Raw genomic sequence first — 113,304 nt, forward strand, 5'->3', positions numbered from 1 at the left:
CGACGACCATCGGCCCGAAGCTCTCCATCGCGATCGTGCCGAGCACGATCTCCGACACGAAGAACGCGCCGGCGATCGGCGCGTTGTACGCGGACGTGATGCCGGCCGCGGCGCCGCAGGCGACCAGCAGGCGCAGGCGCGGCGGGTCGAAGTGCACGAAGCGGCCGACGAGCGACGCGGCGAGCGCCGCGAGCTGCACCATCGGGCCTTCGCGGCCGATCGAGCCGCCGCTGCCGATCGTCAGCAGTGACGACACGCTGCGCCACAGGCTCTGCCGCACGGGCACGATGCCGTTGCCGAGCGCGACGGATTCCATGTAGTCGGTCTTGCCGGACGGCTTGTCGCCGCGCGTCGCGAGCAGCAGCACGCAGCCGGCGAGGAAGCCGCCCGCGGCCGGCATCCAGAACCGCACGTACCACGGCAGGCTCTTCGCCATCTGGACGAAGCTGCCGCTGCGCCCGGAGATCAGGTGCTGCATCAGGTCGATGCCTTCGCGGAACGCCATGGTGGCAAAGGCGCCGCCGACGCCGACGATCGCCGACCAGATCAGCATCGTATGGGCGTCCGACAGGCGGAACAGCGTTTGGGCGCGAGTGCGCAGCTTCAGCAGGAACGAGAGCACGGCTGAAAGAGGGCGATGGAAAACGACGCGAAGCATAGCACTGCGCCGCGCCGGCGGGACCCTCCCGTCGGGCGCGGCGCGCGAAGTGTCACGGACGGGCGGCTCAGCCAAGCCAGTACTGCACGGCCCAGGTGATCCCGTAGCCGCCGGCGATCAGCCACACGTACAGGATCAGGCCGGTCATCAGCGCGCGGGGGCCGGCCGCGCGGATCTGCGCCACGCGTGTTTCGATGCCGAGCGCGGTCATCGCCATCGTCAGCGCGAAGGTGTCGAGCACGTTCAGCGTGTGCGTGACGTCGGCGGGCAGCACATTCAGCGAATTGACGATCACGAAGCCCAGGAAGCCGAGCGCGAACCAGGGCACGGCCACCTTGCGCTTGCCTTGCGCGCCGCCGGCCGCGGCGTGAACCGAGCGCGCCGAGCGGGCGAGCCACCAGCCGAGCGCCAGCAGCACCGGGACCAGCAGCATCACGCGCGTCATCTTGACGATCGTCGCGATGTGCGCGACCTGCGGGCTGATGTCGCTGGCCGCGCCGACCACCTGCGCGACCTCGTGGATCGTGCCGCCGAAGAACAGGCCGAGGCCGGCCGGATCGAGGTTCAGCAGCCCGGCGTGATACGCGATCGGATACAGGAACATCGACAGCGTGCCGAACAGCACGACGCTGCCCACGGCCATCGCGCTCTGGTGCGGTTTCGACTGCAGCGTCGACTCGAACGCGAGCACGGCGGCCGCGCCGCAGATCGCGCTGCCGGCGGCGGTCAGCAGCGCCGCGTCGCGGTCGAGCTTCATCAGCTTCATGCCGGCCCACGTGCCGATCACGAGCGTGCTGACGACGACCAGCACCGACACCGTCAGGCCCGGCAGCCCGACCTGCGCGATTTCCTGCAGGCTCACGCGCAACCCGAAGAACGCGACCGCGATGCGCAGCAGCTTGCGCGCGGAGAAGTTGACGCCGGCCGCCCAGCTCGCCGGCATGCCGTCGCGCAGCGCGTTGCCGTACAGCGCACCGGCGACGATGCCGACGATCAGCGGCGACAGGCCGAGCCCCGCGATCGCGGGGAGCTGGGACAGGCTCGTGACGGCGGCCGCGAACAGCGCGACGAACAGGACGCCGTTCAACTGGCCGCGCATCGACGGCGCGGTGTGGCTGAGATGGGGAGTCGGGGCAGTGGACATGAAAGCACCGTGATGGAGCGTGTTGCGATGCTGTAATCCTAATTTCGTTATATCGATATGAAAAATTGTGATTTGTGACGTAAACTATCCGGAAAGCTGATAATTCACCCCCATGACCCCGGATCAACTGATAACGTTCGCCGCCGTTGCCGAACACCTGAACATCAGCCGCGCCGCCGTGGCGCTGCATCTGTCACAGCCGGCCGTGTCGGGCCAGTTGCGGCTGCTGCAGGACGAATTCGGCGAGCCGCTGTACCAGCGCGACGGCCGCGGCATCCGCCTGACGCCGGTTGGCGAGCAGCTCGCGCAGTACGCGAAGGCGCAGCGCGATACGTTCGCGCAGGCGCGCGCGTTTCGCGACGCGGTGCGCGGCCTCGAGGCCGGCACGTTGCGCATCGGCGCGAGCACGACGCCCGCGAGCTACCTGCTGCCGTACCTGATCGCGGCGTTCCAGCCGAGCGCGCCGCGCGTGACGATCCAGACGATGAGCGGCAACACGGCCGACGTGGTCGCCGCGCTGGCGTCGCTCGATATCGCGATGATCGAAGGCCCGCCCGGCGAGGCGCTGCCGCCCGGTACCGCGGTGCATGCGTGGCACGAGGACGAGATCGTCGCGATCGTGCCGGCCGGCCATCCGCTGGCCGCGCCCGAACATGCGTCGGGCGTCACGCTGGGTGCACTGACCGCGCACCCACTCGTGTTGCGCGAGGAGGGCTCCGCCGTGCGGCAGCTCGTCGAGCGCGCGTTCGCGCAGGAGACGGCGCCGATGCGCGTCGCGTTCGAGATCGCGGGCGTCGAGGCGGTGAAGGAGGCCGTGCGCGCGGGGATGGGGGTGGGATTCGTGTCCGCGATGTCGTTGCGTCACGACGACGCGGCGCTCGTGATGCGCTCGCTCGCGCCGGCGCCGCTCACGCGCCATTTCTCGATCCTCGTGCCGCATGGCGGTGCGCCGTCGCGGGTCGCCGCGCAATTCCTCGAAATGAGCCTCGCGAAGAACGTCGGGTAAGCGACCGAAGCCGCCGGCCCGGGAACGCGACATGCGTGCCGGCGGGCGCGCATTCGTGCGACGCACGGCCCTAGGGATTTCCTCTATGGCGTGCGCCTGACGTGAAGCGCACCATCCGTCTCAAGCAAATGGAACCGGTTCCATGCCGGTAAAAAAAGGGCAAAATGGCAGACATCGTGATCGTGGCGAGCGCATTCGGGATGGACCGCGTGCGTGAGGAGGGCCACAGCGCATTCGTCGCGACCGCGGCGGCGTCCGGTGCGACCGGTTTCGAAGTGCGGCGCGAACTGTTCGCGTCGGACGACGACGCGGCGCCCGGTGCGCTGGCCGCGCTCGGCGCGCAACTGGCCGGCCACGGGATGTGGCCGGTCTATTCGACGCCCGCCACGCTGTACACGGAAACGGGTGCGCTCAATGCCGATGCATTGCGCGACGCGCTCGCGGAAGCCGACGCGCTCGGCGCGCGCTTCGTGAAATTCCAACTCGGCGGCTTCGCCGGCGACGCGCACGCGGCCGACATCGTCGCGCTGTCGCGCGGCTCGCGGGCCCGCGTGGTGGTCGAGAACGGCCAGCTTCCGGTCGGCGGCGCGCTCGCGCAGTTCCGCGGGCTGTTCGATGCGCTGGCCGAGGCGGGCATGCCCGATGCGCTCGGGATGACGTTCGACATCGGCAACTGGCAGTGGCCGGGCGAAGCGCCGCTCGATTGCGCGCAGTTGCTCGCGCCGCATGTGGAATACATTCATTGCAAGGCCGTCGTTGGCGAGGGCGCGCGCCGTTTCGCCGCTGCGCCGGCGCCGAACGATCCGCTCGTGACCGGCGTGCTTGCGGTGTTGCCGCAGCATGTGCCGCGCGGCATCGAGTTTCCGTTCGACGCGGCCGACCTCGCGGGCGATGCCTGCCGGCGCGTCGCGTGGCTCGCAACCGCGTGACGGCGGAAGGATCCTGGGGAGTTCATTCATGAAAGCAGCACTCGATGTCGTGACCTACGGCGAAGCGATGGCGATGTTCGTCGCGACCGAGCCCGGCCATCTCACGCATGCGACGCAATTCGCGAAGCGGATCGCGGGCGCCGACCTGAACGTCGCGATCGGCCTGTCGCGGCTCGGCTTCCGGGTCGGCTGGATGAGCCGCGTCGGCCGCGATTCGTTCGGCGGCTACGTGCTCGACACGCTGGCGCGCGAAGGCATCGACGCGTCGTGCGTGACCGTCGATCCGCGTTACCCGACCGGCTTCCAGCTGAAGTCGCGCAACGACGACGGCAGCGACCCGAGCGTCGAATATTTCCGCAAGGGCTCGGCGGCGAGCTACTTGTCGTGCGACGACTACGTGGCCGACTACGTGCTCGGCGCACGCCACCTGCACTTGACGGGTGTCGCGCCGGCGATCTCCGCGACGTCGTGCGAACTCGCGTTCCGGCTCGCGCGCGAGATGCGCGCGGCCGGCAAGACGATCTCGTTCGACCCGAACCTGCGCCCGACGCTGTGGCCGTCCGCCGACGTGATGGCGAAGACGCTGAACGCGCTCGCGACGCTCGCCGACTGGGTGCTGCCGGGCCTGGCAGAAGGGCGGCAGCTCACCGGGCACGACACGCCGGCCGATATCGCGGGCTTCTATCTCGCGCAGGGCGCGCGTGGCGTCGTGATCAAGCTCGGCGCGGAAGGCGCGTACTTCCGGACGGCCGACGGCCGCGAGGGCAAGGTCGCGGGTGAGCGCGTGGAAAAGGTCGTCGACACGGTCGGCGCCGGCGACGGCTTCGCGGTCGGCGTGGTCAGCGCGCTGCTGGAAGGCCGGAGCGTCGAGCAGGCCGTCGCGCGGGGCAACCGGATCGGCGCGCTCGCAATCCAGGTGATCGGCGATTCGGAAGGCTTGCCGACGCGCGCCGCACTCGATCGACTCGAAAATGTCAGCAATCGCGCCGATCGCTTAGAGGAAACCGTCACCGCGCAATGAGAGGCCGGACACGGCACAATCCGCGGATTCGTTTCGTGCGTGATGCACGGTTTTGCATGGGACGGGAGTTGGCGCGATAGTGCGGATTCTCGTCGACCACGGCATGGGACGGGAGTAAGCGCTGAAGCGCCAACTCTCGCCAACAGCGGCATGGGACGGGAGTAAGCGCTAAAGCGCCAACTCCCATCGACCGCCGCAGGGCAAGAGTAGGCGCTGAAGCGCCAACTCTTGCCAACTGCGGCATGGGACGTGAGTAAGCGCTAAAGCGCTAACTCACGTCGACAACGGAGACACTTTCATGGCAGCCAATCTCGCAGCACGACGCTGGTGGACGATCATGCCGATCGTCTTCATCACGTATAGCCTCGCCTACCTTGACCGCGCGAACTACGGGTTCGCGGCGGCGGCGGGCATCAACCAGGACCTCGGGATCAGCAAGGGCCTGTCGTCGCTGATCGGCGCGCTGTTCTTCCTCGGCTATTTCTTCTTCCAGATCCCCGGTGCGATCTACGCGGAGCGCCGCAGCGTGAAGAAGCTCGTGTTCGTCAGCCTCGTGCTGTGGGGCGGCTGCGCGGCGCTCACGGGCGTGGTCAGCAACATCCCGTCGCTGATGGCGATCCGCTTCGTGCTCGGCATCGTCGAGGCGGCCGTGATGCCGGCGATGCTGATCTACATCAGCAACTGGTTCACGAAGAACGAACGCTCCCGCGCGAACACGTTCCTGATCCTCGGCAACCCGGTCACCGTGCTGTGGATGTCGATCGTGTCGGGCTATCTCGTGCACGAATTCGGTTGGCGCCACATGTTCATCGCCGAAGGCGTGCCGGCCATCATCTGGGCCGTGTGCTGGTGGTTCCTCGTGCAGGACAAGCCGGCCGATTCGCCGTGGCTCACCGCGCAGGAAAAGCGCGACCTCGACGCCGCGCTGGTGGCCGAGCAGGCAGCGATCAAGCCCGTGCGCAACTATGGCGAGGCGTTCCGCTCGCCGGCCGTGATCAAGCTGTGCGCGCAGTATTTCTGCTGGAGCATCGGCGTGTACGGCTTCGTGCTGTGGCTGCCGTCGATCGTCAAGAACGGCTCCGACCTGGGGATGGTCGCGACCGGCTGGCTGTCCGCACTGCCGTATCTCGCGGCGACGATCGCGATGCTCGCCGCATCGTGGGCATCCGACAAGGTCGGCTCGCGGCGCGGCTTCGTGTGGCCGTTCCTGCTGGTCGGCGCGGCCGCGTTCGCCGCATCGTATGCGCTCGGCTCGTCGCATTTCTGGATCTCGTATGCGTTGCTGGTCGTGGCAGGCGCCGCGATGTACGCGCCGTACGGCCCGTTCTTTGCGATCGTGCCGGAGCTGCTGCCGAGGAACGTCGCCGGCGGCGCGATGGCGCTGATCAACAGCATGGGCGCGCTCGGCTCGTTCGTCGGCTCGTACTTCGTCGGCTACCTGAACGGCGCGACCGGGTCGCCCGTCGCGTCGTACGCCTTCATGAGCGTGGCGCTCGTCGCTGCGGTGATCCTCACGCTGTCCGTCAAACCCCAGGCGCGCGATGCGCATTCGCTCGCAGCGCCCTTGCAAGGAAAATGAAACCGATGAAGCCTCGTATCGTCGCGTACAAGCCGCTGCCCGATGACGTTCTCGCGTACCTGCGCGAGCATGCGGACGTCGTGCAGGCCGACGGCGCCGAAACGCTCGCCGATGCGCTCGGCGACGCGGACGGCGCGATAGGCGCGAGCCTGAAGGTCACGCCGCAGATGCTCGACCTCGCCCCGCGGCTGAAGGCGTGGTCGACGATCTCGGTCGGCTACGACAACTTCGACGTCGCGGATCTCACGCGGCGCGGCATCGTGCTTGCGCATACGCCCGACGTGCTGACCGAGTCGACCGCCGATACGGTGTTTTCGCTGATCCTCGCGTCCGCGCGACGCGTGGTCGAGTTGGCCGAGTGGGTGAAGGCCGGCCACTGGCATCGCAGCATCGGCCCCGACCTGTACGGCACCGACGTGCAGGGCAAGACGCTCGGTATCGTGGGGCTCGGGCGGATCGGCGGCGCGGTCGCGCGCCGCGCGGCGCTCGGCTTCCGGATGCAGGTGCTGTACGCGAACCGGTCCGCGCATGCGGAAGCCGAGACGCAGTACGGCGCACGGCGCGTGACGCTCGACGAGCTGCTCGCGCAAGCGGATTTCGTGTGCGTGCAGGTGCCGCTGTCGCCGGAAACGCGCCACCTGATCGGCGCGCCCGAATTCGCGAAGATGAAGCGCGGCGTGATCCTGATCAACGCGTCGCGCGGGCCCGTGGTCGACGAAGCCGCGCTGGTCGACGCGCTGCGCGCGGGCACGATCCGCGGCGCGGGGCTCGACGTGTTCGAGAAGGAGCCGCTGCCGGCGGATTCGCCGCTGCTGCAGATGAAGAATGTCGTCGCGCTGCCGCATATCGGCTCGGCGACGCACGAGACGCGCCACGCGATGGCGCGCTGCGCTGCGGAAAACCTGGTCGGCGCGCTGGCCGGCACGCTGCGCACGAATCTCGTCAATCCGGACGCGCTCGCGCGGGCCTGAGCCGCGGCGGGTAACGGGTCGGCAATCGGGTCGGCAATCGGCCGGCGGGGTTAGAGGCGAGGGTCTTGGTGCCGGAGGGCTGGCTGCGTTATGATCGCCCGCTTGTCGCATCGACGGCACGGCACCGCTGCCGGCGGCGTCCGGCGACGGGCATTCGCGCCAGGTCCGGTGCGGCCGACTGCTGTTGCACGTGACCGGAACGGGCGCCGACGCGCCGGTGCCGATCGACCGCGAAGCATGGGATCAGCGCAGGCGCTGAAGCGCGAACGTTGTTCGACCGCGAAGCATGGGACCAGCGCAGGCGCTGAAGCGCGAACGCTGTTCGACCGCGAAGCATGGGACCCGCGTAAGCGCTGAAGCGCTAACGCTGGTCGACCGCGAAGCATGGGATCAGCGTAAGCGCTAAAGCGCTAACGCTGATCGACAGGAGAGTCCGCCGGGTGGCTTACTTTTCCAACAACAAAGGTCCGTCTGCTCACAAAGCGGCGCGGATCGTACGCCGCGAGGCACGACAGTGACCGATTCGCAACCTACCCCGACGCGTCCGGCGACGATCAGCGATGTCGCGCGCGAGGCCGGCACGGGCAAGACCAGCGTGTCGCGCTACCTGAACGGCGAGACGCACGTGCTGTCCGCCGATCTGCGCCAGCGGATCGAGGTGGCCATCGCGCGGCTCAATTACCGGCCGAACCAGATGGCGCGCGGGCTCAAGCGCGGCCGCAACCGGCTGCTCGGCATGCTCGCGGCCGACCTGACCAATCCATACACCATCGAAGTGCTGCAAGGCGTCGAGGCCGCGTGCCATGCGCTTGGCTACATGCCGCTCATCTGTCACGCGGCGAACGAGGTCGAGATGGAGCGCCGCTTCCTGCAGCTGCTCACGACCTACCGTGTCGAAGGCCTGATCGTCAACGCGCTTGGCGCAGACGAAGACGTGCTGCGCCCGCTGCGCGGCGCCGGCATCCCGGCCGTGCTCGTCGACCGGACCGTCGAGGGCTTCGAGGCTGACCTGATCGGCCTCGACAACGCCGACGCGATCGAGACGGCGCTCGCGCACCTGGTCGAACACGGCTTCGACGCGATCCATTTCGTCGTGCAACCGTTCGAGCGCGTCAGCTCGCGGCGCGTGCGCGAGGCTGCATTCCGCGCGGCGCTGGACGCGCGCGGGCTGCCGGTGCCGCCGACGGTCGTGCTCGACCTGAACGAGCCCGACGCGGCCGCGGCGGCGCTCGCCGACGTCGATGCCCGTATCGACGACGCGGCGCGGCGCGGCGTGCGCGCGGCGCTGTTTGCCGCGAACGCGCCGGTCGCGCTCGCGATCGCGCGCCACCTGCGCGCGCGTTTCGGCGCGGCATGGCAGCAGAAGGCGGCGCTGCTGTCGATCGACGATCCGGAATGGGCCGAGCTGATCGGCATCACGACGATCCGTCAGCCGACCTACGAAATCGGCTACAAGGCCGTCGAATTCGTGCACGAACGGATCGACGGTGTGGCGGGCGACGTGCGCGTCGCGATGCTGCCGGGCGAGCTGATTGCGCGCGCGTCGACTGCAAGCTGAGTATCATGCGGGGCACGCAGCGCGTCAGGTGCGCTGCCCCGAACAAGGAAATACATGACTGTCGCTCCCGTCACGCTGGCGGTGCTGATTGCCGCCACGCTGATCATCGCGCTGCTGCCGCTCGTCCTCTATCGCATCCTGCGCAAGCCGCTTGCGCTCAACCGCCGCGACACGATCGTCGGCGTCGCCGTCTTCACGCTGTTCGCGATGATCGTCGAACGCGCGTTCCACGGGCTCGTGCTGAGCCGGACGCCGCCGGATGGCTGGCTGACGCAGCCGCTCGCGTTCGTCGCGTACAGCGCGCTCGCGACCGCCGTGTTCGAGGAAGTCGGCCGCTATCTCGGGATGCGTTTCCTGAATCGCCGCTACGGCGCGTCGACCGGCGACGGCCGCGGAATCGGCTACGGGATTGGCCACGGCGGCGCCGAAGCGTGGTTCGTCGGCGTGCTCGTGTGGGGCCAGTGGTCGTATCTCGCGTGGCTCGCGAGCCGCGGCCAGCTCGAGACGCAGCTCTCCGACCTGCCGGGCGATACCGTCGTGCGGCTGCACGTGATGCTCGCGACGCTGTCGGCGCAGTCGATCCTGCTGCTGCTGCTCGAACGTTGCTCGGCGTTCGTGCTGCAGCTTGCGCTGTCGGTGCTGGTCTGGCGCGGCGTGCGCGCCGGCCGCGCGGGCGTGTTGCCGCTCGCGATCGTGCTGCATGCGCTCGCGGCGGCACCGGCGCTGCTGTATCAGGTGCGCGTGCTGCCGCCCGCCTGGGTCGAGGCCGGGTATTTCGTGCTGGCCGCGATCCTGGTCGTCGTGCTGGTGAAGGCGTGCCGGCCGTCGCGTACGGCTGCCTGACGGGAGAGACGGGATGGACGACTATCTGATCGAATGCCAGAGCGCGGAATTCGACGCGCTCGCGCGCGTGATCTGCGATCTCTTTCCGGAGCAGACGCGCTTCGCCGAAAGCAGCGACGCGCGCGGACGGTTCCTGTCCGTGCACTGGCTCGCGATGCGTTTCGGCGCGACGCCGAAGCGGATGACGCTCGATATCCGCATCGTGCCGGCCGCGCTCGCGCGCTACCTGGCGCTCAAGCCGATGCAGCGTGCGCGCAGCCAGGCGGTACTGCATGCGTATACGGAAGCGATGCTCGGGTCGCTCGAGGAGCGGCATGCGGCAGGCGAAGCCGTCGAGCGCGACGCGGAACTCGAACTCGACGAAGACTTTGCGTGAACGTTCGCGCCGGCGCGCTGCCGGTGCGCCGCATTACGCGTCGCGGTAGACCTGCGCGAAGCGCTGCGCCTGCACGACGCCGTAGTCGCCGGGCGCGTACTGCATCACCCAGTCGCCGGCAACGCCGCGCAGCGTGTCGCCGTTTTCCGAGCGGGCGATCGTAAACGGTTCGTCCATCCGGCGGGCGAGCACGACGGCAGGCCGGTTCCGGTAGGCGCCCGGTGTGCCGTGCGCGAGTGCCGGATCGGCGGGCAGGTATTTGGCGTCGAAGCGTGCGCGCGACACGACCCAGCGGTCGCCGGTCGAGCCGGTGATCAGCGCGTCGCCCGCGGCATAGCGGTTCGGGCCTTCGAGGCTCATCAGTTCGCCGTCGGCATCCGCGAAGGAAACGGCGACGGTTTCGTCCTTGACGACGCGACGAGCCTGCGGATCGGTGCGCAGATCGATGTGCTTGAGTTCGAGCATGGCGGGGGAAGTGCGGGAAAAGCCGGAGCTTATCCCGAATTCGGCGCGCCGTGTGACGCGCCGATCGCCTGGAGCGGGCGCGGCGCCGTTCGGCCCGGACGGGCAGCGCGGCGCCGGCGGGGAGAGGGTCAGGGCTGCGCCGGTGCGCTTGCGGCCGGCGCGGCTGCCGCCTTGCCTTCCTTGCCCTTCGTCTTGCCCTTGCCGCGATGCTCGCCGTCGTGGTGCAGCCAGCTGCGGAACGTCGTGTCGGCCAGCGCCTTCTGCTCGGCAGGGAATTTCTCGTAGAGCGGCGCGAATGCGTCGGCGAGCTTCTTCGCACCGTCGGCGTTCGCCTGCGACAGTTCCGCATACTGCTTGATGTCGTCGAGCGCGGAGACGTCGTGCTTGGCCATCCGTTCGCTATAGAGGCGGCCCATCGTGTCGCCGTTGTCGCGCATCGTATCGGCGAACGTCTTCCATTGCGGTTCCTGCGCCGACGTGATCTTCAACTGGTCGTGCAGGTACTTGATGCGCTGCTCGACGCGCGCTTCGTGGCGTGCCGCACGCTGCTCGGCGGTCGGTGCCGACGCCGCGGCCGCGGCCGGCGTGGCCTGAGCGGGCGCTTGCGGCTGCGCCGGGGTTTGCGCGAACGCGCTGGCTGCAACGACGAGCGTAGCGAGGGTGAGCGAGATTTTCTTCATGGTTGGCTCTCCGGGGTGGTGTCTTGCGAGCGGGCACGGCGGCAACTGCCGCAAGCGCGCATCTCGCGTCGCCCACTATTAGTAGCATGTTGCGTGCGGCGCGGCAGAGAATGCGACACTTGCTTACATCCGATACGAATCGAAATTGAAAGGTTGATATCGGATTCGGGCGATGCCGTTTGGGCGTGCCGGCGTTCGGCGCTATCATCGCGTCAACTTCCACTTAGCCGGCGCGTCGCGCGCCGGTCCGGCCTCATGCGTCCACCCCGTCTCGACCAACTCGACGATCTCGACCGGCAGCTCGTTGCGCTGCTGCAAGCCGATGCGCGCGCCAGCGTCGCGGATCTCGCGCGCCAGCTCGACGTCGCGCGCACGACGGTCGTCGCACGCATCGCACGGCTCGAACGCACCAACGTGATCGCCGGCTACAGCGTCCGGCTCGGGCAGGACGTGCTCGACGCGAGCATCTACGCGTATGTCGGCATCATCCTCACGCCGAAGTTCGGCAAGGACGTATTGCGCAAGCTCGACCGGATGCCCGAAGTGCAGCTGCTGTGCGCGGTGAGCGGCGAGTACGATTACGTCGCGTGGCTGCGCGCCGATTCGCCCGAACGGCTCAACGACCTGCTCGACCAGATCGGCACGCTCGAAGGCGTCGAGCGCACGACGACGTCGATCATTCTTTCGCGCAAGATCGATCGCGGGACGATCGGCGGCTGACGCTCAGGTGCGGTGTACGTCGCGCGGCGCGTCTTGCGCTGGCGCATCGGCCCGGTTGTCGGGCTGCATCGTGCCGGGCGGCCGCGCGAGCGGAATCCGCACCGATACGCGCAACCCGCGCGAGGCCCGTTCGTCCGCATACGCGAGCGTGATGCCGGCACCCATCCGGTCCGCGAGGATCTTCACGATCGACAGGCCGAGCCCCGAGCCGATCTGCGCGTTGCCGGGCACCCGGTAGAACGGATCGAACACACGCTCGAGTTCATGCGGCGCGATGCCCGGCCCGGTGTCGGCGATCGTCACGCACGCGTGCGTGTCCGTGCGTTGCGCCGACAGATCCACGCGTCCGCCGGGCGGCGTGTAGCGGATCGCGTTGTCGACGAGATTCATGACCAGCGACGCGAGTTCGAGCTCGTCGACGGGCACGCGGGTGTCCGGGCCGTCTTCGACGCCGATGTCGATCGCTTTCGCCTCGGCGAGCGGCATCAGGTCTTCCAGTACGCGGCGATAGATCGCATGCACCGACACGGCGCCGGGCGGTGCGGCCGGTGCGCTTTGCGCACGCGCGAGCGCGAGGAGCTGCCCGATCAGGTGGCGGCTGCGGTCGAGCCCGCCGCGCAGCGCGGCGAGCCGCGCGCGCGCATCGTCGGGCAGGTCGGTGTCGGCGAGGCGCTCGGCCTGCAGCGACATCGCGGTGAGCGGCGAGCGCAGCTCGTGCGCGGCATCGGCGACGAAGCGGCGCTGCGCGTCGACCGATTGCGCGACGCGCGCGAGCATCCGGTTGATCGCGACGACGAACGGCCGCACCTCGACCGGCACGCGATCGGCCGCCACGGGGCGCAGGTCGTGCTCGTCGCGCGCGTCGATGCCGGCGGACAGCGCGGCCACCGGGCGGAACAGCTTGCGCACGAGATCGGCGACGAGCAGCAGCAGGATCGGCACGAGGATCAAGAGCGGCAGCGCGGTGCGCCACGCGCTTTCGCGCGCCACGTCGTCGCGCATGCCGGCTTCCTGCGCGACCGCGATGCGCTCGCCGTTCGCGAATGTATGGACCATCACGCGATATACGTTGCCGCCGACATCGACGGTATGCAGCCCGTCGGCGAGCGTCGGCGGCAGCGCAAGCCGCGGCGCGCCGTCGGCGGCCGGCTGCGGAGCGCCGCCGAGCGGCTGCACGATCACGCGCGACAGTTCGTCGCTTTCGCGTGCGGGCCCGGCGCCGGCGGCACGGGGCGAAGGCGCACGCTCGCGGTCGAGCAGCGTCGCGACCTCGCGCAGCACGTCGTCCTGCAATTCGTGCGCTTCGTCGAATGCCGATGAAAACGAGAACGCGGCCGCGGCCGTCGCGACGACCAGGATCGCGGCCGACAGCGCGACCGACAGGCGGAACCCGATCGACTCGCTCAGGCGTTTCTTGAAACCATCCATCCCGCCCCCCTGACGTTCTTGATCACGGTGCTGCCGAGCTTGCGGCGCAGCGAATGGATCAGGAACTCGACCGCGTTGCTTTCGACTTCCTCTCCCCAGCCGTACAGGCGATCCTCGAGCTCGCGACGCGACAGGATTGCGCCGGGGCGTACCAGCAGCGCGCGCAGCAGCGAGAACTCGCGATTCGACAGCGGCACCGGCGCGTGCCCGTCGACGGTGGCTTCGCGCGTCGCCGGGTCGAGCGACACGACCCCGTTGCTCAGCAGCGGCGCGGCCGAACCGGCCCGGCGCCGGATCGCGACGCGAATCCGCGCGAGCAGCTCGGCCATCTCGAACGGCTTCACGATGTAGTCGTCGGCGCCGCCGTCGAGGCCGCGCAGGCGATCGTCGAGGCCGTCGCGCGCGGTGACGATCAGCAGCGGCGCGCTGGCGTCCTTCGCGCGTATGCCGGCCAGCACGTCGAACCCGTCGCGGCCGGGCAGGCCGAGGTCGAGCAGGACCAGGTCGTAGGGCTGCGCGGCGAACGCGGTCAACGCGTGCACGCCGTCGGTGACCCAGTCGGTGGCGTACGAAGCGTCCTTCAGCGCGGCATGGACTGCCTCGCCGATCATCGGGTCGTCTTCGACGAGCAGTATTCGCATGCGTGTTCTCCGTGCCGCTCAAACGCCGCCAGCGTATGCGATTCCCGGGCGCGCGTCACGTGCCGCGCGCCCGCTGCGACGCCTATTTGCCGCTGAACCGGTCGAAGGCCGCGAGCAGGTTCTTCATCGCGGCGGCCGAATCGGCCTGGGTCGGATGGTCGGCGCGCAGCGCGCCGAGCGCACGGTCGATCTCTTGGTCGACCATGTGCCAGTCGGCGGCCGCGCGGGGCTTGAGGCCGGCCTCGGCCGAGTCCCACGCGATCTCGAGATCCTTGATGCGCGTTTTCGCGCCGGCCAGGTCGCCCTTGCCGACGAGCGTGTTGACGTCGGCGGCGATCGTACGGAACTGCGACAGGTCGCCGAGCTTCGATGCGCGGGCAGCCGAGGGCGATGCTGCAGCCGACGCGGGTACCGATGTCGATGCGTTCGCATCCTGCTGCTTCGAGCAGCCGGCGGCGGCGCTCAACAGGGCAATCGCGGCCGCGGCAACGGCGAGACGGGAAACGGAATACGGGATGCGCATGGGGTGTCCTCGATTCGATGAACGGAAAGAACGGAAGGGAAAGGGCGTCATTCGGCGGCGCCGGCACGCGAGCGCGGGCCGCTGCCGAACTGCGCGACGGCGACGAGCAGCACGATCACGGTCAGGAACAGCAGGCTCGTCCAGGCGGCGCCGAAGCCGAGCCCGCCGTATGCACGGTCCTGCGTGAGCAGGTCGCCGAGCGATGCGCCGAACGGGCGCGTCAGGATGTACGCGATCCAGAACGCCAGCACCGCATTGACGCCGAGCCGCCACATCGCGAACACGGCCGCGATCAATGCGCCGAAGGAAAGCGCGCCGAGCGTGAAGCCGAGCCCGAGCGCTTCGGTCGCGAGATCGCCCGCGGCGGTGCCGAGCGCGAACGTGCAGAGGATCGCGGCCCAGTAGAACAGCTCGCGCCGCGGCGTGACGATCGTGTCGATCGACAGCGTGCCTTCGACGCGATGCCACACGAAGAAGATCGCGGCGAGCGCGACGGCGAACGCGGCGGTACTCGCATACAGGCTGACGTTCAGGCCGTCGGTGAGCAGATCGGTGATCTGCGTGCCGACGATGCTGACCAGCACCACCGTGAGCCAGTAGATCCACGGCACGTATCGGCGCGTGCGCAACTGCAGCCACAGCGCGATCGCGAGCAGCGAGGCCATCCCGATGCGCGTGACGGTCTGGCCGAGGCCCGCGTTGACCGCGAGAAAGTCCGCGCCGGTTTCGCCGACCGTGGTCGACATGATCTTGACGATCCAGAACGACAGTGCGACGTCGGGCACCTTGTTCAGCCAGTGCGACGCGCGATTGACGGGCAGGGATTGCATGCGATGCCTCCTTGGAAATGGGGTGGTCGGCATGCAGTCTGAAACGGGAGACTTAGGCCAGCCATAGCGAGGCGGGCAGCAGGGAAAAAGCGTCGTTTCGACATTTCGACGAAATGCCTAGTCATAACGTCGAAATTCTAGGTCGTTTCGCATCATTCTTCGTCTTGGAACTGATTTTGCGCGTCCCTAAACTGTGTTCATGGCTCGACGCCGTACACAACACCAACCCATCTTCAGGAGATAAGCGCATGAAAATCGCCATCGTCGGCGCAGGTCTGATCGGCCACACCATTGCCCATATGCTGCGTGAAACGGGCGACTACGAAGTCGTGGCGTTCGACCGCGATGCGGACGCGCTCGCGAAGCTGTCGCGCGAAGGCATTGCGACGCAGCGGGTGGATTCGGCCGACGCGAACGCGATTCGCGAAGCGGTGAAGGGCTTCGATGCGCTCGTCAACGCGCTGCCTTACTACCTCGCGGTCAACGTCGCCGCCGCCGCGAAGGCTGCCGGCGTCCATTACTTCGACCTGACCGAAGACGTGCGCGCAACCCACGCGATCCGCGAACTGGCCGACGGCTCCGACCGTGCGTTCATGCCGCAGTGCGGCCTCGCGCCGGGCTTCATCGGCATCGCCGCGCACGAGCTGGTGAACGGCTTCAGCGAAGTGCGCGACGTGAAGATGCGCGTCGGCGCGCTGCCGGAGTATCCGACCAACGCGCTGAAGTACAACCTGACGTGGAGCGTCGACGGCCTGATCAACGAATACTGCCAGCCGTGCGAGGCGATCCGCGACGGCCGCAAGCAGTGGGTGCAGCCGCTCGAAGGCCTCGAGCACTTCTCGCTCGACGGTACCGAATACGAAGCGTTCAACACGTCGGGCGGCCTCGGCACGCTGTGCGAGACGCTGTCGGGCAAGGTCGAGACGCTCGACTACAAGTCGGTGCGCTACCCGGGCCACCGCGAGCTCGTCCAGTTCCTGCTCGAGGACCTGCGCCTGTCGACCGACCGCGACACGCTGAAGTCGATCATGCGCCGCGCGGTGCCGTCGACGAAGCAGGACGTCGTGCTCGTGTTCGTCACGGTGACGGGCGTGAAGGACGGCCAGCTCGTGCAGGACGTGTTCACGCGCAAGATCTTCGCGAAGGACGTGTGCGGGATGCACATGAGCGCGATCCAGATCACGACGGCCGGCGCGATGTGCGCGGTGCTGGATCTGTTCCGCGAGAAGAAGCTGCCGCAGAGCGGTTTCATCCCGCAGGAAAAGGTGTCGCTGAAGGCGTTCCTGTCGAACCGCTTCGGCAAGCTGTACGAAGGCGGCACGATGGAGCGTGTGCACGCGGTCGCCTGACCACCCGCCAGCCTTTGGCACGAGGGCCGTACGACGCCGGGAGCGCAGCAGCGCTTCCGGCGTTGTTTTTTTGCGGGGAGAGAAGGGGGGCGGTCAGGCCGGCAGCGGCGGGACGATCGTTGCCGGTGGTGGAGGCGGCGCGATGCGGTAGAGCAGGGCGTCGACGTCCGCGTCGGATGGCGCGGTGTTGTCGAACATCACGATGTCGTCGCATTCGTGGCCGGTCGGCACGAAGCGGCGCTGCCGGTATTCGTCCCAGTGCGCGAGCTTGTACGCATCGTTCGGGTTGCCGCGTGCGACGATCCGCTCGTGCGCGACGTCTTCCGACGTGTGGACCCAGACGACCGTCAGCGTGACGTCGGGCGAGATGCCGAGCCATGCGCGGTCGAGGATGCGCCGGTCGCGCACTTCGCGCGACAGCGGGCCGACGACGATCGTGCCGATGCCGAGCGCGAGATTTTCACGGGCCGTGTCGAGCAGGCCTTGGTATTCGGGATCGCGCAGGTGCTTCAGGTAGAGTGGGCTGTCGCGGTCGTTGGGATCCTCGGTGAGCGCGCCCATCGCGGCCGAGCTGTAGCGGCCGTACAGCGTGTCCTTGTCGAGCAGGCAGAACGCCTCGCCGGTCGCGCGCATCAGCGGCCCGATGAGCCGCTTCGCGAGCGTGGTCTTGCCGGTGCCGGCGTGACCGCAGAAGAACACCAGGTGCGTCACGAATACTGGCTCCCCGACCCCTGGCTCGACGTGTCGTTACGCTTGTCGCCGCGCGAGAACACTTCCGCTTCCAGCCACATCACGTTGATGATGCCGAAGCCGAGCGCCACGCCGATGCCGAGTATCCACGAGAAATACCACATAGATCTGTCTCCTTGACGGTGGGGCCGCACGGCCATTGCGCTTCGCGCAACGCGGGTCACGCGGGCCTGTCGAAGCGCCCCGGTGCGCGTGCTGCGGCGTACGCAGCACGATCATGACCAATATCGCCGTGCCGCGCAAGCCGGGCCGCCCGCGCGACAAACCGGTAAACTGATGCGCAAACCGCAACATCACGGACACTATGCTGATCAATTGTGCTGCATACCAGGACGGCCGCAAGCTGGCCGACATCGATATCGATGCCATCAGCGACTACGTGTCGAAGCCCGAATGCTTCGTGTGGGTCGCGCTGAAGGATCCGACGCCCGAGGAAATCGACCTGATGGGCGAGGAGTTCGCGCTGCACGAGCTGGCGCTCGAGGACGCCCGCAAGGGACATCAGCGGCCGAAGATCGAGGAGTATGGCGATTCGCTGTTCGCAGTGCTGCATATGGTCGAGCTCGACGAAGACGGCGAACTCAAGGTGGGCGAACTGAACGTGTTCGTTGGCCCGAACTACGTGCTGTCGATCCGCAACCATACCGAGCAGGACTTCCGCGACGTGCGCAAGCGCTGCGAGCGCGAGCCGCATCTGCTGCAGGAAGGCTCGGCGTTCGTGTTCTATGCGCTGATGGACCAGGTCGTCGACCGCTATTTCCCGATCCTCGAAACGCTCGGCGCCGAGCTCGAGGAACTCGAGGACCGCATCTTCACGAAGGCCACGCCTGCGTCGTCGCGCGCGATCATCGAGGATCTCTATTCGCTGAAGCGCCGGCTCGTGATGCTGCACCAGCACACGGCGCCGCTGGTCGAACCGCTCGCGAAGCTCACCGGCGGGCGCATCCCGCAGGTCTGCAGCGGGATGGAGCATTACTTTCGCGATGTGTACGACCATCTGCAGCGGATCGTGAAGACGATCGAAGGGCGGCGCGAGATGGTCGTGACGGCGATCCAGGTCAACCTCGGGATGATCTCGCTCGCGGAGAACGAGGTGACCAAACGGCTCGGCTCGTTCGCCGCGCTGTTCGCGATTCCGACGATGATCGCCGGCATCTACGGGATGAACTTCGCGAACATGCCCGAACTGCACCTGAAATACGGTTTCTACGGCTGCATCGCGGTGATGCTCGCGGCCGACCTCGGGCTGTGGTTGCGCTTCAAGCGGGCAGGGTGGCTGTAGTCCTTCCTCGCGCCTAGCGCGGCGCGTGCGTGCCGATCACGACGCGCCACGGACGCACGCGCCACGATTTCACGAGGCCGTTCTGCACGTACGGATCGGCACGCGCGAACGACTCGGCCGCTTCCGGCGAATCGCCTTCGAACACGAGCACGGCCTGGTCGGCCGGGTCCGCCAGCGCGCCGGCGAGCAGGAGTTCGCCGCGCTCGGTCGCGGCCTGCGCGAGTGCGAGGTGCTGGGCGCGGAACGGTTCGCGCCGCGACAGGTAATCGTCGACGAGGTCGTAAATCAGCTGGTAATGCATGCGTTGCTCCGGGAAGAGTCGGCGGCAGCGGCCGGTGCGTCGGGTCGGCCGTCGGTCAGTCTGCTGCGGCCAGTATAGGACAGCCGGGCGGTCGCGGCGCGAGCGGAAGCGTATCCCCGTTCTCTTGAATGCAACTAACGGTCAGATTTCCGTGCGCCCTGAAATTCCGGCCGCGAACGCGCCTTTGACGCACAGGCCTTTGCGGCTTATAGAACGAGGCGGCGGCACATCGGCCGGGCATCCCGCGCCGCACCCGGCGGCGAGTCACGGTCAAGCCGCGGCGTCTCCCGCATGAACCGGCCGCAGCCGGGGGGCATGCGCCGGCGCCGGATCGGGGCGGCCCGCGTCTACGCCTTGTATCCGATCGTGCGCAGCAGGTCCTTGCGCCAGCGCTCGTCGTCGTCGTTTTCGATGCCGAGCGGCGGAAAGCCGTCGACGACGCCGACGATGCCGCGTCCTTGTGCGGTTTCCGCGACGATCACGTCGGTCGGGTTCGCGGTCGCGCAGTAGATCCGGCAGACCTCCGGCACGGCCTTGATCGCATTGAGCACGTTGACCGGATAGAAACCGTCGCCGAGGAATACGATGAACGCGTGACCGGCGCCGATCGCGCGGGCGTTGCGGCACGCGAGTTCGACGAGCTCCGCATCGGTGCCGGAACGGCGCACAAGCCGCTTGCCCGATGCCTCGCAGAACGCGAGCCCGAAACGGATGCCGGGCACGGTGCCGACCAGCGCCTCGTGAATGTCCTCGACGGACTTGATGAAATGCGACTGGCCGAGGATGAAATTCACGGCCTCGGGCTTGTCGACGGCGACGGTTTGCAATTGCAGCATGGCGGACCTCGTCTGGCGATGCGGCGCGCGCGCCGCAATGGGCTCTCCAAGCTTAGTACGCGGCGACCGGCGCCGAAAGCGGCGGGCGCGTCCTATCCTTCGTTGTGTATGGCGCGCGAGCGCGAATGCCGAGGAGGGGAACATGGACGTGCGACAAGGCTTCGTCGACTGCGTGGGGCGCACACCGCTGATCCGGCTGGCGAAGCTCAGCGCGGAAACGGGCTGCGAGATCCTGGGCAAGGCTGAATTCATGAATCCGGGCGGATCGGTGAAGGATCGCGCGGCGCTCTACATCATCCGCGACGCCGAGCAGCGCGGCGCGCTGAAACCGGGCGGCACCGTCGTCGAGGGCACGGCGGGCAACACGGGAATCGGTCTTGCGCATATCTGCGCGGCGCGCGGTTATCGCTGCGTGATCGTGATTCCCGACACGCAATCGCCAGACAAGATGGCAATCCTGCGCACGCTCGGCGCCGATGTACGACCTGTGCCGGCGGCGCCGTACCGCGACCCGAACAACTATCAGAAGATTGCCGGGCGGCTTGCCGACGAACTCGACAACGCGGTGTGGGCCAACCAGTTCGACAACGTCGTCAACCGGCAGGCGCACTACGAGACGACCGGGCCGGAAATCTGGCACGACACGGCGGGCACGGTCGATGCGTTCGTCTGCGCGACCGGCACGGGCGGCACGCTGGCGGGGGTGAGTCGCTACCTGAAGGAGCAGAATCCGGAGGTCCGGATCGTGCTGGCCGATCCCCACGGCAGCGGGCTCTACGGTTACGTGAAAACGGGCGACCTCAGCGCCGAAGGCAACTCGATCACCGAAGGCATCGGCTCGACGCGCGTCACCGCGAATCTCGCCGGCGCGCCGATCGACGACGCCGTGCGGATCGATGATCCGCTGTGCGTGAAGATGGTCTACCGGCTGCTGCGCGAGGAAGGGCTGTACGTGGGCGGATCGAGCGGCATCAACGTCGCGGCGGCGGTCTGGCTTGCCCGCCAGATGGGCTCGGGGCACACGATCGTGACCTTGCTGTGCGATCGCGGCGACATCTATCGAGCGCGGCTGTTCAACCGCGAATGGCTGCGCGAAAAGGGGTTGGATCCTGAATGAGGAAGGGGCGATGCGGCGATTTCCATCAGCCCGAATGCGAACTATGCTGAACTAATCCGGAGCGAACTCCGTTCGCCCGATTCGCCCAGACGAGGTGAGCCATGCCTGTATCAGCCACCCTGCAGGATTGCCTGCGCCAGAAGTCATCGCGGTACGAAGTCGTGTACCACCCCTATAGCCATACGAGCATGGAGACGGCCGCCGCCGCGCATATTCCCGGCGACCGCCTTGCAAAAACCGTGCTGCTCGAGGACGACGAGGGCTACGTCGCCGCTGTATTGCCGACGACGCACGCCGTGCGCCTGTCGGATCTCTGGGTGAAGACGGGGCGCCATCTCGTGCTCGCCCGGGAGATCGAACTGCGCGAACTCTTCAAGGATTGCGACATGGGCGCGTTGCCGCCGGTCTGCATGGCGTACGGGATGAAGACGTTCCTCGAGGAACGCCTTGCGCAGCAGCCGGAAGTCTATTTCGAGGCCGGCGACCACGAAGCGCTGATCCACATGATGCAGGATGAATTCCTGGCGCTGATGGAGACGGCCGAGCGCGCGCATTTCTCGCACAAGATGCAGGGGATGCAGTCCTGAATGCTCGGCGCATGCTCGCGTGTCGACGCGTGAGCGGCATGGTCGTGCGCGTGGGTAGGTGGGTATTGTGTGCGGTGGTTGATTCGATGTGCGAAATTATTGTGCAAGGAATGTTGGTCGGTGATTTGGATCGGAATCCAGATTAAAATTTTTGGATATCAGTCATGCGTCGGGCGCGTGCGGAAGCGGTGTCGGCCGACTCGAGGCAGGTGACCGAGGGCATTGGACGATCGATGCCGGCGGTGGCATGGCGAAGGGATACATCCTGCCAGTTGCTTCCGGGGCGGATCAGTGTGGTGTGTCAAGGGAGATAAGCAGACGTATATGTTTGATATTGCTCAATATCCGGTTTGGCATATATCAATACAAATAAATTACAACTCAATAACAAAAGTTTGACTTGTCCTTGCGGGAATGTTTTCTCGAAGAAGCCCTCCAAACTTTGTATTCAGGCATCAAATAAAGTTTGACGTCAAAATTTTTTCCTTGCTATCTTCTACACCCAAGTGAACAGCGCCTTTGACACCACCGTGTAACGAACGGTGAATCGTCATCCGAAACACGAGGTGGCGCCAGCTCAACTGACAATTTCCATAGCCTGCGGGCACGTGGTTTTCCGGTGTGACACCGGGCCGCGCCGGCCGGAACGATTCCTTGAAAACGAATGAATTGAAATTCGAATTCATTCTTTCAATTCGGATTGCAAGTCGAATTTGAAATGAAATTTTCGGGTTGATGCGGCGGAGATTCCGATCTGGTTCCGCCGCAATCCTCGCTATTTCACGATATTAACTCGGGTTGTCCATATATTGAGGGGGTTCATCAGCTACCTTCATTCGGCGGAACTGCGTACGCGTCATGTTGACGATCCGAGGCATTTCAGCCGGCGCCGCAAGCTGGACTTCGCCACACTGATCAGCTGGTCTATCGGCTGCAACCGGGCCTGCGTTCAGACTGAGCTCGACCGCTTCTTCGTGGTGGTGCATAACCAGGCCGAACTGGTGCAAGGCGCATATCGCTGATAATGTCATCCGCTTCATGCCCGAGCGTAGTCGACCTCGACCGCTGCAACCCAAACCACACAAGGCATTCGCCTCCAAATCCGTCATGTAGCTCTCCTTAAGTTGCGAGGATTGCCGCCCACTGATCATCCGTTTTTTAGCTTCATACGCCACGGCACATGAAAACTTGTTTGCTTATATCAAACAAATTTTGACGGAGCGATTCTGTCTTGCTATGTTTCCGCCACCCGATAACAAGAAACGAGCCGCGGCAACAACGCGGACGATAAGGCATTTCCCGAGGAGCCGGTGAGGCAGTCGCCGAAGATGTCGACTGTCCTGGCTCGCACCTCGAGGTTGTCCCAGTCGGGCCAGCACAGCAAAAGTTCTAGAGCAATCAAGAAATAAACATTTAGGTATCCGAAAAATGCGTCTTGTGATTACGCAGGATATCGCTCGCGGAAAAAACATTATTCTGCTGGGCGACCGCGTTTTTGGCGATCGAAATGAATTGGAAAGTAATTTGTTTACTGTTCTGTAAGAAATAACGATTGCGATTTTAAGAAAGCTCAAGTGCCTATGTATTGCTGAATCATTTATGTGCATTTACGCGTTTTAGTGCATTGCACAGATTCGGGGCAACTTTTGCAAAAAGTGGTGCGTCGTCGCTGTAACTCAAGCGGAGAAGTTCACAAGACTTTTCTTTGCACAACAGGGTGTGGTCTTACTGACGAGTGAGAAGGGGAAAATGAAACAAAGGGCATTGGCGTTGGCCATCAAAAGAATCCTTTGGGCTGAACTCGCGTTGTCGGCGGCTATCGCCGCTCCCGCGTTCGCGCAAAGCCAGCCGGCCACGACCGGTGGCACCGCTGCAACGACGACATCGGAAGCCGCACCGGCCGCGACGGACGCGGGCAACGTGACCAGAATGGAACGCGTGGAAGTCACCGGGTCGCTGATCCGCACGTCGGACAAGGTCGGCAACACGGAAGTGCAGACCATCACGCCGAAGGAGATCGAGCAGAGCGGCTACACGACGGTGGCGGACTTTCTGCGCGGCACGTCCGCGAACTCCGGCAGCAGCTGGGGACAAACGACGATGAACAGCTCCGCGCAGGGCGGCGGCGGCATCGCGTTGCGCGGGCTCAGCGAGAAATACACGCTGGTGCTGGTGGACGGTCAGCGGGTGGCGAACTACGGCAAGGCGGTGAACTTCACCGACACGTTCTTCGACGTCAACTCGATTCCGCTCAACATGGTCGACCACATCGACATCGTGAAGACCGGCGCGGTTTCGGTGTACGGCTCCGATGCGATCGCAGGTGTGGTCAACATCATCACGAAGAAGAACTTTCAGGGCTTGCAGATCGACGGCCAGCTCGGCAAGGCGCAGCATCCCGGCGACGCGCAAGGGAGTTTCAGCGTGCTCGGCGGCATCGGCGATCTGAACTCGGACCGTTTCAACGTGACAGCCGCGGCCAGCTACTACCGCGACAGCGGCTCGTCGCTCGCCGATCGCTCGCTTACCGCCAATCAGGACTTCAGCCAGTTCCCCGGCGGCCTCGCCGGCCCGCTCGGTCCGAACCAGCAGTCGTACTGGACGGCGCCCGACGGCACCAGGGTCGCGCTCAGCCCGTGCCCGCCCGGCAGCGTGTCGGCGAACGGCGGCTCGACGTGTAAATCGAATCCTGCCAGCACCACCTCGCTGGTTCCGGGCATCACGCGCTTGAACGCGAAAGTGCGCGGCACCTTCAAGATCAACGACGACGTGCAGGCCTACGCCGACTTGTGGGTGAGCCGCAACGAAACGGTGCAGAACGAAGGTCCGGCCGCGCTCTCCAGCACGACCAACGCGTTCAATCCAGCGACCGGTTCGGCGTTGCCGCTCTCGCGCACCGTCTCGGCGGGCAACCCGTACAACCCCTTCGGCGTCGCGACGCCGATCAGCTACACGTTCCCGAATACGGTTTCGGCCGATACGGTATCGACTTTCTGGCGTGCCTCGACCGGCGTGAAGGGCTCGTTCACCACGAAGAAGTTCGGCGACTGGGACTGGTCCGCGGATTACGGCCACTCGCAAAGCACGGTCGACACCACCTACCAGAACATGCTGAACGTGGCGGGCGTGGAGAGCATCCTGCAGAACGGCAGCTTCAATTTCTCGAATCCGTCGGCCACGCCGAATGGCTTGAACGGCGTGTTCCAGAACGACTACGAGCAGGCGATCTCCAAGCTCGACAGCGTGACCGCCAAGACCTCGACCGGCAACCTGTTCAATCTGCCGGGCGGCCCGGTCGGCGTCGGCTTCGGCACGGAGTTCCGTCACGAGAGTTCGCTGATCAACTCGCGCACCTATACCTCGCAGGGCATCACCGCGCCGGCCAACATTCAGACGGTCAACGGTTCGCGCAACGTGGCCGCCGTTTACTACCAGGTCGACATTCCGATCATCCGCAACCTGACGTTCACGCAAGCGGGCCGTTACGACCACTACAGCGATTTTGGCGGTGCGTTCTCGCCGAGCTTCGCGCTGCGTTTCCAGCCGGTGCAGGCGCTCACGACCTACGCGTCGTACAGTCGCGGCTTCCGTGCGCCGACGCTGGTTGAAAACTCGCAGGCGGTGTATCTCGGCCACCAGAACCTGGTCGATCCCAACGATCCGAGTGGCGTGCCGACCAAGCACTTCACGACCGAGCAGACCAACGGCAATCCGAATCTGCAGCCTGAGCACACCAAGAACTACAACATCGGCTTCCAGCTCTCACCGGACTCGTCCACGGATATCGGCGCGGCGTTCTACAAGATTCACATCGACGGCGTGATCGGCGTCAACGATCCGAACGCGGTGATGGATGCGAACAACCCGGCCACGGTAATCCGCAATCCCGACGGCACGGTGGCCTACATCAAGCAACAGTTCGTCAACCTCGGCTCGCTCGACACCGACGGCTTCGACATGAATTTCCGCAAGTCGGTCGGCACGAAGTACGGCACCTTCACCCTGGCGGGCGACTGGGCGTACGTGTGGCACTTCAAGCTGAACAGCCCGGGCGCGCCGACCCAGGACTTCGCCGGCAACAACCTCGCGCTGCTGCAACCGTTCGGCGCCAGCAATCCGCGCTGGAAGGGCAATACGAGCTTGAGCTGGGACTACCGTAAGTTCACCACCACGCTGACCTGGCAATACACCGGCCCGTACACCAATGCGGTGGCGGCCGAGTTCGGCGACGGCGGCACGTTGTCGGTCGCCTCGTATAGCCAGTTCAACCTGATGGCGACGTATCGCGGCTTCAAGCATTGGACGATCTACGGCGGCATCAACAACATTTTCGACCGCAAGCCGCCGTTCGACGTGGAGTGGCAGGCCACCCCGGATATCACCGGTTACGACCAGTCGCTTTACACCAACATCGGCCGCTTCTTCCAGGTCGGCGCGACGTACCGCTTCTGATGCACCAGCAGTCCGTTTAGTCAGTCGGCCGCTCCGGCTCCGTCATCGAGACCGGAGCGGCTTGCCTTTGTTAGACACGTAATAAGGAGTTCCCCGTGATCAATACCCTTATCAACTATTCCGTTCAATCGATGGGCCTGATTCCCTTGCTGGCCTTCATCTTCCTGCTGGGCATCTCGATTATCGTCGAGCGCTTCATATTCTTCTCGCGAGCGGTCAAGGCGGGCAAGACGCTCGAACATGATCTGAAGATGGTCGAGCCGGCCAATCTGGGCGACGCGCAGAAGGTCGCCGAACACTATAAGCAAACCGTGCAGGGCGAACTCGTCAAGAGCGCGCTGAAGGTGCAGGGCAAGCCGGAAGCGGTGGTGGAGCGCGAACTGGAGGAAACCATCATGTTCCAGATGCCGCGCCTCGACCGCAATCTGTGGATTCTCGATACGGCGGTGACGCTCGGCCCGCTGCTCGGCCTGCTCGGCACGATCATCGGCATGGTCGAGTCGTTCAACGTGCTCGGCGCGAGCGGCACCTCGAACCCGAACGGCGTGACGGGCGGCATCGGCCACGCGCTGACGGCTACCGCGTGCGGGCTGACCATTGCGATCATCTGCGTGATCTTCCTGAACTACTTCAACAAGCGCATCCGCATGACGGTCAATCAGTTCGACCTGATCAAGTCGCTGCTCGTGTCGCGCTTCGCCGCCTGAAGAACCGTCAAGGAGAAGGATCATGCGTAACCATCGCAGCCATTACCTGGGCGCGGAAGAGAAGGCGCGCATCGAGATCATTCCGATGATCGACATCATGATGTTCCTGCTGGTGTTCTTCATGCTCGCCACGCTGAAGATGATTCAGGGCGCGGGCATCAAGCTCGATCTGCCGCAATCGAGCACGGCGGAGCAGTTGCAGCAGACGGTGAAGGTGTCGATCGGCGTCACCAAAAGCGACGAGATTTATCTGGATGCGAAGCCCGTCACGCCGAACGAGTTGACCGCGCATCTGGAAGGGCTCGTCCACGATTCGAAGAAGGTCGACGTGGCGATCGCCGGCGACGAAGGCACGAGCTACAAGAACATCGTCAAGGTCATGGACCTGGTGCGCGCGGCGGGCATCAGCTCGGTAGCACTGGCGACCAATCCGACGACATGAACTCTCCGGTACTCGACATGAAAGACCCGCGAAGTCGCCTGAACGGCGCACTCTGGGCAGAGTCCACGCCGGCGCATCATGGCCGCATGTCCATGAAGACGGCCGTGGGAGTGGCGCTCGTGGTCGAGCTGCTGATCGTCGCCGGACTTTCGCAGGTGAGCTTCAAGCAGGAGCCGCCGCCCGCGCGCAAGGTGATGCAAGTGGAGATGGCCCCGCCGCCACCGCCGCCGCCGCCGGAAGTGAAGAAGATCGAGCCGCCGCCCGCGCCCACGCCGGTCAAGCCCGTGCCCAAGCAGGTGCAGCCGAAGCCGCTGCCGACGCCCAAGCCGCCGCCGGCGATGCCGTCGCCCACGCCGAAGCCCGCCAACATCGCACCGGCTGCCAATCCGAACGCGAATGCGCCCGCCCTCGCGACGGCGAACGCCACGCCCGGACCGGCCACGGCTCCGGCCGCGCCGCCCGTGCCCGCGGCGCCGCCAGCGCTGCATGGCGTGGTCGACGGCCGCGGCCATTGTCAGGCCGTGCAGCCGCAGATTCCGCGCCGCGCGTTGCAGGAGGGCATCTCGGCGACCGTGATCGCGCATCTGTCGATCAGCCCGGACGGCAGCGTGAACGACGTGAAGATCGTGCGCGTCACGCCACCCACCTCGGTGTTCAACGAGGCGGTCATCAGCGCGGCGAAGTCGTATCGATGCGAGAAGAACGCGGAGGCTTACGTCGGTGAAGTGGCGTTCTCGTTCAAGACCGCCGCGAGCGACGACGACCAGTAAGCACGGCGCGCGGGCGGCAACGCGCGTCTGTGAAGGGAGCGCGAGCGACGGCCGCAAGCCGTCCTTGCGCCGGTTCGGTGTAGTGCACGACGTACCAAGCCGGCCTGTGAGCCGGCGCCTATCCACACGCAATCACACGCATCCACACGCATTCCGAAGATGAGACTTGTGAAGTTTCGCTGGCCGCGCGTCGTGCCCCCGCTAACGCGCGTGCCCCCACTAACGCGCGTGCCACTGCCGAGCCTGAGCGCGGCATGGATGATGGCGCTAGCCGCGACTCTGGCTTTGAGCGCGGCGCCCGCGCAGGCGAGGCCGTCGATTGCTCAATACGACGAGCCCAAATACCCGGCCGATTTCGCGCACTTCGACTACGCCGATCCCGGCGCGCCCGCCGACGGCGCGCTCAGCTTCCAGAACTACGACGAGCTGCAAACCTACGATTCGCTGAATCCATTCCTCGTGCGCGGCGCGCCGGCTCCCGATATCCGGCACTTGATGTTCGACACGCTGATGCAGCGCAGTTGGGACGAACTGGCCTCCGAGTACCCGCTGATCGCGGATGACGTGGAAGTTGCCGCCGACCTGGGTTCGGCGACCTTCCACATCAACCCGGCCGCGCGCTTTTCGAACGGCGACCCGATCACCGCGGCGGATATCAAATACTCGTTCGATACGTTGACGAGTCCGCAGGCTTCGCCGATGTTCAACGCGGAGTTCGCGGCGATCAAACGCGCGGTCGTGGTGGACAACGCAACCGTCCGCTTCGACTTCAAGCATGCGGAACGCTCGGCGCCGCTGATTGCCGGCGACTTGCCGATCTTCTCGCGCAAGTGGGGTATGCGCGCCGACGGCACGCGCCCGCCGTTCGATCAGATCGCCTCGGAGGCGCCGATCGCGAGCGGCCCGTATCTGGTCGAGTCGCGCAAGAACGACAAGCAGATTACCTTCCGCCGCAATCCGAACTATTGGGCCGCGAATCTGCCGTCGCGGCGCGGCATGTACCGTTTCGCGAGTATCACGTTCAAGCTGTACCGCGATCACTACACGCAACTCGAAGCCTTCAAGGCCGGCGACGCCGACGTGGTCGTCGAATACAGCGCGACGCAGTGGGCCCGCAAGTACGTCGGCAAGAACTTCACGAACGGCATGCTGAAAAAGGGCGAATTCGCTGACGGCCCCGCGCAGATGCAGGGCATGCTGATCAATCAGCGCAAGCCGATGTTCCGGGACGTGCGCGTGCGCCACGCGCTGAGCATGGCCTTCGATTACGACTGGATGAACCGCATGATGTTTCACGGGCAATACCGGCGCACGCATAGCTATTTCGATGCGAGCCCGTTCGGCGCGACCGGCCTGCCCGGATACAAGGAACTCGCGCTGCTCGAACCGTATCGCGACAGCGTGCCGCCCGAGGTATTCGGGCCGATGACGAAGCAGCCCGACACCATCGCGCCGAATTCATTGCGCGGCAATCTGCGCGTCGCGCGCGATCTGCTTGCGCAAGCCGGCTGGCACTACCGCGACGGCGCGCTGCGCGACGCGAAGGGCACGCCGATGACCATCGAGATCATGGACGATCAGCCCGGTATGGATCGCCTGATCCTGCCGTACATGCAGGCGCTCGGCGTGCTCGGCATAGAGGCGCACATGCGCGAGATCGACAGCGCGTTGTACCAGAAGCGCCTCGACAACTTCGAATTCGACATGACGACCTTCATCTATCCGCCGGTGACGATTCCCGGCGCGGAGCTGCAACGCCGTTTCGGCAGCGCGGCGGCTTCGCAGATCGGTTCGGAAAACTATTCGGGCATCCGCTCGAAGGCGGTCGACGCGCTGATTCGCGCCGCGCTTGCCGCCACCACGATCGAAGACCTGCAAGCGGCGACTCGCGCGCTCGATCGCGTGCTCATCAACTCGTATTACCTCGTGCCCGAGTACTACGCGCCGGGCGCACGCATCGGCTACAAGGCCAGGATGGGATTTCCAAAGATCGTGCCGGCGACCTACCAGTACGAGGATTGGGTCATCAGCTACTGGTACGCGAAGCCGCAAGCGGCGCAGACCCCAGCGGCCAAGGCGCATTGAGCGACAGAGGAACAGCATGCTTGCCTACATTCTCAGACGATTGCTGTTGATGGTGCCCACGCTGCTCGGCGTGGTCACGCTGACCTTCGTCGTCACGCAGTTCGTGCCGGGTGGGCCGGTCGAGCAGGTGGTGACGCAACTCCGCCACGGCACTGGCCGTGGCGGAGAGGCCGGGGCGGGCGGCGGCGGTTATCACGGCAGCCAGGGCGTCGATCCGCAGCAACTCGAGCAGATCAAGAAACAGTTCGGTTTCGACAAGCCGCCGCTCGAACGCTATCTGCTGATGCTCAGGCACTACGCGACGTTCGACCTCGGCCAGTCCTACTACCAGCACGACAGCGTGTGGCAGGTGATTCGCTCGAAGCTGCCGGTCTCGGTCACGCTCGGCCTGTGGACCGTGTTGCTCACGTATCTGATCTCGGTGCCGTTGGGGATCGCCAAAGCGGTGCGCAACGGCTCGCGCTTCGATACCGTGACGAGTGTGCTGGTGCTGGCCGGTTACGCGATTCCGGGCTTCGTGCTGGGCGTCTTGCTGCTGATGCTGTTCGGCGGCGGCACGTTCTGGCAGGTGTTTCCGATGCGCGGCCTCACGTCGGATAACTTCGGCGAGTTGAGCGCATTGGGCAAGGCGCTGGATTATCTGTGGCACATCGTGATGCCGGTCACGGCCTCGGTGGTCGGCAACTTCGCGATCGTCACGATTCTGACCAAGAACACTTTTCTGGAAGAAATCGGCCGGCAGTATGTGCTGACCGCGCGCGCGAAGGGCGCGCCGCAGCGCGACGTGCTGTGGAAACACGTGCTGCGCAACGCCGCGATTCCGTTGCTGACCGGCTTGCCGGCGGCCTTCGTCGGCGCGTTCCTGAACGGCAATCTGCTGATCGAAACACTGTTCTCGCTCGACGGCATGGGACAACTCTCCTACGACTCGGTGATTCGCCGCGATTACCCCGTGGTGCTCGGTTCGCTGTTTCTGTTCACGCTGATCGCCCTCATCACCAAACTCATTGCTGACGTCTGCTATGTCCTCGTCGACCCCCGCATCCAATTCAACCGCCTGGACCGCTGACGCGTCCGGCGCGGCGCACGCGGCATCGCCGTCTCCGTGGCGGCGCACGTGGCTGCGCTTCAGGCGGCAGCGTCTGGGCTACTGGAGCCTCGTGATCTTCGTGTCGCTGTTCGTGCTCAGCCTGCTTGGCGAGGTGCTGTCCAACGATCGCCCGCTCGTCGTGCGCTACGACGGCCACTACTATTTTCCGATCGTGAAGGACTATTCGGAGACCCTGTTCGGCGGCGATTTTCCGGCGCGCGCGAATTACCTCGATCCGTATATCCGTTCGCGGCTCGAATCGAACGGCAACTTCGCGATCTATCCGCCGAATCATTTTCACTACGACACCATCGACTACTTCGCCGCGCATCCGTATCCGGCGCCGCCCACGTCGAGCAACTGGCTCGGCACCGATCAGTACGGCCGCGATGTGCTCGCCCGTTTGCTGTATGGCTTCCGCTTGTCGGTACTGATGGCGCTGGCGTTGACCGTGTCCGGCGTGGTGATCGGCGTGACGGCGGGCGCCGTGCAGGGCTTTTACGGCGGACGCACCGATCTGATCGGCCAGCGTCTGATCGAAATCTGGAGTTCGATGCCCGACCTGTACCTGCTGATCATTTTCGGGTCGATCTTCGAGCCGACCTTATGGCTGCTGTTCATCCTGCTTTCGTTGTTCGGCTGGCTCGTGCTGTCGGACTACGTGCGCGCCGAATTCCTGCGCAACCGCTCGCTCGATTACGTGAAAGCGGCGCGCACGATGGGTCTCGGCAACTGGCAGATCATGTGGCGTCATGTGTTGCCGAACAGTCTCACGCCGGTGATTACGTTTCTGCCGTTTCGCATGAGCGCGGCGATTCTCTCGCTGACGAGCCTCGACTTTCTCGGCCTGGGCGTGCCGCCGCCGACGCCGAGCCTCGGCGAGTTGCTGCAGGAAGGCAAGAACAATCTGGACGCGTGGTGGATTTCGATGTCCGCGTTCGCCGCGCTGGTGATCACGTTGCTGCTGCTGACCTTCATGGGCGACGCGTTGCGCAATGCGCTCGACACGCGCTCGCGCGGTTCGGCGTTCGGCGGAGGTCCGCGATGAGCGATGCAGTGCCGAGCCGCCCCTTGCTGGAAATCGACCGTTTCTCCGTGCGTTTCGGCGACACGATCGCGGTGCATGAATTGAGCCTCTCGATCGCGCGCGGCGAGCGCGTGGCCCTGGTCGGCGAGTCGGGTTCGGGCAAGAGCGTGACCGCGTTATCCATCTTGCGTCTCGTGGAGCAAGCCGAATTGAGCGGCCGCATATTGCTCGACGGCGACGACCTGCTGCAAAAAACCGAGCAGCAGATGCGCGGCATTCGCGGCGCCGATGTGGCGATGGTGTTTCAGGAGCCGATGACGGCGCTCAATCCGCTCTTCACGATCGGCAAGCAGATCGCCGAGAGTCTGCGCCTGCACGAAGGCTTGCGGCCGAACGAGGCGCGCGAACGCGGGATCGAGTTGCTCAGGCGCACCGGCATTCCCGAGCCGGAACGACGCATCGACAGTTTTCCGCATCAACTGTCGGGCGGCCAGCGGCAGCGCGCGATGATCGCGATGGCGCTCGCGTGCCGTCCGCGTTTGCTGCTCGCCGACGAGCCGACCACCGCGCTCGACGTCACCGTGCGCCAGCAAATCGTCGATCTGTTGCTCGCGTTGCAGGAACAGGAAGCCGCCGACCGCGGCATGGCCGTACTGCTGATCACGCATGATCTGAACCTGGTGAAGCGCTTCGCGCAGCGCGTGGCCGTGATGGAAAAGGGCGTGCTGGTGGAGACCAACACGACCGGCGCGTTGTTCGCCGCGCCGCAGCATGCGTATACGCGCCGGCTGCTCGACAGCGCGCCGCAACGGGCCGTCGAGCCGGTCGCCGCCGGCGCGCAGACGATCCTCGATGTGCAGGATCTCGCGGTCGATTACCGCATTGCGGGGAAGGGCTGGCGCGCGGCGCTCGGCAAGACGACGTTCCGGGCTGTACACGGCGTGAAGCTGAACCTGAAGCGCGGCGAAACACTCGGGATCGTCGGCGAGTCGGGCTCGGGGAAATCGACGCTGGCGGCGACCGTGCTCGGCCTGCAGCGGCCGGCGGCCGGCTCGATCGAGATCGACGGCATGCCGCTCGACGCGCTGCGGACGACGGGCGGCCGGCGCGCGCTGTACGGCAGGATGCAGGTCGTGTTCCAGGACCCGTTCGGCTCGCTGTCGCCGCGGATGACGGTCGAGCAGATCGTCGGCGAGGGACTCGCGGTGCACCAGCCGCAGATGGCCGGAGACGCGCGGCGTGCGCGGATCGCCGCGTTGCTTCAGGAGGTCGGCCTGCCGGCCGAGTCGATGCTGCGTTATCCGCATGAATTCTCCGGCGGCCAGCGGCAGCGGATCGCGATCGCGCGCGCGCTGGCGGTGGAGCCGGAACTGCTGGTGCTGGACGAACCGACGAGCGCGCTCGACGTGTCGATCCAGAAGCAGGTGCTGAATCTGCTGACGAATCTGCAAAAGAAGTACAAACTCAGCTACCTGTTCATCACGCACGATCTGGCGGTGATGCGCGCGATGGCCCACCGGGTCGTCGTGATGAAAGCGGGGCGCGTGGTCGAGGAGGGCGATACGCTCGACGTACTGCATGCGCCGTCCCATCCTTATACACGCGCGCTGCTTGCATCGTCGATGCCGGCTCCGGTGCGCGGCTCGCAAGAGAGAACCGATGATTGACGTGAATCGGGCGCAGCGCGCCCAGGCCGCCCGCGCGCCGTGCGGCGGTGCCGATGCCCTCGTGCGGTCCCGCGCCGGAACGCTGGCGGTTCGCTGACGCATGTCGATGCCGTCATTCTTCATCGATCGTCCCGTCTTTGCGTGGATCGTCGCGCTCGCGATCGTCGTCGCGGGCGTGCTCGCGATTCCGCAGCTTCCGATCGCACAATATCCGCGCCTTGCGCCGCCGCGGGTCGTGATCACGGCCGCGTATCCGGGCGCGTCGACCGAGACGGTCGACGGCGACGTCGGCAGCATCATCGAGGAAAGTCTCGACGGCGCCGACGGGCTCCTGTACTACGAGACGAGCAGCGACGGTCACGGCAACCTCGAGATCGACGTGACGTTTTCGCCCGGCACCGATCCGGACATCGCGCTCGTCGACGTGAACAACCGGCTGAAGCAGGTCGAGTCGCGGTTGCCGCAGCAGGTCGTCCAGCAGGGGATCGGCGTGTTCAAGGCCGCGAACACGTTCCTGATGCTCGTCACGCTGACGTCGACCGACGGCACGCGCGATTCCGCGCAGCTCGGCGATTACCTGAACCGCTACGTGCTGCGCGAGCTGAAGCGTGCGCCGGGCGTCGGCGCGGCCGAGCTGTGGGACGCCGACCAGGCGCTGCGGGTCTGGCTCGATCCGCACAAGCTGCGCGAATACGGTGTCGGCGCCGACGACGTGATCGCGGCGATCGGTACGCAGAACGCGACGGTGACGGCCGGTGCGATCGGCGACGCGCCGTTCCCGGGCGGCCAGCAGCTCACCGCGTCGATCGTCGTCAAGGGACAGCTCGCGTCGCCGGACGAGTTCGGCCGGATCGTGCTGAAGTCGAAGACGGACGGTTCGGCGGTGCGCGTCGCCGACGTCGCGCGTGTCGAAATCGGTCGCGACGACTACTCGTTCTATTCGCGGCTGAACGGCCGGCCGGCGGCGACCGTCGGCATCCAGCTCGGCCCGCGCGGCAACGCGCTCGAAACGTCGAACGCGATTCGTGCGCGGCTCGCCGAACTGTCGAGGGTGTTGCCGCCGGGCGTGGCGATCGAGATTCCGTTCGATGGTGCGCATTTCGTGAAGATCGCGATCCGGGAGGTCGTGCTGACGCTCGTCGAGGCGGTCGTGCTGGTGTTCTGCGTGATGTGGCTGTTCCTGCGCGACCTGCGTTACACGCTGGTGCCGACCGTCGTGATTCCCGTCACGCTGATGGGCGCGTTCGTCGCGATGTGGGCGTTCGGACTGTCGATCAACGTGTTCACGATGTTCGGTCTCGTGCTGGCGATCGGCATCCTCGTCGACGACGCGATCGTCGTCGTCGAGAGCGTGCACCGGGTGATGGAGGAGGGCGTGTCGCCGCGAGACGCCACGCGCCAGGCAATGAAGCGGATCGGCGGGGCGATCGTCGGCGTGACCGCGGTGCTGACCGCCGTATTCGTGCCGATGGCGTTCTTTCCGGGCACCGTAGGCGGCATCTACCGGCAGTTCGCGGTGGCGATGATCGCGTCGATGCTGGTGTCGTCGTTCATGGCGCTGTCGCTCACGCCCGCGCTGTGCGCGAACCTGCTGAAGCCGGTCGCGCGACACGACGGCGGAACCGGCCGCGCGCGACGACGCGGCATCGGCGCGCGTCTGGCCGACCGGTTCGGCGCGGCCTTCGCACGCGTCGAAACCGGTTATCGCCGCATCGCCGTGTTCGCCGTGCGCCGCACCGGCCTGGTCGTGGCGGTCTATGCGGCGCTCGTGATCGCATGCGGGCTGCTGTACTGGATGATGCCGGGCGGCTTCCTGCCGACCGAGGACCAGGGGCAACTGCAGGTGATGATCCAGTTGCCGGCGGGCGCCACGCAGGCGCGCACGCTCGCGGTCGCCGAGCGTGTCGAGGCGATCCTGCACGCGGAGCCGGCGATCGCGAACGTGACGAGCGTGATCGGCTGGAGTTTCGCGGGCAGCGGGCAGAACGTCGGGATGGCGTTCGTGGAGCTGAAGGACTGGGCGCAGCGCGACGTCGACGCGATGGCGTTGCGCGACCGGCTCAACGGGCGTTTCGGCACGATCCTCGACGGCGATGTCGAGGCGTCGCTGCCGCCGTCGGTGCGCGGCATCGGGCATTCCGACGGATTCACGTTCCGGCTCGAGGATCGGGGCGGCGTCGGGCTCGACGCGTTGAAGGCGGCTCGCGAGCAGCTATCCGAACGCGCGAAGGCGGATTCGTTGCTCGCCGCCGTGCATTTCGAAGACCTGCCGGACGCGCCGCGTATCGAACTCGATGTCGATCGCGCGAAGGCGTATGCGCTCGGCGTACCGTTCGAACGGATCGCGGGGTTGCTGGGCGGCACGTTCGGCTCGAACTACATCAACGATTTTCCGGCGTCGGGCCGGATGCGGAGGGTGATCATCGAGGCCGACCCGGCCGCACGCGCGACCGATGCGCAACTGATGGCGCTGACGGTGCCGAACCGCACCGGCGACATGGTTCCGCTGTCGGCCATCGCAGCGCCGCACTGGACGATCGGCCCGGTGATGTTGAATCGTTACAACGGCTATCCGTCGCTCGACATCAGCGGCCGGGCGGCGCCCGGCACGAGTTCGGGCGCGGCGATGGCGGAGATGGAGCGGCTTGCCGGTGCGCTGCCGGCCGGGATCGGCTTCGACTGGGTCGACGCGGCGCGCGAGGAGCAGGTTGCCGCGCGGCAAACGCCGTTGCTCGTCGGGCTGTCCGTGCTCGCGGTTTTCATGGCGCTTGCCGCCCTGTACGAAAGCTGGTCGATTCCGCTGTCCGTGCTGACGATCGTGCCGCTCGGCATGATCGGCGCGATCGCGGCGGCGCTCGCGCGCGGCATGCCGAACGACGTGTACTTCAAGGTCGGGATGATCACGGTGGTCGGGCTGGCAGCGAAGAACGCGATCCTGATCGTGCAGTACGCGCGCGATCTGGCCGGGCGCGGCGCGCCACTGCGGCAGGCGGTGATCGACGCGGCCGCCGCGCGGTTCCGGCCGATCGTGATGACGTCGATGGCATTCCTGCTCGGGGTCGTGCCGCTCGTGCTGGCGACGGGCGCGGGTGCGGAAAGCCGGCGTTCGATCGGCACGGGCGCGTTCGGAGGCGTGCTCGCGGCGACGATGTTCGGGCTCGTGTTCGCGCCGGTGGCGTTTCGGGTGGTGGTGTCCGTCGGCCGGCGCGGCCGGCACGCCGCGGTGACGAGGCGCGAGACGCGGCGGGCGGGAACGGTTGGGGATCTGGAGACTGATTGACGGTCGCGACGGGTTGTTGGCGGCGGGATCAGGGGTTTGGGGACGTGATTATTATATTTGACATAATCATAATTATCGATAATTTTAACGGGGTCGATGTTATAATTGAAGTGACTCTACACCGGCCGTGCTTGTCGGTTGCCGGCTCCGCCGAGATAATTTCCTTTCGGGCGCGACAGCCGATGCCCGCCAACGAAACACATGACCAAAGATCTGCGCAAGCCCGCGTGGGCTGAAGATTATCGTCACTGGTTCACCGAGCTCAAGCAGCGCGTCGAGCGCGCGCGGCAGCGCGCCGTGGCCAGCGCGAATCGCGAACTGGTCTCACTGTACTGGCAGATCGGTCGCGACATTCTCGACCGGCAGCAAAAACAAGGCTGGGGTGCCGGCGTCGTCGACCAGCTCGCGCGTGATCTCAAGGCCGCGTTTCCTGACATGCGTGGGTTTTCGCCGCGCAACCTCAAGTACATGCGCGCCCTCGCCCAAGCTTTTCCGCAGCCGGAATTTGTGCAACAGCCCGTTGCACAATTACCGTGGTCGCACGTTGTGACACTGCTCGACAAGCTTGACGACGCCCCGCAGCGGCTTTGGTATGCGGAAAAGTCGCTCGAGCACGGTTGGTCGCGCAGTGTGCTGACCATGCAGATCGAGACGGCCGCCCATGCGCGCGCCGGCAACGCCGTGACAAATTTCGCCGACCGGCTGCCGCCTCCACAGTCGGATCTCGCCCACGACGCACTCAAGGACCCCTATATCTTCGACTTCCTCGGCCTGACCGAGAATGCCCAGGAGCGCGACATCGAACGTGCGCTCACGCAGCACATCACACGTTTCCTTCTCGAACTAGGTGCCGGGTTCGCATTCGTCGGGCGTCAGTACCGGCTGGAGGTAGGTGGCGACGAGTTTTTCATCGATCTGCTCTTCTACCATCTCAAGCTTCGCTGTTACGTCGTTGTCGAACTGAAAACGACGCCGTTCAGACCCGAATACGCGGGGCAACTGAACTTCTACCTTTCCGCGCTCGATGCGCAGGTCAAGGCGCCGGAGGATCAACCAACTATCGGTCTGCTGCTGTGCAAGGAGAAAAATCGGCTTGTCGCGGAGTATGCGCTGCGCGGCGCGGCCAAACCGATGGGAGTGGCCGAGTACCAGCTTATGCGCGAGGTACCACCGTCGCTGGAGACAGGTCTCCCGACTATCGATCAGATCGAGGCCGAACTGCGTCCCGATCTTCCGGATCGCGCGGAATGATTCGTTGGCCGGCGGCCTGCCTGCCGGTCGAGTTGAACTAGGCATTGGCTTCGACAAAAAGGCAGATACCAATGAATTATTCCTACCACGCCAAGGTTTTTTGTTATCTCGAGATAGGCAACATTAAACTGCACACCAACATGCCGCTCCCCGTCCGGCTTGCTCGAGTGGCCACTCAAGTCGCGACGATCAACAGGTCGCTGCGCCTCCAGCGAGCTTCGCGGACGGCATCGTCGATCGCATTTGAGAGATCACGTAGTGCCTCATCGGCTACCGTAGAAATCTTGAGTCCAGCTGCGAACGCTAGTAGCAAGTCGAAATCCGCTCTGGCCACGAGAGTCGCGCGTTCAGGCGCGTTGGCGTCACCGGCCAACGCCGATATCGGTGATGCGGCTAGCACGCCATACACATCTCCGACCTTGCTCGAATTGATCGAGATGACGGCGACTTGCACGGCTCCAGCGGCATTGGCTGCTGCGTGGGCGTCAACGCGCAATGGCGTCGCGAGCGAATTGGGTCCAACCGACAGAAATTCTATGATCACGCCCATCCCGCCCCCGCCATCCACCGGTGATCAAGAAAATGAGTATCGAGCAGCCGTGCTCGAACTGCTCGGGCGACGCGAGCGTTCGCGATCGCGGCCAGTGCGGCGCCGGGCAGATCAATCAGATCGTTTGCTGTGATGGCGGTCGAGCCGCCCTGCTGCATACGTACCAATTCCGGTTCAACAAGTGCGCATCGGGCGGCATCCATCTTCTCCAGACAGGCGGGCAGGCGTTCGACGTCAGCAGTGTTGACTCGCAATACCGTCACGGCGAATGTTGCCAGCACGCGGGTGTCCCGACGTGGATATTGGCGATCGAGGCAGGCATGCAGCAGGCGAGTCGCCTCGCGAGTGGCGAGCGAGTTGTCGAGATTGCTGGTGGCTGCGAGGATACGCGCCAAAATGCCTGACGTGTCGTCGTCAGCGATAGTGCCGCCATGGGTGAGAATCGCCGCGACAAGCATGCGACGTGTCGGCGCGGGACCATGGATCAGCGACAGGCATAGATCGGCCAGCAGATTGCCAGGCGGCGGATCGAAGCGACGTACGATCCAGCCGACAAGCCGCTGGTGCGCCGTGACGGCGTTGCGGAATGCCACCGCGTCACGCAAGTAGTAGGCGCCTGCGAGATAACACTCCAGTCCACCATACAGTTCCATGATCGGACCCAGGTCATCGAGCGACAATGCCGTCGCACGTGCTTCGTCGACACGATCGATGAGATCGGCGTACATCGCCATGTCCTCGCTGCTCACCCGGCGGGCCAATGCATCGAGCGGTGGATCGAGAATCACTGGCACTCGAGATAATCCCTCTGGATGATGGGGATGGCGGTCGTCGCAAGATCACCTCGAGCCGCGACGAACGTGAGCCGATTGTCGACCGCCGCGCTTTCGATCATGTCACCGGCCTGCTTTCGGGCCAACTGATAAGCCTTCGTGCCGGTTTCCCGTCGCATGTAGGCCGCTCTCGTTCTCGCATACAACAGCGATCGCTGCGATACCGGGGGTTTGACCTTCAACGCATTGAGGAGGGACGCAGGGCCTTTGACCGTACCATAGGTGCTGTTGCCCCCTTTCGCCTCGCCGGCCATGACGAGTGGCCCCTTACCGCCTGGAATGTCGACGCTTATCACGATGTTGACATTGTAGGACGCTCCGGTTTCGAGATAGTCGAGTTTCGTGTTGATCGGAGGATTCATATAGTGTGCGGCCCAGTTGGCGTGCATTGTGTTCGCGTTGCCAGCGGCGCCGGCCGAAAGATCGGCACCGAGCAGCGCAGACGCCTCGTAAAGCCATGCGACCAACCCGATCTCCTCCTTGAAGCCGCGCAGCTGGGTAGCTGTCGTGGCTGCATTGGCGCCATTGAAGGCAGCCGTTGCGCGTGCGACGAAGCCGGTATTGGCAAACGGCGTCGTGATGCGGAACGCATCAGCGCAGATGGTCATGGCCCGAGAATGATGTTGATGCGTCAGGTGACCGTGTGAACGAGCGGCGAACAACGCATCGCGTACCTCGACCGCAACCGAAATAATCGCTGCGTGCGTACCCTGCTTCGTCTGGTCACTGGCGAACGACTCGAGCGCCGTGATCAGTTGCGCTGCGTAGCGATTGTTGGCGCTCGGCGTGCTCGAATTCAGGCGTGCTATTAGCCGCCGAATCGTCGCTAACTGCGAGCCACCGCCACCGCTCGTACGCGGATATGAGGCAAGACCGCCGCTCAATCACCCGGCTCCACGTCTGTCTTGCGTCCGGGCGCGTGACGCGATTCGTTCGCCGCCGGCGTGATGAGAGCGCCTGGTCGCGTTATCGCAGGTGGGCGCATCGCGCTTTCGAGTTCTGCCAGTGTGTTCCAGATTCTCGGCTCGATTTCGCGCATGGCTTTTCGCGACATGAAGCAGGCACCTAGCCATGCAAGTACGTCGGACGGTCGAGCCTGACCGTGCTCGATCTCGTCCAGACGATCCGCGAGCATCGCTGTGAATCCCGGATCCGACAGTTCGTCGGCCGACAACTCCTCGCGCCTCTCCTCCAGCGTCAGTGCTGCCTGCACGCCACTTACGGTCAGGCAGACCGAGCCGCCAGCCACCGGCATCTTGATCAGTTGTCTTTCCGCAAGGCTCTGCAGTGAGCGCGCGAGCGTTGAGGGGCGGCCGATCCCGGCAAATTCGAGATCGAGTAGCAAGCGATCGACCGGCATGTTCCACAATGTTGCAGCTTCCAGTGACCACTGCGGCACGATAGTGTCGAACGCATTGGCTTGCCAAGCATCTAGCAACGCATCGACGGAGTTAATTTGGGCGTCCTCGCCCAGCAGTAGCTCGGCGACGTACGGTACGACCTCGCGATCCTGCACCGTGCCCGACGCCGAGTTACACGACGTTGCCTGGATCCGTAGACGCACTTTCGCAGCACGAGCGGATTCGAACGGCAGGTCGAGCGAGGCATGTCGAACCAGATATGGTCCCTGCTCTGCAGCGATAAAGTGTTCCCAGACGAGCGTATAGACATCGCGATAATCTGGATGTGCGAATACGCCAGCAAGCGTCTCTGGCGATGCGCTGCGATCGAGAGGGGTGACGGGAGGATGACCTTCGCGGGAGCCCGGATCGATCGGCTCGAGCGGATCGAAGGCTCGTCCCGTGACCCCGTTGTTCGACCAGGTGCCGTCGTAAAGCGCCTGCAGCGCGTCCATCGTCCGCCACGGTAACAAACCGAAGCGACGCCACGCTTGCGCCATCAGCAAGATGGTGCCGGCCGCTGGCAGGTCAGCTGTTTCGTGTGTTACCACGGGCGGTTCGTCGGGCATCAGACGCAGTGTCTGCAGCGTGCGAAGCACTTTGGGGGCGTCGGCAGCGGGCGTCGTCGCCCGGTTCTGCTGCACCTGTACGACTTCACCTCGCAGCGTGATGCCGTCCACCTCGAGGCGAGCGACGATTCTCTGCGAGTCGGCCATTGAGCGTGTTTGGCGTGCCGTATCCAGTAGCATGCGTAGCACCGCGCCCTGCACACGGCCGATCATGATGCTGCGTGCTGCGGGCATGTGCTCCAGATCCACAGCGCCCAGCGGGGCGAGCTCCTCACACACCGCCAAGCATGCGTCGTCAGCCACCGGCTGTTGCATCACGGCGTGGAACCGTGCGGTGATGAGGTTGTCGGCGATCTCGCGGACGATTTCGGCCATCACCTTGTTTTCGTCGAGCGCGCCGGGCGAGGCCAGCGCCGCCTCGACGGCTGGGTGCGTGATCGCACCCAGCCGCGCGCGCACGACCCGCTTGCTCGCGAGCGGCTCGCGCAACAGCCGCAGGATCTGCCATCCGATGTATTCGCCCATCCGGTCGTCGTCGGTCGCTATTACGATATCGTCGACCGATTCGACGAGGGGCGTTGCGTTAGCGACGAACGCCGCGGCATGGTCCTGGGGTACGGGGCGCGGCACGAAGCCGGCATTGATGTCGACGCCACCTTCGAGCGGCAGCGTGGTCAGGGCGCCTGCCGTCGCTATCACCCCCGAAGCCTTGCCGAGTAGCTCGCCAAGGCTTGTCTGTTTGTTCGGCGCTTCAATCAACACGGCACGCTGCGGGTAGAGCGGCCGCGCGGTGGTGCGATGGCGCAGATGCACGCCAAGTTGCTCTACGGGCGACATCGAGACGAGCGCTTCGCGATCGGCGATCTCGTTGCGTGGCACAAATCGGTCTACGTTGCCAGAGAACAGGCGGGTAGGATGCGCGAACACGATGAATGAGCGTTTCGCGCGCGAGACGGCGACATTCAACAGACTGGCATCAGCGTCAATGAAGCTGCCGCCGCCCTGCTCCGGCCCCTCCACGAGACTGAAACAGACGATTGGCCGCTCGGCCCCCTGCAGCTTATGGACGGTGCCCACCACCACTTTGGCCACGTCGTCCGGCGCGGGCCATGTTCCAGCGCGCGACTCGCGGGCGTCGTCGAACGCTTGCTGGATTCTCTCCTTCAACAGGTCGGCCTGGGGACGATATGGCGTGATCAGCGCGACGATCTCCCGCAACGGCTTGCCCGCCGTGGCGGCGTTGGCTTGCCATGCTGGCCAACGCTCGACGACCCAGGCAACGATCTCTTCAACCTCGCGAGGATTGCGCCACGAGCCGCCTGCCGGCAACGGCTCGGCATTCACCGATACCCAGGCAATCGTAGGCTCCGGCCCCTTGTCGTCTTCCTCGGTTGTGATCTTGAGCCGATTTCCGTAAGCAAGCGTGTTGCAGTAACGGATGATGTCGGGCTTGCAGCGATAGTGGTATTTCAGCGTGACGCCGAGGTCGTCCGCTTCGCGCCAGCGTGACAGCAGTCGCGCGATGTCGAGCATGCTGCCCGATGCCACCGAACGGTGCGACCGAACGATATCATCGAGATACGGCAGCGTGTCGGTTTGAGCCGCAATGCCGAATTCTGTCAGCGGTGTGTTATTCCAGATTGGCGCCAGCTGTTTCCGATCGCCGACAACGGCGGCGCGGCGCGCAAGCGCGAAGATCGCAGCGGTGAGTTCCGGTGGCGCTTGCCCGGCCTCATCGACGACCAGCAAATCGACCTTCCCGAGCACATGTGTGACCGGGCTTGCCGGGTTGACGAGTGTCGGCTCGATGGCAAACAAGCGCGGTGCGCTGTGCAGCGTAGAGACAATGCAGGGCGTCAGCATGCAGAGGCGCCGCAGCGCATCCTCGACGTTCGCCGGGTGGCGCGTCACGAGCCGTTCGCGTTGCGCGAGCAAGAAGCGCCCTTCCCAGTAGCGCGCCGCCCAATGGAAGGCATCGGCGCGCCACAACAGATCGGCGATGTCTTCGGCTGCCCAGGCGTCGTGCTCCCGATTGAGTCTATCGATACGATCCTGCAGGACTTCGATCCGCTTCTCTGTCCACTGATCGCGTGCAGCTTCGAACGCCCTCTCGACACGGTGATGCCAAGGACCACCTTCGCGCCACTCCCGCTCGAAGCTGGCTTGGGCATCCATCACGAGATCGAGTCGGTGCCAGACATGCTCAATCGCAGCTTCAAGCGTCGTCAGCTCGGGATCGTTCAGAGCATGCCGCGCATGGATGAGATAGGCTTCTTCATATTCGATTGCACGAAGCGGATCGAGTACATCCTGCCGGTTCCAGTAGCGGTAAAGAAAGCCACCTTTGGTCTCCTGGAGGCAGACGAATCGCTCCGCTTCCGCGCGCGTGGAAGCGTCGGTGAGGCGTGAGCTGGCCGGCAGGTAAGCGCCGTAGCTGCTTGCATCTGCAATCCAACGCTGGGCGTGGGTGAGCGTCGCGTCCGGATGTGGTGCGTTGCCGAACGCCTCAATCACGTTGGTGACGGACTGGTTGGTCGCGCCGCAAGCAAGCGTGATAGGACACGGCGCCTGCTGCAGTGCCGCGTTGATCCACTGGCTAGCGACGACGGCACGCAGCATCGACGTCTTACCGCTTCCCGGCGGTCCGTTGACCGCCTGTAGTTCGCCCTCCTTGAGCGACAGGATCGCACCGACTGCCGTGCGCTGTGTGGCATCGAGAGGGAATAACCCGCGTCGCGCAACGCCGCCGTCATATTCATCGATGTGGCCCGTCATGGCCTGATTGATCGAAGGTGGAGCTTGTTCGATCCACGCCGCGTTTTCGCCGCCGCCCAGTCGCTCGAATAGCGGCAGCCGTCCATTCTCGCGTTGTAGCTCGGTGAGCGCAGCCGCGTACGTGGCATTCAGCTGACCGCGTCCGCTGCCCTCGGCGGGTAACGTTACGGCGTAAAGTTGCCAAGAGCGGCGTTGGCCAGAACCGCGGCGGGTGCTCGTCTTCCGATCTCTGGGTAATCTCGCGATCAGTTCCGTCAGCAACGCAACGTCATCGTCGACTCCAAGCAAGCCGCGCAACACGGCCATCGAGGTACGCCACCAGGTGTCCCACCCCGGTGCCACGGTTGGATCGGTCACCATGGCGCTGAGCTGTTGCGTCATCGCCGCATTCGCCTCGTCTCGATGCGCGATCCGGAAACCGTAAGACTCGACGTCGGGATCGAGATACTTACCGTTGAAGATCGGCGGTGCGTCGGTACGAGGAGCCAGCAGATTGTCCTCGGTAAGGATGGCCGGCACTGCCAACAACATGTGCATCCGGTTCTTCAACTGTGGCACGTGGTTCGCGTCGGCCTCCCAAAGCGCCAGGACCACCTGTACATTGTTGCCGGTCGATGTTTGCCCCTCTGCGTCGGGGCTGGCGCCGTGCCGATGCGCATCTGCAGCGAGCAACGTGAGCTCCGGCAGCTTCCCACTCTTGCGAAGCCGATCGCGCAAGTCGTCGAACGACACGTAATCGAGTGCCGAACACCAGTATTGCGCAAGCGCCTCGACGGGGATTTCTGGCACCCGGATGGTTACAGCGGTCCGACGGTAGATACGATGCGGTCCAGAGACGGGTTCCGGTGCTATCGGGATGGCAGGCGGAGCGGCTGTGGAAGCGCGCGGGACACTTGATTGAGCGTCGATTGCACCGTGCGTGGGAGATAGTGTGACGTCACCGCTAACGGCCTTCGCAAGCGAGACTAGGAATTTACTGAGCCAGGGCCGAATCATCGTCGAGTGTGTTGGAAAGGTGGGGCATGGCACGATGCAGGTGCGACGCGCTCCAGTACTGGCCTCTCGATACGAGACGCACAATGATCGGGACGCCAGGGGCAAGCCCTGCGCTCCTCGATACCGATTCGGCAACGAAAGCGCGGCTCGTGCCGCGGCCAAGTCGTTCGTCGCTGAACTGGAGGGTGACCATCATGAATGGCTCGGTATGCTTGGCGGCGTCGGCCGTATCCGACGAGAGGGTGAGCGACGTCATCGGCTCAGACTGCGGATCGCCCCCCGGTCCCGAAGCCTGAAAGGCGGGCCCGGCTTGCTGACGCGGCACGTGAACTTTGATCGAATCAACAGTCGCGGCAACCCAGTCGATCACCTCACCGTCGGCGGTCGGTACGCGGAACATGCCGGGCGCCAGCAATCGCAGGAAATTCCATCGAGTCTCCTCGCCTGCCGACTCGATCCACATAAGCACGCGATCTATCGACAGTGCCTCGGCATCCTCACGTGGGCCACGCAATATTGCCGACCACGAATCGATTAACGCACGACTTTGCTCGTCGGTGTCGGATTCCGGCAACGAGGCGCGATGTACCGCCTGGATGCCAAGCGCGCGCAACGCGCTCGATTTCACCCAAATCCTCGCTGAAACCGGTGCTCCCTCTTCGTGCGTGGCGAACGGAACGGCTTTTGCGCCCGATGCGGACCACGTATTCAGTGCGAATGCCACGACAGGCTGCTGCGCTGCGCCGGCATGGCGTCCACCGGGAAATGCCTGACCGGCGTGCGGCGCATGCAATACCGTGGCTTCGAAACGCGAGCCGTTTCGTTGCGCATCGACGAGCACCTCGGTGCCTGTACGAATGAACGCAATGCTGGCACTTTCTACGATCGATTGCGGTAGCACCAGAGCCGCGCCATCTAAGTCGAGATCAGGGTCCAGCGGTGTCAGCAAATATTCACGCACGCCTTTCGTGGGCCCCACCAGCACGCTTGCTCTCACCGACTGCAGCGTGGATGGCAGATGGTCCATTAGCACCGACACGACGCTCCATCGATTGTTTACGATGGCGATTTCACAATGAAAGCGTTTGCCCGCCACCGGCTGGATCCCGAGCCTCTTGACGCTGAAGGTCGCCTCCGTGGCGGGCGCCTGAGTGACGATGACTGCGTTCGCCCAAGTGCCATAACGGCCCTCTTTCCACTCATGGACGACCGCTTCGACCTGGATCGATCCGATTGGCTGATTGTTCATCGAGGGAATCGAACTCGACCCAATTGGGCACTCCCCTCATGCCTGTCCCTGCCAACTCGCGTCATCGTGAGTACGGTTCGAACTGTTGGTTGGTCGAATTGCACTCCCATTCGCGGGTTCAGCGCAGAAGCACGCCGTGCGGTGAAAAGACAAGCAGACGCTCCGATCTTGTACATGTATCTGGTCCTGAATCTGTCAGTCTGCCTCTGGGTTGCACGTATCGACCGCCCAGGTGATCGACAGTCGAAATTATCAAATTCCAACTGGGTAATCAGTTGCCAAAATCTAAACGGTTTTCCGAGATCACAGCTAGCATCCCGGAGTTAGCAGCTTGTGCTGCCGGGGGCGAAAGCGCGCCCAGAGCACCTTCCGTCCTATACGGAACTTTACATTACGCCTCCCAAGCGGAGACTGACTCGCTTTGCATCAGTCATCGCGTAAACTCGGCGGCAGAAGTTCATCTACTACGTCGGAATGTCCAGGACGAATTGGTTGCCCAGGCTCGGTCGACAGTGCGCCGAGCCGGGGGGCAGTTATTTCAGGTTTCTAAGCTTCTTGATCGCATCTGTCAGCAGCGAAGGTACAGAAAGGCCATGATGATCTACAAGCTTCTGAATTTGAACTACCGAAAGATCCCTGAAGTGAATCGCCTCGAAAGTCTTAAATAATTCGTTCAACTGTTTCGTTAATCGTTTGATTTCAACCTTCCGCATTGCCTCGACTTCGTGTGTGAACGAAGCTGTTCTGGCCGCAACGTTGCTCGGATGAATGATGATACGTTTGACCTCCATTCCCCTATAGTGTTTTTTTGAACCTCGCACTTAAACGGTTCATCTGCTCAGCTTCTCGCTTGTTGATCTCGGCAGGATCAATTTCGACTTCGTTCTTGCACTCCCACAAGATGTACTGGGTATCCTTTTCCTCGCTTAGGTTCCTACGCCACAATGCTTGCGGAGCAGCATGGCTTCCGATTCATGGACCTCGACTGGCATGATCACGGCACCAGCATATTGGAGATACCTCGCGCGATGCCGGCCGTTTGTAAAGCCGGCTACGGGCACCTTCTCGATTTCAGGCTTCAATATCCCCCAGAGCCTGCGACGCTTGACGGCCCGGAGCGAAAATCCAACGACCGGCATATCACACGCGCCTCCCTCAGGGTTCAGAAAATCGCGAATGCCTTCGAGCTTCCCCTGCTTCCACTCGATTGGACATGGAATTACGAGCTTGTCGCGTTCAAAGCAAGTCATGAACCGATCGACGTCGACCGTAACGACAGTGTAGCCATCTACGTGGTCATGGCTACGCTTGAAATCGACATGAGCATAAGGTGTATGGTCGAGGCCAAGTCGCACCTGCCAGATCTTTCCTGTCATTTGAGTATCTATCTCGTGTGATGCTTTCCTGTTTATCGGCCTGTACCGACTTTTCTTGAGCAACGGCTTCTCGGCGACCTTCGAGGCCGTTGCGTCGAAAGTAGCTATGTACTCGCACTCGAATGCATGGCCAAAACGCCCAATTGGGTACTTGGCGGACTCAGTCACACGCATACCGCATGTGATGCCGAGCCACAGGATTAGTGTCGCGTGTTGGAACGCGACTGCTCGATTCTGTGACACGCAGGACATGGCGAAATCGCGTCGGGGTGAGGATTTTGCGTGCTGGGCTTCATGCTTCCAGATCTCATAACGCGCTCGATAATCGAGTCTGTTCCGAGAGGGGGAGCGATTGATGCTCCTTTCCAGTGTAAGCCGTGGAGAGGCTCCCCTCATCGGGAAAGCCGGCGCCCCTTGCCACCGCAAAATGTGACCCCGCGGCATTTTCATTGCCACGCCGGCTGTTCTCAGTTTCGACCGGCGCAAGCCTTGCCCAATGCAATGGCGGTGGAACGTACAGACGACGTGCGTGGGATGTAGACCGAAGCCACTAACGTTCTCAGCTACCACGCCGCACATGCCAACTTATCGGCCTGGAAATACTCACCGTCCGGATGGCAGGACGGGCTGATCACGCTGGCGGACTATCGCCGCACCGGCCTACGCCGAATTCGGACACGCTTGTTGTGCAAGCCGATCACCCTGCTCGGGCGGCGGTTTCTAGTCAGGCGAACATTCTGAACAGTGAGTTTTGCATGGAAATAAATCTATTGTGATAAGAAAAGTTATCTTTCTAGAACGCCACAGTAGCCACGACTTCGCAGCGTCCAGTCCGTCATAGGTCCGCGGGCCACGCACGCAGTCTTCCGGAAGGTTCGCCCGGCGTCATGAGCGACCTCCTCGGCGTCCGCCATCACGCGCGATCCACCCTCATCGAGTCAGGTTCGTCCGGATGACCGATGCGATATCGCGGCTCACCGACGCCAGCGCGCGGTCGTGCGCCGTGACGAGCGCGTCGTAGCCCTGCCCCTGCACTAGCTCATGCACGACGGAGCGCCCCCTCACCACGTCCGGCTTCCCCGGCGGCCGAATCGTCCACTGCGCGTCGATCGTGACCGAATCACCCGGCATCGAATCGAAGCGCATCACGTCCACACGCACGCGCCACGCCGGTGCAGTACCCGCTCCGGAATCGAACACGTTCACCTGTGCCGAACCCAGCAGCGTGCCGAGATCGGCCGCGATTACACGTGCGATATCCGTCTTCAGCGGCTCGGCCCAGCGCGCGAATTCGTCGATTTCCACGCGGCTGCCGGCCGCGCGCGTGACGATCTGCGGACGGTCGATCAGATCCGGAACCGTGACCGGGCCGATCACGACACGGACCGGCGTGGTGTTGTCGGTGCTCGCGAGCGTCGCATCCGGGGCCAGCGTGTAGAAGCTGGCCTTCGGCGAACTGCCGCAGCCGCCCAGCGATCCGGCGGCCACGATGGCGACGACGATTACGTCAATGCGTCTCACTGCGTGCCCTCCGTCTTGCCGCGCACCAGCGCTTCCGGATGCCGCTCCAGGTAATCGGCGAGCGTCCGGAACGCGGCGGCCGTGCGCGCGATCTCGCGCATCGCGTCGCCCGTGTTTTGCTGCAGTTCCGTGCCCGGCTGCAGCGCACTGTTCGCGGAATCGAGTGCGGAATGGGCCGACGCCAGCGTATCGCGCGCCTGCGGCACCACGTCGGAATCGAGCTGCTTGAGCAGCAGGTTGGCGCTGGCGAGCGTCTGCTGCGCGTTCTTGCCGATCGCGTCGAGCGGAACGCCGTTGAGCTTCGCCATGACGCGCGTCACCGAATCCTGCAACGATTGCAACGTCCCGGGAATCGCCGGTATCTCGGGCGGATTGGCCGCCCAGTTGATGGTCGCCTTCTGCGCATCGGGAAAGAAATCGAGCGCGACATAGAGTTGTCCGGACAGCAGGTTGCCGGTCCTCAGTTGCGCGCGCAATCCGTGCTCCACGAGCGTGTTCGCCAGTTGTTCGGGGTGCTGGGACAGTCGCCCGCCCTTCGCGCCCGTTCGGTATCGCGACGTGAAGCGCTCCGGATACAGGTTGATTTCGACGGGAATGCTGAACTTGCGGGTTTCGCGATCGAAGCGCGTATAGATGCCGGTCACTTCGCCGACCGTCACGCCGCGGAAATCGACCGGGGCGCCGACCGCCAGCCCGCGCACCGAATCGGTAAAGTTCACCAGGAACTTCTCGACGATGGTGTCGTGGCGCTTCATCGCCTCCGCGCGATCGTGGTACAGCGTGAACGTCATGTCGATCGGCGCCGCTGCCTGTTCGAGCGGCTCGCCGGGCGTCTCGAACGCGATGCCGCCGATCATGATCGACACCAGCGACTGCGTCTCGACGCGCACGCCCGTGGCATCCAGCGCGACATCGATGCCGCTCGCATGCCAGAACCGCGAATCCGTATTCACGAACCGGTCGTAGGGCGTGTTGACGAACGCATGCACCGTCACGCCCTTGCCGTCCGAATCGAGCGTGTAGGAAATGATCTGCCCGACCTGGAGCCGCCGGAAAAAGACCGGCGTGCCGACGTCGATCGATCCCATGTCCGCGCCTTTCAGCACGAACGTCCGGCCCGGCTCGTCGCTCGTGAATACCGGCGGCGTCTCGAGGCCGGTGAAGTCGCGGCGCGCCGGCTTCGCGTCGCCGACGTCCGTGCCGATGAACGAGCCTGACAACAACGTGTTGAGGCCCGACACCGTCCCGCCGGAAATGCGCGGGCGCACGACCCAGAAACGGGTGTTGTCGACCAGCAGCGACGTGGCGTCCTTGGTGATGTCCGCGGTCGCCAGCACGCGCTTGTGATCGGCGGACAGCACCACCGACTTGACCACGCCGATATCGACGTTCTTGAACTTGATCTTCGTCTTGCCGGCTTCGAGCCCTTCGCCGGTCTTGAAGCTGATCGTGATCGTCGGACCCTGCTCGATCACCGCCTTCACGGCCAGCCACCCGCCGATCAGCACGGCGACGATCGGCACGAGCCACACGACCTGCAAGCGCCAGCGCGAACGCGCGGTGACAACGGCGTCCGGAACGTCGGGGACGTCAGGCTTCTGTTCGGGGCCGGCCATGATCGTGCTCCGCTGTGTCCCAGATCAGGCGTGGGTCGAACGTCATCGCCGCGAACATCGTCAGGACGACCACCGCGCCGAAGGCAATCGCCGCCGGGCCGGCCTTGATCGTCGCGAGCGCCTGGAACTGCACCAGCGCGACGAGCATCGTGATTACGTAGATGTCGAGCATCGACCAGCGCCCGACGAATTCGACCATGCGATAGATGCGCGTACGCTGCTCCGGCAGCCATCGCGAACGCCGCTGCGCCGTGAACGCGAGGTACGCGAGCGCCAGGATCTTGAGCATCGGCACCGCGACGCTCGCGACGAACACCACGACCGCGAGCGGCCACGATCCGGAGATCCAAAGATAGACGACACCGCTCATGATCGTGTCCGTCTGCGCGCCGAACAGCGAACTCGTGTACATCACCGGCAGCACGTTCGCGGGCAGGTACAGCACGATCGCGGCAATCAGCAGCGCCCAGGTGCGCGAAACGCTCGCGGGCTTGCGTACATGCAGCGCGGCGCCGCAACGCGGACACGCGAGATCGTGTGCATGGCCCGGCACCTTTGCGAGCAGTCCGCAATCGTGGCAAAGCACGAGGCCGCATTCGGCCGCGGTGACGATGCCGGACGGGTAACGCATGTGCGTCTCGCCCTCGCCCTCGCCCTCGCCCTCGCCCTCGCCCGCGCCCTCGCCTTCACGTTCGCCCATGCCCTCACCCGCCACGCCGCGCATCGCGCCGATGCGTGACCACAGTTCGCGCGCGTCGAATGCCGCGCGGGCGGCCGCGAGCACCAGCATCAGCGCGCCGAACGAATACAGCGCGACACCGATCACGATGCTCGCGATATGCGCGAGCTTGACCAGCGCCACCAGCAGGCCGAGGATCAGCACTTCCGTCATCCCCCACGGCTCGGCGAGATGGCATAGGCGAAACACGAGCGCCGCGCGCGCGGGCACGCGCTTCGCCCGCAGCGGCAACAGCAGCCACAGCATGCCCGCGATCTGCACGAGCGGCATCAGGATCGTCGTCGCGAACACGAGCCCGGCAAGCGGCCACATGCCGTCCTCGTACAGCACGCGCACGGCGCCTGCCAGCGTCGTCTCGACGAGCGTCCCGCTGACCGACAGGCCAACGATCGGATAGAGGTTGGAAATCACGAACAGCACGATCGATGCAACCGTGAACGCGAGCGCGCGTTCGAGGCTGTCGGTGCGGTTGCGGTAAAGCTGCCCGTGGCAGCGACGGCAGCGCAGCGTGCCGCCGGGCGGCACCGGCACGTCGCGCTGGAGCAGGTCGCATTCGTGGCAGGCGACGAGACGGACGCGGCTCATTGCGGCACCCCAGCGCCTGGCGCGGCGGCGACAGGCCCGCCGGCGGCGGGCTGCGGCACGGTCATTCGTTCGGCCGTGACGACCCAGCCCCCGCCCATCGCCATGTAGAGGTTGACGAGCGACGTGAGCGTCGCGCCGCGCGTCTGCGTGTAGGACAGCTCCGCATTGAACAGCGTGCGCTCCGCGTCGAGCACTTCGATATAGCTCGTATAGCCCTCCTCGTAACGCATCCGCGCGAGGTGCTCGTATGTGCGCAGTGCTTCGATCTGCCGGCCCTGCGTGTCCAGCTGCTCGCGCGATTTCTGCAGCGTGATGAGCGCGTCCTCGACCTGCTGGAACGCGACCTCGATCGCCTTCCGGTAGCTGTAGAGCGCTTGCTGCTGCCGCGCATTCGCTTGGCGCACCTGTCCCGCGATGTTGCCGCCAGTGAAGATCGGCACCGTCACCGAGCCGGCGAACGACCATACGCGCGCGGGCCCGGTGAAGAGATTCGAGAACCGCGAGCTGACCGAGCCGAACAGCCCGGTGAGCGAAATCGACGGGAAGTACAGCGCGCGCGCCGCGCCGATCAGCGCGTTCTGCGCGACCAGGTTCTGCTCGGCCTGAAGCAGGTCCGGCCGGCGTTCGAGCAGGTCCGACGGCAGGCCCGCGGGCACCGCCGGCGTCGCAAGCTCGGCCAGCTCGCGGCCGCGCACGATCGCGCCGGGATTGCGCCCGAGCAGCACGGACAGCGCGTCCTCCTGCTGCGCGATCTGCGATTCGAGCTGCGGGATGGACGCCTGTGTCGCCTCATACTCGGACTGGCTCTGCGCCAGCTCCATCTGCGACACCTCGCCGCCCTTGAAGCGAGCGGTGAACACGCGGACGGATTCGGCACGGCTCGCGGTCGTGGCTTTCGCGATCTCGAGCTGGTGATCGAGGCTGCGCAGCGTGATGTAGGACGATGCGACCGACGCCACCAGCGTGAGGATCGTCGCGCGGCGCGCGTCCTCGCTCGCGCGCAGGTTCGCGCGCGCGGCCTCGGTCTCACGCCGGACCTTGCCGAACAGGTCGATGTCCCACGACGCGGACAGGCTCGCCTGGAACTGGTTGGAGACCGGCGAAACGGTCGACGGCAGCGGGACCGGACCGCTTTGCGACGAACGCTGGCGCGTCGCGTCGAAGCCCGCGCTGACCTGCGGGAACAATGCCGAGCGGGTCGACTCGAACTGGCCGAGGAACTCGTCGACGCGCGCGGCCGCGACCTTGACGTCGAGGTTTTCCGCGAGCGCGGCCGCGATCAGCGCGTTCAGCGCCGGATCCTGGAACTGCTCCCACCACGCGGCATTGGCGACGTCCGCCGGCTCGGCGGGCTGGAAGCGGAACGTCGCCGGCACCTCCACTTTCGGCCGCACGTAGTCCGGGCCGAGCAGGCAGCCACTCAACCCCGCCAGCAGGATCGGCGCACCGAGGCGCCACAGTGCAGCGCGGCGCATGTCAGTCGTCCTTGCGCCGCGCCGACGGCGCGGCGTGCGGCGAACCCGGCCCCGACTCGGACGGAGGCGGCGCGGCGTGGTCGCGCGAACGCGACGACATCGCTTCGAGCAGGTAGTAGAACATCGGGATGAAGAACACGGCGATGGCCGTCGCCCCGAGCATCCCGCCGATGACGCCCGTGCCGATCGAGTGGCGGCTGTTCGCCGACGCGCCCAGTGCGATCGCGAGCGGTACGACGCCGAGGATGAACGCCAGCGAGGTCATGATGATTGGCCGCAGGCGTTCCTCCGACGCCACGAGCGCCGCGTCGAAGGGCGACGCGCCCGCTTCCCGGTTGATCACGGCGAACTCGAAGATCAGGATTGCGTTCTTGGCGGCCAGCGCCACCAGCATCGTCAGCCCGATCTGGAAGTAGACGTCGTTGTTGAGCCCACGCAGCATGATGGCGATCAGCGCGCCGAAAATCGCGAACGGCACGGCCATCAGCACGCCGAACGGCAGCGTCCACTTCTCGTATTGCGCCGCCAGGATCAGGAACACCATGATCAAGCCGAACACGAACACGAGCCCGGACGTGCCGCCCGACTTGCGCGCCTCGTACGCTTCGCCGCTCCACGCGACGTCGTAGCCGGGCGGCATCTGCGCGGCAATCTCGTCCAGCGTGGCGATCACCTGGCCCGAGCTGTAGCCGGGCGCCGCGTTGGCGGTGATCTTGACCGCGGGGAAATTGTTGAAGCGCGTAATCAGGTCGGGACCGGTGACGTACTTGTAGGTCACCACGGACTTGAGCGGCACCATCTTGCCATTGGTGCTGCGCACGAAAATCTGGTCGAGGTCCTGCGGCTTGAGCCGGTATGACGGTTCGGCCTGCAGGATGACCTGCCAGAGCCGGCTCGCGCGGTTGAACTGCGACACATAGAGCGAGCCGAACATCGTCTGCATTGAACTGTATACGTCCTGGACCGGCACGCCGAGCGTCTCGGACTTGTCGCGATCCACGTCCACCAGCAACTGCTGCGACGATGCATTGAAGGTCGACGTCACGCCGGCCAGCTCGGGCCGCGCCTTCGCCTTGCGCACGAAATCGTCCACGACGCCGGCAAGCTGCGCGATCGACGCATCGCCCTTGCTCTGCACCCATACCTCGGTGCCGCCCGTCGTGCCCAGCCCCGGAATGGACGGCGGATTCACCGGAATGATGATTCCCTCCCGGACCCGCGACAGCGTCTCGTATGCGTCGATCAGCACCGCACGCGCATTCTGTGTCTTGATGTTCGCGAACTTGTAGCGCTCGTCGAACCCCTTCAGGCCGACGAAGAAGGTGCCGGCGTTGTTCTTGTTCTGGCTGTCGAGCAGGCTGAAGCCGTCCACCGTCGTGATGCTGCTCACCGCGGGCTGCTTCATGAAGTAGTCCGCGACGCGTGCCGACACGTCGCCCGTGCGATCGAGGCTCGCCGCATCCGGCATGATGACCGCGCCGAGCAGGTAGCCCTGGTCCTCCGGCGGCAGGAACGCGCCCGGGACCGTCCTGAACATCACCACCGTCAGCGCGATCATGCCGCCGAACAGGATGAGCGCAATCACGAAACGCTTGAGGATGAACCTGACCGCGCGCGTATAACCGGCCGTCATCCTCGTGAACACGCGCTCGAACCACCGGAAGAACCCCTTCTTCTCATGGTGCCCGCTTTTGAGCAACAGCGCGGCGAGCGCCGGCGACAGCGTCAGCGCGACGATGCCCGAGATCACGACCGATATCGCGATCGTGATCGCGAACTGCTTGTAAAGCTGCCCTGTGATGCCGCCGAGAAACGCCACCGGCACGAACACCGCACACAGCACCAGCACGATCGCCACCACCGGCCCGGCCACCTCGTCCATTGCGCGCTTCGCGGCCGCCTTCGGGGCGAGCTTGTGCACCGTCATGTTGCGCTCGACGTTCTCGATCACCACGATCGCGTCGTCAACCACGATGCCGATCGCGAGCACCATGCCGAACAGCGTCAGCATGTTGATCGAGAAGCCGAGCACGGCCATGCCCATCGCCGTGCCGAGGATCGACACCGGCACGGCCAGCACCGGGATGATGGTCGCGCGCAGGCTTTGCAGGAACACGAACACGACGATCACCACCAGCACCAGCGCTTCGAAGAAAGTGTGCACGACGTCGGTAATCGACGCGCGCGTGAACTCCGTCGTGTCCATCGCGATCCGGTAGTCGAGCCCTTCCGGGAACGACTTCTTCATCTCCGCGAGCGCCGCGCGCACATCGCGCGACACGTTGAGCGCATTCGCACCCGGCTGCTGGTACACCGCGATGATCGTGGCCGGCTTGCCCTGGAAGCGGCTGCGGATCGAATAATCCTTCTGTCCGAGCTCGGCGCGCCCGACGTCCTTCAGGCGGACGATCGCCGCGCCCTGGCTCGCGGCGCGGATGATGATGTTGTCGAAGTCGGCAGGCTCCGCCAGGCGCCCCGGCGTCGTCACCGCGAACGATTGCTCGACCGGGTTGCCCGTCGGCGCCTGGCCGAGTCGCCCGACCGCGAACTGCTGGTTCTGGTTGGCCACCGCCCGCTGGATGTCCGAGGCCGTGATGCCCAGTTGCGCCATGCGGTCCGGCTTCAGCCAGATCCGCATCGCGTAGTCCGGCGTGCCGAAGATCGACGACTGGTTGGCGCCGCCAATGCGCTTGATCGCATCGAGCACGTAGATGTTCGCGTAGTTCGCGATGTAGGTCGCGTCATACCGCTGCTCCGGCGAGTAGATCGCGATCACCATCATGAACGCGGACGATTTCTTCTGGATCTGCACGCCCTGCGACTGGACCGACTGCGGCAGTTGCGGCAGCGCCAGGTTCACGCGGTTCTGCACGTCGACCTGCGCGAGTTCCGGGTTGGTGCCGATCTCGAAGTACGCATTGATCGTCAGCGCGCCCGTCGACGAGCTCGACGAGTTCATGTAGATCATGTTGTCCGCGCCGTTGACCTGCTGCTCGATCGGCGCGGCCACGTTGTTGGCCACGACGTCGGCGCTGGCGCCCGGGTACGACGCGGCGATCGTGATTTGCGGCGGCGTGACGTCAGGGTACTGCGCAACCGGCAGTGCGAGCATCGTCAGCGCGCCGCCGAGCGTGATGACGATCGAGATGACGGACGCGAAGATCGGCCGGTCGATGCAGTAGTGGGAGATGCTCATGTGGCCGTCCCGTCATTGCGTCGCCGCGCTGCCCGACCCGTTCGAGGATGACGACTGCGCCGCCGGCGCCGACACGATCTTCAGCAGCGTGTCGGGCGCGACGCGTATCGCGCCGTCCACGACGACACGCTCGCCCGCCTTGAGCCCGTCGGTGATGAACCAGTCGTCGCCATGCCACTCGCCGACTTCGACGACGCGCTGGTGCGCCTTCGATTCGTTATCGACGACCCACACGAAATGGCTCCTCGCGCCCTGCAGCACCGCGCGTTGCGGCACGAGCACCGCCGCGGGACGCGTCGCGCCCGACACGCGCGCGCGCACGAACTGCCCGGGCCGCAGCGTACCCTTCGGGTTGTCGAACACCGCGCGCACGAGGAACGTGCCGGTTTCGGTGCTGAATGCCGGGTTCGCGAAGTTGATCCGCCCGCGCTCCGGGAACTCGGAGCCGTCCGCGAGCACGAGCGTCACCACGAACTCGTCATTCGGCGGAAAGCGCAGCTTCCCGCGCGTGATCTCGTCCCGGTACTTCAGCAACTCGTTTTCCGAAATGCTGAAATTCACCCACATCGGATCGAGCTGATACACATAGGTCAGCAGCCCGGTGGCCGCGGCCGTCACGTAGCTGCCGTCTTGCTGCCGGGCGAAGCTCGACAGCCCGGTGATCGGCGACTTGATCGTCGTGTAGCCAAGATTGAGCTGCGCGGTCTGCACCTGCCCCTGCACGGCGATCACCGCGGCTTCCGCCTGCTGCATGTTGCCGACCGCGTCGTCGAGATCCTTCTTGCTCAATGCGTTCTGCGCGGCGAGCGGCCTGACCCTGGCGAGGTTTTCCTTCGCGACGTTGAGCCTCGCCTGCTGCTGCGCCAACTGGCCTTTCGCCGTCTGGAGCGCGGCCTCGAACGGTTTGTGGTCCATCTGGAACAGCGTTTCGCCGGCCTTCACCATCTGGCCTTCCACATAGGTGCGCTTGTCGAGAAAGCCGTCCACGCGCGCGCGGATCTCGACTTCGTGCGAGCTCTGCGTCTGCGCGGTGAATGCGAAATCGACCGGCGTGTCGCGCTGCGCGACCGTGACGATCGTCACCTGGGGCGCGCCGGGCGCCGGGATGCCAGCCTGCTTCTTGCATCCCGCGCAGAACGCGAGCGCCACGACCAGCGGCAGTGAACAGAGGATGGATACGGGCTTCATGGGTTGATCGCCGATCGCTACTTCGCCATGCAGTTGCCGAATACCACCACGGCATCGTCGCGATTGACGAGCGTCGCGGTCATCGTCCCGTCGCGCGTATCGAGCACGAGCGTCCACGCGTAGCCGAGTTCGGTGCCTTGCATGGCAATCTGGGTTGGATTCTTCTCCATGAACTGAATCGGCGAGCTTCGGGCGGGCCCGGCAATCGTCTTCTTCGCGAAGTCGATCGACACGAATCTCGGCGCGCCGAGCTCTGCTGGCAACGCACGCGCACACAGGAGGCCCGGGTCGCATGCGTGCGCGTCGATCGTCGCGCACAGCAACGGCCTGCTTCCATCGAAATCGCCTGCCGAGGCGCCCGCGCAAACCAGCAAGGAGAGCGCCGCCAGCGCTGCAAACCGAAGCTTCTTCATGGCTGCCTCATCCACTCGGCTCCGATGCTATTGGCTCGTGTAACCGCGCCCGTTCATGCAGGCGGTCACCGCTCGGGTAAACGTCGACAGCTGGGTCGCTGTGCTGCCCTGCGTGGCCTGCTGCTGATAGGCCGCCGCCTCTTCCCGGCGATGCCGGCGCATCATGCCGCCCGCCGTGCCGGTGATCGCGCCGATCGCCGCGCCCTTGCCCGCGTCGCCGGCGATCGCGCCGATCGCGGCACCCGCCGCGGCGCCGCCCGCGGCGCCTCGGAGCGTGCCGCCCTGCGGCGGCGGAGCGGGCGCGTACGCGCTGCGCTGCGCGAGCGCCACCGGGTCGACGCCCGTGGTCTGCTTCGCCCACACCTGGCATTCCGCCGTGTCGGTCTGCTGCGTCTGAGCGCTCTGGCCCTTGGCGGGGTAGTAGATCGGCTGCTGCTGCGCGGATACCGCACTGATGATCGTCAGTGCGACGACGCCGGCCACGACGCGCGTGAACCGCCAGGTGCGCACGACGCTCGCATGCGCACCCTGCCGCGTCCCTTTCGCTCGCTGTCGTGCGGATGCCATGTCCGGCCTCGCTTCCGTCCGATCATTCCGTCGACCTGCCAGTCGTCGCGTGCGCGTGGATCGCGGCATCACGACAAATGACATGCCGTTATCGCCGATTGAGGCGGGTAATCTTCGATCCCCTGAGGCCGATCCCGGCCATCAGCCCTTTCTGATCGAAGATGAACGCATAAATGTCGGATTGAAGCGTCGCCGTCGTCAGGTTCTTCGCGGCGCCCGCGTCCCCGATCACCACCGTCGGCGCCATGCCGACCTCGAAGCCGGAACTCGTCTTCAGGTTGTCGAGCGCCTTGTCCGACATGAACATCATCACGTAGCCATAGGTCTGCACCCCGGCCTGGAGACCGTAGGTTACCGAGGTGGTTGCGTAGTAGCCCGTAACCTTGCCGTTCTCGATCAACTCGCCGGTGCCGTGTGACGCGCCGGCAATGAATCCGGCTCGTACCACACTCGGAAACACCAGGATGCCCTTGGCCTTTTGCGCGACGTCCTTGGCCTGCTGCGTACCGGCATAGAGATTCGCCAGCGCGGCCTGCACGTCCTGGTCGAGCACGGCATCCTCCGACGACGAACCGGATGACGATTGCCCGGTCGAGCAGGCGGCCATCACGGCGAACAGGGAAACCATCGCCAGCTTGCGAACACAATCGAACATGATGCGTACTCCCGTTGATATCCGACCCTCGATCGAGCGCGTGCGACGCGTTCGCCGACCATGCGCGCGTTGTCGCAATTCAGTGTGGTTGCCGTGCCGGTTGAAGACAATCGGACTTTGGTCCGATATCACATCGCCGCACCGAAAAGCACTCAAGGCGGCGAAGGGATGCCCAGCGCCGCCTGCACGGTTCTGATCAGCAGCGCGTCGTTGAATGGCTTGCGCAGATAGGCGGCCGCGCCGGACGCGAGCCCCTGTTCGCGCACGGCGACGTCGTCGTAGGCCGTGATCAGGATGACGGGCATGCCGCTCCCGGCGAGGCGCCGCTGCACCTCGAGGCCGTTGAGGCCGGGCATCTGGATGTCGAGAATCACGCAGGACGGTCGGTATGCCGGCATGGCCGCCAGCGCGTCGAGAAAATCGTCGCCGCTCAAGAACGTGTCCGAGCCGATACCGACGGAGCGCAACAGGCGCTTGATCGCCCGGCCAACCGATTCATCGTCGTCGACCACCGCAACGAATGGCTTGACGTTACCCATTGTGATCTTTCCGGATTCGGCAATTGACCGCGTCACTGCGATCCCGCAGATTGAGGCTATCAGCCGCGGGGCGAAACCGGTATAGGACTTTGGTCCACCGTTGCGATGGGCGTGTGCCGCACCTGTGCTCAGCGAAGTGCGCGGGCGTTCCGTGTCGCGCCGACACCGGCCTTGTCGGCGAGTCGCACCAGGTCCGCCAGCGACGCCGCCTCCATTTTTTCCATCACGCGTGCGCGGTGGATCTTGATCGTCTTCTCGGCGATGCCGAGATCGTCCGCGACCTGCTTGTTCAGGCGTCCGCTCACCACGAGCGCCATCACTTCCCGCTCGCGCGGCGTCAGGCGGTCCACGCGGGCCTGGATGGTCTCGAGTTCCCGGCGGTGCGCACCCATCTGCGTCGACCGTTCGAGCGCGCGCGCGATCGCGTCGAGGAGCACCGTGTCGCCGACCGGCTTCGGCAGGAAGTCGGTCGCGCCGGCTCTCATCGCGTCCACCGTCTTGCCGATGTCGCCGTGCCCCGTGACGAAGACGATCGGCAGCACCGCGTTCAGTACACGCTGCAGTTCGAGCCCGCTCACGTCGGGCAGTTCGAGGTCCAGCAGCAAGCACGCGGGGCAACCTGTCAGGTCGGCGCCGGTCAGGAACGCGCGCGCCGACTGGAACGACTCGGCACGATAACCGGCCGAACGCGCGAGCCGCGTCAGCGCGCGACACACCGATGGGTCGTCATCCACGACAAACACGATTCCGGCGGTGTCGTTCATGGTTCGCGACCCGCGCGGTCCGCGGCCGCGGCGTCCTCCGACGGCAATGCAACGTAGAACGATGCACCGCGTTCCGCATGGTTTTCCGCCCAGAGACGGCCGCCGTGCGCGCTGACGATCGTGCGGCTGATCGACAGGCCAAGCCCCAGTCCTTGCGGCTTCGACGTATAGAACGGCTTGAAGATCCGGTCGATCTGATCGACCGTCAGCCCGTGTCCCCGATCCCGTACGCCAATGCGCACCGTTGCGTCCGGCTCGGCCCACACGCGCACCGCGACGATCCGATCCGATGCGAACCCGTCGTGCACCGCATCGAACGCATTGAGCAGGAGATTGAGCACGACCTGTTGCAACTGCACCTTGTCGCCGCGCACGGCCGGCAGGTCGTCGTCGACTTCGAACGTCGTCCGCACGCCGCGCAGCATCGCATCGCTGTGCACGAGCAGCATGACGTCGCGGACGACGCCGCCGAGGTCGAGCGGCTGAAGGTCCACGTCGCCCTTGCGGACGAGCGCGCGCATCTTGCGGATGATTTCGCCTGCGCGACAGTTGTCCGCCACGATGTCTTTCAGCGTCTCGCGAATCTCGGACAGGTTGATCGGGTCCGCGTCCATGAAACGCTGCGCGGCCTGGGCATTGCTCAGGATCGCGGTGAGCGGCTGATTCAGTTCGTGCGCGAGCGATCCCGCCAGTTCGCCCAATGCCGAGATGCGGGTGAGATGCGCGAGCTCGCGCCGGTTGCGGTTCAGTTCGACCCGCTCGCTGCAATCGACGATCACCGCGAGCCGCGTCGGCATGCCATCGACGCGGCTCATGCTCGTCGTGACCTCGGCCGGGAATTCGCCGCCGTCGCGGCGCTTCGCGACGACCGTCTGCGTCATTTGACCGGCTGACGCCAGCGCATGCGGCATGACGGGCTCCCGTGCGTCGGGTGCCGTGTCCGCAAGCGATCCGGGAAACAGGTCGCGCTCCGATCTGCCGATCAGCTCGTCGGCGCGGTAGCCGAACATCGCCCTCGCCTGCGCATTCGCGAAACCGATCCCTGCCCGCACGTCGAAGCCGACAATGGCCACCGGCACGAGTTCGAGCGCATCGCGCACGGAAGCCGCCGTCTCCCGGCTGCCGCCCCCCGGCCTGAAGCGTTTGCCGAGCCACGGAATGTAGCCCGCCGCGCGGGTCGCGCGAAGCAGCGTTGGCGCGATGTGCCGACCGGACACCGACAGGATCCTGTCGCTGCGCCGTTTCCGGTGCGGCGCGGCGCAAGGCAGCGTGACGATCGCGCCGCATGCATCGGGTACCGGCGACGTCGGGACCGCCGGATCGGTTGCCGCGTCGCGCGATGAGGAACCTGGGCGGTGCCAGTTAAGTAACCGCCACACTAATGACGGCAGCCGATCCGCCAGAACGAGCCCGGTACGCAGCGTGGACAAAGCCATAGCCATGTTTCTCCGTGGCGACGCACGGGCAATCCGGCACCTGTCGAGCGTTCCTCGGTGCGCAACGGCGATGGCTGCGCGCGTGATCGATGCGACGAACCGGCAGCCTTAATGGCCTCAGCATGCCGGAATCCGGATCGACGTATTGATGATTTGGTCTCGCGCGACAGACCGCCTGGACATCGGCGTCAGGGGCCGCTATTCACGGCGCACCCGGAATCAATTCTAGGTATACGCGTGCATTGCATGCCAGTCCAACCAGAATAATTTGACGTTGACACGCGCACGATGCGCGGATTTTGTCTATGTAATCACTTCGACAGGATTCCTGCTAACGCATCAGTCGCGACACCGCCATCACATAAAGCGCCGACGCGGCCAGTTGACAAAGCGTGACAGGCAGCCCGAAGCGCAGGAACCGCGCGAACGTCACCGGCGTGCCGTTGCGCGCGCACACGCCAGCCGCGACGATGTTTGCGGACGCACCGATCAGCGTGGCGTTGCCGCCGAGCGTCGCGCCGAACATCATCGCGATGAACACCGGAATCGTCGCGGACGGCCATTGCGTGAAGTGCGCGGACAGCGCAGTCTCGGGCACGACCTCGGCCGCCACCAGATAGCCCTTGATCATCACGACGGACGCGGCGGCCACCGGCACGTTGGCGAGCAGGCTCGACAGGAAGCCGACCCCCGCGATCACCGTCAGCGCGACGAGCATCAACTGCGTGCCGAACAGGTCATGCAGCCGCAACGCCATCATCTGAAGCATGCCCGTCTTGACCGTCGCCTGAACGAGACAGAAGATGCTCGCCAGAAAGACGAGCGTCTTCCAGTCGACATCGCGCAACACGTTGTCGGTCGGCTCGATATGGGCCGCGAACCCGACGAGCAGCGCCAGCGCGCTGGCGATCAGCGCGGCGGCCGGCGGAACGATTGGCGCGGGCAAATGCTCGCCGAAGATGAACAGCATCACCATCGCGGCCAGCACGGCGAGCGTGATGCCCGCATAGATCGGCCGCGCAACGCGCGTCACCGTCTCGCGCGGCGGCAACGCGCGCCGCAGGTTCCATACGCGCGGCATCAGGCGGGGCAGCAGCGGCACGATGATCGCAAGCGCCATCATGCCACCGAGGCTCACGTGACGCAGATACGACGCGAACGTCATGCCGATCGAGCTGCCGACGAGGTAGGTCGCCGGATCGCCGACGAGCGTCAGCAGGCCGGCGGAATTGCTGACGATCGCAGTCAGGATCATCGGCTCGGCGATGTCCACGTCGAGCGCCTTCGCGACGCGAATGATGACAGGCGCGAGCAGTACGACCGTGGTCGCATTCGGCAGGACGGCGCACAAGGGCGCGACGATCGCGATCAGGAGCAGCAGGAAGCGCCGGCCGCTCCCGCCCGTCGCGTGCAGGTAGTAGTCGCCGAGCAGATCGAACACGCCCGTCGTGCCGAGGATGCGAGCGACGACCATGCCGCCGAACAACAGGCTCAGCGGCCCGTTCGAACTGCCGAACGCGGCGGCGATGTCCTGCGCGGTCAGGATGCCGAGCGCGACGAGCAGGCACGTGCCGACCAGCGCGGCGACCGCCATGTCGATCAGATTGAACGCGATGGCGAGAATGACCGCCGCGAAGACGGCCAGCGCGATGACGATCTGTACTTCGCTCATGCGTTGCCCCCTTCGCCTATCGCACCGGTGGCGCGACCATCAGGCCGCCAACGGACTCGAGCGCATTGAGCCCGCGCTCGAGTCCGAGCGGGCTGTGCTGCCCGAGATTGCGGTCGAACATTTCGCCGTAGTTGCCGGCGGCCTGCACGGCGCGCAGCATCCACCCGGATGTGACGCCGAGGTTGCGGTTGACCGCGTCGTCGGCGAGCAGCGCGGCCTGCACGGCGGCTTCGTGCGAACGCTGCGCCACGTTTGCCCGCGTGACGCCGAGCTGTTCGGCGCGCACCAGTGCGATCAGCACCCAGCGCACGAGCACGAACCACTTCGGGTCGTCGTCGCGTACGACGGGCCCGAGCGGCTCCTGCGAAATGCGTTCCGGCATGATCAGCCAGGATGACGCACCGCCGGGCGCGGTCAGGCGCGCGGCGCCGAGCTGCGACGCATCGCTCGTCCATGCGCGGCATCGTCCGGAGAACAAGGCAGTGCTCGCTTCGCCTGTCGATGCGACGACGACTGGCCGCAGGTTCAGGCCATGCGCCGCCGAATAAGCGGTCAGATGATCCCGGCTCGTCGTATCCTGCTTCACGCACACGAGCGCATCCTTGAGGTCGCCGGCTGTCCGCAGTCCGCCCTGCGTCCTGACCATGAACGCCTGACCGTCGTAGAAGAGCACACCGGCGAATTGCACACCGAGCGCGCCCTCGCGCAGCAGCGTCCAGGTCGTGTTGCGGGCAAGCAGGTCGATCGCGCCTTCGCGCAGTGCCGGGAAGCGCTCCGACGCGCGCAGCGGCACGAAGTCGACCTTGTTCGGGCTTCCGAGTGCCGCGGCCGCGACCGCACGGCAGAAATCGACGTCGATCCCGGTCCACGTGCCGGCCGCATCGCGCGCGGAAAACCCCCCGATGCCTTCGCTGACGCCACAGCGCAGCACGCCGCGCGCGCTTGCCTGCGCAAGCGTGGCACCATCCGCCGCACGCGCGCCGGGGAGCGCGACGATCAGCAGCGCGCAGGTCGCGACGATCCGTCCGAGCAATCGATCCACGCGCGTCATGTTTCTGCCCTTCTTCAAGTCGGCTGTCGGGCAACCGGGCCGTGCCCCTGTCAAAGCATCAACAGCGCCGCCGACGCCACGCATGTCGGGGCGATAGCGGCCAGAAGCAGCGCCCCCATGCTGACCGATTCGTCCGCAAAGCCGGCGCGGACGATGGCAATCCCTGCCGGGTTCGGCGCATTCGCGATGACGGTCAGACCGCCGCCGGCTACCGCGCCCGCGACGAGCAAGTATTTCGCCTGATCGGACATGCCCGTGATCAGCGATCCAAGGTACGTGATGGCTGCGTTGTCCATCACCGCCGTCAGGCCCAGCGCACCGACATACAGGACGTGGGCGTTCATCGATTCGACGATCGGTTGTAGCCACCACTGCTGCAGGCCACCCAGCACGACAAGGCCGCCCAGGAAGAACGCGACCAGCAGGCTCTCGCGCAACATCAAAGGCGACTGATACCGCTCGTAGGCCAGCGTGAAACCCAGAAAGAAGAGAAGCAGCCCCGCGAACAGCACCGGATGATGCGCGCAAAGCACGACCGCCGCCAGGAAACCGAAATGTATCAGCGTGACGCCCCAGGGTAGCGGCGCGGTATCGCGAACGTCGACATCACCGTCCGCGGCACTGGCCACCGGCAGCACGTGGCGCATCGCGACAAGCAGGCCCGTCGCGTTCACCAGCACGGCGATGGCCGCCTTCCAGCCGAACTGCATGGCCATGAAGGTGCTGTCCCAACTCCACGCCGAGGCGACCATCAGCACCGGCGGCGCCGCATAGGCGGTCAGTGTGCCGCCCACCGACACGTTGACGAGCAGCACGCCCAGCGCCAGATACTTCCAGCGCTCGCCGATCCGCGTGCAAAACAGGCGCGGCTTCAGAATCAGCGCCGCGAGCGTCATGGCAGCCGGTTCCGTGACAAGCGAGCCCAGCAGCGGAATCAGCGTCAGCGACAGCCAGATGACGGCGAGATCGGCCTCGACCGGCAGCACGCGCGCGATCCGCTGCACGAGCGACGTCATCACCTCGAGAATCGGCCGGCTCGCCGCGATCACCATGATGGCGAACACGAACATCGGCTCGGTGTACTCGCGCGATTCGGCATAGGTCACCGCGTGTTTCCATCCGGCCAGCATGCCGATCGCGAGCACCAGCACCATCGCCCAGAAGCCGAACACGACTTCCACTTCGCCGAGCAGATGGAACAAGCCTCCATGGTGCTCATGCCGGTGCGCGAGCCGCTCGAAGCGTTTCGCAAGGAACGTATGCAACAGCGCGCAAGCGAAGATGAACGCACCGGCAATCTCGATCGAATGTGGCATGGTCGCCCTCCCCGGGCGCTGCTAGCCGTAGAGCGGAAGCAGCAGGAACAGCTTGATGACGATTGCATTGGCGATGTCGATAAAGAACGCGCCAACCATCGGGACGACCAGAAAGGCCAGATGCGACGGCCCGAAGCGCGCGGTGATTGCCTGCATGTTGGCGATCGCCGTGGGCGTCGCGCCCAGTCCGAATCCGCAATGCCCGGCCGCCAGGACAGCCGCGTCGTAGTTGCGCCCCATCACGCGAAATGTGACGAAGATCGCGTACGCGGCAATGGCGAGCGCCTGTGCCGCCAGAATGACCACAACCGGCAGCGCGAGCGCGGCCATTTCCCACAAGCGCAGGCTCATCAGCGCCATCGCCAGGAATAGCGCGAGACTGACATTGCCGACCAGTTCGGCAGCACGCGCGAAGACCTGATACCAGCCGAAAAAAGACAGCAGGTTGCGCAGGACGACGCCGACAAACAGCACACACACGAACGCGGGCAATTCGAGTGCCGTTCCGTTGAGCCACGCACCGAGCGCCGAGCCCGCGGTGATGCAGATCGCCACGAGCGCAAGCGTCTCGATGAAGGTGTCGGGGGTGATCAGCCGCACCGCCTTGGGTTGCTCGAAGCCGATGGCATCCTCGGCAGCGGGCGCGGCGGCATGGCCGGCAAGCTTGTGACGGCTGATCAGCAGCCGGGCAACGGGCCCGCCGACCAGACCGCCGAGGACCAGGCCGAATGTCGCACACGCGATCGCGATTTCCGTGGCCGACTCGAGTCCATGACGCTCCGCGAACACGCGGCTCCACGCCGCGCCGGTCCCATGACCGCCTGACAGCGTGATCGAGCCACCCAGCAGGCCGATCAGTGGATCGAGGCCGAGCGTCTTCGCCAATGCGATGCCCAGCGCATCCTGCATGACCAGTTGCCCGACAACGACTGCCAGAAAGATGGCCAGCGAGCGTCCGCCGGCCTTCAGACTGGCAAGGTCGGCGCCGAGGCCGATCGTCGCGAAGAACGCGAGCATCAACGGGGTCTGTTGAACGGTATCGAAACGGATTTCGACATCTGCCGCGATTCGCAGCACGAAAACCAGCAGCGCGACGATCAGGCCGCCGACAACCGGCTCCGGGATGGTGTAGGCCTGAAGCACCGGCGCGCGGAGGATGATCCGGCGGCCGGCAAGCAGGACAAGGGACGCGGCGACCAGGGTTTCCAGCGAGTTCAGGTTGACCATGTTCTTGCCCCGGGATGACGTCGGCCGGCGGTCCGGCGCGATGGCGCATGGGCCCGGCACCCGGCCCGCCACGCGCGGCCGACCGGGGATCGACGGTTGGATTCCCTCGCGAATATAGTATCGAATCGCCGATCGCCAAATGACAATAGGCCCTTGGTCCCATGCCCGGCGGTCGTTCCGGCGACACGCATCCGACAGGACTTTTACCTCGGAAGAATGCGGCGGCTTGCGGTCGTCCGATCGCGGCGTAGAATCGGGATGCATCGCGCCGTGCTGCCCGAACGTTGCTCATGCCCGCGCTTGCGGTGGCCGCGTCGAGCCGCGGCCGAACCGGACGCCGCGTCGGCGAATGGCTCCCTCCCCGGCCGGTCTTCCGAAAGGACCGTCACGATCATGCAGAACGCACCGATGCATGTGCTGTTGCCCGACGCGCTGGTCGTGCTCGCCATCGTGATCGCCTCCCGGGTCGGGGACTTCAGTTCCGAAGCAACGAACCGGCGCCTGACTTACCTCATCGCGCTCCTGTCATCGACCGCGTCGGGCGTGTGGTTCGCGGTGCAGGCGCTCGACCCGCAGCAGTACTACTTCTTCTCGCGGATGATCGTCGTCGATCCGTTCGCCAGTGTGATGAAGGCAGTCGTATCGCTCGGTTTCGCCGTCACGCTCGTCTATTCGCGCCGATACCTCGAAGAGCACGACCTGTTTCGCGATCACGTGTTCCTGCTCGCCATGTTCTCGCTGCTCGGCCAGTTGATCATGATCTCGGGCAACCACTTCCTGATGCTGTACCTCGGTCTCGAACTGATGTCGTTGCCGCTGTACGCGATGGTCGCGTTGCGCCAGGACGTCGCGAAATCGAGCGAAGCAGCGATGAAGTACTACGTGCTGGGTGCGCTGGCGACGGGTTTCTTGCTGTACGGCATCTCGATGCTCTACGGCGCGACCGGTTCGCTCGAACTGAACGACGTGCTGAAGATAGCGGCGTCAGGCCACGTCAACCGCGCGGTGCTGCTGCTCGGTGTCGTATTCATCGTCGCGGGCGTGGCATTCAAGATGGGCGCGGCGCCATTCCACATGTGGGTGCCGGACGTCTACCACGGTGCACCGACCGCGATGACGCTGTTCGTCGGTGGCGGTCCGAAGGTTGCCGCGTTCGCGTGGGGCCTGCGCTTCCTGGTGATGGGCCTGCTGCCGCTCGCGACCCACTGGCAGGCGATGCTGGTGATCCTCGCAGTGCTGTCGCTGATCGTCGGCAACATCACGGGTATCGTCCAGCGCAACATCAAGCGGATGCTCGCGTACTCGGCGATCTCGAACATGGGCTTCGTGCTGCTCGGCCTGCTGGCGGGCGTCGTCAACGGGGATCCAGCCGGCGCGGCGAACGCTTACAGTTCGGCGATGTTCTATACGATCGTTTACTTGATCACGACGCTAGGTTCGTTCGGTGTGGTGATGCTGCTGGCACGCCGCGACTTCGAAGCGGAAATGATTGATGACTTCAAGGGCCTCAACAAGCGCAGCCCGGTGTTCGCGTTCGTGATGATGGTGACGATGTTCTCGTTCGCGGGCATCCCGCCGACCGTCGGCTTCTACGCGAAGCTCGCAGTGCTCGAGGCGACGGTCAACGCGGGCCTCACGTGGCTCGCCGTGCTGGCCGTGATCACGTCGTTGTTCGGCGCGTTCTTCTATGTGCGTATCGTCAAGCTGATCTACTTCGACGTGCCGCCGGACATGGCGCCGATCCCGGACGGTGCGCTCAACCGCACGGTGCTTGCGCTGAACGGCGTGGCGGTGCTGGTGCTCGGCATTATTCCGGGGCCGCTGATGGGGGGCTGCCTGAAAGCGATCTCGCACACGCTGACGCTCTGATTCGATCATGAACAGGATTTGACTGACATGACTATCACCATCCGAAAACGCCACCGCTCACGGCCGCACCAGATCGCCTCGCTTGCCCCGCGTCTCGACCGGCCAGTCTGACAGGAGACAGCCGCCCCTCCCCGCATTTGTTCCCGCGACGCAAGACTGTTGCTCCACGGTGGGTGTTCGAAATCGTGATCGGCGCGCCTACAGTTTGCCCATCGGATTCATCGATCCGGTCGGCGCTGAAGCCGAACACCATTCACCTATCGAGGCACATCATGAGCGCATCCAAAGTCATCATCGTCACCGGCGCATCGCAAGGCATCGGCGCGGAAGCGGTCAACGCATTCCGGGCCCGCGGCCATCGCGTCGTCGCGACTTCCCGTTCGATCGGACCGTCGAACGACCCCGATCTCGTCACCGTCGCGGGCGACATTGGCGATCCGGCCGTCGCGCGACGCGTGATCGATGCCGCGATCGAACGCTTCGGCCGCGTCGACACGCTCGTCAACAACGCAGGCGTGTTCATCGCGAAGCCGTTCACGCAGTACACCGCGGACGACTATGCGCAGATCACGAGCGTCAACCTGAACGGGTTCTTCCACATCACGCAGCGCGCGGTCGACGCAATGCAAAAGCATGGCGGCGGCCACGTGGTCAGCATCACGACCAGCCTCATCGATCACGCAAACAGCAACGTGCCGTCGGTGCTTGCGTCGCTGACGAAGGGCGGCCTGAATGCGGCAACGAAGTCGCTCGCGATCGAGTATGCGAAGGCCGGTATTCGCGTGAATGCGGTGTCGCCCGGCATCATCAAGTCGCCGATGCACGTGCCTGAAACGCATGCGACGCTCGCGTCGCTGCACCCGGTCGGCCGCATGGGCGAGATGAGCGACATCGTCGACGCGATCCTTTATCTGGACTCGGCGCCGTTCGTCACGGGCGAGATCCTGCATGTCGACGGCGGCCAGAGCGCCGGGCATTGAGCATGGGCATCGAAAGAGCGAGCCGGCGTGCCTATCGCGAAGCGGCGGCTCGTTTGGCGCGTGTGCCGCCCGCCTGCTTGCCGGGCGTACGCGCCAGATGCTCGATGAGAAAATCGACAAACACGCGCACGCGCGACGACAGGAAGCGTGCATGCGGGTACAGCAGCATGAACGGCCGCGACCGGCCGCCCAGGCCGGGCAACAGCTCCACGAGCGTGCCGGCGTGCAGATCCTGCTCGACGATGAAGCGGTAGGTCTGGAACAGGCCCGCGCCGCTGCGCGCAAGCGTCACGCCGGCGAGGACGTCGCCCGATACGCCGTAGCTGCCGGTCGTCGCGACCTCGATCTCGCCCGACCCGTCGTCGAACAGCCACGGAACCGGCCGTCCGTTGCTCGGCAGCTCGAACTGGATGCATTCGTGCTCATTCAAGTCGTCGATGGCGGTCGGCATGCCCGCGCGCTCCAGATAGCCGGGCGTCGCGACGACCACGAGTTCCGCGTCTTCCAGCTTGCGCGCGACCAGGTTCGAATCGGCCGGCGCGCGTCCGCGGATCGCGAGATCGAAGCCTTCCTCGGCGAAGTCGATGTTGCGGTTGCTCAGGTGGGTGTCGACGCGTACGTCCGGATACTGCTCGCGAAACGCGGGCAGTAGCGGCAGCACGCGATAGTGCCCGTACGGCGTCGGCATGCTGATCCGGAGCACGCCGGCGGGCGTCGCCTGCTGGCCGGTCGCTTCGCGTTCCGCGTCGACGAGCTGCGACAGCGCATCGCGACATTGCTCGAAATAGCGCCGGCCGGAATCGGTCAGGCGGATCTGCCGTGTCGTGCGCACGAACAGCCGCACGCCGAGCCGCTCCTCGAGCCGCGCGACCGACCGGCTGACCGCGGCCGGCGTGACGCTTGCCGCGGTTGCAGCAAGCGTGAAGCTGCCGAGTTCGGCGGCGAGACAGAACAGCTCGATGCTGCCCAGCAGCAGATCGTCGAATTTTCGTTGCATGGGGCGGCTCCTGCCGTCTTCGGCGTGTGGCGCGCGATGGAGCAACGAGTGTGCATGAATATCGCGCGGGAAACCAGTGAGCGAGCGTGGGCGGACGCGGCCCGCTCAGGAGCGTTGCGCGCGATGCGCGATTCGTTACACCGCGTCGTGAATCAATTGCGCCGCCGACATTTACCGGCCGCGGCCGCATGACTAGAGTGACTGACAGGCAATACCGATCGCCCGATCCATTTTCCAGCCAGGAGAACGACATGACCATCGAACGGAAGCTGGCCGAACTCGGCCTCGCGTTACCCGAACCGCCGAATCCGCTCGGCAGCTATACGGCCGTCAGCGAAGCCGGCAACCTGCTGTTCGTCTCGGGACAACTGCCGCTCGTCGACGGCAGCGTCGCCTATACCGGCCGTGTCGGCGAGCAGTTGAGCGTCGACGAAGGCCGGCATGCCGCCCGGCTTGCGGCGCTGAACGTGCTCGCCCAGATCCGCCGGCATCTGGGCGGCTTCGAGCGCCTGCGCAAGATCGTGCGCATCGAAGGGCACGTGAGCTCGGCCGACGGTTTTTACGGGCAGCCGGCCGTGATCGATGGCGCGTCGGACCTGTTCGCCGCCGTGCTGGGCAGCAAGGCGGGACACGCGCGCTCGGCGTTCTCCCAGCGCCAGTTGCCGGCCGACGCGGCCGTCATCCTCGTCGCGATCGCCGAGATCGACCCGGCGTGACGTATCGGCCGCCCCGCGGGGCGGCAATTCATCCCGGCGGGCGTTTCCGCCCGCCCTGCCCGGGATTCGGTGCCTTCCCCGACATCTCGAATATCAGGGTTCGATCGTCCGTCAGCCTTGCCCGGCAACGCCGGACACGTTCCAGATACATTGAAATACAAAATATCGGATGCGATTTAATCGAATGCGCTTGACGTAAGCGATCGCCAGGAAGAAACTGCATCGCATGCGATCGAATCGCATCTGAGACAAACCAGCTAACCGACGGAGCAAATGATGAGCAAGATCGAAAAAGTGCTGTACACGGGCAAGACGCATACGACTTCGGGCGGCCGCGACGGCGCGGCTCGCAGTGCCGACGGCCGCCTCGACATCCAGTTGTCGTCGCCGGGCAGCGCCGGCACCGGCACCAACCCGGAACAACTGTTCGCGGCCGGCTGGTCGGCCTGCTTCATCGGCGCGATGCAGCTCGCGGCGCGCGCGGCGAAGGTGACGCTGCCGGCCGATCTCGCCGTCGACGCCGAAGTGGATCTCGGCACGGCCGGCAACGCGTACTTCCTGCGGGCCCGGCTGAACGTGAGCGTGCCGGGGCTCGATCGCGACGTCGCGCAGCACATCGTCGATGCCGCGCACCAGACCTGCCCGTATTCGAAGGCGACGCGCGGCAACATCGACGTCGAAATCCGTATCGCGTGAACGTTGCATCGGGCGGCCGATCGCCGCCCTTACGAATTCCCGACTTCCTGTCTTTCTTTTCGAGGTGAATGATGAAAACCCAATTGATCGCTGCCCTTCTCGTGGCCGTTTCCGCTTCCGCTGCAGCCCCGGCATTTGCCGACGAAGCTGTCGTGTCCCGCGCGCAAGTGCGTGCCGAGCTCGTTCAGCTCGCACAAGCCGGTTATCAACCGGGCCGCGCGAACGATCCGCACTACCTGGACGACCTGCAGGCCGCATTGACGCGCGTTCACGCAAACGACGCCGTGGCGGCCGATACGGCGGCATCCGGTTATGGCCGCGATGCCGACGCCGCCGCGCAGTCGGGTAGCCGGCCCGCGATGCGGATCGCCGAGCGCTCGATCTACTTCGGTCATTGAATGAAACCGCGAACGGCGCCGATGGTCGGCGTGCGGTACGCAACCCCTGAATTCGTGAATCCTTGGTCGAGGTGAAAGATGAAGACCCAACTGATTGCAGCCCTCCTTGTTGCCGTATCGGCCTCCGTTGCCGCACCGGCGTTCGCCGGCGAAAGCAGCGTCACGCGTGCGCAGGTGCGTGCGGAACTGGCCGCGCTGCAGAAAGCCGGCTACCTGCCGAACCGCCCCAATGACCCGAACTACCCGGACAATCTCCAGGCGGCGCTGAGCCGGATTCGCGATAACGGTGCCACCGCGGTCGATACGCAGGCATCCGGTTACGGCAGCGACGCCGGCGGCGCAACGCAGTCCGGCAACAGCAACGCGGTTCGCGTCGCCGAGCGCTCGATCTATTTCGGTCATTGAGCGTCGCGCGATGAAAGCGTCGGGCAAATTAAAAATGCCAACGCGAGATGAGCGCTGCACAAAACTCTTGACGCTCGAGTTGACGAATTCATCGACAATCTCGCCGAAATATTGGCGTCGATTTGCACGAGTCGGAATGAAATTCGTCAACTCACGTTCAGGACTTCGAATCCAAAACATAAAATCCTGATCTTATGGAGGATTCTGCATCCAATGCTCAGGTGGCGGTTGTCCGCCCGCATGGTGCCCATCGATTCGAGGCGTTTGGCCCCGAGACTCGCTCGGCGCGCCACATGTTGGCTGCTGCAGGTCAAGCAATGCCGTGCTTTGCCGCTCATGCAGCCGTCAATAGACGCTTGCCTCGCCTGCCGGGCGGTGCTTGAACCGTCGGTGCACCCAGTAGTACTGCTCGGGAAACCGAAGGATCTGTTCTTCGAGAAAGGAATTCATCCTGCTCGCGTCGAGCGACTCGCTGCTTGTCGGATAGCTGTCGAGCGGCTCGAAGATGGTCAGCTTGTAGCCACGGAAATCCGGCAGCACTTCGGTAACGAACGGTACGACCCGCGCACCGCTCAGCTTCGCTAGCCGCGATACAGACGTCAACGTGCAGGCCTGCACGCCGAACAGCGGTGCAAACACCGAGCCCGTCGTGCCATGATCCATGTCCGCAGCAAGCATCACCGGAGTGCCCGCGCGCAGAAGCCTGACGAGGTGTTTCGCGCTCGCACTGCGTTCGATCATCTCGGCCCCGAAGCGTCCGCGCTGACGTTTGGCGAGATCGCACAAGCGACGGTTCGACATGCGCGTGTAGAGTGCCGCCACGGGCAGCGCCGACGAATAGAGCATGCAGCCCACCTCGATGCCGACGAAATGAAAACCCATGAAGATCGTCGGAGGTGCATCCGGGGCGTGGAGATCGATGCGGCTGTCCATCTCGACCAGGCGATTGAGCGACCGCGCGCTGCCGAACCACTGGAATCCGCGTTCCAGGTAGCTCCGTACGACGTGTTCGAAATGGGCACGCGCGAGAACGTTGCGCTCCTCGTCGGTCTTCAGCGGAAAGCAGAGTTGCAGGTTGACATGCACCACGTGTTTGCGTCGGCTCGGTACTCGGTAGAGCGCAGCGCCGATGCTGCTGCCGGCTCTCGCGACCAGCGAGTATGGAAGAAGAGACAGGAGCCGTAGCAAGCCAACCAGCAACCAATACCCGAGAATGTTCATGATGATGGACGTCCGTCTGTTGATTGCCCGGCGCCGCTCGAGTCGAGTGATGGAGTACGGGGGAATCGGGTTGTGTCGAGACTGTGCAAAGCAGTTGCTTTCGCAACCACATCAAACAGCGGCCGCGTGCCATGCCACTGATGGCAGGCCGCTTCGATCCGCGTTCGAAGCGATACACGATGGCGGGTGGGAAGTTCATCCACGCGATGCCGACCCGGACGGCGCGAATGCGCATGGCCTCCAGATAGCGCGCCGGGATCGGGCAGCGTGGCACATACGTGAACTGATGGAACGCACCCCCGGTAGCCAGGTGGCGCGCGAAGGCGCAGTGACCGATCGCGACGGCCGGTTCGACCGACATCGCGACGAGCGCCAACCCGCACACAATAGCATGCGCGCGATCCCCGCCGAAGAAGTCACGGCTGAGCGAGGCCGTCGACACCGAGCGCCGTTTCATCGGCGATGCGGCGCACGCGTTGCGCATTCCGCTGGCGGCGTTGTCAGCTCAGGCGGAAGTGGCGTTGCGGGCGGACAGTCTGGCGGACAAGGGCGAAGCGCTGCGTCGGCTGGCAACGGGCGTCGAGCGTAGCACGCGGCTATCCGGGCAATTGCTCGCACTGGCGCGGCTGGATGCAGGATCGCACTCCGAACAGCATGGGCCGGTAGAACTGTCGCGGCTCGTTGCGCTGATCGCGAGCGACTTCGACGCGGCGGCGCGGGTCGCGGTCGGGCTGGCGCGCGTTTGGGGTGATCTGGAGTGCCGCGCATGCGCGCCGTGCACATGACGCGATCGATGTTGCCACGACGCTACCTGTCCGGCCGATCCCGGTCTATGCTGTGCGACACGAAATCTTCAATCGAGGAGCAGCCGATGCCGGATGCCACGACCGGAAACACGACAGGCGATGCGCACGCGCTCGACCGGGTTGTCTGGAATGCGCTCACGGGCAAGCAGCGCCGCTTTGCGCTCGGCAATGAACGTGCGTGGCGGTTTCCGGCGGACATTGCACCGTTCGCCGCGATCGAGGACACGAGCGCGGCATCGTTCGACGCGTTGTGCGAGCTGATCGCCGCGCACGGGCCGGCGGCACTGGTCACGCCGGATGAGATCGAGCCGCCAGCGGGATTGTCGGTGATCCGGCGCGCGACCTTGCTTCAAATGGTTTGGCAAGGGACGCTCGACCCGGCGTATGAATCGGAGCATGTCACGCTCGCCGAAGCCGATGTGCCGGAGATGCTCGCGCTGACCACGGCCGCGCAGCCCGGCCCGTTCGGCCCGCGCACGTTCGAGCTCGGCAACTACATCGGCATACGCGGCGAAGGCCGGCTGGCCGCGATGGCCGGCGAGCGGATGCAGCTCGACGGGTATACGGAGATCAGCGCTGTTTGCGTGGATGCCGCGTTTCGGCGGCAAGGGCTTGCGGCGCGGCTGATCCGGTCGTTGATCGCGGCGATCGGTGCGCGCGCGCAAACGCCTTTCCTGCACGTCCTCACGACGAACCAGGTAGCGATCGAGCGCTACGTCGCGCTCGATTTTGTGGTCCGCCGCGAAATGCACCTGCTGGTGCTGGGCGATGCGCACGCATGACAACGCGGCCGACGCGATGCACGTGTCGGCCGCCTGTTGCCCGAGCGTGTTTATTCTTCGGTCGACCGGATCAGGTTGCCGCGCAGCGTGACGATCGCCTTCTGCACCTTCGCGAATTCGTCCGGCTTCAACCCGGTGGCCTCGACCAGATTCATGTCGAGCCCCTTCTCGCGTACCCGGCGGCCGCTTTTGGTCAGGCTGACGAGCACCTGGCGTTCGTCCGACGGATCGCGGTGCCGTTCCAGGTAACCCATCGCCTCGAGCTTCTTCAGGATCGGCGTCAGCGTATTGGATTCGAGGAACAGCTTCTCGCCGAGCTGGCCGACGGTCTGGTTGTCCTGCTCCCACAGCGCAATGATCGTGATGTATTGCGTGTACGTGAGGCCGAGTTCTTCGAGGATCGGCTTGTAGGCCTTGCCGAACGCGAGGTTCGCCGAGTAGATCGCAAAGCACAGGAACTCGGACAGCTTCGGCGCGTTGGGCGATGGGGCTTCGGTCGGTTTCATGGGCTTCCTCCAGCGACGCGAACGGTCGCAGACAACCGCATTATATATCGCATGCGATCTTATCGGAGGCATGATAATCGTTCTCGATGAACCGACGTGATGCGCGGTCAGCCCTGTTTGCGGCGCTTGCCGGTTTGCTGACGGCTCACCGACAGCAACGAGCATTGCACCGGATGCGCGATTTCGGTCGCGAGCCCGCCCGCGGCAAACATCAGGATCATCAGCCAGCGTTTCATGCGTCCTCCACGACCGAGAGGCTCGCGCCGTCGGCGACCGTCGCGTCGAGCGCATACGGATCGATGCCGTCGAGGCAGCCGAGATTGACGCGCCAGCATGCCGGGTCCATGCGGGTCTGATGGAACGGATAGACGCCGCAACGGCTGCAGAAATAGTGACGGGCCGTGTGCGTGTTGAAGCGGTAGCACGTCAGCGCGTCCTCGCCTTCGACGATCGTCAGGTCGGCGGCGGCGAACATCGGGCTCATCAGCGCGCCGCGCCGGCGGCACAGGCTGCAGTTGCAGCGGACCGCCGGCAAGACGGCCGCTCTGACTTCGAATTTGACGGCCCCGCAATGGCAGGACCCTTTGAACCAGGTTGCAGACATGACGGATTCCTTGAGAGGTCATGCCTGCTTTATAGCGGACGCCAGAACCTGCGTTGTATCGCACTGTATCCGCGGTCCGTGCAGATACAGAACATTGCAAATCGGCGGCTGGCTGCGCGCGGTGGGCCCGGCGATCGGCCATCGGTTCGCCGATCGCCGGCACGTGCGTGCGGCCTGCGGATCGTGCGATCAGTCCAGCGCGTGCTGCAGCCGCTCGATCGCGGCGCGCGTTTCGCGTTCGAGTGCGGCGAACAGTTCGGCGGCCGGCAGCGACCGGACGAGCGGCGCCGCCTGCCCGGCCCACTGTGCGCCGTAGCCGAATTCGCCCTTCGCCTTCGCGGCCGCATGCAGCGCCTTGCCCGCGTCGTACGCGATCGGATACGCGGGCGTGGCCGGCGCATGCGGATCGTCGCCGAGCGCAGTCAGCCGGTTCGCGATGCCGCGCGCGATCCGGCCCGAGATCGCGGACGTCAACGTCGTGCGGCGCGCCGCGTCGCCGAGGATGGCACGGCGATAGCCGTCGTCGATCGACGTTTCCGGGCAGGCGACGAACGCGGTGCCGAGTTGCGCGGCCTGTGCGCCGAGTGCGAGTGCGGCGGCAATGCCTTCGCCGTCCATGATGCCGCCGGCGGCGATCACGGGCAGCGCGCATTCGCGCACGATCAGGCGCGTCAGTGCGAACGTGCCGAGGCGATCGTCGTGTGCGGTCGAATCGAACACGCCGCGATGCCCGCCGGCTTCGATGCCCTGCGCGACGATCGCGTCGATGCCGGCGGCGGCGATCTGGCGTGCCTCGTCGAGATTCGTCGCGGACGCGAACAGCGTGATGCCCGCGCGCTTCAGCGCGGCGATCACGTCGGCGGACGGCAGCCCGAAATGGAAGCTGACGACGGCCGGCCTTTCTTCGACGAACATCGCCTGCATCGCGTCGTCCGCGACGAAACTCGTATAGATCTCCGACAGCGACGCGGGTGGCGTCGCGCCGTACTCGCCGAACGCGGGCGCGAGCCAGTCGAGCCATGCGCGTTCGACGGCCGCGTTGGCCCGGGCCGGACGGTGGCAGAACACGTTGATGTTGAACGGCCGGTCGGTGAGCGCGCGCGTGTCGCGGATCATCTTGCGCGCGCCGTCGGCGTCGGTTGCGCCGACGCCGAGCGAGCCGAGCCCGCCCGCGTTCGACACGGCTGCCGCCAGCGCCGGCGTGCTGACGCCGGCCATCGGCGCCTGGACGATCGGGGCGCGGATGCCGAGCGTGCGCAACAGTGAACGGTGGTCGGTCGGTTGATTCATGTCGCTTGTCTCCTGTTGGCGACCGAAGCGCGAACGCACCGCGTTGGCAGCACGTATCGCATTTCCGGTTTCACACCTAGAATAGCGGACGGTGAAACCGCATCCAAGGCCGTCAGCGCGCAGCGTTCATCGAACGCAGCGTCCGACATTCAAGCGGTTCCGCTGAATAACGAACAACATCATTACAACATTCATGAAAAGAAGAACATTTCTCGCGCTGCCCGCCGTGGCGGCGTCCGGCATGCTTGCCGGTTGCTCCAACGCCGACTTGGGTCCCGTCACCAATCGCATGATGAAGGACCCTGAATACCGGGAAACGCTGTCGGCGTTCCTGATCAGCGCAGACGGGAAGAAACTCGTCGTGATCGGCAAGCAGTATCACTACATTTTCGATGTGCCGCCGGGCCTCGCCGTTAACCTCACGGCGCCCTATCGCCCCAAGCTGTATACCGATTTCGACGATTTCGAGACGCACGGCGACAAGATCAGCGGACGCTACGTGTTGCAACTCTCGCACGAGGACGCACCGTCCGGTTCCGAACTCCGCGAGCGCGCACTCGCTGACGGTTTCAAGGACCGGGGCTATAGGCTGATGGAAAGCGGCACGATCAGCGGAAAGCGTTACCAGCCGAACGACGTTACGCCCTCGTCGATCCCGCAGGCGTTCAATCACGCCTACAACGTCAAGGTGATCGAGCGGCCGTCGGTGCTCGGCCAGGGCGCCAAGCTCGCGCTGTCGCCGATCACGATGGCGGCCGATGGTGCGGTGGGCCTGCTTGGCTTGGCACTGTTCCCGATCGCGCTCACCGCATTCATCATCGTCGCGCATTAACACCGGAATCGACGATGAAATTTCCTGCACGAAACCTGTTCCGGATCGGCTGCGTGGCCGGTTGCCTGGCATTCGCACAACACGCCGTCGCCGACGGCGACTGGGACGCCGCGCGCCAGGTCCGTACCGACTGGGTGTTTGCGTCGATGAAGGAAAGCGATGTGCGGCCGACGCTCGATCGCGCGCTGAAGGACCAGGTGCGCTGGGCCGACCTGCCCGGCAACGCGCCCGATGCAGGCGCGTTCCGCTGCACGAAGCTCGCGCTGCCGCCGCCGTCGGCCGAAGCTCAGGCCGCGTTCGACGCGGCGCCGTCGTCGCGCGGCCGCGATGCCGACAAGGCTTACGCGAAGGCCGCGTCGCTCGGCTCGTGGCGCGCGGCGGCGCGCCTCGTCAACAGTTCACTCGAAGACGAGGATTGGGAAGGCGCACAGCCGGCGATCGCGTGGCTGCTCGTCCATCACGTGCCGGCCGGATACAACAAGCTCGCGGACGTGCTGCAGGCCATGTCGGGCTACGACGGCGAAACGCCGGGCGAGCGCATGCGCGGCATGATCGCATCGTTGCGCTGGCGCGCGGCGCGCGAAGGTGATCCCGTCGCGCAGATGGAGATGGCCGATCTGTTCGAGAAGCTGGGCAAGAACGACCTGGTCACAGCATTGCGTGCGTGCGCGACGCAGCAGAATCCGGAACTGAAGTGAAGTGCGTCGCCGGTACGCCACTCGTGAAATTCGGCGTACCGGCGCGAGCAACGACATTGCCGCATCAGACTTCGTACCGCACCGCATGTGCGTCGGTCGGCAGCGGCGGATCCCAGCGCAGCAGCATCGCCTCGAGTGCGCGGTTCGTCAGCGACGTGTCGCGTCGCGCATTGCGGCGAAACAGTTCCACGCGCGGCTGTTCGAGGTAGACGAGCGTCACGTCGGCGTCGTACGCATACAGCAGGTCGAGCGTCTTCTTGCGCATCAGCGGCGACAGGTTCGTCGCATTCCATACGAACGGCCGCTGCGCGCGCAGCAACACCTTTGCTGCGTCGACCGCATGGTGCGCGACCGCGCCCTCGTTCTGGCCGTGACGCAGCCCCAATGCATCGCGCGCATCGTCGAACGACACGACCGGCAGATCCGGATGATGCCGTGCAACCCACGTGTTCTTGCCCGATGCCGGCAGGCCCGACATCACGACGACCGGCGAGCCCGGCGTGCGGAACAGCGGATAGTCGGGATGCACGTCCGCGCCGCGGAAGTAGCTGAGCGCCGTGTGTGCGTCGGCGAACGCACGCGGCTGGCCGTAACACCCCTCTTCCCGTGCCAGTTCGCGCAACAGCTCGATGTTGTCGAGTACGCGCTGCGTGTCGTCGCAGATGCGCCCGCGGATGTCGGCTTCGGCAAGCAGGCACAGCAGCGGAAGGCTGACCTGCCACGACAGTTCGCGCGCGATGAACTCGGGCGTGCCGCGGCGCGACCCGCTCATCGCGAAGAACGGCACCTGGTGCACGGCGATCATCCGGCAGATCGCCTCGCGGACCGCGAACGGCACGCCGGCATCCCACAGCGCGATGCGGGCGTCGATCGCCCCCTTGCGCGAGTGGCCGGGATGGCCGATCGCACCGGTGACGGGATCGACGACCGTCGTGCTGTACTTGGCGATGTCGTGCAGCAGCGCGGCCAGGAACACGATTTCCTGGTCGGCGCGCGACGCGGCCTGATAACCGGGCAGCGCGAGCAGCGCATCGATCACCATCGTCGTATGCGTCCACACGTCGCCTTCGCCGTGATGCGCAGGCTCCTGCGGTGTCGTTTTCGCGTGCTCGAGCGCGGGAAACGCCGCAAGACACGCGCGATAGTCCGGCTGCCGGCCGGGCGCAGGCACGAGTGCCTGCAGATGTTCGTATTTCATGATCGAGACTCCTGTCGAAGCGGCACGCGGCCGCTTCGCATTCATGGGTTCGGATGCGCAGCGGGGATCGATGTCCACGTCACCGTCGGGCGCGGCGCGTACAGGTCGACATCGGGCGCGAGCAGGTTCGGGATGAACGGCTGCTCCGAGTGATGGCGCGCCGAATCGAGAATCGCCTGCACGAAATCGTGGCGCACCCACTTCAGGCGTGCCGTCGTCGTGTCGTCGGTCTCGACCTTCACGTAGAGCCCCTCGGAGCGTTCCGACTTGTCGCACTGCTGCCATGCGCGCGCGAGGTCGAGCCCCTGCCGCCGCACGGTTTCCTCGAACGCGCGGCGCCAGTCCGGCGTCTTCGCGAGCGACGGGCCGAGCAGCGCCTTGAGGTCCGCGAGCCGCGTCGGCGCGACACCCTCGTACAGCACCGGTACCGACAGCACGGGCCCGTCGGCGAGCAGCGCGCGACGCGCGGGTGTCGACAGGAAGCGGCCCGTCGTGCGGTCGAACACGTCGAATTCGAAGAAGTGATGCGGCAGCGCGTCGTAGAACACCGCGTGCTTCTTGCTCATCGTTTCGCCGTACATCACGTAGCGATCGCCGAGGCGATCGAGCAGCCAGCCGGCATGGGCCGCCGCCCAGGTCTTCACGAAACCGAACTGCCGCTCGCGGCCGCCGCCGGCCAGATAGTGGCCGCGCGACTGCAGCAGCAGTTCGCCGGCCGGGCCGAAGCTGATGCCCGTGTTCGCGCCGTCGAGCTTTTCCTCGACGACGATGTGCGCGCCAGCGAGGGTGCGATAGGGAACGTGGTCGTGACCTTCGTCGCCGTCCTGCAGGCGCGAGCCTTCAAGGTGCGGCGTGCGCGGGTAGCGGGCGAGGTCGAGCGATTGCGCGTAGGCGCGAAAATCCAGCGTCATGGTCTTTCTCCGGAAACAGGGAAAAGGCCGACGACGTGAACGAACGGATTGGCGTGCGTTGCGGTGTCAGTGCGAGTCCGGGCGCGGCCCTGCGCTCATTGTTCCGGCGCTACGGCGCAAACGGAAACGGGCAGGACGACACGCGGCCGGGACGGCAGTCGTCGGCGTATCAGGCGAAGGGACGAATGTTTGCGGGCACTTGGATCACCGGTTCGATGAGGGTTCAGAGATGAAGCAGGCGGATGCTACGAAACGGCTTTTGCGCTGTCAAGCGCGGCCGGGCACATCCGTTGCGGTTGCCTGCATGCACCGAGCGCTTGCCGCGGCGTGCCGCGCGTGCAATCGATGCGCGAATGATCTGGAATCCTATGTGTATGTTTTTCGCCACATCGCACCCTGAATCGATCGACAGCGTACCGCCAGCCGCTTGCTGCGCCCGTCGCATGCATGCTAGAGTCGCCGCCATTCCGATCAACCCCTCACTCGCAAGGAGAAGAAAATCATGACGTCACGCCAACGCTCCTCCCGTCGCGGGTCGTAGTTCGGGTTTTTCGCGTCCGTCCGTTTCATCGTTCACGCTACGCAGCACACCGCATCGCCATCACGGCGATGAGCCGGATCGTTCCGGTCCGGTCGTGCCGCCCTTCTCCCGACTTCCGATGTCGGGCAGCGCATGCGTGCGCTGCCCGCGCCATGGCCCGCCGTTCTTCCTTTTCATCGAACGGAAACCTCCATGGGCAATTCCATGCAATACCTGGCCGAGCGCATCACGCTGTGCGCTTGCGCCAATACCTGGATCGAAGGTGAGGCCATCCGGCAGCTCGAACAGGCTGCCACCCTCCCCGGCATGCGGCGCGTCGCAGGCATGCCTGATCTGCACCCGGGACGCGGCTACCCGGTCGGCGCAGCGTTTTTTTCGACAGGCCGGCTATATCCGGCGCTGATCGGCGGCGACATCGGCTGCGGGATGGCGCTGTGGCAAACCGCGCTCGATGCGCGGCGCGTCAGCGCGTCGAAGCTCGCGAGCCGGCTCGGCTCGATCGACGCCGCGCCTGACGCAAGCTGGCAGCCGCTGATCGCGGCCGCCGGGTTCGCGGATCATGTGTTCGCGACGTCGCTCGGCACGATCGGCAGCGGCAATCATTTCGCGGAGGCGCAGCGGATCGACGCGGTGTACGACGCCGATGCGATCCAGGCGCTCGGTCTCGACCGAGACCACCTGCTGCTGCTCGTGCACAGCGGGTCGCGCGGCTTCGGCCAGTCGATACTCGAGCAGCACATGCGCGAGCATGGCTACAACGGCCTCGACGAGTCGGATGCCGCGTGTACGGCGTACCTCGCGCGTCACGATGCGGCGTTGCGCTACGCGATCGCGAATCGCGACCTGATCGCGCGGCGCATGCTGGCGCGCTGGCGCAGCGACGGCCGGTGCGTGCTCGACGTCAACCACAACCTGGTGAGCCGCGCGAGCGTCGACGGCGAGCCGGGCTGGCTGCATCGCAAAGGCGCGACGCCGGCCGACGCGGGGCCCGTCGTCATTCCCGGGTCGCGCGGCGATTACAGCTATCTCGTTGCGCCGGTGCGGCCCAACGATGTGGCGAGCCTCGCGTCGCTCGCGCACGGCGCGGGCCGCAAGTGGGCGCGCGGCGATTGCAAGGGCCGCCTCGAGCGGCGTTTCACGCCGTCGCAGCTCACGCGCACGCCGCTCGGCAGTCACGTCGTCTGCGAAGACCGCGAACTGCTGTACGAGGAGGCGCCGCAGGCATACAAGCCGATCGACAGCGTCGTCGACGCGCTCGAGGCGGCCAGCCTGCTGCGCAGGCTGGCGCGGCTCGCGCCGGTGCTGACCTACAAGACCTCCGGGGAGGGCTGCCGATGCTGATGCAGATTTCTTCGGCGCACGGCCCGCTGGAGTGCCAGCTCGCCGCGGCCAACGCGTTGCGGCGCCTGCAGGCGGAAGCCGATGCGCAACGCGTGGTCGTGACGGTGCTCGATGCGCAGCCCGGCGAACGGCCCGGCACGCTGCGCTCGGCGCTGTTCGATCTCAACGGCGACGCTGCGCCGGCGCTCGCGGACCGGTGGACGGGCACACTGCAATGGATTTGCGCGAGCCCGTACCGGTTGCGCCATCCGCGCAAGAACTGGTTTATCGGCGTCACGCGCTGTGCGGATGCGCAGCCGTTGCCGGACGGCGACGTGCGGTTCGAAGCGATGCGCGCACGCGGCCCGGGTGGCCAGCACGTGAACAAGACGAGCTCGGCCATCCGCGCGACCCATGTCGCAACCGGCCTGTCGGTGCGCGTGGAAAGCGAGCGCAGCCAGCATGCGAACAAGCGTCTGGCGCTGCAGTTGCTGCAGGTGCGACTGCAGCAGGAAGCCGACCATCACGCGTCGGATGCGCGCCGGCAGCGGCGGATGCAGCATTTTGCGCTGGAGCGCGGGAACCCCGTGCGCGTGTTCCATGGGGCGGCATTCGTGCCCGCCGATTGAGCACGGCCGGGTGGCCGTCGGCGGCGGTTGCGCCGGCGGCCGCGCATCGGGCCTCATGGTTTTCCCGATCCACCCGGCTGCGCGGGAGCGCGTCGGTTCCGGTGCGCCACCGCGCGCCGCGCAGGCTGCAACGGCCTGTCGCGCGAATCCGAGCCGCCGCGCGGTCCCTACCCTTTCTGCGCGGGAAAGGACGCTTGAAACATCCGCAATTATCACGTGCCGCCGATTTGCCCACCATGTGTCGGACGATCGGCGCAGCCCGCATGTCCGGCCCTTTCACGGGCGTGGCGGTGCCTGCCGCCGCGTCGTGCGGCCGGACGCGTTACGCCGGCCGCGAACGGCCGGCCCCGCGCCACGGCATATCGATAATCAGGAGACTTGATGAACAGCCAATCCCTCGATCTCGGCGGCAACGCGGGCGGACCCGCGTCCGCCCGACCGCCGGCCGCTCCCGCAGGCGTCGGCGCCGATGCGGCGGCCCTTCCCGGCCGCCGCGTCACGCTCGGCGATTTCATGGACGACCTGCCGGTCGGTGCGTTGCACCGGTTCGTCGTGTGGGTGATCGGCATCGGGCTATTCTTCGACATGTACGAGATCTTTCTCGTCAGTACGATCGGCTCCGCGTTGCAGAACGAATACGGGCTGAGCCGGCAAAGCGCCGATTTCAAGCTGCTGCTGGCATCCGCATTTATCGGCATGTTCGTCGGCGCGATGTGCCTCGGCAGCCTGGCCGACCGTATCGGCCGGCGCAAGGCGTTCCTGCTGACGCTCGTGTGGTACAGCGCGTTCTCGCTGGTCGGCGCGTTTTCGGTGAACGCCGACATGCTCGTCGCGTGCCGGTTCCTGACGGGCATCGGCGTCGGCGCGATCTATCCGGTCGCCGACAGCTTCCTGTCCGAAATCCTGCCGAAGGAAAAGCGCGGGCGGCTCGCCGCATGGGCCTATACGACTTCGTATGTCGCGGTGCCGCTCGTCGGCTTCCTCGCGCTATGGTTGAACCCGTTGCATGTGGTCGGCGTGGCCGGCTGGCGCATCATCCTTGCGATCGGCAGCCTCGGCGCCGTGTACGTGCTGCTCGTCCAGCACCGGTTGCCGGAGAGCCCGCGCTGGCTGCTCGCGCAAGGTCGCGCCGCCGAAGCGCACGCGGCGCTGCGGCGCTTCGCGGACGGCACTGGTGTAAGCGTGCCCGAGCAATTCGCGGCACCGGCCGAGCCGCAACGGCCGCTCGGGCTCGGCGAGCGCATCGCGCTGCTGCGCCGCGAACCTTACGGCACGCGCTACCTGATGCTCGCGATCTTTCACCTGTTCCAGGGCTTCGGCTACTACGGCTTCGGCACGCTGGCCGGCACGGTCGTGAAGAGCCGCGGCTTCGACGTGACGGACAGCACGCTGTTCATCGCGCTGTCGTTCATCGGTTACCCGATCGGTTCGCTGTTGTCGATTCCGCTGCTCAACTGGATCGAGCGCCGAACGCTCGTGATCGTGTCGATCCTGTCGATCGCCGTATTCGGGCTGTGCTTCGCCTATTCGGGCAATACCGCGCTGATCGTCGGCTTCGGGTTCCTGACGACCTGCGCGTCGAACGTGTTCAGCAACGCGTATCACGTGTACCAGGCCGAGATCTTTCCGGCGCGCGTGCGCTCGACGGCGATCGGCAGTACCTATTCGCTGTCGCGCATCGTCAGCGGGGCGCTGCCGTTCGTGTTGCTGCCGGTGCTCGGCAGCTACGGCGCGGGTGCGATGTTCGGCGTGATCTCGATCGCGCTCGGCACCGTCGCCGTCACGCTGCGCGTGCTCGGGCCGTTGACCACGCGGCGCAGCCAGGACGAAATCAATCCGGTGTGACCGTGGTTGATAGACCTTCGGCGGCCGTTGTCGGCGCGGAATCCACAAACCAGCTTCTGTCATCAGCTTCCTGACCGTCTCCTTAGCCATCCGAATGCCGTGACATTCCCAGAGCTTCTCGCAGGCCAGCGTCGGTCCGAAATCGGCGTAGCGATCGCGAATGATCGACAGTGCCCGGTCGGCTGCTCCTGGGTCCAGGCGACGATTGCCAGGCTTCGATCGGTGTCCCGACACCAAACCCGCCGGGCCATGTTCACGCAGCCGGGCGACCAGCCGGCGAATCTGCCGCGTCGTCAATTCCAGTCGTTCCGCCGCACGCCATGGCTTGAGCGTGCCGTCCGCCACGTCCTGAATGACCTTGAATCGGTCCAGCTCGCGCATCGTCATCGTGATCCGCTCCGTTGCAGCCATCGCAGCCTCCGGCGCCGGACACCCGGCGGCCGGTCAGCTTACGCGGCACGAAAGCGGACATTTCCATGTAGCCAAAAGCGGACATTTCTATCTAGCCACTACACGCCGACAACGACGATGACCTCTTTCATGGAATGCTCCTTTCAGTTCGTTCACGCTAGACTCCAGGCCCGGAGGTTTCAATCGAATAACCCTGCCAGATCTATCAACGTCTCGTGCAGCCGCTCCCGGCCGAACAGTACCGTACAAGCGAGGCCGGCGGTCGCCTCGGGGCGTCATAAGCCGGCCTTCCAACTTTCCGAAGCCGGTAATCCCGCCAAGCGGGACCGCTGACGTCAAGCTGATCAACCGATGTTCGGGGAATCCAAAGCTCCTTCACCGGGTTATAGAGTGGGCGGAGATCACTGCCCAGTTATCACTGATGCCATGCGAAAGCAACGACTCGATTTCGTTTTTCTCGAAGCGCTCATTTTCGCGTGCTGGTCACGTCGAAGTTTCCGAGCAAACCGAACATCTTTTCGTGGCGTACTGCCTTCCCCAGCAGTTCGGTAACCTCATTCTTGCCCACGGCTCGACCAGGTGCGCTCATGAAAGAGCTGACGTCGTTTGGCCCAGACTCGTACTGGGTTTTTATCCCCCAGTACGGGTTGACATAAACGGGCATGGTCGGTTCACTGCGCCAGCTTTCGGAAAGTGGCCCCATATCGACGACGTCGTAACCAATCCTGTCAAGGAATTCGATCACCGCTGCCTTTGCATTTGCATGATCGCTGGCAACAGGAAGTGCGCTGCGGTCTTCGGAACCCGCAGGACGAGCCCTGCTTAGCAATCGGATGAAATCCATATTGTTGATTGCGCGAACGACATAGGAACGTGACAGATGGGCTTGTACGAGCTCACTCGTGGAAATTGTGTCGGTCTTGACTTCCTGCATCACACCGTCGCGTTCGGGGTAGTAGTTCAAGGTATCGACGAGAATCTTGCCGGCCAGTAGATCCGCAGGCAGCTTCGCATAGACTGCAAAGGGCACGGCCAGCACGAGGAGATCGGTCGACTCGGCCACTTCCGGCAGGGAGGCAGCGCGGACGCCCGGCCCCAGTTCCGCGACAATATCCGCAAGGGTTTCTGGGCCACGGGAATTGCAAATCGTCACATTGAGGCCAGCGGCGACCGCGAGACGTGCAACCTGGCTCCCAATCATCCCACTGCCGATAATTCCAACTGTATTGTTCATCTAACACTCCTATTTCGGGGCTCGATCACCCGAAGTAACCTGAAAATCGGTGCACAGCGCCTACTGGCGCCGGTGTATGACACCGATCGAAAGCCAATCTTCAGCGTAGCGAAAATCCCACCGCTAGCAGGGCTGCTGCCGCGATGTCCTGGTCCTGGGCGTAGCTACCCCCGGAGATTCCGATTCCACCAACCAATCTGCCTTCAGCAAACAGCGGATAGCCGCCGCCGACCGGCAACATCCTAGGTAGGTTGGACAGAGGAGCCAACTTCGGGTCCGACATATATTCATTCCACGTATGAGTCGGATACCCAAAGGAAGCTGCACTCCACGCTTTATTGACGGCTGCATCGACGGTCAGGAACGCAGCTCCGTCAGTGCGGCTGAAAGCCTTGGTTGCGCCGCCGGCGTCGACGATAGCGACGGAAATGTCGATGCCGAGGTCCGAAGCGGACTTGATCGCCGCCTGGATCAATGCGTCTGCCGCGGATCGCGAAACAGCAGCGGTCGGTACATAGAGAGAAGGTGTCTGTAACATGGCAGGTCCGTAAATGGGATGAGTGGCTGCCATCGTAGCCGCAAGCAAGGGCGGTGATTAGAGGTTAGAATGGAATCGAACTTATAAGCATGGGTTATTTATGCTGCGCCAAAACGTCGAGGGTCTGATTGCTTTTGTTGCTGTGGCGAAGCAGCGAAGTTTCACTAGAGCGGCCGCTCAGATGGGAGTCTCCCAGCCCGCGCTCAGCCAGACTATTCGAGACATTGAACGGCGACTCGGGGTACGCCTGTTGACGCGTACAACCCGAAGTGTTTCGTTAACCGAAGCGGGGGAACTATTACTGCGGACGATAGAGCCGCGCTTTAACGAAATTGAAACCGCGTTGGATTCATTGAATGCAATGCGGGAGCGACCCGCAGGTACGATCCGAATCTCTGCGGGGGAGCATCCCGCTATCACCATTCTTCAACCGGCGTTGGCCAGACTTCTGCCCAGCTACCCGGAGATTAATGTCGAGGTGGTTGTCGACTATCGTCTGATCGACATCGTCGATGAAGGCTACGACGCTGGCGTTCGCCTCGGGCAGAACATTGCGAAGGACATGATTGCCGTACGAATTGGTGCGGACTGGCGCATGGCGGTTGCCGGGTCTCCTTCGTACTTTGCCAAACGCCCGCCTCCCAAGACTCCGGAAGACCTGTCGGATCATAGCTGTATCAACTTGAGACTGCCGACCATGTGGTCGATTCGTCCATGGGAGTTTGAAAAGGATGGGCGAAAAGTAAAAATTTCTACCGAAGGGCAACTGGTATTCAACAATATTGCTCTCCGGCTAAAGAGTGCGCTCGACGGGTTGGGATTGGTCTACCTGCCGGAAGACCAAGTTGACGAGCATGTTTCTGAGGGGAGGCTGGTCCGTGTGCTGGACGATTGGTGTCCGGCGTACTCGGGGTACCACCTGTACTATCCGAGCCGCCGACATCACTCGGCGGCTTTTGCCCTCCTTGTCGATACCCTGCGGTACCGGGATTGAATCAACGTCAAGCCACAGCAATAGTGTCTTGTAGCTCCTTTGGCTCTGGCTAATTGATAAGCCAGTGTTATAAGCTCATTCAAAAAAAACGACTAGCCGAAGCCCGAGAACCGGCGTAAGTTGCGGGCGTCTTGATATGTCTCCGCTGGATGCTTTGCGGCTCAGAGCCGAATGAAGTACTCCGTTCTGTTCGCTCACGAACTTCGGAGAGCGTCGGGGCCCCAACGAGGCAAGGCGGCCCCTAACTATATTTCTTCGCAGCCCGACCTTTAAAGGAGGAATAATTTAAGTGTACGCAATAATTCTTCGTTACAAAGCACCCGTGGTGGTAGTTGATGCACATGCCGAGGCGCACGTTGCATGGCTCAATGAAAATTATGCCGCAGGTCATTTCCTGCTCTCCGGGCAGCAGCGTCCCCGTGTCGGAGGATTTATTCTCGCCGATGCGATAGAGCGCGCCGCGCTTGACGCCGTTCTCAATGCTGATCCGTATGTCCGGATGAACGTCGCCGAGTACGAAGTCCTTGAATTTGGCGTACGGTTTGCCGGTCCGAAGCTCGAATCTCTGATTGAAAGTCTATAGACAGGGAAGCGTATCCACGCGTTCGCTCGTCGATTGTCGACAATCCACTTTCCCGTGTCGACCGACCGCTCCTGGCCGCACGCAGACAAATGATCGAGCTCCCCGGGATCCGCACTGAGCGATTTTGACCGTTTGCAGCCCCGCCTCACCGCGCCGACATGAAATCGAACAGCTTCGCGACGTCGGTGGTCAGCACGGTGCCGGCCTTCACGCCGACCCACAGCGTGCGCGTCGCCCACGCATCGTCGAGCGTCACGACACCGAGCCGAGCCGCCCGCTCGCCGGTCACCGCTTCGCGCGGCAGCACGCCGATGCCGAGCCCGGCCTCGATCATCCGGCTCACGCCGTCGAAATTCGATACCTGGATCCGCAGCTTCAGCGAGCGCTCGGCCGCGAACGCGGCGTCGGTCATGCGCGCGAGCAGCGAACTGCCGTCGCTGAGGCCGACGTAATCCTCGTCGAGCGTATCCGCGAAGCGGATGCGCTCGCGCGCGGCGAACCGGTGCGTGCGTGGCACGAGCAGCACGAGCTCGTCGCGCCGGTACAGCCGCCGTTCGATGCCGGGCGCCGGCACGTTGTCGGCGAATACGCCGAGATCGGCCTTGCCCGACGCGAGCGCGTCGACGATCTCGTGGCTCAGCCGCTCCTCGAGACTCACCTTGATGCCGGGGTTGCCGGTGAGGAACGCAGCGAGATCGGCGGGCAGGAACTGGACGATCGCGGACGTATTGGTCCACACATGGATATGGCCGCGTACGCCGGCGACGTAGTCGCTCATCTCGTGCGCCATCCGGTTGACCTGCTCGATCACCTTCGCCGCATGATCGAGCAGCGCGCGGCCCGCAGGCGTCAGCTCGACGCCGCGCGCATGCCGGACGAACAGCGCGCTGCCGGTCACGCTTTCGAGTTCGGCGATACGCTTGCTGACCGCGGACAGCGTGAGCTGGCCGTGTTCGGCCGCCTTCGTCAGGCTGCCGTGCTCGGCGACGAGCGCGAACACGCGCAGCGACTGCAGATCGAAATGAAGCGGGTTCACCATGTCGTGGGTCCTGGGAAGGCCGTGCGGCGCGGCCGTTGCGGCCTGATGCCGATCATACGCGCGCACGCGCAGGGCCGGTACGGCCCGGCTAGCGCGGCGCGATCGCTTGCAACGTCGCGAGCATCGCGCCGTCCGGCCGGGCGAGATCGTCGAGCACCGCGAAATGCTGCATGTCGGGCAGCCCCACGTGGACGATCCGTTCGCCGGCCGCTTCGCACGCCGTCGCGTAGTCGTGCGCTTGCCGGACGAGTTCGGGCAGCTCTGCATCGCCGACCGCAACGACGGTCGGCGCGCCGGGGCCGATGCGGTGCAGCGGGCTGTACGCGTCGACCTCGCGCGCGGTGAGCTGAAGCTTGTCGTTCAGGCAGCACAGCGAGATCGGTTCGAGATCGACGAGCGGGCTGATCGCGAGCGCCGCGACGACGGCCGGATGCGCGCGATGCATCGCCGTCAGGTGCCCGCCCGCCGAATGGCCGCTCAGGTGGATCGGCCGGTGCGCGGTGCCGAGGCCGTCGGGGTCGGCTGCGAGATGGTCGAGCAGCGCGCCGATCTCGCCGACGATGTCGGTCATCGTCGCGACCGGCGCGAGCGTGTATTCGGCAAGGATGACGTCGAAGCCGCGCGCGAGCGGCCCGCTCGCCGCATACGCGAAATCCTCCTTCGTGCAGTGTTGCCAGTAGCCGCCGTGAATGAACACGAACAGCGGTGCGTCGGGCTGCCCGCACGACAGCCAGTCGAAGCGCTGCGCGGGTTGCGCGCCGTAACGCAGGTCGCGGCGCCCGGGCGTCGCTTCGTACAGCGCCGCGCTGCGCGCCTGGCATGACGCGAGCAATGCCGGGAAATCGGCAACAACCTTCGTGTTCAGGTACGCGGCGTCGAGCGCCGCGCGGTCCATGCCGCGATAGAGGATCGTCATTCGGGAAGCACCAGGGTCGGGTTGCGGATGCGCGGGGCACGTTTGCCGTGTCCGCTGCGAAGGCGGCGACCGGGCCGACGCCGTTGCGCCATTATCCGCAGCGCGGCCACGCGCGGCTATCCGGAATCGGCGGGCGCGGCGCCCGCCTGTCCGCTTTCGGCGAATGGCCGCGACGCCGCGTGCGCAGCATGCCGGTGCTCGCTTGGGCGATCGAGCGCCGCCGGTCAGATCAACTCGGAAATCTCGATCAGGTTCAGGTCGGGATCGCGCACGTAGACCGACCGGATCTTCTGCGTCGCGCCCGTGCGTTCGACGGGCCCTTCGACGATCGGCCATTCGACATGCTTCAGGTGTGCGATCACGTCGTCGAGCGGCACCGACGCGATGAAGCACAGGTCGAGCGCGCCGGGCACCGGCACATGCGCTTTCGGTTCGAACTCCGCGCCGCGCACGTGCAGGTTGATCTTCTGGTTGCCGAAACGGAATGCGAGCCGGCCGGCGCCGAAGGTTTCGAGCTGCATCTGCAGCACCTCGGTGTAGAAATGCTTGGTCCGGTCCGGATCGACGCAGGTCAGCACGAGATGGTCGAGGTGGTCGATCAGCGCCATGAAATTCGCTCCTGTTTCCTGTTCATGAGAAAGCGCGTTGCGCGGGCATGTCGCCGACGTCGGTGCGCGGCGGCAGATGTAGGTCCGAGCGGCGCCCGGCCTTCAGGATCTGGCTCGGCACGTCATGCCCGATCAGCGCGGGCAGCCGGGCCGACGCGGCCAGCACGGCCGCGAGATCGATGCCCGTATCGTAGCCGTCGAGTTCGAGCATGTGCACGAGTTCCTCGGTGCATGCGTTGCCGGTCGCGCCCGGCGCATACGGGCAGCCGCCGAGCCCGCCGAGCGACGCGTCGAAGCGGTCGATGCCGGCGTCGAGTGCCGCAAGCGTGTTTGCGAGCGCCATCCCGCGCGTGTTGTGGAAGTGCAGCGTGAGCTGCAGCGCGCCGAAGCGCTCGCGTGCGCGCCCGGCCAAATCGTGCACCTGCGACGGAAACGCCATGCCCGTCGTATCGCACAGCGTGAAGCCATGCACGCCGAGATCCGCGAAGCGCTGCATCCACGCGAGCACGCCCTCGGCCGCTACGTCGCCTTCCATCGGGCAGCCCATCGCGGTCGACAGCGACACGTTGATCGCGATACCCGTGCCGCGCACCGCATCGATCACGTCGCGCAACTGCGCGAACGACTGCTCGCGCGTCATCCGCAGGTTCGCGCGGTTGTGGCTCTCGCTCGTCGACATCACGAGGTTCACCTCGTCGACGCCGCACGACAGCGCACGCTCGGCGCCGCGCACGTTCGGCACGAGCACCGTATAGACGACGCCCGGCGCGCGCGCGATGCCGTGCATCACGGCCTCCGCGTCGCGCAGTGCGGGAATCGCCTTCGGCGACGTGAACGACGTGACCTCGATCTTCGCGTAGCCGCATGCGCTCAGCGCGTCGACGAGCGCGATCTTGTCGTCGGTGTCGACGAACGCCGCTTCGTTCTGGAAGCCGTCGCGCGTCGCCACTTCGTGGATATAGAGCCGTTTGCGTTGCATGCCCATGTCGCGTTCTCCTGTTTCCGGTTCAGATCACGCCGCGCGTGCGCCAGTCGCCGCGCGTCGCGGCATCGATGCCGAGCGATTCGAGTACCGCATCGGTATCCGCGCCCAGCGCGGGCGCCGGACGCTCGATACGCCCGGGCGTTGCGTCGAGTTTCGGCACGATGCCCGGCACGAGCACGGGCGTGCCGTCGGGCAGCGCGGCGTCGACGATCATGTCGCGCGCGCGGTAATGCGGATCGGCCGCGATGTCGGCCACGTCGTAGATGCGCCCGGACGGGATGCGCGCGTCGTTCAGCGCGGCCAACACGTCGTCGAGATCGTGGCACGCGCTCCATTCGCCGATCGCCGCGTCGATGCGTTCGACCTGCGCGACACGCCCGTCGTTGCGCGTGAGCGCGGGATCGTTGCCGAGATCGGGCCGGCCGATCAGCTCCATCAGGCGCCGGAAGATGCTGTCGCCGTTGCCGGCGATCAGCGCGTATTTGCCGTCGCGGCAGCGGTATGCGTTGGTCGGCGCGATCCCGGGCAGGCTGCTGCCGGCCGCCTCGCGCACCGCGCCGAACGCCGCGTACTCGGGCAGCAGGCTTTCCATCAGGTTGAACACCGATTCGTACAGCGCGACGTCGACGACCTGCCCCTTGCCGCCCTGCTGTTCGCGATGCCGCAGCGCGAGCAGCACGCCGATCACGCCGTGCAGCGCCGACAGCGAATCGCCGAGCGAGATGCCGACGCGCACCGGCGTGCGGCCGGGCTCGCCGGTCAGGTGACGCAGGCCGCCCATCGCTTCGGCGATCACGCCGAAGCCGGGACGGTCGCGATACGGGCCCGTCTGCCCGAAGCCCGACACGCGCAGCATCACGAGCCCCGGGTTGATCGCGGACAGCGCGGCCCAGCCGAGCCCCCAGCCTTCGAGCGTGCCGGGCCGGAAGTTCTCGATCAGCACGTCGGTCTCGGCGACGAGGCGACGCACGACGTCCTGCCCTTCGGGCGTGCGCAGGTCGAGCGTGAGCGAGGTCTTGTTGCGCGACTGCGCGGCCCACCAGACCGACGTGCCGTCGTGCAGCAGCCGCCATTTGCGCAGCGGGTCGCCGACGCCGGGCGGCTCGACCTTGATCACGTCCGCGCCGAATTCGGCGAGCATCCGGCCCGCGAACGGCCCGGCGATCAGTTGGCCGAGTTCCAGCACACGGATGCCGTCCAGCGGTCGTGTCATGACTGTCTCCGATGAAATCGTGTTGTCGATGACGGCGATCATGACGGCGTTCGCGCACGGCGAAAATCGATCGATGCTCAACCCGCCTTTCCGAAACGGAAAGGTGCGCGTTGGCATGAGCGCCGCCTCCGCTTTCGTGCGGCGGGCGTCAGCCTTTCCATACGGGAAAGCGCGCTCGCGCAACGGTCAAACGACGGCGCACGCGCCGCCGGCAGAATCGAACCCGTTCCGCGCCACCGGGCGCCTGTCAGCGAGACCCGCCATGTTTTCTGTTGCCTCTCCCGCGAAGAGTCGGCGGTACGCCGCGGCATGTGGTGTGACGCACGCGACGCATGGCGCTGCGGGAGAGCGTTTCAACCGCGCCAACAGAACGGCCCCGCTCGATTGCTCGAAGCGGGGCCGGCTGAATTCGGGGGCTGCTTACGCCAGCGACTCGGCACGTTACGGGTTCGTGCATCCGCCCTATCTTGCGGCCGGTTTCGAATTCCTGATGGGTTCTACTTTAAGGAATTCGGATCGCCAACGCTGTAGGGCGAGTCTGAAACTGGTCCGTTTCGATTGAGCGCACCGCGCGGCGCGCCGATCTCGACGCGAATGTCAGTAAGCGGACATCTCGACGCAAGGATCGACCTTGGACGGCGAGCAGATGACCGAATACTTGGCGCTCTCGCGCATCAGCGCTTCGCCTTCGTGCAGCGCGATCTTGATCTCGGGGTGACGCTCGTACGCGAGGAATGCCGAGCACACGACCGCGGACATCACGACGAGGGAAAACACAAATTTTTCAAGGGTTTGGAAATGTTCAGGCATGGTTCGACCTATCTCTTAGGCCGTGATTATATCTCGAAATAAGGGTTTTCCCTATAATCCGGCCCGCATACCGAGGATGCATTCAATCGCGCGCGGATCCGATGCTCGCGCCCTTTTTCTCCGTTAATCCGCGCTTAAGCGCCGATCGAACAAGATGGATCGACCGGTTGCGGTGTCCGTGCCGTGCCGGCCGCCCTGTCCTTTTCGGAGATACTGAAGATGAAAACCGCCCTTTCCCTGCTCGTCCTCGCCGCCGCGATCGCGGCGCCCGCCGTGTCGTTTGCGCAGACGGTCAATGGCCCCGTCACGCGCGCCGAAGTCGTCGCGCAGTTGCGGCAGCTCGAACAGGCCGGCTACAAGCCGCTGAAAGGCCAGTACCCGGACGATATCCAGGCGGCCGAAGCGCGCGTCGCGCAATCGTCGGGTATCGGCGCGGAAGCCGGTGCGTCGAGCACGTCCGGCCGTCCGGCGCTGCCGGCAACCGTGTCCGGCCAGGTCAGCCGCGGGCGCTGACCTGCCGCTGCACCCGCCTAGGTGCATGCGGCGAGGCTTTCGCGGGAAATCGGTCGATGGCGTGCCATCAGCAGAGTAGAAGGAACGGCGCGGCCCGCAGGAGCGACCAGCCGCGCATCACGGGAGGGAATCGACCAGGCCGCCGCCCGTGTGCTTCACTGCGGCGCCGACGCGCCGCTCGCCGCATTGCCGGGCCACGCCTTGCCGATCCGGTCGATCAGCGATTTCGCGGTGCCCGTCGCGATCGCCGCGTCGACGCCTGACGTCTGCCACGAGCCGTCGGCAGCCTTCACGAAGGTCAGGTTCGCGCGCGACGGCGTGTAATCGGCATTGCGCCACGTGACCACGACGTCGCACGAGTACGTGCGATCGCCGAGCTTCTTGCAGTCGCCGTCGGGCTTCGCCGACACGACATCGGCCGAGACGGGCAGCGGCTGGCCGAACAGCGCGTTCAGGCCGCCGTGGTTTTCCGCTTCGAGCGCGCGGCGCACGGCGGCGTCGACGTCGTTCGATCCGGGACCGTCGTGGAGCAGGTTGCAGGCGGCCAGCAGCGTCGATGCACAGCCGAGTGTCAGCAGCGTTTGAAACTTCATGGGTATCCGTCGATCGGGTCAATGCCGCGTAGTCTGCAACGTCCGCGCAGCGTTCGCGGTATCCATTTGTAACCAATTGCACGGATGCGCGGGGGCACCGCGCGACCGCGCCTACTGCCGTTCCTGCTTCACGCGGCTGACGAGTTGCGTCGGGCTCACGAACTGCAGCGCGATCACGACCCACACGAGCGTGATGGCCATGTAGATCATCGCCATCGCGTCGATCGACTGCGGCGCACGCACGCCGGTCGAGAACACCGCGTAATACAGCGCGACGACGAGCGTCTGCGTGCTCGGGCCCGCGGTGAAGAACGTCAGCTCGAACATCCCGATCGTGCGCACCAGCACGAGCAGCCCCGCCGCGAGCATGCCGGGCACCAGCAGCGGCAGCAGCACGTAGCGGAAATAGCGCCACGTGTTCGCGCCGAAGATGCGCGCGGCGGCTTCGAGATTCGGATCGATCTGCTCGATGAACGGCGTCATCACGAGGATCACGAACGGCAGCGCCGGCACGAGGTTCGCGAGGATCACGCCCGGCAGCGTGCCGGCGAGCCCGACCTTGTACATCACGGTCGCCATCGGAATCCCGTAGGTCACGGGCGGCACCATCAGCGGCAGCAGGAACACCAGCAGCGCGAAGCGCTTGCCGCGAAACTGCACGCGCGCAAGCGCGTAGGCGGCCGGCACGCCAAGCGCGATCGACAGCAGCACGACCGCGCCGACGACCTCGACGGTCACCCACAGCACGCTCGCGAGCTGGAAGTCCTGCCACGCCTTCGCATACCAGTGCAGCGTGAAGCCCTGCGGCAGCGGCGTGCCGAACCAGCGCGTCGCGATCGAGTTCACCGCGACGGTCGCGATCAGCAGCATCACGTTCAGCAGGAAGAACGCCATCAGCCCCCACACGAGTGCCTTCCATGCGCGGCCGGCGAGGCTGTTTCTCATCTTCTGCGGTTTCCTCGCGTCGACGGGCCGCGCATCGGGCGCGCCGTGCTTCGGCGGCCACGCTCGAGCGGCACGATTGTCGGTCGCCATCAGCCCTTGCCTCCCGTCACCGCGCCCGTATAGAAGAAGCGGCGCGCGCCGAGCATCGAGGCGACCACCAGCAACTGCACGAAACCCATCACGATCGCGATCGCCGACGCGAGCGAGTAGTCGTAGCTCTCGAACGCGGCCTCGGCCGCCGCGATCGAGATCACGCGCGTCGGCCCGGCCGGCGCGCCGAGCAGCACGGCCGACGGGAACACCGAGAACGCCTGCACGAACGACAGGCAGGCGGCCATCGTGAGCCCCGGCACGAGCAGCGGCAGGTAAATCTGCCGGAACTGCTGCCACGGGTTCGCGCCGAGCGTCGCCGCCGCGCGCGCGAGCGTCGGGTCGATGCCGCTGATGTACGACAGCATCAGCAGGAACGCGAACGGAAAGCCCGACACGATCAGCGACAGCAGCACGCCCCAGTAGTTGTGCGTGAGGCGCACTTCGTCCGTGTACAGGTGCAGGCCCTGCAGCGCCTGCGGGAACCAGCCGTTCGGCCCGAAGTACGTGAGCATCCCGTCGGCGACGAGCACCGTGCCGAGCGTGACGGGAATCACGAGCAGCGTCGTGACGAACTTCTGGTACGGCGAATTGCGGCGCAGCGCGAACGCGACGGGCACCGCGACGCCGACGTTGATCAGCGTCGCCGGCACCGCGAGCTTCAGCGTGACGAGCACGGTCGGCCACATCGCGGTGTCGGTGAAGAACAGCGCGTAGTTCGCGAGCGCGCCGCCGCCGTTCATCGGCTGGAACGACAGCACGAGACCGTACGCGAACGGATAGATGAACAGCGCGGCGATGAACGCGAGCGCGGGCGTGACGAGCCAGGCCTTCGCGTCGCGCGGTGCCGCGAGCGTGCTCATGCGGCTTCCCGGCGTGACGGCACTGCGCCCGGGCCGCTCATTTCGGCTCTCCTGCATAGACGAGCGTGCGCGACGGCGCGACGCGCAGCCGCAGCCGCTCGCCTTCCGTGAATTCGCCGGCCACGCGCGCCCAGATCGGGCCGAACGGCGTCATCGCGCGGATCAGCGAATCGCGGCCGCCGTACTCGACCGTGTCGACCGTCGCGTCGAACGTGTTGTCGCCGGCATCGTCCGCGCGCTCGATGTCGTCGGGACGCAGCGCGACCACGACATCCTTCGCGTCGAAGCCGGCCATCGGCACGCCCGCGAGCCGCACGCCGCCGGCCGCGACGTTCACGTAATCGCCGGCCATCCCTTCGAGCGTGAACGGCAGCACGTTGCGATAGCCCATGAAGCGCGCGACATGCAGGTTGTGCGGGCGCGTATAGACGCCCTTCGGCGTCGCGACCTGCTGCACGACACCCTCCTTCATCACGACGATGCGGTCGGCCATCGACAGCGCCTCGTCCTGGTCGTGCGTCACGTAGATCGTCGCGCGTTCGAGCTGCGTGTGGATGCGGCGGATCTCGGCGCGCATCTCGATGCGCAGCTTCGTGTCGAGGTTCGACAGCGGCTCGTCCATCAGCACGAGCGGCGGCTCGATGACGATCGCGCGCGCGATCGCGACGCGCTGCTGCTGGCCGCCCGACAGCTGCCCCGGCAGCTTGCGCTCGTGGCCGACGAGCTGTACGAGTTCGAGCGCCTGCTGCGCGCGCCGCCGTGTTTCCTGCTTCGGCATGCCGCGCATCTTGAGGCCGAAGCCGACGTTGTCGAGCACGGACATGTGCGGAAACAGCGCGTAGTTCTGGAACACCATCCCGAAGCCGCGGCGCTCGGGCGGCAGCACGTCGATGCGCGTGTCGTCGAGCCAGATGCCGCCGCTCGTGAGCGGCTGCAGCCCCGCGATGCAGTTCAGCGCGGTCGACTTGCCGCAGCCCGACGGGCCGAGCAGCGCGATGAACTCGCCGCGCCGGATCTCGAGGTCGAGCCCGTTCAGCGCGGCGACCTGCGCGCCCTCCGCATTGGTGAAGCTGCGGCACACGCCGTCGAGCCGCAACCGTTCGAAACTGTGCTTCATCGCGCGAACTCCATCGACGCGGGCGCTGCGGCGCCCGCCGGTGCATGCGTCACTTCGACTTCTGCGAACCGATCTCGCGATCCCACTTCTGGAACGCGGCGACCATCGCCTGCGCGCTGAGCGGTTGCACGTGCGGGCGATCGGCGAGCAGTTTCGCGTACTCTGGGCGGCCGAACTTGCGGATCACCTCCTGGCTGTGCGCGGGCGCCATCTCGAGCGTCACGCCCTTCACCGCCGGGCCCGGATAGAAGTAGCCGTCGTCGTAGGTCATCGACTGCTGGGCCGGTTCAAGCAGGAAGTTCATCAGCTTGAACAGCACGTCGAGCTTTTCCTTCGGCACGCCCTTCGGGATCACCATGTAGTGCGCGTCGTTGACCCACGTCATGTTGTCGAACGCCTGGACCCTGAACTCCGCCGGCACGATGCCGAGCGCGCGCGGGTTGAGGTCCCAGCCGGTGACGGTGACGGTCATGTCGCGCGTGCCTTCGCCGAGTTCCTTCATCACCGCCGACGTGCCGCCCGGGTAGTACGGGACGCAGTCGTTCAACGCCTTGAGGAACGCCCAGGTCTTGTCCCAGCCGTTGATCGGATCCTGCGGATTCTTGTCGCCGAGCACGTACGGCAGCCCCATCAGGAACGTGCGGCCGGGGCCCGAGTTCGCCGGGCGCGCATAGATCAGCTTGTTCGGGTGCGCCTTGCACCACGCGAGCAACTGGTCCGGCGTCTTCGGCGGGTCGCTGACCTTCGCCGGGTTGTATTCGAGCAGCGGGCCGGCCGGCATGTAGGTGACTTCGAGGCCGAAGCCCTGCGCGAGATCCTGCATCTTGCGCGGGCCGGGCGCGTATTTGTCGAGCACGCCGGGGAACGCGGCCGAGTCGTCGGGCAGGAGTTTCATCCACAGATTCTGTTCGATGCCGGCGGCCAGCGCGTCGGTGCCCGTCAGCACGAGGTCGATGTCGGAGCGCCCGGCCGCCTGCATCGCCTTGATCTTGCCCGGCAACTGCGGCGCGGGCGCATTCGTGAACGTGACGTTCGAGACCAGGTTCGGGTTCTTGTCCCGGAATGCCTCGATGGCCTTCTGCGTGAGCTGCAGGTTGCCCGCGACGTCGACGATGTTCAGCGACACGGGGGCTGCAACCGCCGCGGCGGCCGACAGCGTGAAGCCCAGTGCGAGTGCGATCCGGCGGACACGGCGAGCGATCGTGGTGGTGTTCATGTCTCCTCACTTCGGTCGGTGGATGGGACCTTTCTTTTCAGGAAATCATGACGGCGTTATACGATGTCGGTCAACAAAAAACCATGACGCGCGGGGCGGGACTTTCCCTGACAAAAACCTTCCGTTAGTTGACGATTTGCGTGTTGACCGATTTTTGTGGAGCGTCGCGGCATCGACTGGATGGCGTGTTAGGACGTCGTATCTCGTCGGGTGGCGAAACGGAACCCGTTCGGGGCCACGCGCCGGCCCGACGGTGACGGGTGTTCGCGCCGGAACCCGGTTGGCCCGGCGCGTGGCGGAGGGATACTCAGGACGCGCCGAGCGCGGCCACCTCCCCGATCAGCCGTTCGGCGTCATGCCACTCGCCATACCCCGACGCCGGATTCAGGTGCCCGACCTCGCCGAGATCGACGAGCCGGCTGCCCCACCCGGCCGCCATCGCCTCGATGCGTTCGAAGCGCGCGAGCGGATCGTTGCGGCTCGCGGCGACGAGGCTCGGGAACGGCAGCCGCTGCGTCGGCACGGGCGTCCAGCCATGCGCGTCGATCGCATCGGGCGCCGGATAGCCGGCCGGCATCGGCGTATCGAGATCGGCCGGCGCCGCGAGCAGCGCGCCGTGGATCGCACGCGTGGCCTGCCGCGCCCAGTGCACGACGATCATCACGCCCGCGCTGTGCGCGACGAGGATGACCGGGCCGTCGATCGCGGCCAGTGCCGCATCGAGCGCCGCGACGCGCGCGGTGCGGCTCAGTTTGTCGGCTTCGAGCGGCGCGACGGAGCGCGCGTTCGGCAGCCGTCGTTCGAGGTGCGTCTGCCAGTGGTCTTCGACGTGATCGCGCAAGCCGGGCACGATCAGGATGGTGGGCGTGGTCGCCAGGGTCATGCAGCCTCCGGGAGGGTTCAGGAATCAGGAAAATTGAGCCGCGCGTCGTTCTCGTTCGACGCGCGCGAGATCGGCCGTGTAGCTCGCGCGTCCGATCGCGAACAGCACGGCGGCCATCAGCGGTACGACGGGAATCCATTGCAGTGCGCCGACGAGCCCGGCGCGATCGGCGACCCACCCCGTCAGCAGCGGGCCCGGCGCCATGCCGAGCAGGTTGTTCGCGAGCGTGAGCGTCGCGAATGCGGACGCGTGGATCGCGGCCGGCGTCAGGTTCGCGACCATCGCGCCCGACGCGCCGGACGCGCCCGCGCCGACCAGCATGCCCGCGCAGATCAGCGCGAGCTGCAGCGGCCCGGGCGGCAGCCGGAACGCGACCGCGAGGCAGACGCCCGTCAGCACGCAGTACGCGATCGCGGTCAGCCATTTGCGCTTGCCGTCGGCCTTGCCGACCCGGTCGGTGACGATCCCGCAGCCGACCATCCCGATGCCCGCGAGCAGCACGAAGCCGGCCGCGAGCACGGCCGCGCGGTCGGGCGCCATCGCGTAGTAGCGATTCAGGTAGCTCGGCAGCCACGCGAACAGCGCGCCCGGCACGAACAGGTGCAGGCCGCTGCCGAAATACGCGCAGATCACCGAGCGCGACGCGAACAGCCCCGACATCAGCGCGCGCACGCTTCCGCGCAGGTCGCGCGGCGCATCGGCATCGCGCCGGCACGGTTCGACGCGACAAGCCGTGAGCCGCCGTTCGGTCACCACGCAGCGATACGCAACCAGCAGCACGATGCCGAGCGCGGCCATCACGCCGAACGACCAGCGCCAGCCGAGATGCGCGCCGACCAGCCCGCCGAGCGCCATCCCGAACACGGAACCGAAGGCGCCGCCGGCCATGAACGCGCCGGTCAGCGTCGCGCGCAGGCGGGCCGGAAAGATGCTGAGGATCAGCGCGACGCCGACGCTGCCGTACGCGGCTTCGCCGAGCCCGACGAGGCCGCGCGCGACGAGCATCTCGGCGTAATTGGTGGACAGCGCGCAGCCGAGCGTCGCGACGCTCCACAACGCAGCCATCAGCACGATGCTGCGCACGCGCCCGAAGCGGTCGGCGAGCACCGACAGCGGAAACGTCAGCAGCCCGACCAGCAGCGCGACGACGCCGGAAAGCGAACCGAGCTGCGTGTCCGACAGCCGCCACGCGTGCTTGAGCAGCGGAAACACGGCGTTGAGCACCTGCCGCGACATGTAGTCCGACAGCAGCAGGCCGACGGTCAGCCCGAACACGAGCCACGCATAGGCGGGCGTGCGCCGGCCGGCGGCGGCGACGTCCTGCATCGACGGCTCGACATGATGGATCAGCATGCGTGTCTCCTCCGGCGCCGGGGCGGTCGTGCCCCGGCGCGGCTTGCGTGGCCCCGCTCCGTCGATCGGAGTCCGTCCCTGCGCCGCGCGCAGGGATGGGTGCCACGCCACAACGATCGGCGGGCGGCGGCAGCGCGGGCCGCCTGCCCGGATGCGCGGTGCGTCAGGCGGCCCGCAGCGGCACGTTCACCTGGCCCGGCCGGCGGTTCGGCGCCATCCCGAGTTGCGCGAGCGTCTCGTCGACGCCGTCGTACTGCACGCCGATCCTGTAGATCGCCTTCGCCTCCTTGCCGGTCGCGATGTCGCGGCCGAGTTCGCGCGCAATCCGCACGCACTGCTCGACCTGCTGCACCGAGGTCATCCGGTTGCCCTTCTGGTCGATGATCGTGTCCTCGATCCCGCAGCGCGGATGCAGGCCCAGCGCCATCGCGATCGTGTTGATCGGCAGCACGTTCTTCATCAGCGTTTCGAACGTAATGCACGCGCCGTCCGGGCAGCGCCGCACGAATTCCATGAAGTTCGCCGGATTCGGGCCGTCGAAACCGCCGCCGATGCCGACCCACGTGACGTTCAGCGGCCCGCGATAGACGCCGCGGCGGATGATCCGTTCGAGCGTTTCGAGCGCGTGCATGCCGGTGAGCTGGAAATGCGGCTGGATGCCGGCCGCCTGCAGGCGGCGCAGGTGCTCGTCGACCCAGCCGGGGCCGGCCGGCACCGTCATCTCGCGGTACGCATCCCACAGCGCGGGTTCGTTCAGCGACGTGCCGGCGATGTCGTTGCGGTTCATCAGCTCGGTGATGTTCATCTGCACGGTGTTGATCGCGACCGTCACCTGGTCGGGCTTCGGCGTCAGCTCGGCGAGCATGTGGCGCGTGTCGTCGGACAGCCATTTCGCGTCGGCGCCCTCGCCTTCCGGCGCGAACGAGATCGAGCCGCCAACCTGCAGGATCATGTCCGGCACGGCCTCGCGCAGCCGGCCGAGCAGTTCGTTGAACTTCGACAGCCGCTTGCTGCCCTTGCCGTCGAGTTCGCGCACATGCATGTGCAGCACCGTCGCGCCCGCGTTGTAGCAGTCGACGGCCTTCTGCACGTGCTCGTCCATCGTCACCGGAATGTCTTCCGGAAAATCGGCGGGCATCCATTCGGGGCCGTACGGTGCGACCGTGATGACTACCTTGTCCTGGTTTTCCGGGTGCAGCGAATCGTCGAGAAATTGCATGTCGTCCTCCAGTGGAAATCGTTGTGTTCGGGCGTACGGGCGTGCGTATCCCGCCACGCCGGGCGGCGAGCCCGGCGCGTGGTATCGGTTGCGGATCGGTTACGGTGCGCTCGTGCTCAGAACGGCACGTCGCCGACGATGCCCGCGCGCTCCATCCGGCGCACGCACGGCGGGTAGTCCATCACCGCGTAATGCTGGGTGCTGCGGTTGTCCCAGATCGCGACGCTGTTCTTCTTCCAGCGCCAGCGCACCTGGTATTCGGGGATCATGGCCTGGCTGACCAGGTACTGCAGCAACTGGCCGGCGCCGGGGTTCGCGTCCTGCCCGAAGCGCACGCGCTCCGGTGTGTGGAAGTTCGTGAAATGCGTCGCGAACGCGTTCACGTACAGCACTTTCTCGCCGGTTTCGGGATGCGTGCGCACGACCGGATGCTCGGCGTCCGGATACTGCGCCTTCAGCGCGAGGCGCTTGTCGATCGGCATCGCCGCGCCGAAGCTCGCCTCGATGCTGTGGCGCGCGCGCAAGTCCTCGATCTGCTGCTTCACATGCTCCGGCAGGCGTTCGTACGCGAGCACCATGTTCGCCCACATCGTGTCGCCGCCAACCGGCGGACCGTCGATGCAGCGCAGCACGCAGCCGAACGGCGGCGCCACGCGCCAGCTCGCATCGCTGTGCCACGCATTCTCGTAGCGGTCGTTCGGCTGGTCGGGCGACTTGTAGATCCGCACGAGCCCCGGGTGCTCGGGATCGCTGCCGGCGACCGGATGATCCTCGAGTTCGCCGAAGCGCCGCGCGAACGCGACGTGCTCGGCGCGCGTGATGTCCTGGTCGCGCAGGAACAGCACGCGATGCCGGAGCAGTTGCGCGCGAATCGCGGCGAACAGGCCGTCGTCGTGCACGGCGTCGGCGAGGCTCACGTCCAGCAGTTCCGCGCCGATCGCGCAGGTCAGGGGTTCGACTCGCATGCGCGTCTCCTCAGACGATGAACACCGACGAACCGGTCGTCTTGCGCGATTCGAGATCGCGGTGCGCCTGCGCGGCGTCCGACAGCGCGTAGCGCTGGTTGATTTCGATTCGGATGCGGCCGGCCGCGACGTGCGCGAACAGTTCGCCGGCCAGGTCGTTCTTTTCGGCGGGATCGGCGATGTAGTCGGCCAGCGCCGGGCGCGTCAGGTACAGCGAGCCCTTCATCGCGAGGCGCTGCGGATCGAACGGCGGGATCGGGCCCGACGCGGTGCCGACGCACACCATCAGCCCGCGCCGCTTCAACGAATCGAGCGAGCCTTCGAAGGTGTCCTTGCCGACGCTGTCGAACACGACGTCGACGCCCGCGCCGTCCGTCAGTTCGCGCACGCGCTTCGCGACATCCTCGCGGCTGTAGTCGATCGTATGGTCGCAGCCGTGCGCGCGGGCGATCCCGGCCTTGTGCTCGCTGGATACGGTGCCGATCACCGTGAGCCCGAGCAGCTTCGCCCATTGCGACACGATCAGCCCGACGCCGCCAGCGGCCGCGTGCAGCAGCAGCGTGTCGCCCGGCGCGAACGCGTGGATGCGGCGCAGCAGGTAGGCCGAGGTCAGGCCGCGCATCGTCATGGCAGCAGCCGTTTCGCACGAGATGCCGGCCGGCAGTCGCACGAGCGGCGCGGCCGCGATCAGCCGTTCGGTGCTGTACGCGCCGAGCGTGTTCAGGAAGCCCGTGTAGGTCACGCGGTCGCCCACGGCGACGTTCGTCACGCCGGGGCCGACGGCCTCGACCACGCCGGCCGCCTCGACGCCGATACCGGCCGGCAGCGGAACCGGATACAGGCCGCTGCGGAAATACGTGTCGGCGAAATTCAGGCCGACCGCCTCGTGCCGCAGGCGTACCCGGCCGGGGCCCGGATCGCCGACGTCGACTTCTTCCCAGCGCAGCACGTCGGGGCCGCCGGTTTCGTGGAATCGCACTGCATGTGCCATCGTGTTCTCCGTATGGTTTCAGTCCGATGCGCGTTGCGCATCGTCGGGTTCGTTCGTGCCCGGCGGCGGCGCGGCTGCGCTGCCCGCCGCGGGCTTGTCCAGTTCGGCCCAGTCCGCGTCGCCCAGGTAGCGCCGCGCGGCCGGGAAAATCACGCCTTCCATCCGCCCCATCTGCTCGAACGCGCCGTGTGCATAGCGGGCGAGCGCTATATCGAACGCGGCCGACGGCAGCCCGCCTTCGGCGACCCGGGCGAGCGCGTCGAGCGCTTGCGCGTCGCGCTGCCGCTGGCGGTCGAGTTCGTCCAGCTCGGCCGCGACGCACTCCGCACGGGCACGCAACACCGCGAAGAGCCGCGCTTCGGCGGCCGCGCCGAAACGTGCGTTTTGCAGCGCGGCGAGCGACGCCAGCGCGCCATGCGCATCGACCGCTGGCCGCCGCGGCCCGTTCGCGGCTTCGCCGCAGGCCATCAGCGTTTGCAGCAGCACGCCGACCATGCGATGCGCATCGAGGCAACGCGCGATCACGCGCGCCTCGGCAGGCGTTCGCTGCGCCGTACACACGAGCACCGGCACGCCGCTCGTCGCGAGCAGGTGCCGCCGCTGCGCGCAGGCCGCCGCATCGGCATCGTGCGGCAGCGCCGCGACGCCGATCAGGTCGCAGCCGAGCTCGCCGGCGATCGCGGCGGGCGATGCGTCGCCGGCCGCCGGGTGGCCGGCCCCCGGATGGCCGGCCCCCGCGATCGCATGGGACAGCCCCTGCGCCCGCGCGGCGGCTTCCACTTTTGCAACGTGTTCCGGCAGCCGCGCTCCGGACAAACGCGAGTCGGGCGCGGCGCCGGGCAGCACGAACGTGACCCGGGCGCCGACCGCGCGCGCCAGTTCGAGCGCATGGCCGATCGCGTCGATGCCGCCGGGCGTGCCGTCGACCGTCACGAGCAGATGGCGGTACATCGCGCCGCTCCGCTTATCCGGCGGTTGGCGCGCTGCGCCGCGCGCCGGTCGATACGATCTTCATGGTGCTCTCCTCAAGGTGTTCGTCATGCATCGGAACCCATGCTATCGGCGCGGTGCCGGCGCGGCCCCACTCGTCGCGGGGGGGATTGACGCGCGAACGCGGTTCGGCCGATCCTTCCCCCCACGCCCAGCCCCACCCCGGACGCTGGCCCGCACGGCCCCGCCGGACTCCGACTGCTGCCCCGATGGCTTACCCACCCGATCGCGCCGACGCGCCCCCCACCGAACTGGTCCTGAAGACGACCGCGCCGCGCGTGCCGGCGCAGTTGCTCGCCCGCGCGCGGCTGAGCCTCGCCGCGCCGGCCTTCGACGGCCGGCCGGTCACGCTCGTGCAGGCGCCGGCCGGTTACGGCAAGACGTCGCTGCTCGCGCAATGGCGCCGCGAAACCCTCGCGCTCGGCCGCGCGGTCGTGTGGCTGTCGGCCGACGAGCGCGACGACGCGCCGCGGCTGCTGCTAGGGCTCGTGCAGGCGGTGCGCACCGGCTGCGCGCGGCCCGGCTTCGGGCGCCTGATCCCGGGCGGCGCGGCGCGCGCGCTGGACGGCCTGACCGCGTGGCTGGCCGAGGTCGCGCAACTGTCGATCGACGCGCTGCTGATCGTCGACGACGCGGAGCGGCTGCCGCCCGCCGGCCTCGATGCGCTGATCTACGTGCTGCACAACGCGCCGCAAAACCTGCATGTCGTCGTCGCGGGGCGGCGCGGGCTCGATCACGCGGCCGGCGACCTGCTCGCGGGCGGCCAATGCACGCTCGCGGGCCCCGACTGGCTGCGCTTCACGCTCGACGAGACGATCGCGCTGGTTGGCGCGCGCTTCGCGCAGCGCGTCGACGCCGATGCATGCGCGCGGCTGTTCGAACGCGTCGACGGCTGGCCGCTCGGGCTGCAGCTCGCGATGGCCGCGATGGCGCGCTCGGCCGATCCGCGCCAGGCGGTCGATGCGCTTGCCGCACGCGTGGACGGCACGCGCGACCGGCTCGTCGAGCTGCTGCTCGCGAACCTGTCGGCCGACGACACCGCGTTCCTGACACGCACGAGCGTCGCCGATCGCCTGCATCCGTCGCTGTGCGCCGCGCTGCTCGACGATGCGCACGCACCCGACCGCCTCGCGCGGCTCGCGCGCGACACGCCGCTGTTCATTGCATCGGACGATTCGGACTGGTGCCGGCTGCATCCGCTCGTGCGCGACACGCTGCGCGACCGCCTGGCGGCGGGCCCCGACGCCGAGCGCAGTGCGCTGCATGCGCGCGCGGCCGCGTGGCTCGACGCGCACGGGATGACGGAGGAAGCCGCGCGCCACGCGTATGCGGCCGGCCAGTTCGAAGCCGCGTACGCGCTCGCGCAGCGCTGCCTGGAGGATGCGATCAAGCAGGGCCGCATCAACGACGTGCTCGACTGGCTCGCGCTGTTGCCCGACGCGGAGCTCGACAAGCGGCCGACGCTGCGGATCGCGGTCGCATGGGCGCTGGCGCTCGGCGAGCGCCATGTCGAGGCGCAGCGACAGATCGCGGGCATCCTGGCCGACCCCGGCACGCCGGCCGCGATGCGCTACGAATGCGCGCTGATCCTCAGCGCGGCCGCGTATTACGCCGATGAAATCGACCGCTTCGTCGAGCTGTTCGAACCGTGGGCCGACTTCACGCCGCCGGCGGCGACGTGGCTCGCGCAAATGCACGCGAACCGGCTGTCGGCGCGCGCGATCATCATCGGCGAACCGGCGCAGGCGCGCCGCTTCCAGCAGGCCGCGCCGCGTGGCGAGACGGCGGCCGGGTTCGGCTACGTCGCGCGCTGGGGCGAGCTGATCACGGGCCTGAGCTACCTGTGCGAAGGCCAGGTCCGGCTCGCGGAGGACGCGCTGTCGCCGGCGCTGGCACGCGCGGACGCCGATCTCGGGCGCCGCCATCCGCTGACCTGCATGCTCGCGGCGATGTGCGCGGCGCTCGCGTACGAGGCCGACCGCGTCGACCAGGCCGCCGCGTTGCTCGCGAACCGGCTCGACGTGCTCGAACACGCGGGTACGCCCGACACCGTGCTGCTCGGCTATCGCACCGCCGCACGGATCGCGCTGCTGCGCGGCGTCGAGCATCGCGCGATCGACCTGCTCGAGGCGCTCGACGCGATGGGCGTCGCGCGCCGGCTGCCGCGCCTGTCGGTCGCGAGTCTCGCCGAGCAGGTGCGGATTCACGCAGCGCGCTATCGCGAGGCGACCTGCCATGCGCTCGTCGAGCGGATCGATGCGATCGCCGCGGCCGAATTTCCGGTGCACGGGCCGCTGTGGCGGCGCCCTGTCGTGCTGCTGCAGGCGACCGCGCATGCGGGCGCGGCGCTCGCCGCGCGCCGCTGGGACGACGCGTGCGCGGCGCTCGACGAAGCGGCCGTGCTGGCCCGCGAAATGAGCATGGGGCGCGAGCGCATCGAGATCATGGCGCTCAGCGCATTCGCGCTCGAACAGTCGGGGCGCGGCGGCCGCGCGCTGCTCGACGAGGCGATGAACCTCGCGGACATGTTCGGGCTGACGCGCACGCTCGCCGACGCGCATCCGGCCGTCGCCGACTGGGCGCGCCGCGTCGGCGACGAGGCGGCCGCCGGCGACGGCCCCGCGCGGCACGCGCTGCCGCAGCCGCGCATCGTGCCGCCCGCGCCGCGCGGCGTGGCCAGCCCGCGCGCGGTGCCGAGCGTCGTGCTGACGCCGAAGGAGCGCGCGATTCTCGAACTGCTCGCGCGCAACCTGTCGAACAAGGAGATCGCGGTCGCGCTCGCCGTCGGCGAGGAAACCGTGAAGTGGCACCTGAAGAACCTGTTCGGCAAGCTCGACGCCAGCTCGCGCAAGCATGCGGTGCGCCGTGCGCTGGTGCTCGGCCTGCTCGAAAGCGCGCCTTGATGCTGCGTTGAGATTGCGTTGATGTTGCCTTGATGTCGACCTGAGGCGGCCGCCCGTCGCCGCATCGTCGCCTTTCCCCTTCGATTCTCCGCAACCCTGCCCCCCGTGCATGGGGGGGAGCGGCCGGCCGCCGTTGCGTAGTCTTTCCGCACGGCTCGCATCGGCGTCGCATGTCGCGCCTTCCCGCCTGCCTCGATGCTTCCCCGCTTCACCCGGGCGGGCTCGATCCCGTCCGGTCCATTACGATCCTGGAGACTTCGATGAAGACGAAACTGGCCGCGCTCGCGGCGTTTGCCGGCTGTTCGGCGCTCGCGCATGCGCAATCCTCCGTCACGCTCTACGGCGTGGTCGACACGGGCCTGCTGTACCAGAGCACGTCGGCCGCGTCGTTCAGCCCGACCGCGCCGAACACCGGCAAGGTGTTCCGCATGAAGGACGGCGGCATCTATTCGAGCTTCTGGGGGATCAAGGGCAGCGAGGATATCGGCGGCGGCTACAAGGTCAACTTCAAGCTGCAGGGTTCGTTCGACAGCGGCACTGGCAAGCTGCAGCTGAGCGATACGCCGGGCGCAATCGCGATCTTCAACCAGATCGCGTCGCTCGGCGTGTCGGGCCCGTTCGGCACGTTCACGGCCGGTCGCCAGATCGTGCCGATGATCTACGCGATGGCCGACACCGACGTGCGCAACGCGCAGTTCTTCGGCAGCGTGCTGATCGCGTGGCTCGGCCTGAACACGGCGGCCGGCTGGTCGGGGACGAGCACCAACGCAGCGATCGGCGCGCTGTACGACAGCAATGCGCTGGTCTACCAGTCGCCGACGTTCGCGGGCGCGTCGATCGCGCTCGAATACGCGCCGGGCGGCGTGGCCGGGCAGTTTCAGGGCGGCACGCGCGAATCCGTCGTGCTCAGGTATGCGAACTACGGGCTGAACGCATCGGCCGTCTACTACAACGGGCACGACACGAGTCCGGCGCCGGGCGTCGCGCCGACCGGTGTCGACAACAACCGCTTCGTCTACGTCGGCGCGAAATACACGATCCGCGATTTCTCGGTGTCGGCGTCGTACGGCAACGGCAGGAATCCCTCGCATGCGGACAAGGTGAACCTCGACATGCTGTCGGCCGGCGTCGGCTATCGTTTCACGCCCGCGCTGCAGGTCACCTCCGCCGTGTACTACCTGAAAGACCGCAACCGTTCGGAGAACCGGTCGACGGCGGTCGTGCTCGCGGCCGACTACAGCCTGTCGAAGCGGACGATGGTCTATGCGCAGGTCGGCCGCGTGAACAACCGCGGCACGATGGACCAGATGCTCGTGTACGGGCAGCCGGTCGCGCCGGGCGTCGGCACGACGGCCGCAATGGTCGGGCTGCGGCACAACTTCTGATCGATGGACGCGGCCGTGGATGGGCGGCCGGCAACGAACGGGGCCCTCGCGGCGTGCGGTGGCGGGCGTTGCGCGGCAACGTGTGCCGTCGCGATCGCGCGGTTTCCGGTGTGTGTGGGCCGACCCGGCCCGCCGTCTGCAGCGAATGCGCGGATCGGCTACAGTGGGCGTTTTTCGGCGCGCGCCGCCGTGCCCGCCGACGGGATCGCCTCCACTGCCGCACATGCGGGCCGGATGCGTCACCCGGCGGCACGGGCGGGGCGCGGATCATCCACTTCGACGAGCGAACCTTCATGCCCGATCTGTCCGCCTTCCCGATCACGCAAAAGTGGCCGGCCCAGCATCCCGACCGTCTCCAGCTCTACTCGCTGCCGACGCCGAACGGCGTCAAGGTGTCGATCATGCTCGAGGAAACCGGCCTGCCGTACGAGCCGCACCTCGTGCGCTTCGACACGAATGACCAGCTCTCGCCCGCGTTCCTGTCGCTGAACCCGAACAACAAGATCCCGGCGATCATCGATCCGAACGGCCCCGACGGCAAGCCGCTGCCGCTGTTCGAATCGGGCGCGATCCTGATCTATCTCGCCGACAAGACGGGCCAGTTGATCCCGAAGGATCTCGCGGGCCGCT

Annotated in this window: 106 protein-coding genes and 2 pseudogenes (2 of these 108 only partly in view); 43 read left to right on the forward strand and 65 right to left on the reverse strand. The window is 65.8% G+C overall.

Annotation, left to right across the window (positions count from 1 at the left end):
- Together BFF94_RS13090 and BFF94_RS13095 are read right to left on the reverse strand one after the other, a co-directional pair.
- A protein-coding gene (locus BFF94_RS13090) for a ClcB-like voltage-gated chloride channel protein (RefSeq protein WP_201260365.1) crosses the window boundary here: on the reverse strand, positions 1–622 show its 5' end (the start). 1,112 nt of this gene lie to the left of the window's left edge; 622 of the gene's 1,734 nt are visible here — the first part of the coding sequence; it begins with the start codon at positions 620–622; its stop codon lies off the left edge, out of view.
- Positions 623–725: 103 nt separating this feature from the next.
- On the reverse strand, positions 726–1,802 hold the full coding sequence (locus BFF94_RS13095) for a YeiH family protein (RefSeq protein WP_128842283.1): 1,077 nt from the start codon (positions 1,800–1,802) through the stop codon (positions 726–728).
- Positions 1,803–1,914: 112 nt separating this feature from the next.
- Here BFF94_RS13095 and BFF94_RS13100 point away from each other — a divergent pair, with 112 nt between their 5' ends.
- From BFF94_RS13100 to BFF94_RS13135, 8 genes are all read left to right on the forward strand, one after another.
- A complete protein-coding gene (locus BFF94_RS13100; RefSeq protein WP_128842282.1) occupies positions 1,915–2,808 on the forward strand; it encodes a LysR family transcriptional regulator in 894 nt (297 codons plus the stop codon).
- A 164-nt stretch (positions 2,809–2,972) separates the two neighbouring features.
- Positions 2,973–3,737: an IolE/MocC family protein gene (locus tag BFF94_RS13105; RefSeq protein WP_219139424.1), complete on the forward strand. Its 765-nt coding sequence runs from the start codon at positions 2,973–2,975 to the stop codon at positions 3,735–3,737.
- A gap of 28 nt (positions 3,738–3,765) precedes the next feature.
- Positions 3,766–4,758, forward strand: coding sequence for a sugar kinase (locus BFF94_RS13110; protein WP_128842281.1), 993 nt, complete (start codon positions 3,766–3,768; stop codon positions 4,756–4,758).
- Positions 4,759–5,056: 298 nt separating this feature from the next.
- Complete coding sequence (locus BFF94_RS13115; protein ID WP_128842280.1) at positions 5,057–6,337, forward strand: MFS transporter; 1,281 nt, start codon at positions 5,057–5,059, stop codon at positions 6,335–6,337.
- A gap of 5 nt (positions 6,338–6,342) precedes the next feature.
- Positions 6,343–7,308 carry a 2-hydroxyacid dehydrogenase gene (locus BFF94_RS13120; protein WP_128842279.1) on the forward strand — a complete coding sequence of 322 codons (966 nt, stop codon included), beginning with the start codon at positions 6,343–6,345 and terminating at the stop codon, positions 7,306–7,308.
- Between the two features lie 514 nt (positions 7,309–7,822).
- Positions 7,823–8,866, forward strand: coding sequence for a LacI family DNA-binding transcriptional regulator (locus BFF94_RS13125; RefSeq protein WP_219139425.1), 1,044 nt, complete (start codon positions 7,823–7,825; stop codon positions 8,864–8,866).
- Between the two features lie 54 nt (positions 8,867–8,920).
- Positions 8,921–9,709: a YhfC family intramembrane metalloprotease gene (locus BFF94_RS13130; RefSeq protein ID WP_128848614.1), complete on the forward strand. Its 789-nt coding sequence runs from the start codon at positions 8,921–8,923 to the stop codon at positions 9,707–9,709.
- Between the two features lie 13 nt (positions 9,710–9,722).
- The gene (locus BFF94_RS13135; protein ID WP_128848612.1) at positions 9,723–10,085 is read left to right on the forward strand and encodes a DUF3022 domain-containing protein; all 363 of its coding nucleotides are present in this window, start codon (positions 9,723–9,725) and stop codon (positions 10,083–10,085) included.
- Between the two features lie 33 nt (positions 10,086–10,118).
- On the opposite strand, the gene BFF94_RS13140 is transcribed toward BFF94_RS13135, so the two are convergent.
- On the reverse strand, positions 10,119–10,550 hold the full coding sequence (locus BFF94_RS13140) for a PGDYG domain-containing protein (protein ID WP_128848609.1): 432 nt from the start codon (positions 10,548–10,550) through the stop codon (positions 10,119–10,121).
- Between the two features lie 128 nt (positions 10,551–10,678).
- Entirely contained in the window at positions 10,679–11,230 is a 552-nt protein-coding gene (locus BFF94_RS13145) for a Spy/CpxP family protein refolding chaperone (protein WP_219139426.1), read from the reverse strand.
- A gap of 255 nt (positions 11,231–11,485) precedes the next feature.
- Here BFF94_RS13145 and BFF94_RS13150 point away from each other — a divergent pair, with 255 nt between their 5' ends.
- Positions 11,486–11,950 (forward strand): Lrp/AsnC family transcriptional regulator, encoded by a 465-nt coding sequence (locus BFF94_RS13150; RefSeq protein WP_006481526.1) that lies wholly within the window; start codon positions 11,486–11,488, stop codon positions 11,948–11,950.
- Between the two features lie 3 nt (positions 11,951–11,953).
- On the opposite strand, the gene BFF94_RS13155 is transcribed toward BFF94_RS13150, so the two are convergent.
- From BFF94_RS13155 to BFF94_RS13170, 4 genes are all read right to left on the reverse strand, one after another.
- On the reverse strand, positions 11,954–13,378 hold the full coding sequence (locus BFF94_RS13155; protein ID WP_219139427.1) for a sensor histidine kinase: 1,425 nt from the start codon (positions 13,376–13,378) through the stop codon (positions 11,954–11,956).
- Positions 13,354–14,019 (reverse strand): response regulator transcription factor, encoded by a 666-nt coding sequence (locus BFF94_RS13160; RefSeq protein WP_128841972.1) that lies wholly within the window; start codon positions 14,017–14,019, stop codon positions 13,354–13,356. The genes BFF94_RS13155 and BFF94_RS13160 overlap by 25 nt, the downstream gene beginning before the upstream one ends.
- Positions 14,020–14,101: 82 nt before the next feature.
- On the reverse strand, positions 14,102–14,542 hold the full coding sequence (locus tag BFF94_RS13165) for a hypothetical protein (protein ID WP_128841973.1): 441 nt from the start codon (positions 14,540–14,542) through the stop codon (positions 14,102–14,104).
- A gap of 47 nt (positions 14,543–14,589) precedes the next feature.
- Positions 14,590–15,372, reverse strand: a complete 783-nt coding sequence (locus BFF94_RS13170; RefSeq protein ID WP_128841974.1) for a COG4705 family protein — start codon at positions 15,370–15,372, stop codon at positions 14,590–14,592.
- A gap of 248 nt (positions 15,373–15,620) precedes the next feature.
- Here BFF94_RS13170 and BFF94_RS13175 point away from each other — a divergent pair, with 248 nt between their 5' ends.
- Positions 15,621–16,721, forward strand: a complete 1,101-nt coding sequence (locus BFF94_RS13175; RefSeq protein ID WP_034181371.1) for a saccharopine dehydrogenase family protein — start codon at positions 15,621–15,623, stop codon at positions 16,719–16,721.
- A 93-nt stretch (positions 16,722–16,814) separates the two neighbouring features.
- On the opposite strand, the gene BFF94_RS13180 is transcribed toward BFF94_RS13175, so the two are convergent.
- Both BFF94_RS13180 and cydX read right to left on the reverse strand, forming a co-directional pair.
- Entirely contained in the window at positions 16,815–17,432 is a 618-nt protein-coding gene (locus BFF94_RS13180) for a P-loop nucleotide/nucleoside kinase family protein (RefSeq protein WP_128841975.1), read from the reverse strand.
- On the reverse strand, positions 17,429–17,575 hold the full coding sequence (cydX, locus tag BFF94_RS13185) for a cytochrome bd-I oxidase subunit CydX (protein WP_128841976.1): 147 nt from the start codon (positions 17,573–17,575) through the stop codon (positions 17,429–17,431). The genes BFF94_RS13180 and cydX overlap by 4 nt, the downstream gene beginning before the upstream one ends.
- Before the next feature lie 200 nt (positions 17,576–17,775).
- On the opposite strand from cydX, the gene corA reads away from it, so the two are divergent.
- A complete protein-coding gene (corA, locus tag BFF94_RS13190) occupies positions 17,776–18,753 on the forward strand; it encodes a magnesium/cobalt transporter CorA (protein WP_128841977.1) in 978 nt (325 codons plus the stop codon).
- 13 nt (positions 18,754–18,766) lie between these two features.
- Here corA and BFF94_RS13195 read toward each other — a convergent pair whose 3' ends face one another.
- Together BFF94_RS13195 and BFF94_RS13200 are read right to left on the reverse strand one after the other, a co-directional pair.
- The gene (locus BFF94_RS13195; protein ID WP_128841978.1) at positions 18,767–19,054 is read right to left on the reverse strand and encodes a YciI-like protein; all 288 of its coding nucleotides are present in this window, start codon (positions 19,052–19,054) and stop codon (positions 18,767–18,769) included.
- Between the two features lie 347 nt (positions 19,055–19,401).
- A complete protein-coding gene (locus BFF94_RS13200) occupies positions 19,402–19,890 on the reverse strand; it encodes an adenosine-specific kinase (RefSeq protein WP_128841979.1) in 489 nt (162 codons plus the stop codon).
- Between the two features lie 142 nt (positions 19,891–20,032).
- Between BFF94_RS13200 and BFF94_RS13205 the strand changes: the two genes are divergently transcribed.
- Positions 20,033–21,007 carry a cysteine synthase A gene (locus BFF94_RS13205; RefSeq protein ID WP_128841985.1) on the forward strand — a complete coding sequence of 325 codons (975 nt, stop codon included), beginning with the start codon at positions 20,033–20,035 and terminating at the stop codon, positions 21,005–21,007.
- A 101-nt stretch (positions 21,008–21,108) separates the two neighbouring features.
- Positions 21,109–21,594, forward strand: coding sequence for an aminoacyl-tRNA deacylase (locus BFF94_RS13210; RefSeq protein ID WP_128841980.1), 486 nt, complete (start codon positions 21,109–21,111; stop codon positions 21,592–21,594).
- 788 nt (positions 21,595–22,382) lie between these two features.
- Here the strand turns inward: BFF94_RS13210 and BFF94_RS13215 are convergent.
- Positions 22,383–22,703: a hypothetical protein gene (locus BFF94_RS13215; RefSeq protein WP_128841981.1), complete on the reverse strand. Its 321-nt coding sequence runs from the start codon at positions 22,701–22,703 to the stop codon at positions 22,383–22,385.
- A gap of 640 nt (positions 22,704–23,343) precedes the next feature.
- On the opposite strand from BFF94_RS13215, the gene BFF94_RS13220 reads away from it, so the two are divergent.
- The 10 genes from BFF94_RS13220 (at position 23,344) to BFF94_RS13265 (ending at position 38,365) form a co-directional block, all read left to right on the forward strand.
- Positions 23,344–26,046, forward strand: coding sequence for a TonB-dependent receptor plug domain-containing protein (locus BFF94_RS13220; protein WP_128841982.1), 2,703 nt, complete (start codon positions 23,344–23,346; stop codon positions 26,044–26,046).
- Between the two features lie 95 nt (positions 26,047–26,141).
- Entirely contained in the window at positions 26,142–26,753 is a 612-nt protein-coding gene (locus BFF94_RS13225) for a MotA/TolQ/ExbB proton channel family protein (protein WP_128841983.1), read from the forward strand.
- 22 nt (positions 26,754–26,775) lie between these two features.
- Complete coding sequence (locus tag BFF94_RS13230) at positions 26,776–27,195, forward strand: ExbD/TolR family protein (protein ID WP_006750545.1); 420 nt, start codon at positions 26,776–26,778, stop codon at positions 27,193–27,195.
- A gap of 86 nt (positions 27,196–27,281) precedes the next feature.
- Positions 27,282–27,965 (forward strand): TonB family protein, encoded by a 684-nt coding sequence (locus BFF94_RS13235; protein ID WP_246637292.1) that lies wholly within the window; start codon positions 27,282–27,284, stop codon positions 27,963–27,965.
- Positions 27,966–28,124: 159 nt separating this feature from the next.
- A complete protein-coding gene (locus BFF94_RS13240; protein WP_128847432.1) occupies positions 28,125–30,050 on the forward strand; it encodes an extracellular solute-binding protein in 1,926 nt (641 codons plus the stop codon).
- Between the two features lie 16 nt (positions 30,051–30,066).
- A complete protein-coding gene (locus BFF94_RS13245; RefSeq protein WP_128847430.1) occupies positions 30,067–31,119 on the forward strand; it encodes a microcin C ABC transporter permease YejB in 1,053 nt (350 codons plus the stop codon).
- Positions 31,073–32,188 (forward strand): ABC transporter permease, encoded by a 1,116-nt coding sequence (locus tag BFF94_RS13250; RefSeq protein ID WP_128847428.1) that lies wholly within the window; start codon positions 31,073–31,075, stop codon positions 32,186–32,188. Before BFF94_RS13245 ends, BFF94_RS13250 begins: the two co-directional genes overlap by 47 nt.
- Entirely contained in the window at positions 32,185–33,834 is a 1,650-nt protein-coding gene (locus BFF94_RS13255; RefSeq protein WP_128847426.1) for an ABC transporter ATP-binding protein, read from the forward strand. Before BFF94_RS13250 ends, BFF94_RS13255 begins: the two co-directional genes overlap by 4 nt.
- A 106-nt stretch (positions 33,835–33,940) precedes the next feature.
- Positions 33,941–37,114, forward strand: coding sequence for a multidrug efflux RND transporter permease subunit (locus tag BFF94_RS13260; protein ID WP_128847436.1), 3,174 nt, complete (start codon positions 33,941–33,943; stop codon positions 37,112–37,114).
- 201 nt (positions 37,115–37,315) lie between these two features.
- Positions 37,316–38,365 (forward strand): PDDEXK nuclease domain-containing protein, encoded by a 1,050-nt coding sequence (locus BFF94_RS13265; RefSeq protein WP_128847424.1) that lies wholly within the window; start codon positions 37,316–37,318, stop codon positions 38,363–38,365.
- A gap of 175 nt (positions 38,366–38,540) precedes the next feature.
- On the opposite strand, the gene BFF94_RS13270 is transcribed toward BFF94_RS13265, so the two are convergent.
- The 23 genes from BFF94_RS13270 to gltS all read right to left on the reverse strand — a co-directional run bounded on the left by BFF94_RS13270 (position 38,541) and on the right by gltS (position 68,073).
- A complete protein-coding gene (locus BFF94_RS13270; RefSeq protein ID WP_128847422.1) occupies positions 38,541–38,915 on the reverse strand; it encodes a hypothetical protein in 375 nt (124 codons plus the stop codon).
- Positions 38,906–39,703 carry a hypothetical protein gene (locus BFF94_RS13275; protein ID WP_128847420.1) on the reverse strand — a complete coding sequence of 266 codons (798 nt, stop codon included), beginning with the start codon at positions 39,701–39,703 and terminating at the stop codon, positions 38,906–38,908. Before BFF94_RS13275 ends, BFF94_RS13270 begins: the two co-directional genes overlap by 10 nt.
- Positions 39,700–40,632 carry a hypothetical protein gene (locus tag BFF94_RS13280; RefSeq protein ID WP_128847418.1) on the reverse strand — a complete coding sequence of 311 codons (933 nt, stop codon included), beginning with the start codon at positions 40,630–40,632 and terminating at the stop codon, positions 39,700–39,702. The genes BFF94_RS13275 and BFF94_RS13280 overlap by 4 nt, the downstream gene beginning before the upstream one ends.
- Complete coding sequence (locus BFF94_RS13285) at positions 40,629–45,281, reverse strand: AAA domain-containing protein (RefSeq protein WP_158062069.1); 4,653 nt, start codon at positions 45,279–45,281, stop codon at positions 40,629–40,631. The genes BFF94_RS13280 and BFF94_RS13285 overlap by 4 nt, the downstream gene beginning before the upstream one ends.
- Positions 45,282–45,465: 184 nt before the next feature.
- Positions 45,466–46,737, reverse strand: coding sequence for a hypothetical protein (locus BFF94_RS13290; protein ID WP_128847412.1), 1,272 nt, complete (start codon positions 46,735–46,737; stop codon positions 45,466–45,468).
- A 533-nt stretch (positions 46,738–47,270) separates the two neighbouring features.
- On the reverse strand, positions 47,271–47,528 hold the full coding sequence (locus BFF94_RS13295) for a hypothetical protein (protein WP_143269700.1): 258 nt from the start codon (positions 47,526–47,528) through the stop codon (positions 47,271–47,273).
- Between the two features lie 135 nt (positions 47,529–47,663).
- Positions 47,664–48,692: a plasmid fertility inhibition factor family protein gene (locus BFF94_RS38445; RefSeq protein WP_372454197.1), complete on the reverse strand. Its 1,029-nt coding sequence runs from the start codon at positions 48,690–48,692 to the stop codon at positions 47,664–47,666.
- Between the two features lie 351 nt (positions 48,693–49,043).
- Entirely contained in the window at positions 49,044–49,634 is a 591-nt protein-coding gene (locus BFF94_RS13305) for a PqiC family protein (protein WP_128847406.1), read from the reverse strand.
- On the reverse strand, positions 49,631–51,250 hold the full coding sequence (locus tag BFF94_RS13310; RefSeq protein ID WP_128847403.1) for a PqiB family protein: 1,620 nt from the start codon (positions 51,248–51,250) through the stop codon (positions 49,631–49,633). The genes BFF94_RS13305 and BFF94_RS13310 overlap by 4 nt, the downstream gene beginning before the upstream one ends.
- On the reverse strand, positions 51,225–52,574 hold the full coding sequence (locus BFF94_RS13315; protein ID WP_219139429.1) for a paraquat-inducible protein A: 1,350 nt from the start codon (positions 52,572–52,574) through the stop codon (positions 51,225–51,227). Before BFF94_RS13315 ends, BFF94_RS13310 begins: the two co-directional genes overlap by 26 nt.
- On the reverse strand, positions 52,571–54,049 hold the full coding sequence (locus tag BFF94_RS13320) for an efflux transporter outer membrane subunit (RefSeq protein ID WP_219139430.1): 1,479 nt from the start codon (positions 54,047–54,049) through the stop codon (positions 52,571–52,573). Before BFF94_RS13320 ends, BFF94_RS13315 begins: the two co-directional genes overlap by 4 nt.
- A 1-nt stretch (position 54,050) precedes the next feature.
- The gene (locus BFF94_RS13325; protein WP_219139431.1) at positions 54,051–57,245 is read right to left on the reverse strand and encodes an efflux RND transporter permease subunit; all 3,195 of its coding nucleotides are present in this window, start codon (positions 57,243–57,245) and stop codon (positions 54,051–54,053) included.
- Positions 57,246–57,257: 12 nt separating this feature from the next.
- On the reverse strand, positions 57,258–58,433 hold the full coding sequence (locus BFF94_RS13330) for an efflux RND transporter periplasmic adaptor subunit (protein WP_128847396.1): 1,176 nt from the start codon (positions 58,431–58,433) through the stop codon (positions 57,258–57,260).
- Positions 58,434–58,450: 17 nt separating this feature from the next.
- On the reverse strand, positions 58,451–58,846 hold the full coding sequence (locus BFF94_RS13335; protein WP_128847393.1) for a hypothetical protein: 396 nt from the start codon (positions 58,844–58,846) through the stop codon (positions 58,451–58,453).
- Positions 58,847–58,873: 27 nt separating this feature from the next.
- Entirely contained in the window at positions 58,874–59,413 is a 540-nt protein-coding gene (locus BFF94_RS13340; protein ID WP_219139432.1) for a YMGG-like glycine zipper-containing protein, read from the reverse strand.
- 88 nt (positions 59,414–59,501) lie between these two features.
- A complete protein-coding gene (locus BFF94_RS13345; RefSeq protein ID WP_246637293.1) occupies positions 59,502–60,041 on the reverse strand; it encodes a lipid-binding SYLF domain-containing protein in 540 nt (179 codons plus the stop codon).
- Positions 60,042–60,220: 179 nt separating this feature from the next.
- The gene (locus BFF94_RS13350) at positions 60,221–60,607 is read right to left on the reverse strand and encodes a response regulator transcription factor (RefSeq protein WP_128842656.1); all 387 of its coding nucleotides are present in this window, start codon (positions 60,605–60,607) and stop codon (positions 60,221–60,223) included.
- Between the two features lie 128 nt (positions 60,608–60,735).
- Positions 60,736–61,371, reverse strand: coding sequence for a response regulator transcription factor (locus BFF94_RS13355; RefSeq protein ID WP_128842657.1), 636 nt, complete (start codon positions 61,369–61,371; stop codon positions 60,736–60,738).
- Entirely contained in the window at positions 61,368–62,588 is a 1,221-nt protein-coding gene (locus tag BFF94_RS13360; protein ID WP_158061917.1) for a sensor histidine kinase, read from the reverse strand. Before BFF94_RS13360 ends, BFF94_RS13355 begins: the two co-directional genes overlap by 4 nt.
- 550 nt (positions 62,589–63,138) lie before the next feature.
- Positions 63,139–64,479, reverse strand: coding sequence for an ArsB/NhaD family transporter (locus BFF94_RS13365; RefSeq protein WP_128842659.1), 1,341 nt, complete (start codon positions 64,477–64,479; stop codon positions 63,139–63,141).
- 16 nt (positions 64,480–64,495) lie between these two features.
- The gene (locus BFF94_RS13370; RefSeq protein WP_246637294.1) at positions 64,496–65,548 is read right to left on the reverse strand and encodes an amino acid ABC transporter substrate-binding protein; all 1,053 of its coding nucleotides are present in this window, start codon (positions 65,546–65,548) and stop codon (positions 64,496–64,498) included.
- A 32-nt stretch (positions 65,549–65,580) separates the two neighbouring features.
- Complete coding sequence (locus tag BFF94_RS13375; protein WP_128842661.1) at positions 65,581–66,846, reverse strand: putative Na+/H+ antiporter; 1,266 nt, start codon at positions 66,844–66,846, stop codon at positions 65,581–65,583.
- A 21-nt stretch (positions 66,847–66,867) separates the two neighbouring features.
- The gene (gltS, locus tag BFF94_RS13380) at positions 66,868–68,073 is read right to left on the reverse strand and encodes a sodium/glutamate symporter (protein WP_128842662.1); all 1,206 of its coding nucleotides are present in this window, start codon (positions 68,071–68,073) and stop codon (positions 66,868–66,870) included.
- 393 nt (positions 68,074–68,466) lie between these two features.
- On the opposite strand from gltS, the gene nuoN reads away from it, so the two are divergent.
- Both nuoN and BFF94_RS13390 read left to right on the forward strand, forming a co-directional pair.
- A complete protein-coding gene (gene nuoN, locus BFF94_RS13385; protein ID WP_128842663.1) occupies positions 68,467–69,942 on the forward strand; it encodes an NADH-quinone oxidoreductase subunit NuoN in 1,476 nt (491 codons plus the stop codon).
- A gap of 272 nt (positions 69,943–70,214) precedes the next feature.
- Complete coding sequence (locus BFF94_RS13390; RefSeq protein WP_128842664.1) at positions 70,215–70,922, forward strand: SDR family NAD(P)-dependent oxidoreductase; 708 nt, start codon at positions 70,215–70,217, stop codon at positions 70,920–70,922.
- Between the two features lie 31 nt (positions 70,923–70,953).
- On the opposite strand, the gene BFF94_RS13395 is transcribed toward BFF94_RS13390, so the two are convergent.
- A complete protein-coding gene (locus BFF94_RS13395; protein WP_128842665.1) occupies positions 70,954–71,919 on the reverse strand; it encodes a LysR family transcriptional regulator in 966 nt (321 codons plus the stop codon).
- A 251-nt stretch (positions 71,920–72,170) separates the two neighbouring features.
- Between BFF94_RS13395 and BFF94_RS13400 the strand changes: the two genes are divergently transcribed.
- The 4 genes from BFF94_RS13400 to BFF94_RS13415 all read left to right on the forward strand — a co-directional run bounded on the left by BFF94_RS13400 (position 72,171) and on the right by BFF94_RS13415 (position 74,134).
- Positions 72,171–72,635 carry a RidA family protein gene (locus BFF94_RS13400; protein WP_128842666.1) on the forward strand — a complete coding sequence of 155 codons (465 nt, stop codon included), beginning with the start codon at positions 72,171–72,173 and terminating at the stop codon, positions 72,633–72,635.
- A 276-nt stretch (positions 72,636–72,911) separates the two neighbouring features.
- Entirely contained in the window at positions 72,912–73,331 is a 420-nt protein-coding gene (locus BFF94_RS13405) for an organic hydroperoxide resistance protein (protein ID WP_128842668.1), read from the forward strand.
- 71 nt (positions 73,332–73,402) lie between these two features.
- Positions 73,403–73,729 carry a DUF4148 domain-containing protein gene (locus BFF94_RS13410; protein ID WP_128842669.1) on the forward strand — a complete coding sequence of 109 codons (327 nt, stop codon included), beginning with the start codon at positions 73,403–73,405 and terminating at the stop codon, positions 73,727–73,729.
- A gap of 78 nt (positions 73,730–73,807) precedes the next feature.
- Positions 73,808–74,134 (forward strand): DUF4148 domain-containing protein, encoded by a 327-nt coding sequence (locus tag BFF94_RS13415; protein ID WP_128842670.1) that lies wholly within the window; start codon positions 73,808–73,810, stop codon positions 74,132–74,134.
- 345 nt (positions 74,135–74,479) lie between these two features.
- Here BFF94_RS13415 and BFF94_RS13420 read toward each other — a convergent pair whose 3' ends face one another.
- Together BFF94_RS13420 and BFF94_RS37845 are read right to left on the reverse strand one after the other, a co-directional pair.
- Complete coding sequence (locus BFF94_RS13420; protein WP_128842671.1) at positions 74,480–75,355, reverse strand: lipid A biosynthesis lauroyl acyltransferase; 876 nt, start codon at positions 75,353–75,355, stop codon at positions 74,480–74,482.
- A 160-nt stretch (positions 75,356–75,515) separates the two neighbouring features.
- A pseudogene (locus BFF94_RS37845) lies at positions 75,516–75,782 on the reverse strand (class I SAM-dependent methyltransferase); the annotation flags it as partial.
- Between the two features lie 28 nt (positions 75,783–75,810).
- Between BFF94_RS37845 and BFF94_RS13425 the strand changes: the two are divergent.
- Positions 75,811–76,140: a histidine kinase dimerization/phospho-acceptor domain-containing protein gene (locus BFF94_RS13425; RefSeq protein WP_281426130.1), complete on the forward strand. Its 330-nt coding sequence runs from the start codon at positions 75,811–75,813 to the stop codon at positions 76,138–76,140.
- A gap of 86 nt (positions 76,141–76,226) precedes the next feature.
- Positions 76,227–76,943: a GNAT family N-acetyltransferase gene (locus BFF94_RS13430; RefSeq protein ID WP_128842672.1), complete on the forward strand. Its 717-nt coding sequence runs from the start codon at positions 76,227–76,229 to the stop codon at positions 76,941–76,943.
- 50 nt (positions 76,944–76,993) lie between these two features.
- On the opposite strand, the gene BFF94_RS13435 is transcribed toward BFF94_RS13430, so the two are convergent.
- The 4 genes from BFF94_RS13435 to BFF94_RS13445 form a co-directional block, all read right to left on the reverse strand.
- Positions 76,994–77,449, reverse strand: coding sequence for a MarR family winged helix-turn-helix transcriptional regulator (locus tag BFF94_RS13435; RefSeq protein WP_128842673.1), 456 nt, complete (start codon positions 77,447–77,449; stop codon positions 76,994–76,996).
- 107 nt (positions 77,450–77,556) lie between these two features.
- Positions 77,557–77,685, reverse strand: a complete 129-nt coding sequence (locus tag BFF94_RS38200) for a hypothetical protein (protein WP_281426127.1) — start codon at positions 77,683–77,685, stop codon at positions 77,557–77,559.
- Positions 77,682–78,053 carry a GFA family protein gene (locus tag BFF94_RS13440; RefSeq protein ID WP_128842674.1) on the reverse strand — a complete coding sequence of 124 codons (372 nt, stop codon included), beginning with the start codon at positions 78,051–78,053 and terminating at the stop codon, positions 77,682–77,684. The genes BFF94_RS38200 and BFF94_RS13440 overlap by 4 nt, the downstream gene beginning before the upstream one ends.
- 189 nt (positions 78,054–78,242) lie before the next feature.
- Positions 78,243–79,343 carry an NAD(P)H-dependent flavin oxidoreductase gene (locus BFF94_RS13445; protein WP_219139433.1) on the reverse strand — a complete coding sequence of 367 codons (1,101 nt, stop codon included), beginning with the start codon at positions 79,341–79,343 and terminating at the stop codon, positions 78,243–78,245.
- A 193-nt stretch (positions 79,344–79,536) separates the two neighbouring features.
- Here BFF94_RS13445 and BFF94_RS13450 point away from each other — a divergent pair, with 193 nt between their 5' ends.
- Entirely contained in the window at positions 79,537–80,175 is a 639-nt protein-coding gene (locus tag BFF94_RS13450; protein ID WP_128842675.1) for a 5-formyltetrahydrofolate cyclo-ligase, read from the forward strand.
- 14 nt (positions 80,176–80,189) lie between these two features.
- Positions 80,190–80,873, forward strand: a complete 684-nt coding sequence (locus BFF94_RS13455; protein ID WP_219139434.1) for a hypothetical protein — start codon at positions 80,190–80,192, stop codon at positions 80,871–80,873.
- Positions 80,874–80,937: 64 nt separating this feature from the next.
- On the opposite strand, the gene BFF94_RS13460 is transcribed toward BFF94_RS13455, so the two are convergent.
- Both BFF94_RS13460 and BFF94_RS13465 read right to left on the reverse strand, forming a co-directional pair.
- Positions 80,938–82,071, reverse strand: coding sequence for an AAA family ATPase (locus BFF94_RS13460; RefSeq protein WP_128842676.1), 1,134 nt, complete (start codon positions 82,069–82,071; stop codon positions 80,938–80,940).
- A 41-nt stretch (positions 82,072–82,112) separates the two neighbouring features.
- On the reverse strand, positions 82,113–82,982 hold the full coding sequence (locus BFF94_RS13465) for an RNA ligase family protein (protein WP_128842677.1): 870 nt from the start codon (positions 82,980–82,982) through the stop codon (positions 82,113–82,115).
- Positions 82,983–83,715: 733 nt separating this feature from the next.
- On the opposite strand from BFF94_RS13465, the gene BFF94_RS13470 reads away from it, so the two are divergent.
- From BFF94_RS13470 to BFF94_RS13480, 3 genes are all read left to right on the forward strand, one after another.
- Positions 83,716–84,864, forward strand: a complete 1,149-nt coding sequence (locus BFF94_RS13470) for an RNA ligase RtcB family protein (RefSeq protein ID WP_128842679.1) — start codon at positions 83,716–83,718, stop codon at positions 84,862–84,864.
- Positions 84,864–85,472, forward strand: coding sequence for a peptide chain release factor H (gene prfH, locus BFF94_RS13475; RefSeq protein ID WP_308286051.1), 609 nt, complete (start codon positions 84,864–84,866; stop codon positions 85,470–85,472). The genes BFF94_RS13470 and prfH overlap by 1 nt, the downstream gene beginning before the upstream one ends.
- A gap of 381 nt (positions 85,473–85,853) precedes the next feature.
- Positions 85,854–87,317 (forward strand): MFS transporter, encoded by a 1,464-nt coding sequence (locus BFF94_RS13480; protein ID WP_128842681.1) that lies wholly within the window; start codon positions 85,854–85,856, stop codon positions 87,315–87,317.
- Here the strand turns inward: BFF94_RS13480 and BFF94_RS13485 are convergent.
- The 3 genes and pseudogenes from BFF94_RS13485 to BFF94_RS13495 all read right to left on the reverse strand — a co-directional run.
- Positions 87,309–87,728 (reverse strand): annotated as a pseudogene (locus tag BFF94_RS13485) (helix-turn-helix domain-containing protein); the annotation flags it as partial. The gene BFF94_RS13480 and the pseudogene BFF94_RS13485 overlap by 9 nt on opposite strands.
- Before the next feature lie 466 nt (positions 87,729–88,194).
- The gene (locus tag BFF94_RS13490; RefSeq protein ID WP_128842682.1) at positions 88,195–88,962 is read right to left on the reverse strand and encodes an NADPH-dependent F420 reductase; all 768 of its coding nucleotides are present in this window, start codon (positions 88,960–88,962) and stop codon (positions 88,195–88,197) included.
- A gap of 100 nt (positions 88,963–89,062) precedes the next feature.
- Positions 89,063–89,500, reverse strand: coding sequence for a GlcG/HbpS family heme-binding protein (locus BFF94_RS13495; RefSeq protein WP_128842683.1), 438 nt, complete (start codon positions 89,498–89,500; stop codon positions 89,063–89,065).
- Between the two features lie 100 nt (positions 89,501–89,600).
- Between BFF94_RS13495 and BFF94_RS13500 the strand changes: the two genes are divergently transcribed.
- Both BFF94_RS13500 and BFF94_RS13505 read left to right on the forward strand, forming a co-directional pair.
- Positions 89,601–90,494, forward strand: coding sequence for a LysR family transcriptional regulator (locus BFF94_RS13500; protein WP_128842684.1), 894 nt, complete (start codon positions 89,601–89,603; stop codon positions 90,492–90,494).
- Between the two features lie 289 nt (positions 90,495–90,783).
- A complete protein-coding gene (locus BFF94_RS13505) occupies positions 90,784–91,077 on the forward strand; it encodes a YciI family protein (RefSeq protein WP_128842685.1) in 294 nt (97 codons plus the stop codon).
- A gap of 145 nt (positions 91,078–91,222) precedes the next feature.
- On the opposite strand, the gene BFF94_RS13510 is transcribed toward BFF94_RS13505, so the two are convergent.
- The 5 genes from BFF94_RS13510 to BFF94_RS13530 all read right to left on the reverse strand — a co-directional run bounded on the left by BFF94_RS13510 (position 91,223) and on the right by BFF94_RS13530 (position 95,838).
- The gene (locus tag BFF94_RS13510; protein ID WP_128842686.1) at positions 91,223–92,116 is read right to left on the reverse strand and encodes a LysR family transcriptional regulator; all 894 of its coding nucleotides are present in this window, start codon (positions 92,114–92,116) and stop codon (positions 91,223–91,225) included.
- Between the two features lie 88 nt (positions 92,117–92,204).
- Positions 92,205–93,032: an alpha/beta hydrolase gene (locus BFF94_RS13515; RefSeq protein ID WP_128842687.1), complete on the reverse strand. Its 828-nt coding sequence runs from the start codon at positions 93,030–93,032 to the stop codon at positions 92,205–92,207.
- A gap of 224 nt (positions 93,033–93,256) precedes the next feature.
- Positions 93,257–93,640: a VOC family protein gene (locus BFF94_RS13520; protein ID WP_128842688.1), complete on the reverse strand. Its 384-nt coding sequence runs from the start codon at positions 93,638–93,640 to the stop codon at positions 93,257–93,259.
- 22 nt (positions 93,641–93,662) lie between these two features.
- Entirely contained in the window at positions 93,663–94,619 is a 957-nt protein-coding gene (locus BFF94_RS13525; protein WP_128842701.1) for a hydroxymethylglutaryl-CoA lyase, read from the reverse strand.
- Between the two features lie 28 nt (positions 94,620–94,647).
- Positions 94,648–95,838: a CaiB/BaiF CoA transferase family protein gene (locus BFF94_RS13530; protein WP_128842689.1), complete on the reverse strand. Its 1,191-nt coding sequence runs from the start codon at positions 95,836–95,838 to the stop codon at positions 94,648–94,650.
- Between BFF94_RS13530 and BFF94_RS13535 the strand changes: the two genes are divergently transcribed.
- Entirely contained in the window at positions 95,837–96,400 is a 564-nt protein-coding gene (locus tag BFF94_RS13535; RefSeq protein ID WP_128842690.1) for a hypothetical protein, read from the forward strand. The two genes, BFF94_RS13530 and BFF94_RS13535, sit on opposite strands and share 2 nt — an antisense overlap.
- Before the next feature lie 35 nt (positions 96,401–96,435).
- Here the strand turns inward: BFF94_RS13535 and BFF94_RS13540 are convergent, their stop codons facing one another.
- A complete protein-coding gene (locus tag BFF94_RS13540) occupies positions 96,436–96,648 on the reverse strand; it encodes a hypothetical protein (RefSeq protein ID WP_128842691.1) in 213 nt (70 codons plus the stop codon).
- A 219-nt stretch (positions 96,649–96,867) separates the two neighbouring features.
- Between BFF94_RS13540 and BFF94_RS13545 the strand changes: the two genes are divergently transcribed.
- On the forward strand, positions 96,868–97,161 hold the full coding sequence (locus tag BFF94_RS13545) for a DUF4148 domain-containing protein (protein ID WP_128842692.1): 294 nt from the start codon (positions 96,868–96,870) through the stop codon (positions 97,159–97,161).
- A gap of 155 nt (positions 97,162–97,316) precedes the next feature.
- On the opposite strand, the gene BFF94_RS13550 is transcribed toward BFF94_RS13545, so the two are convergent.
- From BFF94_RS13550 to BFF94_RS13600, 11 genes are all read right to left on the reverse strand, one after another.
- Entirely contained in the window at positions 97,317–97,754 is a 438-nt protein-coding gene (locus BFF94_RS13550; protein WP_128842693.1) for a hypothetical protein, read from the reverse strand.
- Between the two features lie 111 nt (positions 97,755–97,865).
- Positions 97,866–98,789: an ABC transporter permease gene (locus BFF94_RS13555; RefSeq protein ID WP_128842694.1), complete on the reverse strand. Its 924-nt coding sequence runs from the start codon at positions 98,787–98,789 to the stop codon at positions 97,866–97,868.
- A complete protein-coding gene (locus BFF94_RS13560) occupies positions 98,789–99,652 on the reverse strand; it encodes an ABC transporter permease (protein ID WP_128842695.1) in 864 nt (287 codons plus the stop codon). The genes BFF94_RS13555 and BFF94_RS13560 overlap by 1 nt, the downstream gene beginning before the upstream one ends.
- 37 nt (positions 99,653–99,689) lie before the next feature.
- A complete protein-coding gene (locus tag BFF94_RS13565) occupies positions 99,690–100,769 on the reverse strand; it encodes an ABC transporter ATP-binding protein (protein ID WP_128842696.1) in 1,080 nt (359 codons plus the stop codon).
- Between the two features lie 49 nt (positions 100,770–100,818).
- Positions 100,819–101,985, reverse strand: a complete 1,167-nt coding sequence (locus tag BFF94_RS13570; RefSeq protein ID WP_128842697.1) for an ABC transporter substrate-binding protein — start codon at positions 101,983–101,985, stop codon at positions 100,819–100,821.
- Positions 101,986–102,292: 307 nt separating this feature from the next.
- Positions 102,293–102,868: an RBBP9/YdeN family alpha/beta hydrolase gene (locus BFF94_RS13575; protein ID WP_219139435.1), complete on the reverse strand. Its 576-nt coding sequence runs from the start codon at positions 102,866–102,868 to the stop codon at positions 102,293–102,295.
- Between the two features lie 24 nt (positions 102,869–102,892).
- The gene (locus tag BFF94_RS13580; protein WP_219139436.1) at positions 102,893–104,221 is read right to left on the reverse strand and encodes an MFS transporter; all 1,329 of its coding nucleotides are present in this window, start codon (positions 104,219–104,221) and stop codon (positions 102,893–102,895) included.
- 163 nt (positions 104,222–104,384) lie between these two features.
- Complete coding sequence (locus tag BFF94_RS13585) at positions 104,385–105,440, reverse strand: beta-keto acid cleavage family enzyme (RefSeq protein ID WP_219139437.1); 1,056 nt, start codon at positions 105,438–105,440, stop codon at positions 104,385–104,387.
- A gap of 116 nt (positions 105,441–105,556) precedes the next feature.
- Positions 105,557–106,405 (reverse strand): TauD/TfdA dioxygenase family protein, encoded by an 849-nt coding sequence (locus BFF94_RS13590; protein WP_128842698.1) that lies wholly within the window; start codon positions 106,403–106,405, stop codon positions 105,557–105,559.
- A gap of 10 nt (positions 106,406–106,415) precedes the next feature.
- Positions 106,416–107,396, reverse strand: a complete 981-nt coding sequence (locus BFF94_RS13595) for a quinone oxidoreductase family protein (protein WP_128842699.1) — start codon at positions 107,394–107,396, stop codon at positions 106,416–106,418.
- Between the two features lie 18 nt (positions 107,397–107,414).
- Positions 107,415–108,347: a universal stress protein gene (locus tag BFF94_RS13600; protein ID WP_219139438.1), complete on the reverse strand. Its 933-nt coding sequence runs from the start codon at positions 108,345–108,347 to the stop codon at positions 107,415–107,417.
- A gap of 248 nt (positions 108,348–108,595) precedes the next feature.
- Here BFF94_RS13600 and BFF94_RS13605 point away from each other — a divergent pair, with 248 nt between their 5' ends.
- The 3 genes from BFF94_RS13605 to BFF94_RS13615 form a co-directional block, all read left to right on the forward strand.
- On the forward strand, positions 108,596–111,289 hold the full coding sequence (locus BFF94_RS13605) for a winged helix-turn-helix domain-containing protein (RefSeq protein WP_219139439.1): 2,694 nt from the start codon (positions 108,596–108,598) through the stop codon (positions 111,287–111,289).
- Between the two features lie 260 nt (positions 111,290–111,549).
- Complete coding sequence (locus BFF94_RS13610) at positions 111,550–112,674, forward strand: porin (RefSeq protein ID WP_128847576.1); 1,125 nt, start codon at positions 111,550–111,552, stop codon at positions 112,672–112,674.
- 293 nt (positions 112,675–112,967) lie between these two features.
- Positions 112,968–113,304: the 5' portion of a glutathione S-transferase N-terminal domain-containing protein gene (locus BFF94_RS13615; protein ID WP_128847579.1), read on the forward strand. Its footprint extends 368 nt past the window's final position; only the first 337 of its 705 coding nucleotides appear in the window; it begins with the start codon at positions 112,968–112,970; the stop codon falls past the right edge of the window.

Source organism: Burkholderia catarinensis, assembly GCF_001883705.2.
Taxonomy (GTDB): Bacteria; Pseudomonadota; Gammaproteobacteria; order Burkholderiales; family Burkholderiaceae; genus Burkholderia; species Burkholderia catarinensis.

What these genes read in the sequence shown, in the direction of transcription:
- BFF94_RS13095 (WP_128842283.1), bottom strand. Translation starts at nt 1,802, where the DNA reads ATGTCCACTGCCCCGACTCCCCATCTCAGCCACACCGCGCCGTCGATG.
- BFF94_RS13100 (WP_128842282.1), top strand. Translation starts at nt 1,915, where the DNA reads ATGACCCCGGATCAACTGATAACGTTCGCCGCCGTTGCCGAACACCTG.
- BFF94_RS13105 (WP_219139424.1), top strand. Translation starts at nt 2,973, where the DNA reads ATGGCAGACATCGTGATCGTGGCGAGCGCATTCGGGATGGACCGCGTG.
- BFF94_RS13110 (WP_128842281.1), top strand. Translation starts at nt 3,766, where the DNA reads ATGAAAGCAGCACTCGATGTCGTGACCTACGGCGAAGCGATGGCGATG.
- BFF94_RS13115 (WP_128842280.1), top strand. Translation starts at nt 5,057, where the DNA reads ATGGCAGCCAATCTCGCAGCACGACGCTGGTGGACGATCATGCCGATC.
- BFF94_RS13120 (WP_128842279.1), top strand. Translation starts at nt 6,343, where the DNA reads ATGAAGCCTCGTATCGTCGCGTACAAGCCGCTGCCCGATGACGTTCTC.
- BFF94_RS13130 (WP_128848614.1), top strand. Translation starts at nt 8,921, where the DNA reads ATGACTGTCGCTCCCGTCACGCTGGCGGTGCTGATTGCCGCCACGCTG.
- BFF94_RS13135 (WP_128848612.1), top strand. Translation starts at nt 9,723, where the DNA reads ATGGACGACTATCTGATCGAATGCCAGAGCGCGGAATTCGACGCGCTC.
- BFF94_RS13140 (WP_128848609.1), bottom strand. Translation starts at nt 10,550, where the DNA reads ATGCTCGAACTCAAGCACATCGATCTGCGCACCGATCCGCAGGCTCGT.
- BFF94_RS13145 (WP_219139426.1), bottom strand. Translation starts at nt 11,230, where the DNA reads ATGAAGAAAATCTCGCTCACCCTCGCTACGCTCGTCGTTGCAGCCAGC.
- BFF94_RS13150 (WP_006481526.1), top strand. Translation starts at nt 11,486, where the DNA reads ATGCGTCCACCCCGTCTCGACCAACTCGACGATCTCGACCGGCAGCTC.
- BFF94_RS13155 (WP_219139427.1), bottom strand. Translation starts at nt 13,378, where the DNA reads ATGGATGGTTTCAAGAAACGCCTGAGCGAGTCGATCGGGTTCCGCCTG.
- BFF94_RS13160 (WP_128841972.1), bottom strand. Translation starts at nt 14,019, where the DNA reads ATGCGAATACTGCTCGTCGAAGACGACCCGATGATCGGCGAGGCAGTC.
- BFF94_RS13165 (WP_128841973.1), bottom strand. Translation starts at nt 14,542, where the DNA reads ATGCGCATCCCGTATTCCGTTTCCCGTCTCGCCGTTGCCGCGGCCGCG.
- BFF94_RS13170 (WP_128841974.1), bottom strand. Translation starts at nt 15,372, where the DNA reads ATGCAATCCCTGCCCGTCAATCGCGCGTCGCACTGGCTGAACAAGGTG.
- BFF94_RS13175 (WP_034181371.1), top strand. Translation starts at nt 15,621, where the DNA reads ATGAAAATCGCCATCGTCGGCGCAGGTCTGATCGGCCACACCATTGCC.
- cydX (WP_128841976.1), bottom strand. Translation starts at nt 17,575, where the DNA reads ATGTGGTATTTCTCGTGGATACTCGGCATCGGCGTGGCGCTCGGCTTC.
- corA (WP_128841977.1), top strand. Translation starts at nt 17,776, where the DNA reads ATGCTGATCAATTGTGCTGCATACCAGGACGGCCGCAAGCTGGCCGAC.
- BFF94_RS13195 (WP_128841978.1), bottom strand. Translation starts at nt 19,054, where the DNA reads ATGCATTACCAGCTGATTTACGACCTCGTCGACGATTACCTGTCGCGG.
- BFF94_RS13200 (WP_128841979.1), bottom strand. Translation starts at nt 19,890, where the DNA reads ATGCTGCAATTGCAAACCGTCGCCGTCGACAAGCCCGAGGCCGTGAAT.
- BFF94_RS13205 (WP_128841985.1), top strand. Translation starts at nt 20,033, where the DNA reads ATGGACGTGCGACAAGGCTTCGTCGACTGCGTGGGGCGCACACCGCTG.
- BFF94_RS13210 (WP_128841980.1), top strand. Translation starts at nt 21,109, where the DNA reads ATGCCTGTATCAGCCACCCTGCAGGATTGCCTGCGCCAGAAGTCATCG.
- BFF94_RS13215 (WP_128841981.1), bottom strand. Translation starts at nt 22,703, where the DNA reads ATGACGGATTTGGAGGCGAATGCCTTGTGTGGTTTGGGTTGCAGCGGT.
- BFF94_RS13220 (WP_128841982.1), top strand. Translation starts at nt 23,344, where the DNA reads ATGAAACAAAGGGCATTGGCGTTGGCCATCAAAAGAATCCTTTGGGCT.
- BFF94_RS13230 (WP_006750545.1), top strand. Translation starts at nt 26,776, where the DNA reads ATGCGTAACCATCGCAGCCATTACCTGGGCGCGGAAGAGAAGGCGCGC.
- BFF94_RS13235 (WP_246637292.1), top strand. Translation starts at nt 27,282, where the DNA reads ATGTCCATGAAGACGGCCGTGGGAGTGGCGCTCGTGGTCGAGCTGCTG.
- BFF94_RS13240 (WP_128847432.1), top strand. Translation starts at nt 28,125, where the DNA reads ATGAGACTTGTGAAGTTTCGCTGGCCGCGCGTCGTGCCCCCGCTAACG.
- BFF94_RS13245 (WP_128847430.1), top strand. Translation starts at nt 30,067, where the DNA reads ATGCTTGCCTACATTCTCAGACGATTGCTGTTGATGGTGCCCACGCTG.
- BFF94_RS13250 (WP_128847428.1), top strand. Translation starts at nt 31,073, where the DNA reads ATGTCCTCGTCGACCCCCGCATCCAATTCAACCGCCTGGACCGCTGAC.
- BFF94_RS13255 (WP_128847426.1), top strand. Translation starts at nt 32,185, where the DNA reads ATGAGCGATGCAGTGCCGAGCCGCCCCTTGCTGGAAATCGACCGTTTC.
- BFF94_RS13260 (WP_128847436.1), top strand. Translation starts at nt 33,941, where the DNA reads ATGCCGTCATTCTTCATCGATCGTCCCGTCTTTGCGTGGATCGTCGCG.
- BFF94_RS13265 (WP_128847424.1), top strand. Translation starts at nt 37,316, where the DNA reads ATGACCAAAGATCTGCGCAAGCCCGCGTGGGCTGAAGATTATCGTCAC.
- BFF94_RS13270 (WP_128847422.1), bottom strand. Translation starts at nt 38,915, where the DNA reads ATGGGCGTGATCATAGAATTTCTGTCGGTTGGACCCAATTCGCTCGCG.
- BFF94_RS13290 (WP_128847412.1), bottom strand. Translation starts at nt 46,737, where the DNA reads ATGAACAATCAGCCAATCGGATCGATCCAGGTCGAAGCGGTCGTCCAT.
- BFF94_RS13295 (WP_143269700.1), bottom strand. Translation starts at nt 47,528, where the DNA reads ATGGAGGTCAAACGTATCATCATTCATCCGAGCAACGTTGCGGCCAGA.
- BFF94_RS38445 (WP_372454197.1), bottom strand. Translation starts at nt 48,692, where the DNA reads ATGTGCGGCGTGGTAGCTGAGAACGTTAGTGGCTTCGGTCTACATCCC.
- BFF94_RS13310 (WP_128847403.1), bottom strand. Translation starts at nt 51,250, where the DNA reads ATGGCCGGCCCCGAACAGAAGCCTGACGTCCCCGACGTTCCGGACGCC.
- BFF94_RS13315 (WP_219139429.1), bottom strand. Translation starts at nt 52,574, where the DNA reads ATGAGCCGCGTCCGTCTCGTCGCCTGCCACGAATGCGACCTGCTCCAG.
- BFF94_RS13320 (WP_219139430.1), bottom strand. Translation starts at nt 54,049, where the DNA reads ATGCGCCGCGCTGCACTGTGGCGCCTCGGTGCGCCGATCCTGCTGGCG.
- BFF94_RS13325 (WP_219139431.1), bottom strand. Translation starts at nt 57,245, where the DNA reads ATGAGCATCTCCCACTACTGCATCGACCGGCCGATCTTCGCGTCCGTC.
- BFF94_RS13330 (WP_128847396.1), bottom strand. Translation starts at nt 58,433, where the DNA reads ATGAAGCCCGTATCCATCCTCTGTTCACTGCCGCTGGTCGTGGCGCTC.
- BFF94_RS13335 (WP_128847393.1), bottom strand. Translation starts at nt 58,846, where the DNA reads ATGAAGAAGCTTCGGTTTGCAGCGCTGGCGGCGCTCTCCTTGCTGGTT.
- BFF94_RS13340 (WP_219139432.1), bottom strand. Translation starts at nt 59,413, where the DNA reads ATGGCATCCGCACGACAGCGAGCGAAAGGGACGCGGCAGGGTGCGCAT.
- BFF94_RS13345 (WP_246637293.1), bottom strand. Translation starts at nt 60,041, where the DNA reads ATGGTTTCCCTGTTCGCCGTGATGGCCGCCTGCTCGACCGGGCAATCG.
- BFF94_RS13350 (WP_128842656.1), bottom strand. Translation starts at nt 60,607, where the DNA reads ATGGGTAACGTCAAGCCATTCGTTGCGGTGGTCGACGACGATGAATCG.
- BFF94_RS13355 (WP_128842657.1), bottom strand. Translation starts at nt 61,371, where the DNA reads ATGAACGACACCGCCGGAATCGTGTTTGTCGTGGATGACGACCCATCG.
- BFF94_RS13365 (WP_128842659.1), bottom strand. Translation starts at nt 64,479, where the DNA reads ATGAGCGAAGTACAGATCGTCATCGCGCTGGCCGTCTTCGCGGCGGTC.
- BFF94_RS13375 (WP_128842661.1), bottom strand. Translation starts at nt 66,846, where the DNA reads ATGCCACATTCGATCGAGATTGCCGGTGCGTTCATCTTCGCTTGCGCG.
- gltS (WP_128842662.1), bottom strand. Translation starts at nt 68,073, where the DNA reads ATGGTCAACCTGAACTCGCTGGAAACCCTGGTCGCCGCGTCCCTTGTC.
- nuoN (WP_128842663.1), top strand. Translation starts at nt 68,467, where the DNA reads ATGCAGAACGCACCGATGCATGTGCTGTTGCCCGACGCGCTGGTCGTG.
- BFF94_RS13390 (WP_128842664.1), top strand. Translation starts at nt 70,215, where the DNA reads ATGAGCGCATCCAAAGTCATCATCGTCACCGGCGCATCGCAAGGCATC.
- BFF94_RS13395 (WP_128842665.1), bottom strand. Translation starts at nt 71,919, where the DNA reads ATGCAACGAAAATTCGACGATCTGCTGCTGGGCAGCATCGAGCTGTTC.
- BFF94_RS13400 (WP_128842666.1), top strand. Translation starts at nt 72,171, where the DNA reads ATGACCATCGAACGGAAGCTGGCCGAACTCGGCCTCGCGTTACCCGAA.
- BFF94_RS13405 (WP_128842668.1), top strand. Translation starts at nt 72,912, where the DNA reads ATGAGCAAGATCGAAAAAGTGCTGTACACGGGCAAGACGCATACGACT.
- BFF94_RS13410 (WP_128842669.1), top strand. Translation starts at nt 73,403, where the DNA reads ATGAAAACCCAATTGATCGCTGCCCTTCTCGTGGCCGTTTCCGCTTCC.
- BFF94_RS13415 (WP_128842670.1), top strand. Translation starts at nt 73,808, where the DNA reads ATGAAGACCCAACTGATTGCAGCCCTCCTTGTTGCCGTATCGGCCTCC.
- BFF94_RS13420 (WP_128842671.1), bottom strand. Translation starts at nt 75,355, where the DNA reads ATGAACATTCTCGGGTATTGGTTGCTGGTTGGCTTGCTACGGCTCCTG.
- BFF94_RS13430 (WP_128842672.1), top strand. Translation starts at nt 76,227, where the DNA reads ATGCCGGATGCCACGACCGGAAACACGACAGGCGATGCGCACGCGCTC.
- BFF94_RS13435 (WP_128842673.1), bottom strand. Translation starts at nt 77,449, where the DNA reads ATGAAACCGACCGAAGCCCCATCGCCCAACGCGCCGAAGCTGTCCGAG.
- BFF94_RS38200 (WP_281426127.1), bottom strand. Translation starts at nt 77,685, where the DNA reads ATGAAACGCTGGCTGATGATCCTGATGTTTGCCGCGGGCGGGCTCGCG.
- BFF94_RS13440 (WP_128842674.1), bottom strand. Translation starts at nt 78,053, where the DNA reads ATGTCTGCAACCTGGTTCAAAGGGTCCTGCCATTGCGGGGCCGTCAAA.
- BFF94_RS13445 (WP_219139433.1), bottom strand. Translation starts at nt 79,343, where the DNA reads ATGAATCAACCGACCGACCACCGTTCACTGTTGCGCACGCTCGGCATC.
- BFF94_RS13450 (WP_128842675.1), top strand. Translation starts at nt 79,537, where the DNA reads ATGAAAAGAAGAACATTTCTCGCGCTGCCCGCCGTGGCGGCGTCCGGC.
- BFF94_RS13455 (WP_219139434.1), top strand. Translation starts at nt 80,190, where the DNA reads ATGAAATTTCCTGCACGAAACCTGTTCCGGATCGGCTGCGTGGCCGGT.
- BFF94_RS13460 (WP_128842676.1), bottom strand. Translation starts at nt 82,071, where the DNA reads ATGAAATACGAACATCTGCAGGCACTCGTGCCTGCGCCCGGCCGGCAG.
- BFF94_RS13465 (WP_128842677.1), bottom strand. Translation starts at nt 82,982, where the DNA reads ATGACGCTGGATTTTCGCGCCTACGCGCAATCGCTCGACCTCGCCCGC.
- BFF94_RS13470 (WP_128842679.1), top strand. Translation starts at nt 83,716, where the DNA reads ATGGGCAATTCCATGCAATACCTGGCCGAGCGCATCACGCTGTGCGCT.
- prfH (WP_308286051.1), top strand. Translation starts at nt 84,864, where the DNA reads ATGCAGATTTCTTCGGCGCACGGCCCGCTGGAGTGCCAGCTCGCCGCG.
- BFF94_RS13480 (WP_128842681.1), top strand. Translation starts at nt 85,854, where the DNA reads ATGAACAGCCAATCCCTCGATCTCGGCGGCAACGCGGGCGGACCCGCG.
- BFF94_RS13490 (WP_128842682.1), bottom strand. Translation starts at nt 88,962, where the DNA reads ATGAACAATACAGTTGGAATTATCGGCAGTGGGATGATTGGGAGCCAG.
- BFF94_RS13495 (WP_128842683.1), bottom strand. Translation starts at nt 89,500, where the DNA reads ATGTTACAGACACCTTCTCTCTATGTACCGACCGCTGCTGTTTCGCGA.
- BFF94_RS13500 (WP_128842684.1), top strand. Translation starts at nt 89,601, where the DNA reads ATGCTGCGCCAAAACGTCGAGGGTCTGATTGCTTTTGTTGCTGTGGCG.
- BFF94_RS13510 (WP_128842686.1), bottom strand. Translation starts at nt 92,116, where the DNA reads ATGGTGAACCCGCTTCATTTCGATCTGCAGTCGCTGCGCGTGTTCGCG.
- BFF94_RS13515 (WP_128842687.1), bottom strand. Translation starts at nt 93,032, where the DNA reads ATGACGATCCTCTATCGCGGCATGGACCGCGCGGCGCTCGACGCCGCG.
- BFF94_RS13520 (WP_128842688.1), bottom strand. Translation starts at nt 93,640, where the DNA reads ATGGCGCTGATCGACCACCTCGACCATCTCGTGCTGACCTGCGTCGAT.
- BFF94_RS13525 (WP_128842701.1), bottom strand. Translation starts at nt 94,619, where the DNA reads ATGCAACGCAAACGGCTCTATATCCACGAAGTGGCGACGCGCGACGGC.
- BFF94_RS13535 (WP_128842690.1), top strand. Translation starts at nt 95,837, where the DNA reads ATGACTGTCTCCGATGAAATCGTGTTGTCGATGACGGCGATCATGACG.
- BFF94_RS13530 (WP_128842689.1), bottom strand. Translation starts at nt 95,838, where the DNA reads ATGACACGACCGCTGGACGGCATCCGTGTGCTGGAACTCGGCCAACTG.
- BFF94_RS13540 (WP_128842691.1), bottom strand. Translation starts at nt 96,648, where the DNA reads ATGCCTGAACATTTCCAAACCCTTGAAAAATTTGTGTTTTCCCTCGTC.
- BFF94_RS13545 (WP_128842692.1), top strand. Translation starts at nt 96,868, where the DNA reads ATGAAAACCGCCCTTTCCCTGCTCGTCCTCGCCGCCGCGATCGCGGCG.
- BFF94_RS13550 (WP_128842693.1), bottom strand. Translation starts at nt 97,754, where the DNA reads ATGAAGTTTCAAACGCTGCTGACACTCGGCTGTGCATCGACGCTGCTG.
- BFF94_RS13555 (WP_128842694.1), bottom strand. Translation starts at nt 98,789, where the DNA reads ATGGCGACCGACAATCGTGCCGCTCGAGCGTGGCCGCCGAAGCACGGC.
- BFF94_RS13560 (WP_128842695.1), bottom strand. Translation starts at nt 99,652, where the DNA reads ATGAGCACGCTCGCGGCACCGCGCGACGCGAAGGCCTGGCTCGTCACG.
- BFF94_RS13565 (WP_128842696.1), bottom strand. Translation starts at nt 100,769, where the DNA reads ATGAAGCACAGTTTCGAACGGTTGCGGCTCGACGGCGTGTGCCGCAGC.
- BFF94_RS13570 (WP_128842697.1), bottom strand. Translation starts at nt 101,985, where the DNA reads ATGAACACCACCACGATCGCTCGCCGTGTCCGCCGGATCGCACTCGCA.
- BFF94_RS13575 (WP_219139435.1), bottom strand. Translation starts at nt 102,868, where the DNA reads ATGACCCTGGCGACCACGCCCACCATCCTGATCGTGCCCGGCTTGCGC.
- BFF94_RS13580 (WP_219139436.1), bottom strand. Translation starts at nt 104,221, where the DNA reads ATGCTGATCCATCATGTCGAGCCGTCGATGCAGGACGTCGCCGCCGCC.
- BFF94_RS13585 (WP_219139437.1), bottom strand. Translation starts at nt 105,440, where the DNA reads ATGCAATTTCTCGACGATTCGCTGCACCCGGAAAACCAGGACAAGGTA.
- BFF94_RS13590 (WP_128842698.1), bottom strand. Translation starts at nt 106,405, where the DNA reads ATGCGAGTCGAACCCCTGACCTGCGCGATCGGCGCGGAACTGCTGGAC.
- BFF94_RS13595 (WP_128842699.1), bottom strand. Translation starts at nt 107,396, where the DNA reads ATGGCACATGCAGTGCGATTCCACGAAACCGGCGGCCCCGACGTGCTG.
- BFF94_RS13600 (WP_219139438.1), bottom strand. Translation starts at nt 108,347, where the DNA reads ATGTACCGCCATCTGCTCGTGACGGTCGACGGCACGCCCGGCGGCATC.
- BFF94_RS13605 (WP_219139439.1), top strand. Translation starts at nt 108,596, where the DNA reads ATGGCTTACCCACCCGATCGCGCCGACGCGCCCCCCACCGAACTGGTC.
- BFF94_RS13610 (WP_128847576.1), top strand. Translation starts at nt 111,550, where the DNA reads ATGAAGACGAAACTGGCCGCGCTCGCGGCGTTTGCCGGCTGTTCGGCG.